Genomic DNA, 87,243 nt, shown 5'->3' with positions numbered 1-87,243 from the left:
ACGCTTCTCAAGCGAAAAGGCAGGTCGTCGCGCACTTTTGTACGTGATTTAGGTGTTTTTTGGTACATTCTCGGGAAAAATTGCAAAATGCGCAAAGTTAGATAGTATTGAATCATGAGTTATGTATCTGAAAATTCATTACACAATGCTGTGAACCTTGCCGCAACGGATCTATTCACTTTTAGCTACAAGCATATTATTAAGCCGCACTTAGTGTTTAGCATTCCTCCAGACGAGGCACACGACCGCATGATTGCATTTTGCAAAACAAGCGAGCGCATTCCTGGATTAATGTGGCTATTGCGCCAAATGCTCGACTACACCGACCCAGTTTTAGAGACTCAAGTTATGGGAGTGGATTTTGCAAATCCATTTGGCTTAAGCGCAGGACTCGATAAAAACTGCGATTTGTGCACGGTTCTAGACAATGCTGGTTTTGGGTTTGAGACAGTTGGCTCCACAACCGCTCGCCCTTGCGCAGGCAATGCCAAGCCTTGGTATCATAGACTTCCAGAATATGATTCCTTACTGGTTCATGCTGGCCTTGCAAATGACGGCAGCGCACTTGTTATTCCTAGAGTAGAAAAAGCCTGGACTAACGCTAAAAGCATGCAGATTTCTGTTAGCATTGCGCGCACAAACGATAATCTTGTTGGAGATTTAGACGAAGGTATTGAAGATTATCGCATATCTATGGAGCGTGCAAGCGGCAAAAGCTCGATGATTGAAGTAAACATTTCTTGCCCAAACACTATGGTTGGCGAACCTTTTAACCAGCCAGAAGCTCTAGACAAGCTGTTTAACGTTTTAGATAAAGTTAAGCGCCCTCAGCCAACTCTTGTAAAAATGCCTTTAAACCTAAAGGGCGGATGGCCTCAGTTTAAGTCTTTGCTAGACGTTTTGAGCGCACATAAGGTTGATGGAGTTAGCATTGCAAACTTGCGCAAGAATCGCGATGGACTAAACATTCCTGCAGATTGGCAAGGTGGAATCTCTGGATCTCCAACTTACAGCGCAAGCAATGAGCTTATTAGGCGAACTAGAAGCGAGTTTGGCAATCGCTTTGCTATTGCTGGAATCGGCGGAGTATTTACCGCAAATCAGGCTTATCAAAAGATTAGAAACGGAGCTGATTTAGTCATGTTCGTTTCTTCTCTTATGTACAGAGGCCCTCAGCAGATTACAACCTTAAAGCGCGGTCTTGCAAAACTACTTAAAGAAGACGGCTTTAATAGCGTTGCAGACGCCGTTGGAGTAGACGTAGATTAACGCAGATTAGGCTAAACTAACATAGATTAGTCTAGCCTAACGCAGGTTAGCGTAGCCTAGCGGTTTCCTCCGTAATACGAGTTGGATCCATACCTATTGCTGGTTCCACCGTAATACTGATTCTGCCTACCACCACCCGTTGCATAACGGCCATTTGTAGTAGCATCTTGCCTGTAGTAGTAGTTTTGCACACCTTGCTGGCTCTGCGACGAATCTTGCTGATTAGAATCCGAACCCTGCTGGCTTTGATCTTGGCTCTGTTCTTGAGCAGCCTGCCTACGTGCTTCTTCTTCTCTATCACGCTGCTGCTGAAGTTCGTACTGTTTGCGCATCTCTTCTGTAGTTAACGGCATTTTTCCGCCAGCCATAAACTTTGGATCTGGCTTTCCATAATCGTTATCCATAGGAGTGTTAGATGCCTTTAGGTACGCGTCCATAAACTTTTTCCAAGCAGGCATAGCGATGTAGGTACCATACCATGTGCTGTGGTAGACGCCATTAATCCTCATGTTGTTAAAGCTCTTTTGAACTTCGGCGTTTCCAATCGCAATAAAGGCAGAAACCTTATTTGGCACAAATCCAGCCGTTGACATGTAAAACTCTTCGTTAGTACCAGTTTTTGTAAACGTCTTGCGTCCGCCTTCTAGCTGAGCCATATGTGCAACACCAGTTGGCTGAACAACGCCCTGATTAATGGCGTATGCTGTTGTTTGAGCAACCTTCTTTGGTATTGCCTGATGGCAATTAGCACTTGGAACTCTCAAACGCTTGCCATTCTTATCTACTACGCGCTTAATGGCTATAGGGTCACATTGAACTCCATTAGCAGCAATCGTTGCATAAACATTTGCCATTGTAAGCGGCGAAGCCTGCACAGCACCAATCAACATAGGCGGATTGAACGAGTTTTTAGAAAACACGTCTTCTTGACCAAGTGGAGAATTGTGATACCCCAATGTTCTAGCTGCTTCTGCAACAGCGCAAAGCTTAAGCTGAGTACCCATTGCAGCCTGAATAGTGTTGTGAGAATGGACAAGACCCATTAAAGGAGTTTCTGGGCTAACACTACCGCCGCCAGAGTTTTGAACAGACCAACGCCCTATTCCGCGATATCTTGCGCAAGAGAAATCAGTGCTGTTGTAAAGCATGCTTGTTCTTAGAGACTGATTGATTGACTTTCCAGCAAGCAGCCAAGCAACAATGTTAATCGGCTTCCACGTAGAACCAATCTGCCAGCCTAAGCCGCCGCCGTCGCGCTCGTCTACAGCGTAGTTAATAGCAGTGTGCGTAGGGTCGGACTTTGCTGCATCAGTCGCATCGTAAATGCGATTGCTTCCAAAGCCAAGCACTTCCCCAGTTCCAGGCTTAATAGCGGCAATTGACACTTCAAAGCCGCTTGGATCGTGAATTGGAACAGTGGCTCTAGCAGTATCCATTGCGGTAGAGTTTGCAAGAATATCCATTGTTGTGTAAATGTCTAATCCGCCTTCGTTAAGAAGCTTTTGACGCGCAACAGTGGTCTTTCCAAACTCGCGGGAATTCAATATTTTTTTAGTAACATAATCGCAGAAGAATGCAGCATCTCCAGCAGCCTGGCAGCCAACGTTTGCAACTTCGTGCTGAATATTAAGAGTATCTTTAATAGGAATTGCAGCCGCGTCGTCATGCTCTTTTTGGGTTATAAAATTCTGCCTAAGCATTAAATCAAGAACAATATTCCTCTGCTTTTGCGATTCTGGCCAATTTTCTTCAATGGAAGGATCGTATCTAGAAGGATTCTTTGTAATTGCTGCGATTGTTGCCGACTGAACAAGATTAAGCTTAGCGGCCGTAGTGTTAAAGTATCGTTTTGCAGCAGTTTCTACACCATAAAGATTATTACTACCAAACTGTGCAACATTTAAGTATCCCTGTAAAATCTCTAGCTTTGAATACTTCTTTTCCATTTGAATAGCAATAAGCATCTCTCGCAGTTTTCTGGTGACTGTGCTTTCTGCTGCGTGATATTCCGAAATAGGATCATTGTCTTCTCGCGCCTTAATCATAAGAACGTTTTTAACGTACTGCTGAGTTAAGGAAGATCCACCTTGCATATCGGATTTTTTTATAAATGTTTGCACAAATGCTCGCATAACACCTTGAACATCTACACCTGAATGCTCAAAGAATCGTCGATCTTCTCGAGCCACCATTGCCTGCTGCATGTACTGCGATATACGCTTAAGTGGCACAACCGTACGATTTTGCGCGTAGAAAGTTGCGATTACTGTTTTTCCATCCGAAGCGTACAAACGCGACTTTTGCGGCAGCGCGGTAACGTCAAAATCAATGCCATCTACCCTAAGAGAAGGTACAACAGTTTTAACAACGTTGTTTATACTCATTACCCCTGGTACAAAAAGAATACTGGAAGCTACACCACCTGCAACACACAAAGTGATGTATGTAAGAAACAGTGCGAGTACTCTACGAGTTGTTAGGGATTTCTTTTTAGGCATGCGAACTATTCTAGAGGCTTGCCTCTACGTTGCGGCACGAAAAAGACGATTTATCTTTTTGATTATATTTTTGACTATATTTCTGATTATCTTTCTGCCCTACGAATCAACATTCCAGGCTCATAAATAATAATCGACCTTCCGTGTCTTTTAATCCAACCTCTTTGCGCAAAATCCATCAAGGCTTTGTTAACAGTTTCTCTAGAAGATCCAACCAATTGAGCAAGCTCTTCTTGCGTTAAATCGTGAGGAACAAGCACGCCTTCTCTAACAGGCTCGCCAAATCTAGAAGCAAGATTTAAAAGCGTTTTAGCCAATCTTGCTGGAACATCCATAAAAACAAGATCGGAAATATGCTCATTATTTGCTCTTAAGCGCGCAGCCAAAACCTGAAGCATGTCTACAGCAACACGAGGATGGTGACCCAACCAGTTAAAAAGCACCTCGTTTTCTAACCAGAGTACGCGAGTTTTATCTGTAATAGCAATCGCAGAAGCCGTGCGCGGACCGCCATACGGGTCAAAAACAGGAATTTCTCCAAGAATTTCCCCGTGCGTGTGAATGCTAAGCAATTGCACACGATTATCTCTTGAATGACGAACGAGTTTAACGCGCCCACGCTCCAAAAGATACATGCGGCGATCTGTATCTCCTTCGTTAAAAATCGCCTGCCCCCTAGAAAAAACCGACTCATGCAAGTGTTCTAGCAGCTCCCTCGCTTGATCTAGCGGCACTTGCTTAAATAACGCGGTATGCGTTAACGGAAGGTCTTCCTCGTAGGGCTTATTTGGCTTAATTCTTACCACAATCAGCCTCCAATGTGTTTTAAAAATATTCTACGAAATACCCATGGCATCTAAACACCATGCGTTTTCGTAGCAAACTTCTTCCCATTTTTTATACCTACCAGAGCCGCCGCCGTGGCCTCCGTCTGTTTCAATTCGCGCAATCGCATCCACTCCAGCTGCCTGCAAACGAGCAAGCCACTTAAGAGGCTCCGTAACAAGAACGCGAGTATCGTTAATCGAAGAAGTTATAAGAATCTTTGGAAACTCGCCCGCCTTAACGCTCTGAGGTACATTTTCGTACGGCGTGTACGACTTTAAATACGCGTAATCTTGCGCGTTGTGTAACGGGTCTCCCCATTCATCCCACTCGGTAACAGTAAGCGGCAACGATTCGTCTAACATAGACGTAAGCGCATCTACAAAAGGAACATCCGCCTCGATTCCTGCATAGCATTGCGGAGCCATATTTGCCACAGCGCCCATAAGAAGGCCGCCCGCGGAACCGCCATTAGCCACAGTCTGATTTGCCGAAGCATACCCAGCTTTTTGAAGAGCGCACGTAACATCTATAAAATCTTCAAACGTGTGTTTTTTGTTGCGACGCCTGCCATTCTCATACCACGCGCGACCCATTTCTCCGCCGCCGCGCACATGAACTTGAGCAAAAAGCACTCCTCTATCTAGCATGCTTAAACGCGCAACCGAAAAATACGGATCGCTGCTAATCTCGTACGCTCCATAAGCAGTTATAAACATTGCATTTGTTTTTGCAACAGCGTCTTTTTTCCACACTAGCGAAACTGGCACGCTCTCGCCATCTCGAACCTTAACCCACACTCGTTTTTCTGCGTAGTCATTTTCGTTAAAATCGCCCAAGATTTTTCCGCGCTTAAGCAAAACACTTTTACCTGTTGCTATGTCTAGCTCTTTTAACGCTCCAAGAGTTGCGTAACTTGAGCAAGAATAACGTATTTTTGGCGCTTCGTAACACGGATTTCCCGTTGCTCCAATAAGGCTGATTCGGCTATTTTTTGCCTGCTCAGGCGTTATTTTAGATAATTCTTTGCGAGCGCTGGTAAAACGGAAGCTTGCGACTTTTGCGCAAGAATCGTTAAGATCCAACGAGTCGCAAGAAACCACAGAATCGCAAGAAACCACAGAATCGCAAGAATCTTCTACAAACCCATCTTCTTTTACAAGACGGAATCTCCAAGGGCACCCAGACTTAAAGTCTTCAACGGCATTGCTTTTAGTCATAACTGCTAATTGAGGCAAACCATTTGCACGGAAAGAAAGAGCTACGTAATTTTTATAAACGCTTAAACCATCCACGCTTAAGCCGCGCAATCCTTGCAAAATCTTAGGATTTTTGCTGTTGTAATACGGCTCACTAATGGCCTTTTTACTTGCGCCTTTCTCTATTAAATCGCCATTTTTACATCCGTAAGGAGACCCTTGCGCAACACAGCAGCCTTCGCCAATGTTAAACGGCATTGAATCTATAGAGTGCTTGCGCAAATCTATAACGTCAATCTGAAAATTCGGATTCTTAAGATTGTGGCTTACAAACATAAGTGGAATGTCTTTGCCATCTTCTCCAGCGTTTTCAAAGCAAGCAAACGAAACGTCGTATTCCACGTTTTCTACAGGCTTTAACACCGTTTTAAAATCTGCTTCTGGAGTGCTTAACGGCAGCATTAATACGCGTGAAGTGGTTTTAGAGCTGCTGTTTATAATAACGCTTCGCTCATCAAAGCTTTCGTACACGCTAACAAAAAAGCGCTCGTCTAAATCTTCAAAAACTTTAACGTCATTTTCTACGCTTGTTCCAACCTTGTGTCTAAACACCTGATATGGACGCCAAGCACTATCTAAAGTTACGTAGAAAACCCATTTTCCATCTGGCGTTAAAAGCGCGGAAGATATGCCTTTTATGCAATCCGAAAGCGTTACAAAACTATTGTTATAGCGAGTGTTGTAATCGTCACCAGAAGGCGCGCAAAAATCGCGTATATAAAAGTCAAATCTTTCGTTGCCGCTAGTATCTACCCCAAACAACATTCGCTTTCCATCTAGGCTAATATCCATTCCGCCAAGCTGGAAGAATCCGCCATTAAAACGATTGGCTTCTATGTTAGCGTCAAAAATAACCTCTTCGTCTGGAGTCTGGCCAGCATGCGCGCGCTCATCTATAACAGGTGGATTCCAGTCATCTTTGCTCTTAATTTTCATACGGCATTGAACGGCGTATTGCTTGCCTTCTTCGGTTCTAACGTAATACCAATAACCATCCATGCGAGTTGGAACCGACATATCTGTTTCTTGAATACGGCTCTTTAACTCACTAAACAAATGTTTACGTAAAGGCTCTAAACTAGAAACGCGTTTGCTAGTGTACTCATTTTGAGCGTTAATATAATCGCGTAAATCCTTGGATTTAGTGTTTTTCATCCAAGCATATTCATCTACAAACACCTGGTTATGAAACTTACGAACGTAATCAACTCGTTTTGCAGGAAGTGGCTTTTCAACAGTCTTAAAATCACCAACTTTTAGCGAATTATCTTCCATTTATAACCTTTGCAACCTTTACAGACTTTACAACATTTACAACATTTACAGCGCTTAAAATCAGTCTTTGCTATTAACAGAATCAATAATAAACGGAATCATAAGATCTTCTAGCTCGTTGCCATTTTGCGCCGCAAAAAATGGAACACCTTCAAAAGTTCCAGCCGCACCCTTAGCTTCAATAAAGCTATTATTGCAAGTTTTAGCAACCCTAGAAGAAGCAAGAGTCACACCAAAAGTCTTAGACATGCTTCGCCTAAAATCAACCAAAGTTGCATCTTTCTTAAGCTGACGTATGCCAACTGCAAGAACACGATCTGGGAATTTTTCAATGATTTTCGCATAAGTCGAAGGGTCTTTTTGGCCATCATCTCCAATAAGAACAAAACGCATACCTGGAAAATCATTCATAAGCTGCTGAGCAAACTCAAGCTTGTGCTGCGGTCCAGTTGGAACAAAAGTCTTAGGGCGCGGGTCTAAATCCCTAAGAAGAAGAGGGCCGGCAGGAAAACCTTCGCGCAAAATAAAGTGGCGAATCGAAGCTTCTACATTCCAAGGAGAAGTGGAAAGATAAAAGAACGGAACACTAGGAATTGAATCACGAATACTATTGAAAAAGTGACTCATGCCATTAACGGCATGCCTATGCTCTGGATTCATAATAAGCAGATTGTAGGCAGCTCTAAGAGGAGAAGGCGCTTGAGTGACCATAATAGTATCGTCAACGTCGGAAATAATACCTAAAGGCGTCTGCTCCGATATAACAAACATGCTTGCTTCAACAGGATCGCGATTATCAACCTTGTACGAAACCTTGTGTTCGCCTGCTAAAAGCGACCTTTCGGTAATCAAATCTAAGTAACCAGAACAATCCGAAACGCAATATTCAGCGCTGCTATTATATGCAGAATCTGGCTTATCGTACACAGAAGAATCGCCAACCTGCGCCCATTCAACAGCAACGTTATCAATGCTTAGAGCAACCTTAACACGAATTGCAGGAACAACAAGCATTGCGTAAATACCGCGCTTTAAAGCGGAATGATGGCCAGCTTTAGGCGCTAAAACGGTTCGGCAAATCAAGCGCGCGTAGCGATCGGTACCGTAGCCAATATATGGTTCAACGCTAGGAAACCAGCCAAAATGGCGAGCGATTTTGCCGCTTATGCGCACCCAAAGCCCGAAACTAGATGTTACAAACTTTCTAGCAAACTGAACAATTGGAGGCTTTTTGTCTAAGCGCTCTTCGCTAGAAGGGGCATCAAACAGCGTTTCGGTAACACGAACCTGAATCGGAGTGCTACTAACTCTTCTAGCTGCAGCAGGCAAATCGCCCTTTAAATCCGCTGCCTTATTGGCGAACTGGTCCATCTGGTTGTTCTCCAACAACTTCCACAACTGTTCCGCGAGGGCAGTTGTCAAATACCCACTTTGCGTCTTGCTCATACATGTTTATGCAGCCGTGAGAACCGTACTTTGCAGGGTATCCCTGAGCTATACCAACATTGTTCCAAAGAGCGGTGTGGAACGAGATTCCGCCATTAAAGTAGCTAACCCAGGTAATTCCAGGCAAGAAATACCTAGAGCCGTTTCGGTTAAATCCACGCATATCTTGCACCCTGTAGCGCAAGTAAATAAAGTACGTTCCGTTTGGCGTTTCGTAATAACCGTTTGAGCCGCTGCAAACTGGGAATGTTTTAAGAAGCTGATCGTCTTTGTAAACGCTTATTGTTTGGTCTGTTTTATTAACAACAACACGCATTTCGACGGTCTTTTTTTCGATTCCAAACTTAACAATGCTTGTTGGAACACTAATCTTTGCATCCGCCGACTTTTCTACTGCCTGAACAACCTTATTCGCAAAGTCTTTAGAATATTTAACTTCTATACCGTTAACGCCCTTAAGCGTTGTTAATATAAACTTGCCTTGCTTGTTGTAAGTATCTTCTTGATCTACTTTTTGCTGATTAAGATTTTTAGCAAGCTCTTTAGAAAGCCATGCGTCTGCAGCAGATGAATCAACCTTGTACGAAATCTTCTTTTTTGTACAATCTGCATCAATCTTAATCCAAGACGCTAAAACAGACTTTGGAAGTGTAAAATCTTTTGAATCACCATTATCCAACGTGATTTTTTTAGATAGTAAATTATTAAGCTGATCAACGGTTTTCTGTGCAACATCGCGCTTAATCGGAGCTTCCACTCTGCGCGAGCTAACCGTAACTTTTACTGTTTTACCAGGATTTTCCAGAACTCGCTTAATCGCTTCGCGAACTGGCAAAGTTATAATCGTACGCCCTGGAACACCATCTTCTACAACGTAAGAATTGGAAGAAGAATCAAACTTAGCAGTATAAGGCATTGCTCGATCTTTTTGGCTCACAAACTTTTTAACAACATATGCATCCATACGGTCGTTGTTTAACTTAGCTTTAAGCCCAACGTTTTCTTGCATCCACGGCATAAGCATTGTAAACACATTATTGTGCTTTGCGCGCATAATGCTCTGCACGGTTGCGTCTTTATCTATGTTTACCGATAAATCTTTAAGGGTTTCAACGGAGCTTTTTCCAGAATCGTCTTTAATCTCAATCTTTGTGTTTTCAATCGCGTTATTCACAGCGTTGGTAACTTTTTCAATCTGCGCGCCCGAAATCTCGCTGCTGCCAGCAAAATGTACTCCTGGCGCAACGCGATCGCGGAAGTATGCTTGCGACCCCACAAAAGCAGCCGCCAAAAGTATTAAGAAAATAACGAACGAATAAAGCAATACAAGCGCAGACTTATTAGACTTCCTACGCTTTTTTGATACTGCAAATTGTTCAGTATCGTCGGACTCAAAAACGTCTACATTATTTTCTTGTAATTCAGACATGACCATAAACCCCTATAGTTCAATCATGCAAAACGCATGTTGCAAGCTTATCACTTGCGCGTCATATAAGTCGCCATGCAAGTCGCATACAAATCGCCGTACAAATCGCCGTACAAATCGCCATATGTTAGGCACACAGTAAAAATGCACAGTCAAGATGCGCTAAATACGTAATGAAAATGTGAAAATAATTAAATATTGGAAATTATTTGACAATTATTAGAAAAATAATGCCCACAACTCGAATATATGTGCAAAAATGAGAATATGCCAGATATGCCAATTCAAGCAACAATTGCGTTAATGGTGATTGTTTTTGCGCTAGTTTTTGCGCCATTCGTCATTATGATAGTCGCGCGCGCCTTGAAAAAGCAGTATTTAGCCGAAAAATTATCGGAAAGGCACGAAGATAGCGTTCACTACGCCTTTATACTTAATCCTTCTAAACCACAAGCCGAACAATACCGAAAAAGCATTAAAGATTACTGTGCTTCCAACGATTTTACGTACGAAATAATAGATACGCAGCTTAACAAGGATGGGCGCGAATGTGCGCTAGAAGCACTGAAAAATGGCGCAAACGTTGTTGTTGCTGTTGGCGGAGATGGCACTGTTAGAACGGTTGCGAGCGCAGTTAGCGGAACAAACCACGCTATGGGAATTATTCCAATCGGCACGGGAAATTTGTTTGCACGAAATATGGGTATTCCAGTAGACGATGTTCAGGCTGCGCTAAAAGTGGCCACTAGCCATGGTTCTAGGTTTGTTGACGTTGGTCGCGTTTTTATACTCGACAAGCCGTACGAAGATCATGGTCACGCATTTTTAATTATTGCGGGAATTGGATTCGACGCGCTTATGATAGACGACACTAATCCCGCGCTTAAAAAGAACATAAGCTGGCTGGCGTACTTTGTTGCAGGCGTTAAGCACTTGTTTGCGCCAAAATACCGCGGAGACGTTACTTTTACGCGCACAGATGGAACGGATTACACAGCTAAATCAATATCTTTCCGAACTCTTATGGCTGGAAACTGTGGACAAATTCCAATGTTTTCGCTTATGCCAGATGCCGCTTACGACGACGGCATACTCGACTTTGAGGTTATTGACACTTCTGGCGGATTAATTGGATGGGCTAATTTATTTGGAGATGTTGTGCATCAAACGGTTACAGGCAAAGCGCAACAAAGCCCACTTTCCACAAACTCCAAAATTGACCAATCGCAGGGGCTGGAGGCCATTGTAAAGCTTGAGCGATCTGCTCCAGTGCAGGTTGATGGAGATATTTTGGGATACACAAAACACCTGCGTTTTAGTGTAGATAAACGAGCATTATGCGTACGCGTGCCGCAAAGTCTGCAATCTTCTTTAACCCAAAATAACGCTGACTTACATTAAAATACCGCCGCCGTGGCAAAATAAAAAATTATGGTAGCAAAAAATGCGGGAATGCCCGCCACCCCAGAAGATCTAGTAGACGTTGACGCTTTAATTGGCGCTTACTACGATGAAGTTCCAAATTCCAACATTCCAGAACAGCGCGTGATTTTCGGCACGTCTGGTCACCGTGGTTCTGCTTTAAAAACTTCGTTTAACGAAGCTCATATTGTGGCAATTACGCAAGCAATCGCCGAATATCGCAAGAGCGCTGGAGTTAATGGCCCACTTTATATTGGTAGAGACACACACGCTCTTTCGGAGCCTGCTCAAAAAACAGCAATTGAGGTTTTGGTTGCTAACGGAGTTCACGTTCGCGTGGATTCCCGCGGCGACTTTGTGCCAACACCTGTTGTGTCGCAAGCAATTTTGACGCACAACCGCGCAGCAGATGGCACTCAGCGCTTTAGCGGAGACGGATTGGCCGACGGCATCGTCGTTACTCCTTCGCACAATCCTCCAACCGACGGCGGTTTTAAGTACGACCCTGTAACTGGCGGCCCTGCCCCAGCAGACGTAACTAATGCGATTGCAAACCGCGCAAACGAATTGCTCGACAACTACAAGTCCATTAAGCGCGTGCCTTTTGAAGAGGCAATTAAGTCTGACTTAGTAGAAGGCTTCGATTACCGCGAACACTACGTTAGCGACTTGGCAAACGTTATTGACTTTGATGTAATTCGCTCTAGCGGCGTGCGCTTGGGAATTGATCCTTTGGGCGGCGCAAGCGTAAACTATTGGCCACTTATGAACGAAAAGTACGGCCTGAATATTGGCGTTGTGCGCCCAGACGTAGATCCAACTTGGCGATTTATGACCATTGACCACGACGGCAAGATTCGTATGGATCCAAGCTCCCCTTACGCAATGAAGGGATTGGTTGATCAGCTTAATGCTGGCGCTTGGGATAAGTACGATTTGGTTGGCGGCACCGATCCAGATGCCGACCGCCACGGAATTGTGTGCCCTAACTGGGGTGTTATGAATCCAAACCACTACATTGCAGTGTGCGTGGAATACTTGTTCGGCGGCGCTCGCCCAGATTGGCCAAAGAACACAGCAATTGGCAAGACACTTGTGTCTTCTTCCTTGATTGACCGCGTGGCTGCTTCGATTAACGCAAAGCTTGTGGAAGTTCCTGTTGGCTTTAAGTGGTTTGTTGACCCACTCTTTAGTGGCGAAGTTGCTTTCGGCGGCGAGGAAAGCTCTGGCATGAGCTTCTTGCGCAAAGACGGCCGCGTTTGGACCACCGATAAAGATGGTTTGATTCCTGATTTGCTCGCTGCAGAAATCACTGCAAAGACTGGCAAGAACCCAGCTCAGCTCCATCAAGATCAGGTTGCTCGCTTTGGCGAAAGCTGGTACAAGCGCGTGGATACTCCAACAACGCTTGAGCAAAAGCAAAAGTTTGCAGCTCTAAGCGGCAGCGACGTTGAAGCCACTAAGCTTGCTGGCGAAGATATTACTGCAAAGCTTACGGAAGCTCCAGGAAACGGCGCAAAGATTGGCGGCTTAAAGGTTACAACCGAAAACAATTGGTTCGCTGCTCGCCCATCTGGCACCGAAAACATTTACAAGGTGTACGCTGAATCCTTCGTTTCTCCAGAAGCGCTAGATAAGGTGCTTGAAGAAGCTACTGCCGTAGTAGACAAGGCTTTGGCGTAAGGCTTTGGCGCGACTAGTTAAAGTTAAACACATTAGTCGAAGTTGATTTGCGATTAATTCGCTTTTATATCTGCGCTGGTTGCTAATGCGGCCAGCGCATTTTTGAAAGGTTTTGCAATGATTGTTGTTTCTACCGATGGGTCCGCACTTGGAAACCCAAACGGATCAATGGGCTGGGCTTGGGCAGATCACTTAGATAATCTAGGCAATGCTAGCGAACACAATCACAGTGGAAATGCAGACGCAGGAGGCGCAACTAATGGCACTAATCAAATTGGCGAATTATGTGCTGTTCTGGAAGCTTTGCGCGCACACCCTGGAAGTGAGCCTTTAACAATCGAAAGCGACTCGCAATATGCGATTAACTGTGCAACCACTTGGATTCATGGTTGGAAAAAGAACGGTTGGAAGAACTCCAAAAAAGAGCCTGTAAAAAACGCAGATTTAATCCGCGCGATTGATGCAGAAATTTGCAATCGAAAAGGCCCTGTTAAGTTCGTTTGGGTTAAGGGTCATGCTGGAAACGCTGGAAACGAAAAGGTTGACAATCTTGCTAGAACTTACGCCGAAGATTGCCGCAGCAAATTGAAGGATGGATATTTGCCATTAGAAGGATGGAAATCGTTGATTTCTTCTGAATATTCAGATGGTGTTGATGTTCCGCAAGACGCAAAAATGCTGTTGGATGGCACAATTTCTAGTAGCGAATATCACATTGGCAGATGCGTTGGAAAAAGTGTGAATCCAGATTTTGATTGCAAAAACGCCGAGGATTCTAAAGCCGAGAACACTAAAGTCGATAACACTAAAGCCGATGACACTAAAGCCGATGACACTAAAGCCGAGCAGATAACGCGTGAAACAAAGTGTGAAACAACACAGGAATCAGCTTGCGAAGCGCATAAAAAATCAGATGCAAAAGTGGAATATAAACCAGTACCAGGGCTAAGCGTTAGTGGCGTTCTGCAATTTAGCCCCGCTCCACAAACAAGCTCCAACTTTGACGGAAATCCCCGATTTATAACGGGCAACATACAGTTAAGCGGATACGTTATGCCAGATGGCACTTTTAAACTAGACCCAACCGAGTTCTACATTAAGACTACGCGCTAATACTCACTAAACGCGCAATAATCTTAACGCAGACTAATATGTAATATGTATGAAATAGATGCGATTAGATAATCGCTAAAAATGGCGCAGTATCGCACAAAATCGCGCGATATTAGCCTGCCAAAGGCAAGAAAGTAGGCACAAATGGATAAAGCACAACAAGACGCGCTAAAGAAGGCCGCTGGAATTGAAGCTGCAAAAATCGTACAAAATGGCATGATGGTTGGACTCGGAACAGGATCCACCGTTCGTTTTTTGGTAGATGAGCTTGGTCGCCGAGTTAAAGAAGAAGGCTTAAGCTTTACGGGAGTTACCACTTCTCGCCGTACGCAAGAGCAGGCAGAAGGCTACGGAATTAAGATTCTTGATATTAACGATGTTGACCATATTGACGTTACGATTGATGGATCGGACGAAGTAGACAAAAACTTTAACGGAATTAAGGGCGGCGGCGCAGCTCTTCTTTGGGAAAAGATTGTTGCAATCAACTCCGATCGCATTGTGTGGATTGTAGACGCAAGCAAGGTTGTAGACACAATCGGCAAGTTCCCACTCCCAGTTGAGGTAATTCCATTTGGCTCCGCACAGGTTATTCGCAAGTTTGAAAAGCGCGGATACAAGCCAGTTTTGCGCTTGGATGCCAATGGCAAAGAGGTTCGCACAGACGAGAATAACTTTGTTGTTGACTTGCACTTGGAGCGCATTGACCACCCACAGGAGCTTGCTAAAGACTTGATTGAAACTGTTGGCGTTGTTGAGCATGGATTGTTCCTTAACATGGTTGATACTGTGATTGTTGGCGATCCAAATGGCCCTCGCGCGCTTACAAACCCAAATAAGTAAACGCATAATCTAATATTTAACCAATCATTTCCCGAGAATGTACGTAAAATCCACTGTTTTACGTACATTTTCGGGAAATTTTTTACAGTCGTCAATCGTAATAAAAAAAAAGCGCCGGAAAAATCCAACGCTTTTAAAAGTGTTACGTGCCCAAACGGGCAGGCGCGCCAAACAGCTATTACTTACGCTGATGACGAGTCTTACGCAGCAGTTTGCGGTGCTTCTTCTTGCTCATCCGCTTGCGGCGCTTCTTGATGACAGAACCCATCTGAAGCCTCCATTCATATGTAAAGTGTGCAACTTGCCTAATGTTACACCGTTTTAACGACTTTGAAAAATCCTAAAGCAAAATTTTATAAAAACACATGCAAAACACATGCAAAACGGCTTATATTAGCGCAAATTTACATTGGGAATTGCTTGTAGAATCTTTCAACAGACTGCTTTGAGCCAGTTATCTCAAAAACAGCGGTATCGTTCTGCCAAACAGCACTAGCCTTCGATTTATTTCCCGACTCTGTTTTTAGCACATAGCTCCCAGTGGTTTTGCCAGAAACTTGAATCTTTCCAGACGCAATATCTACGCCACTTAATCCATCTACCAAAAGTTCGTACTGCTTGTTTGCTAAATCGCGGCTGCTCCACTGAGCAACAACTAGCGAAATATCACTCCCAGATTCACCCGTAGAATACTTAACTGTATATTCTTCTAGCGGAGAAGCAGAAGACCATTTTGCGCTGGCGGCAGCATCAACACGCGCAAAATCAAGAACGGTATCTGGCATAGATTTTAAAAGTGCGGTAGACGTGCTAGGCAAATCCTTAGCCTTAATAGAAGGCGTTTTAGCAGAAGACACATGCGTTTTAGCATCTTGTGCAGCTTGCTGGCGATTTAACGCCCACCCTGGCCAAACAAATGCAGAAACAATTGCCAAAACAACAACTATTGCGGCAACAACAATCACCTTACGCAAGTTATTATGAGATGCCGAAAAACCTTTAGATGAAGTAGAAGAATTATTCGCATAAAAATTCATTTTTTTACCCCAATAATGCCGTTAATCATAATTGGATTATCTCACAAAACTATGACGGTAAAATGTCTACAAATGCGGCTAGCGTCAAATCATGGCTGCAAAATCTTCTACTTACTACTTATGCTCCGAATGCGGTTGGAGCGGATCAAAATGGTACGGACGCTGCCCAGAATGTGGCGAATGGGGTACGTTAAGCGAGTTTAGCGAGCCAAAGGTGCAAAGTGGCGTCTCCAAAACTTTAAGATCTGCTAGAAATTCTAGAAGCGCAAAAGCTAACGCGATTGCCGCATTAAACCTTGATTCTAGCGTAGACGCACAGCCAATTAGCAGCATTCAAGCAGACAATGGAATTAGAATACACACGGGATTTAGCGAATTTGACCGCGTTTTAGGCGGAGGGCTTGTTCCAGGGTCTGTAACACTTATAGCAGGCGAACCAGGAATCGGAAAATCCACCTTGCTTTTGGAAACCGCTGGAAAAGTGGCCAATGCTTGCAGCAAAATCGCAGAAGTTAGCAGAAACGAATCCCAAAAAGGCATAGTCCTGTATATTTCTGGAGAAGAGTCAAAGTCTCAAGTAAAATTGCGCGCGTCACGCATAAACGCCATAAGTCAAAATCTTCTTCTTGCTAGCACAACAAACTTAAACACAGCTTTAGCGCTAATCGAAAAGTATAAGCCAACTCTTGCAATTGTTGACTCAGCACAAACCATTGTTTCTAGCGATGTTGAGGGCATTACAGGAGGCTCCACTCAAGTTCGAGAAGTAGCTAGTGCACTTATTGACGTTGCTAAAACATGTAATATTCCAGTGCTTTTAGTTGGTCACGTTACAAAAGACGGCTCGATTGCAGGCCCGCGCACACTTGAACACCTTGTAGACACTGTTTGCCAGTTTGAAGGAGACAGTCAAACCGCTTTGCGCATGCTTCGCGCGGTTAAAAATCGTTTTGGTCCTACAGACGAAGTTGGCTGCTTCGATATGAGTGGATGTGGCATTGAAGAAGTTCTAGATCCTTCTGGCCTGTTTTTGTCTTCTAACGAGGATTGCAAAAACGAAGGCACATGCGTAACACTTACTTTAGAAGGCAATCGAAGCCTTGCTATTGAGATTCAGGCTCTTGTCACAAACTCTGTTTTGCCTGCCCCTAGACGTGCAGTTTCTGGCGTGGACGCAAACAGAATTGCCATGCTTACAGCAGTTTTGTATAGGCATGGAGGATTGAATCTTCTTGCCAAAGATCTTTATGTTTCTACGATTGCTGGAGCAAAGGCAAAAGAGCCTGCTTGCGATTTAGCAATAGTGGCGTCCCTTGCAAGCGCAGCAAAGAATAAGCCAGTTTTGCCATTTACGTGCGCAATTGGTGAGATTAGCTTAACTGGCCAAGTTCGCTCGGCTTCTAGAATGGAAACTAGACTTAAAGAGGCGGCCAGAATTGGCTATAAGCGTGCGATTGTTTGCCGTTTGCAAAAAAAGATTCATGTTGCAGGAATTGATGTAATTGAGGTAAATAATCTTAAAGAAGCGTTGAGCGCGCTGGGATTGTAGGAGATAAATATGGTGGACTTTAGCCAATGGGCTGCGTTTACTTCGCAAAAAACTAATCGCTCGCTTGCAGGTTCGCGAGTGTTTATTGAAGATGTAAACAACGGAAACAATAGCGATAACAATAACAGTGATAACTGCGATAACATCAACAACAGCAATGTGCAAAAATTCCTGCAAAGCACGCAATCTTGGGGAATAATTCCTGTAGATTCTAAGGAAGACGCTGATTTTTGCGTAAAAATCTGCCAAAAAAACCTAGAGACCACTATAGACGCGCCTAAATTAAGCGGAAAAGACGCCATTGACTACGCGCAAAGCCACATGCCAGTAATGCGCACGCTACTTAATGATTTACAAGAAAATGGTCTTAATTTAAAAGGCGTTAGAATAGCCGTTTGCCTTGTGCTGGAGCCAAAAACAGCCGCATTGCTAAGAGAGTTGCACGCGCATGGCGCTATTGTGGGCGTTTTTTGCGGCCCAGACGAAACAGATCAGCGAGTGGCAGATCAGCTTAAAAAAGAGGGCATTTTGGTGCAGGCAAATCGCGAGTGGACACCTGAGCAAACACACCAAGGCGCACTAAATCTTCTAGACGATATACAGCCAGACATAATAATCGACGATGGTGCTAGCTTTGCCCGCCTAGCAAGCCTGGAGCGCCCGCAAATCGCAGCAAATCTAATAGGCGTTGCAGAAGAAACAACAAGCGGAGTGCGCGCATTTGAAGCAATGCAAAAAGCGGGTCACCTGCACTACCCTGTAATCGCAGTGAATAACAGCGCTTTAAAAACTGATTTTGACAATCGTCACGGCACTGGCGAAACATGCGTTACAACAATGCAGCAAATTCTTGGAAGCGAATGCTTTAAAAACGCTAAAGTAACCGTTGTTGGATACGGGCCAGTGGGCCGTGGATTTGCATTAAGAATACGCGCTCTGGGCGCAAAAGTTACAATCTGCGACACTAACCCAGTTCAAGCTTTGCGCGCAGTTTTCGACGGATTTGAAGCTAAAAATCTTGATTGTGCTGTTAAAGAAAGCAATATGATTGTTTCTGCAACTGGCGTTCGTCACACAATTACATTGCAACACATGCAGAGCATGCAAGAAAACGCGATTTTGGCTGTTATTGGTGGAATTGCAAACGAGATTGCACTAGACGAAATCCCTGATTTTAAGCCGATTGTTGGAACCGCGCAAAGAAAAATCCAAGTTCCGTTAGGCCCGCAAATTACGTTAATAAGCGAAGGAGACGGAACTAACTACACAACTGGCGGCGGAAACCCAATTGAGATTATGGACTTTAGCTTTGCTGTTCAAGTGAGCGCGGTTGCGTATTTGCTAGAGCACAATGGCAATGGCAATAACAATAATGACAACGAAAATCGACTTGATTCTGGAATCTACCAACTTCCAGAAAGCTCCGATAGGCAAATAGCAAGCATCGCACTGGCAAAACGCGGATATAGCGCAAGCGAAGTCAATAAAAACAACGGCTACAAGTGGGATTTAACGCGATTTGCGGAAGAAAAAGCGAATTAACTAAAATCAATTAACCAAAACATAATAAATCTAGGCAATAATAGAATAAAAGCAACAAAAGTAGTACAACATAATTCCTTAAGGAACACAATGCTTACAGACCCAATACGCGCACTCGCACACCCAACACCACTTAGCGAAGTTACACTATACAGCGCAGCAATGGTTATTCCAGTAACGGGGCCAATAATCCCCGAAGGTGCTGTTGCTGTATCTAACGGGCGCGTTGTGCACGTTGGAACACGTCAATGGGTTTTAAACACGCTAAAAAGTGAGATGCCTAGCGAATCGTATATGCAAATGTTTAGAAACGAGAAGCATTGGCATGGGCTTATGACGCCAGGCCTTATAAACGCTCACACGCATTTGCAATACACAAACATGGCGAGCGTAGGTCGCGCAGAATATAGAAATTTCCACGATTGGGAACAGGGATTCAACGTTGTTTACGACAAATTGCACGAAGATAAGCAGCAAAACCCTTCTTTAACTACGTGGAAAGATTCCGCATACAAAGGCGCAAGAATGATGGTGGAAGCTGGCACAACCGCAGCCGCCGATATTGTAACCGACATTGAAGCCGTTGGCGCACTTGCAAGCCAGGGAATGCACGGAATTGCCTATTGGGAGGTAATGGGCTGGAAAAACGTTGACTGGAAGGAAGAAGGCTACGCTAAGCTGCTAGAGATGCTTGGCAAAATGATGAACAACGGCAGCATACCGAGTATAGGTATTAGCCCACATGCACCTTATAGCCTAGAAACCGAGCCATTTGTGGACTTGCCAGATATTGCACGCCAGCTAAATATGCGCTTGCACATACATCTTGCCGAAACGCCAATGGAGGCGGGAAACCACGCAGATACACTAACTACATATTCTGCTCCGGATTGGAATAGCAATGTTTGGGAAAGCTATAGCGAACTTAAATCGCACGGAATGACGGCATCCGCAATACAATTTTTGGATCAGCTTGGATCTTTGGGGCCAGACGTTCATATTGCGCATGGCGTTTGGGCAGACGGCGAAGACCGCAGGATCTTGCGCCAGCGCGGAGTTGGCGTGGCACTTTGCCCAAGATCCAATCGCATTACGGTTACCGAGCGAGACGCGCCAATTCGCGACTATATGGAAGAAGGAAATCTGCTTTCGATTGGCACGGATTCGCTATCTTCTTCCCCATCTTTAGATGTTTTAGACGATGCTGCAAAAGTCTACGACTTAGCAACAGCGCAGGGCTATAGAAAAGATGATTTAACGCATCGCATTATTCGCATGCTCACTTTAGGAGGAGCCAGCGTTATGGGCTTGCATGTAGGCCCGCACAGAATTGGACAGATTAATGCTGGAGCCACGGCAGACCTTGCATTCTTTAACATTCCAACCGATACAAACTCTCCGCAAGGTGTGGAAGAGACTTTGCACAATTTTGTTCGCCACGGCGCAGGAAGTGCAAAAGCAACAGTAATATCGGGAAATCTTGTGTACAATAATGGCGCTTTTGCGCAATAACACTTGCGCAATAACACTTGACTAATATCAATGCAAATATAAGTCAACACATATAAGTCAACACAAAATAAAACAGTAAATATCAGGAGATATTATGAGCGTCAATGCAGAAGATATGAGCGATTACGCTAAAAATCTTGTTAAAGAATTGCACCTAGAAGCCCACCCCGAAGGCGGATGGTACACTCGCGATTGGCAAGCAGCGCAGCTATATAGCGCAAACAACGCAGATGCGAGCGCAAACAACGCGCAAATTGACGAAAACTCTAGTGCAAACGCGCCAAGACCACTTGCATCGCTTATTTACTTTCTTTTACCAGCTGGCGATTCAAGCGCGTGGCATAAAGTTGATGCAGACGAGATTTGGCTTTGGCATGGGCCAGCAAATCTTACGATTGAGCTTGGCGGTTGCGGCGTAAATCCTTGTGCAGAGGCAAATTCGCAGAGCTTTACACTCGGAAACATTAAAGATGGCAGCGGCTTATCTACGCGCGGTCACCTTGTGATTCCTGCTGGGACATGGCAACGAACTGTGCCTAGTAACGCAGATGTATTGGTTTCTTGCGTTGTAAGCCCTGGTTTTACTTTTAGCGGATTTAATTTAGCATCTAAAAACGAGTAGGTTACTTTAAAAGCGCGTTCAAAACGCTCAAAGTTAAGCTTCCAGCGCGATTTGCTGCAAGAACTAAATCGTCTTTATGCGCATCAACCGACTCGTATGATTCTCCACAGCGATTGCTCATTGCTCGAATCGCAAGGAACGGCACGCCATTTTTAGCTGCAATATGTGCTGCGGCAGCGCCTTCCATCTCTTCGCAATCGCCAAAAACCTCTTTGCGAACTGCGTCTAGAATCTTTGGATCTGTGTTAAATTGGTCGCTTGTTGCTATGTTTCCGCAAACATAAGCAACGCCATTTTCGCTCTTGTTAGCAGCGCTATTTTCATTAGACGCGCTTTGCAAAATACACGCACAAGAATCGCAAGCAACCGAAGATAATTCTTGCAAAGACTTTTCAAGCCTAAATCCCAATAGCCTCGCCTGATTTGCTGCTAAATTGCACAGCTTTGAATCCGATTCAAAAACGGCCTTATATGGAGAGCACTCGGCAATAATTTGAGTATTTGTTTCTAGATAGTGAAGATTCTTGCCTATAACAACATCTCCAACACCAAGACGAGGGTTTAAAGCGCCCGCAATTCCGCTAAAAATCAACACTTGCGGCTTAGCTTCAATTATAAGAGCCTGGGCAGCTGCAGCCGCTGCACACTTTCCCATTCCAGCAACGCATATTGTAAGAATCGCGCTATTTTCTTTGTTATTAGAGGCGATTTTACCTTGAATAAAAGTAACACCGTAATCTTGCCAAGACTTATATTCACCATTAAATGCTTGCAAAATAGGCTGAGCTTCTTTTTGAAGAGCCACTATAACAGCGAGGCTTAAAAGATTGCTAAAATCGCCAGAATTACCGATTGAAAATTCCTTTTGCATAGTCTCCCCTAAAAATAAGTTCAATAAATCTAATCTAATAAAATCTAACAAAATCAAATATAGTCAAACACAGTCAAATACTTATGATTCTAAAATCATAAAGGCACTTCAACACACCGCAACACACCGCAACACACCGATTGCAACCACCGCTTAACATTTACAAAATTAAACATAAATAAGCAACCATTACACCACTAAATCAACAAACTATAGCACGTTATAAGCAATCGCGATAACAATTCTGTAGCAATTAAGCCTTAAATGCTTCTATCGTCTTATAAACTATCAAATGTACAACCGCAAAACCTCGATTATAAATCCAATAAAAATTACAATAACAAGGCTTTGCGTAAAGATGCGAAGGAGAAAAAATGGCTATTTTCGTACATAACAACTTGCACACTAACCGCGTGGCAGCAACAGCTACAAAGATTGCAGCAGCAGCATTAGCAGTGGCAGCAATGGTTAGCACAGCAGCATGCGGAAGCCAAAACGCACAAGATTCAAACCAAAAGACGATTACGCCAGGCGTTTTGACAATCGGCACAGCTCAGCCAACTTACACACCATGGATGTACGACAACAAGCCAGAAAACGGTAAAGGATACGAGTCCGCAGTAGCATACGCCGTTGCAAAGAAGCTTGGCTACGGCAAAGACAAGGTTAAGTGGGTTCGCACAACCTTCGATTCCGCAGTAACTCCAGGACCAAAGGACTTTGATTTTAACCTTCAGCAGTTCTCTATTACAGCAGAACGCAAGAAGGCAGTAGACTTTTCGCCAAGCTACTACAACGCAACTCAGGGTGTTGTAGTTAAAAAAGACAGCAAGTTTGCTAACGCAAAGACTTTGGCAGACCTTAAAACAGCTACGATTGGCGCAGCGGTTGGAACAACAAGCTACAGCTTTGCTAAAGACAAGATTAAGAGCGATATTCAAACCTTTAACGATAACGACGCTTTGGTTCAGGCTCTTGACTCTAAGCAAATCGACGCACTTGTTATTGATACTCCATCTTCCGTAAACATTGTTCGCAGCAAGCAGGTTAAAGATGGCGTTGTTCTTGGTCAGATTGCAGGTTCGGAAGATAAAGAAGGAACTGGCCTTGTGCTTCCAAAAGGCTCTAAGCTTACTGCAGACGTTACTAAAGCTGTGAATGCGCTAGAAAAAGATGGTACTTTAAAGAAGCTTCAAGAAAAGTGGCTTGCAGACTACACAACTAATGTGCCAGTTTTAAAGTAAATTGATCTAAATAAATCAAACAAAATAGATTAAAAATAGATCAAAACAAATAAAATAAATAAAAATCGTACTATCCTCATTACCAATACGCATTATTGTAAGCAACTTGTAACCCAATCGTCACATAAAAGTGCTTACAATAGTGCGTATCATTCATTATGTCGAAAGGCTTGAGTGCCGCCAATGTCAGTACTTAACGGCAATACAAAAACCCGCGAATCAAACAAGGCTGGAGAATACGTTTTAAGCAATATCGAGCTTGAGCGTAGATCAATCCGCAAAAAACAGAATCTTAAATCTGTTCTAACAAGCATAATAAGCACTTTGGTTCTGTTGGGCGTGTGTATTGCAGCGCTTGCAACGAGCCCTGGCTGGCCAAGAGTACGAGAGACGTTCTTTTCTGGCAAGTACTTTATGCTATCTTTGCCTTCTGTTTTGCAAGGCTTAATGCTTAACTTGCAAGTGCTTGCATTTGCCGTGGTCGGCGTTGCAATACTTGGAACTTTAATTGCCATTATTAGAACAAGCGTAAGCCCAATGCTTTTCCCTCTGCGAGCTATAGCGCAATTCTACACAACCATTATGCGCGGCATACCAATGCTTGTTGTTCTTTACTTAATTGGCTTTGGCATACCAGGCTTGCAGCTGTTTGGGCGAATTCCGCCAGCAATACTTGGCACGATTGCCATTGTTATGAGCTATTCCGCATACGTTGGCGAGGTATTGCGCGCAGGCTTTGAAGACGTGCATCCATCTATGCGAGCATCCGCAAGGTCACTTGGTTTAACATCTGGTCAAACTGTGCGATTAGTGGTTATTCCACTCGGCTTAAGAAAAGTGGCTCCTGCCTTAATGAACGACTTTATATCCATGCAAAAAGACGCAGGTCTTATATCGGTTTTGGGCGCTGTAGACGCAGTTCGAGCCGCTCAAATATCTGTTGCAACTTCTTATAACTTCACTCCGTACGTTGTAGCAAGCGTTGTGTTTATAGCATTGAGTATTCCATTTATTGTTCTAAACGACTGGTATACAGCAAGACTACGCAAGCGCGAGCTTAACGGAGGAACCGTGTGATGAATAACGTAACAAATCAAAAGGTAAATCAGCAAATGAGCGATCAAACAAACACAAGCGATCAAACGGATTTAACCCCAGTTTTGCGTCTAAGCAATATTCGTAAATCATATAACTCAACGCCTGTTCTTAAGGGTATTTCTTTTGATATTGCGCCTCACGAAGTTGTGGCACTTTTAGGGCCTTCTGGAAGCGGCAAATCTACTCTTATGAAGTGCATTAATTTGCTTGAGCGAGTAGACGACGGCCAAGTTTGGCTTGGAAACACAGACATTACCGACCCGCGCATAAATCAAGATAAAATTAGGTCTCAGATTGGCGTTGTGTTCCAGCAATTCAATCTTTTTACGCATATGAGCGTTTTAGATAACGTAACTCTTGCTGCACGCAAAGTTCACCATTGGAGCAAAGATCGCGCAGAAAGCCGCGCAATGGAGCTTCTATCTAGGATTAAGCTAGAAAATAAAGCAAAGTCCTACCCAGATCAGCTTTCGGGCGGCCAACAGCAACGAGTGGCAATTGCGCGCGCACTTATGACCAGCCCGCAGCTTTTGCTTTTAGACGAGATTACGTCTGCGCTAGACCCAATGCTAGTTGGCGAAGTTCTAGACATGGTTGCGGAGCTAAAGCAGCAAGGAACAACCATTTTAATGGCCACTCACGAGATGCATTTTGCGCACGAAGCTGCCGACAGGGTGGTTTTGCTTAGAAATGGAGTTGTTGCAGAAAACGGCACACCATACGAGGTTATGGATGCCTGCAGCGACCCAGAAACGCAAAGCTTCTTTAAATCATTCCGACACTAGAGCGCGTGTTTGCTCAACGTCTTTGCTAATAGCGTCTTTAAGCTGCTCTTGCGATTCAAAAGCCTGCTGAGGGCGCAAGAAGCGCGCAAATTCAATGCAAACCCTGTGCCCGTATAAATCTTGAATCTTATCTGTTAGAGCATACGCTTCAACAGTGCGATTTTGGGCAGCGCGACTGGACTCTTGCTCTTCTAGAGTGTAATCGTAAGCATCCGCGCTATTTGCTGCGTCATCTTTAAAAGTAGGATTAGTGCCAACGGAAATCGCAGCTGGCCAGCGCCAAGGCGAATGCACTCCAAGATGAAGCTCATCTTTACGCAAAACACCCACGCTAGGAATGTTGCTGCAAGAAGAAGTGCCATTTTGCTCGTCTGCATCTAAATCAACAATCCAGCCAGCGTAAACGCCATCAACTGGAACATAGCCATCAATGCGCTCGCCAAGATTTACAGTTGGGAACCCAATTTGGTGGCCGCGCCCAGCTCCATGAACAACAATGCCTTCTACCCTATGCGGCTGGCCAAGAATATCTCCAGCGTCTCGAACTCTTCCATTTGCAAGCATCCAGCGCACATTTGTAGAGCTCCAAGCACGAACCTTTTTATTTGGAATGCCTTTGCTCCAAGCGCGATATTCCGCCTTATTCATGCCTTCTGCTGGATTCTTTGGCTCCCCACTTTCTTCGGGAACTTCTGGAACAATTGGGTCTGGAACACGAACGTCTCCTGGACCAAAATCTTCTACAACAACAAGATTAAAAACGCCTGTAGCTTGCGCAAGCTCTTTAATTGCGTGAACATTGCCAGCCCTTCTAGCGCCAAGAGCTGCATCCGAGCCTAAAACAAGCGCGCGCATGCCAAGTTTTCCAACCAGCTGACCAAGGAAGAACCTGTACGATTTTGCCGCAAAAGCCAGGCTGTATCTAACAATAATAACGTGATCAACATCCATCTGTTGCAAAACCCTAAGACGTTGACGAACACTTGTTAGCGCCTGAGAGTCTACTGGAATTTGCGCATTATCGCCAAAGTCGTCGAATAAATCTGGATTCTCGTGCACAACACTTGGACGCGGATCAAACATTATAACAACTGAAAATGCGTTGTTTTTTCGCGCAATCTCCACTGTTCGCGCAATAACCTTACGATGCCCAAGATGCATTCCGTCAAATACGCCTATTGTAACGACTGCCTTGCGCTGAGCGCTTAATGTTGGCCAATTAATCATGCCGTTGGCATCTGGTCGAATGTCGATGACCTTCATCATATCCTTACTGTTCGCAAGAGCTGCAAATACTGGTATCGCTTTATTTTTAGATGCCGCTTTGCTTGAGCCCCTATTTTCACACTATTTACTATTTTACCAGCAAACTAGCTTTGCACAAATACTACAATTGGTTTAGCTTCTATAAGATTTGAATTTTTTTCGATTTTTTCTATTTTTTCGATTTCTGTTGGAATTTTGGCTTGATATATAGAAACCGTTCTGCTTAAATCTTCGGTTGCTTGCGATTTTTGGGCGGTCTGCAAAACAGCAACAACGTCGTTTTGCTCATCTTTTGCAGCTTTTACATACGCAATCGCATTGCTTGCGCTAATAGCAGGAATTGCAATCTTTCTACCAAATCGCAAGTCTTTAGCTTGATTTTCGCTTACTTCTACCACTTGCATTGTTGATTTTGCTGCTTCAAACATGCTGAGCAAATTGGTTTGCAAATCGTAGTTTTTATCGCCATTAGACTCGCTATTAGACTCGCCAGCATGTTCGCCAGCATGCCCGCCAAGTGTAGCCAAATCAACAATAGCCTTTGTGCGCGTTTGCATAACGCCATTTTTGTCTGTAAACGTGCGAACTGTAGTCTTAAGCTTAAGCACGCGACTATCTTCTACCGAAAAATCGCCAATCTGCGTTCGCCTAAGGCTCACCAAATGGCCTCCAACTCCAAGAACACGCCCTAAATCGCGAGCCAACGCACGAATATAGGTTCCGCTAGAGCAAGAAACGCTTGCACGCACGTCAATAACCTTTGCGCCGCTTACACCCACGCCAAAATGCGCATCAAGCAGCGAAAAATCGTGAATAACAACCTCTCGAGGCTCTAAATGCACGTCCTTGCCTGCGCGCGCTAAATCGTAGGCGCGAACACCATTTATTTTTATAGCCGAAAAAGCCGTTGGCGCTTGCATAATCGAGCCAGTAAAATTCTTGGCAACCGTGCAGCGCAATTCTTTAAGAACTTCATCAATATTTGCGTGGTTTGAGCTTAGAATGCCACTCTCATTCTTTGCGCTTTCTACAACATCTCCGTCTGCATCATCCGTATTAGTTGATTCACCAAGACGAATCACAGCCTCGTATGTTTTATTATGACCAAGCAAATAGTTTAGCAAACGAGTGGCGTTACCAAATCCAATGATTAAAAGACCAGTGGCCATTGGATCGAGAGTTCCAGCGTGACCCACGCGCTTAGTGTGCAGCAGGCCACGCGCACAAGATACAACATCGTGGCTGGTAACGCCTTTTGGCTTATCTACTAGCAAAATGCCAGAAGATGGCAATTTAGAATTACTCATTGCCCTCGTTAAAGTCGCTGTTAAAGTCGCCGTCTTCAAAGTCGTTATCTTCATCAGAGTCGCCGTCTTCAAAGTCGTCGTCAAATTCCTCGTCTTCACGCGGCTTTTTGTATGGATCTGCTTCTCCAGCGTATTTAGCTGTTTCTCGCGCTTTAGCTAACTCCTCATCGCGCTTACGCGCCGCAACCAAAATGTCTTCAATCTCGTGAGCTTCGCTAGGAACCTCATCGTAAACAAATTGGATTTGAGGCGTTAATCGCAAGCCTGCTTTAGCTCCAACTAAAGTGCGCAAACGACCCTTAGCTTGCTGCAAAGCCTGATTTGCGCGCATGCGCTCACCCTGCTCTTTTCCAGCAGTGCCAAGCTGCGTCCAATACACTTTGGCGATTTGCAAATCGTTAGTAACCCTTACTTCTGTAATAGTAACGTTAGCAAGTCGCTTATCATGCAAATGCGATTCCATATTGGACGCAATAACTCTGTGAATCAAAGCCGCAATTCGTGCGGCTCTAGGGTTTGTTCCAGCCATACTACTTGCGCTCAATCTGCTTCATCTCAAAGGTTTCGATTATATCGCCAAGCTCAATGTCGTTAAAGCTACCAAGGTTGATGCCTGCCTCGTAGCCTTCGCTAACGGACTGAACGTCATCCTTAAACCTGCGCAAAGTGGAGATTTCAAGATCGTTAACGGTTGCAACGCCGTTTCGCAAAATACGGCACTTTGTACCGCGCTTAACTTCGCCATCTTGAACCATAACGCCAGCAATATTGCCAAACTTGGACGAGCGGAAGATTTCGCGAATCTCGGAATGAGATGTAACAACCTCTTCAAACTCTGGCTTAAGCATACCCTTCAAAGCAGCTTCAATATCTTCGATTGCCTTGTAAATAACCGAGTAGTACTTAACTTCAACGCCTTCGCGATCTGCCAAGTCTGCAACCTGGCGATTAGGACGCACGTTAAAGCCAATAATAACGGCCTTATCAACTGTTGCAAGGTTAACATCGTTTTGCGTAATCGCGCCAACACCACGGTGAATAACCTGAATTCCAACTTCGTCGGAAACCTCAATCTTCATTAAGGAGTCTTCCAAAGCCTCAACGGAGCCAGAAGAATCACCCTTAATAACAATGTTAAGCATATCCACTTCGGACTTAGCAAACTGTTCCTTAAGGCTTTCAAGAGAAACAACCTTGCGGCGCTTTGCAAGCTGAGCCGCACGCTCCGTAGCCTGACGCTTTTCTGCAATCTGGCGAGCAGAACGATCGTCGGAAGTAACCAAGAACAAATCTCCTGCAGTTGGAACAGAAGTCAAACCAAGCACCTGAACTGGAGTGGAAGGACCTGCATCTTGCAAGTGATTGCCATTTTCGTCGAGCATTGCTCGAACGCGGCCATAAGACGTGCCTGCAACAATGGAATCTCCAACTTTAAGAGTTCCCTGCTGAACAAGAACCGTAGCAACAGCACCGCGGCCTTTATCCAAACGAGCTTCAACGGTTGCACCGCGAGCATCCATGTTTGGATTTGCCTTAGGATCAAGCTCTGCATCGGTAGTCAAAAGAACAGCCTCAAGAAGCTTATCTACGTTGGTTCCTTGCTTTGCGGAAATATCCACAAACATTGTGTCGCCGCCGTATTCTTCTGGCACAAGACCGTACTCTGTAAGCTGGCCGCGCACCTTATCTGGGTTTGCTCCAGCAACATCAATCTTGTTTACTGCCACAACAATCGGCACGTGAGCAGCCTGCGCGTGGTTAATTGCCTCAACAGTTTGAGGCATAACGCCGTCGTCTGCTGCAACAACAAGAATTGCAACGTCTGTAAGCTCTGCGCCTCGAGCACGCATAGCTGTAAATGCTTCGTGGCCTGGAGTATCCAAGAACGTAATCTTGCGCTTGTCGCCGTCCAAAGTAACTGTAACCTGGTAAGCGCCGATGCGCTGCGTAATACCGCCAGCCTCACGCGCTATAACATTGGACTTGCGAATTGTATCGAGCAAACGAGTTTTACCGTGATCAACGTGGCCCATAACAGTAACAACTGGAGGACGCGTTACAAGATTATCGTCTTCTTGGAGCTCTTCTTCGTCTAAGTCAATGTCAAACTGCTGAAGAAGCTCTTTATCTTCCTCTTCTGCAGAAACAAGGTTAATATTCCAGCCGATTTCTTCGCCAAGAATCTGGAATGTTGTTTCATCCAAAGACTGCGTAGCTGTGGCCATTTCTCCAAGGTGGAACAAAACAGTAACCAAAGCTGCTGGATTTACATCAATCTTTTCTGCCAAATCAGAAAGCGTTGCTCCCTGGCGAAGGCGGATTGTAGCGCCATTACCAGAAGGAATACGCACGCCACCAATAACTGGTGCTTTAAGCTCTTCGTATTCCCTGCGCTTTGCAAGACGATTCTTACGAGCCTTAGAGGACTTTCCGCCCTGGCGACCAAACGCACCTGCAGCTCCTGCGCGACCGCGACCACCTCTAGATGGGCCAGCATTTGGAGCGCCTGCGGCTGCAGCCTGGAAGCTTGCCGCTTGATTTGCGTTAAAGCGCGACTCTGCAGATGGGCGAGAATTTGCTCCGCCACCATTGCCGCCGCCTGAACGATACGAACCTTGCCACTGCGAAGAACGATTTGCGCTGCCATTTGCGCCGCCCTGGCGATTTCCGCCACGACCGCGACCGCGACCGCCGCCATTTCCATTGCCGCCATTAGCGCCGCCAGCACCTGGCTTTGCTCCGCGAGCATTCTCTGCAGCCGCACCTGGGCGCGACATTGGGTGTGGACGAGGTATGTCTCCTGGTGTAGGCGCACGCATACCTTGCTTTCGGCTAAACGGATTGTTTCCTGGGCGAGGAGCAGACCCTGCGCCAGCGCCTTGGTGTGGACGAGGACGAGGAGGCATTTGTGCGGAACGATCTTGCTTAGCAGCACGAGATTCTGCGCCTCCGCGCTTTTCTGCACCGCGCTTTGAATCGCCAGCCTTTGAAGAATTATTAGGTTTTGCGCCACCAGCCGAAGGCTTAGGAGCTACAGAAGTCGAAGTGGAAGACCCATTAGAAGCCTTATTTACATCATGATTATCACGCGATTTTTGCGCAGAATTCTGATTTACAGAAGACTTTTGTTCAGACTTTTTTTGCTCAGACTTTTGATTGGTCTTATTTTCGGCATTTTGATCATGCGCTTGCGGCTTTACGCTAGATGCAGAACCTGCAACTTTATTGGACGCGTGCTCAGCACTCTTAGGCGCAGAAGCCTTCGACTCGTTCTTTGCTGCAGGAGCCGAAGACCCAAATTCCGTCTTTAAGCGGCGCACAACAGGGGCCTCAACGGTTGAAGATGCGGATTTTACAAATTCACCCATGCTCTTCAAACGCTCTAATACGGTTTTGCTATCTACGCCAAATTCCTTGGCCAATTCGTATACACGCTTTTTTACCACTCAGTGTTCTCCTCAGTCTGCGGCAGCGCATACGAACGCAGCCACTTTATATTGTTATAAGATTCTTACTCTTATGCTTTTTATTTAGATATCTCATAGCGCGATATCTCATCGTGTAACCATGATTTCAACCATGATTTTGTACCTCGTTCCCTAGGCAAAAAGCTGTTTATAAGCCCAGATTGCAGCTCTTAGCTTACTCGAAACGTTGGATTCTCGGGAGTGTCGCAAGTTTGTTAAATGCTAGCAAAAATCTATTTCGCCGAATTAGAATCGGCGTTCATTTCTTCTTGCTTTTTAGCATGTTCTTCTGCAGACTCAATTCCAATCTTCCAGCCAGTGAGCTTTGCTGCAAGTCGCGCATTCTGACCTTCCTTGCCAATAGCAAGCGAAAGCTGAGAATCGTGAATAAAAGCAACAGCAGTCTGACTTTTTTCGCTAACAACACGAACTTCGGTTACGGTTGCTGGCGACAAAGCTGCGGAAACAAACTGAGCTGGATCTTCCGACCAATCAACAATATCGATTTTTTCTTGACCAAGATTTTCCAATACAGCACGAACACGGGAACCACCAGGGCCAATCAAAGCACCCTTTGGATTAACGCCTTCTGCATTAGCGCGCACAGCAATCTTAGTGCGAGCGCCAGCTTCTCGAGCAATCGCCATAATAGACACAGCTCCCGAAACAAGTTCTGGAACCTCTCGCTCAAAAAGTCTACGCACAAGATCTGGATGAGACCTAGAAACAACTATTTCTGGGCCGCGCAAACCGCGTGCAACATTAACAACATAAACTCGAATGCGTTCGCCGTGGCGGTATCTTTCTCCAGGAACCTGCTCTCTGCGAGGCAAAATGGCCTCAACATCTCCAACAGCAACGTGAATGTTAGAAGGATCTTTAGAATCCTGCTGAACAATTCCGTTAATCAACTTTCCTTTTTGACCAGAAAAAGCTCCAAATACGCGATCGTCTTCCACCTTGCGGAAAAGCTGAGTAATAACCTGACGAGCCGTAGCAGCAGCAAGACGACCAAAATCTCTAGGAGTATCGTCGTACTCTTCGCCAAGAGTATAAGGCGGGTGAGGATTATCTTCTGTAGGAACACCTGGGATTTCATCTCGTGCCCATACAGTAAAGCAGCCAGCGCGCTCATCTAACTCAACGCGAGCATGCCTGGCTGGGTGGGAAGTCTTCATGTATGCAAGACGCAAAGCCTCGGCGAGTGCTTCGTCCAGCTCGTCGGCATTAATCCCCTGCTGAGCCGCAAGCTGATGCATTCCCGCCAAATCCAATTCCATCGTGCATGTCCTCCTGTTGATTCATTTATAAATTCACTTATAAAATTAATTTATTCTTCTTTTATGTTTTTTCACACATAACAAACACGCTAAAATCTAAGTTTAACAGGTCTGCAAAGCGCAAAATTTTATGACTATGATTAAAAATGTTAGACATAAAATGCTGAACAAAAAGCAATCCAACATTGGTCACAGTCACGGACTATTTTAGTAGATTATGCAGACACATTTTGTTTTGTTACAAAGCCTTGATTGGCGCACAAAACATTATCAAACACATGGCAAAAGGTGTTATAAATGCGCGGAAAAAAGTACTTTTTAACAGCTGCAATGCTTATTGCTACTACGCTGATTTTTAGCGCATGTTCTGGATCTAGGCAATTCAATAACACTGCTGTTCATTCTGCTAAAAATAACAATGCTTGCTACAAAGTTCTGCAAAGCGCAAAAACTAATCAAAAAATCGTAGATAAAAAGGGCAAAACTGCAACTAGCAAAGACTTGCAAAATGCTGCTCACTCTTGGAAAAACGTTGCAACGCAATGCAATAGTCGATTTGCACAAGGAGTTGTTTTTAGCGCGCAAAATACTTGGAAGTTGGTTAATTTACGTCAAAGTGCAGAATCAAGTGCCAACGCGATTAAAATCGCAAATCAAATGGAATCAAACGTTTACAAAAAATTGTACGACTTTTCAAATAACACAAAAGACTTGCATTTATATTGGAATCACGACCCACTTGCAAAAGCGGCATTAGAACAAGATAAACTCGCTTTTATGCTGCAGACTTTAGCAGCAAAAGATGTTGATAACGTTTCACTACGCCAAAGCGATATTACAGCTACGATTGCAAACACACTCATGCACTTTGCTTCAAACGGCAAAGACCTGCGACAAAAAGTGTACGAAATACCGCAAAAAAATCTGGACTCTGGTGTTGCAAAAGACGAAGCTAGCGAAAAAGATCTTCCAATAGTCGCAATAGCATACATGGATTGCGCACGAGGCGAACTAGACGCGCTAAATCAGGTGATTTTCCCAGCAGATAAAAACGGGAATGTGGATCATAATCAGATTTTTAGCAAAACGAATCAAGATTTTATTGATATTCTTGCAGACATTGCTATTTCGCACATTATAAGCGCGTACTCTTATGGATACCCTAGCGATTCTTCCACGATTTTTGAACAATAGCACACTACGATTTATATAGCGCGTTTACGCCACAATATTCCCGAAAATGTTGCTCAACACGCCAAAATCAACAACAAAATCGGGAAGATTTTCCCGAGAATGTAGCTCAAAACCACAAAATCAACAACATAAAGCGGAAATATCACTCGCGTAAGTAAAAAGGGTTTCTAGCGATTTGCTAGAAACCCTGCTTGCGGATGAAGCGAGATTTGAACTCGCGGAGGGTGTAGCCCTCACACGCTTTCGAGGCGTGCTCCTTAGACCGCTCGGACATTCATCCTTTGCGCAACACGCAAATGCTCAAAACGCAAATGCAAAAAGAAACGCAACTTTTCAATTGTAAAACAACCCTAGAATATACAAGCGCATGGCGCGTTGAGCTCATCCAAGCTCCTCAATCGTGCGCTTAGCGCGAATCGCGTTTGCGCGCGCCGCAAGCTCCTCGTCTTTAGGGTATTCAACATATTCCAAAGTCAAACCGTTTGCTGCAATCGGCCCTGTAGAGCCCTCTCTAATCGGATTTTCAATCTTATTTTTAAACCAATCAACTGAGCGCTTTGCACACCCAACTTGCACGCACGCTCCAACAAGCGAACGAACCATGTTATGCGCAAACGCGTCTGCAACAATAGTAAACTCAAGCAAACCGTTTTCAATGCTAGGAATTTTTCCAGTTGATTTAGATAAACAGCTCCCCTGGAAAACACGATTCCAAACAGCCTTTTTAACGCAGCGAATCGTAGTTCCACCAGGATTTGGCCGCGCAAAAGAGCCAAAATCATGCAAACCAACAATCAAAGACGCCGCCTGATTCATGGCATCAACGTTTAAATCGTAGTCAAGCTGCAACACAAAGCCACGCATGCGCGGATCCAAATTAGCGCGATTCGCCGCATCGCTAATCCTATACACGTACGTGCGATCCAACGCAGAAAAACGAGCATCAAAACCGCTTGGCGCAATGCTTACGCTGTGAATTGAAATGTCTTTAGGCAAAACGCCACAGAGCCTATATTCCAAGGCTTTTACTGGCGTAAGATTTGTGTGACCAACGCAATTTTGCAAAACGAATTCCGAAACGTCTAAATGGCAAACCTGGTAAGATGCGTGAACGCCCGTATCTGTGCGGCCAGCAACGCTAAGGCGCAAAGGTTCGCTAGCATCATCTTTATTTACGCGCAAAACCTTATGCAATGCGTCTTCCAAAACACCTTGAACAGTGCGCAAAGTAGGCTGCTTTGCCCAACCATAAAAATCGCCGCCATCATACGCTAAATCTAAACGAAGACGCATTCAAAACCTTTCCAAACAGACTTCCAAACAGACTTCCACTAGTTTTTCTTATCTGAACCGCCAGCGAGCGCAAAAGCACTCATAACGCTACGAATCAACTCATGTGTTTTTGAATCCATATGCATTGCAATCTTCAATAATTTAGGAACAACCTCCGACCAATGCGAAGACATCTCGTCGAAAGTCGAGTACCCCAAACTGCTAAACATGCTGTAAACGCTGTCAATTCTGCGCTTTCGCTCTTCAAACGGCAAATTCATCATCCACTCGTTTGCAGCCTTAGAAACGGCCAGCGCGCGCGGAGTTACACAATCGCAGTAGTCAAAATCGCCATCTTTAACTTGCCAATACATACCAAAATGTTGCATTAATCCAATTGAATCGGCAACTGTAACCTTATACGGCACTCCCGTATCCATAATCAATCCAATAAAAGCTGATTGCGGCACAACTTTTTCGATTCTGGAAACAACGCGAGAAAAAACCTTTGGATCAACAACGTCCGAGCCAAAACTAGGGCCGTCCATTGAGTAGATTTTACTAATGTGGTTTCCAAGGCTTCGATCTTGCGCATCCAATCTCATTGCCGCATATGCAGCCATATTCCCGCCTTTTGAATGGCCCACAACAAATATTTGAGGATTATCACTTAAATCGCAATCACTGCTATTTTCTAGATTGATCTTATCTAAATCACTATTCTTAAAATCACTCTTATCTAAATAACTGTCTTCACTATTGTTCTTCTTATTAAACAAATTCGCAAAATAATCCGCAACACTGTTAAAAATCCTACGAATACCGCCACTTTTGCAAGAATCCTTGCACACTCGCCTAGATATAGAGTGCAAATACTCCGCCGCCGACTCCTGCGCGGGCACTGGGCAGCGAAACGCCATGTTAAAGTCTTCCTTCCAGCCAACAAGCGTGTTGTCTGTTCCCCTAAAAGCAACAACAAAGCAGCTAGAGCCAACGCAATCTGTCAAATCAAAAGTAACAGCCGCAAATTGCTGTTCGCAAGAGTCATCAATATTCGACTCGTCAAAACGTTCAAGAACCTCACCAACGCGCATACCGCGATACCTTGGGCTTGCTGCAACCGCCAAAAGTAGATTCTTGCGAAACTCATCTACCTTAGTAGAACCAGAGCTAAACATTGCCGAAAAATCCTCGCCGCGTAGCAAATCGCTTATAGGAACGGTTGCTACTGCGTTAGAATCGTCATTATATTTTGGAATCGATTCAGGCATGCAAACATACGCCAACTCGCATAAAATAAGCGAATCTACGGCATTGAATTTTCGATCTTTAAAGTTAGTAAAATCGGTATTCATTAAATCGAGAATATTTGACATAGTTCAATAGTAGTTGATACCAGATATAGAAAAGATATGTCAGATATAGAAAAACGGGCTGGAGAAATCTCCAACCCGTTTAATAAACCTTTATGCTGGCGATTAATCGCCAAAGATTTACTTACCGATGCATCAAGATGCTAATCTCAACTACTCAGCTGCTTCTTCTTTAGCTGCAACCTTAGTAGCGGACTCAGCTTCCTTAACAACAGCCTTCTTTGGGCTTACTGGCTCAACAACAAGCTCGATAATAGCCTGTGGAGCAGTGTCACCACGACGAGGGGCCATCTTAACGATGCGAGTATAGCCACCTTCACGCTGCTTCATCTGCTCAGCAATCTGAGTGAAAAGCATGTGAACAACGGACTTATTGCGAATTACGCGCAACACGCGGCGGCGCGAATGCAAATCGCCACGCTTAGCGAATGTTACCAAACGCTCAGCGAGTGGACGAAGACGCTTTGCCTTTGGCAAAGTAGTCACAATACGACCGTGCTGGAAGAGGCTTGTAGCCATATTGGCCAGCATCAGGCGCTCATGCGCTGGGCTAGAAGCCAGACGAGGCCCTTGTTTCGGTGTAGGCATTATTACTCCTTATTGCCGCGGAATTCAGGTGGGCAAAAACCCGAACATCCAAAAACCGCGACGATTTGCGGTGGTTGTTTACTCGTCTTCTGGCGAGAAGAACGTGCCACCTTCGAGATTATTGGCGTCAAAGCCAAGCGGTGAAGGCTTAAGAGACAATCCCATGGATTGCAACTTTTCTTTAACCTCATCGATGGATTTCATGCCGAAATTACGAATATCGAGCAAATCCTGCTCAGTGTGGACTACCAGCTCGCCGACTGTGTGGATTCCCTCACGCTTCAAGCAGTTGTAGCTGCGCTGCGTAAGGTTCAAATCCTCAATCGGAGTAGCCATCTGGGAATCAGCTTCCTCCATGACTGGTGCTGGACCAACTTCAACACCCTCAGCATCGACGTTAAGCTCACGGCAAAGACCGAAAAGCTCAACCAAAGTCGAACCTGCGGACGCAACTGCGTCGCGTGGTGTAATAGCTGGCTTGGTTTCCACATCCAGGATTAGCTTATCGAAGTCCGTGCGCTGTTCCACGCGGGTAGCTTCGACCTTATAGCTCACCTTCAAAACTGGCGAGTAGATCGAATCCACTGGAATGCGACCGATTTCGCTGTTTTCCTGCTTATTCATCTGAGCAGGCACGTAGCCACGACCACGCTCCACAGTGAACTCAATTTCGAGCTCGCCATCTTCAGCAAGTGTAGCGATATGCATCTGTGGATTGGCAATAGTGACGCCAGCAGGAGGAGTAATATCTCCAGCTGTTGCTTCACCTTTACCGCTCTTGCGTAGATACATCACTACAGGCTCGTCATACTCACTTGTAAGTACGATACCCTTGATGTTCAGCAGGATTTCAGTGACATCCTCTTCAACACCTGGCAGAGTCGTGAACTCATGAAGAGCGCCAGAGATGCGTACCGAAGTAACGGCCGCACCTGGAATGGAGCTCAACAGGGTACGACGCAGCGAATTGCCGAGCGTGTATCCGAAACCTGGTTCCAACGGCTCAATAGTAAAGCGAGAACGCTGGGGATTCAGTGATTCCTCGGTAAGTGTTGGACGCTGTGCGATAAGCACTTTTGTATCCTTTCAGCTTCTGGTCGGTGGTGCACTCGCCGCCCATAAGCGGGTTGGATGGATGGATTCGTAAGAGTGCTCAGACGCGGCGACGCTTTGGTGGGCGAACGCCGTTATGCGCTTGTGGGGTGACGTCGGTAATAGAACCGACTTCAAGACCCGCGGACTGAAGGGAACGGATAGCGGTTTCACGACCGGAACCTGGACCCTTAACAAACACGTCGACCTTTTTAAGGCCATGTTCCATTGCCTTACGAGCGGCAGACTCAGCAGCCATACCTGCAGCGTAAGGAGTCGACTTACGGGAACCCTTAAAGCCGACATCGCCACCAGAAGCCCAAGAGAGGACTGCACCCGATGGATCGGTGATGGAAATAATCGTGTTATTGAATGTTGATTTAATATGCGCCTGCCCAACCGGTACCGACTTGCGGTCCCGGCGACGCGGCTTGCGCGAGGCTTGCTTTGCAGCTGCCATTGACCCTCGTTTCCTATGACGAATTAGTTGGTATGTCTAGGCGATGAGAATTAACTCGTGGCCTAGAGCCGACCACCGACTATCGGGTGGCCTTCTTCTTCCCGGCGACAGTACGCTTTGGACCCTTGCGGGTACGAGCATTAGTCTTAGTACGCTGACCACGCACAGGAAGACCCTTGCGATGACGCTGGCCTTGATAGCAGTTGATCTGAATCTTACGACGGATGTCGGCGTCGATTTCACGACGCAAATCGCCTTCAATCTTGTAGTTGGCCTCAAGATAATCACGCAAAGTGATTAACTGTTCATCCGTAAGATCCTTGACGCGGGTATCCGGATTAACACCGGTCGCGGCAAGCGTTTCCTTAGCGCGAGTGCGACCTACACCAAAAATATAGGTGAGGGCAATCTCAATGCGCTTCTCATTGGGAATATCTACTCCGGCAAGACGTGCCATTGTAATTCCTTTACTATTACGCAGGTCGTGCACCAAGTCTCCCGCAATAATAGCAATTGATTGCGGCCTGGGCCTGCGCACCCAGGGTTCAGCTTAAGCTGCGACTTAGCGCCTTATTCCTTTATCTTCGCGGTGGAGATCCACTCAGCCCTGACGCTGCTTATGACGTGGGTTGATGCAAATCACCATGACGCGACCGTGACGGCGGATCACGCGGCAGTTTTCGCAGATCCTCTTCACGCTAGGGCTGACCTTCATGGTTTTCCTTTGCTTGTACCTTTACTTATAACGGTACGTAATACGTCCGCGGTTCAAATCGTAAGGACTCATCTCCAGCACAACACGATCTTGCGGAAGAATACGAATGTAATTCTTGCGCATTTTCCCCGAAATCGTAGCTAGTACAATGTGCTCGTTCTCAAGCTGAACGCGAAACATCGCGTTAGGCAGTGCTTCCACTACCGTGCCTTCGACTTCAATCACACCGTCTTTTGCCATGAGCCTCGTTCCGTTCCTTGGACATACTACTTCGCGCATCCGAAGACACGCCAATCTTCTATGATACAGTAAATGCGCCCAATACAACACTCGGCGTGTCGCAAGGACGCATTTATAGTACAAAGATTTTTCTTATACCAAAGATTCAACTATGCGATTGTTGATTTCGGCAATGTCTCCAACGCCATCAACCTCAACAAGCTGACCACGGCTTTCGTAAATATCCAGCAATGGAGCTGTTTCCTTCTCGTAGGTTTCCAAACGCTTAGCAATCACTTCTGGAGTGTCGTCGGAACGACCCTGCTCAATAGCACGCTTTTGCATGCGCTCAAGCAAAACCTCACGCTCCGCCTCAAGAGCAACAACATGATCCAAAGGAGTTCCAAGCTCTTCAAGCATAAGATCAAGAGCCTTAACCTGAGAAGCATTACGTGGATAGCCATCCAGAATCCAACCATTCTTTGCATCATCTTGAGCAAGACGATCCTTAACAATGCTATTGGTTAATTCATCTGGAACAAGCTCACCTTTATCGAGATAACCTTGAACCTTTTTTCCAAGCTCCGTTTGATTCTTTAAGTTGTAACGGAAAATGTCGCCAGTGGAAATAGCAGGAATATTGTAATGCTCGGCAAGCAAAGCAGCCTGAGTACCCTTACCTACTCCTTGCGGTCCCATAATTAGCAATCGCATATTAATCTCCTTGTTTTATGCTCCATTGCAATCTTGCAAAACCTTAACAATCTTATTTGTAACAATCCTATTTGCTGGCAGCAACAGCAGACTGCTTATTTTTGCCGTGATCAAACAGGAATCCAGCATACTGGAATTGCTCCGTTTGAGCCTTAGCTTGGCGCAAAGTATCCAAGCCAACGCCTGCAATAATAAGAATTGTTGTACCACCAAATGGAAGCTTCATATTAAGGTGCAAAGACATAATCAGAACTGTTGGAATCAAAGCAACAAACAGTAAGTAGATAGCACCAACTGTGTTAAGTCTGTTCATAACGTAGCTAAGATAATGGCTTGTAGCGCTACCAGCACGAATGCCAGGAATAAAGCCGCCGTATTCCTTCATGTTGTCTGCAGTTTCATCTGGATTAAAAGTAATCTCGGTGTAGAAGAAGCAGAAGAACACAATCATAACAGTGTACAGAACAATGTACCAAGCAGAAGTGGAATTAGCTAAATTAGCATTAATCCAGCGCACCCAGCCCTTGCTGCTGTCTCCAAATTGAGCAAGAAGAGTTGGAATAGCAAGAATAGAAGATGCAAAGATTGGTGGAATAACACCACTCATATTTACCTTTAATGGCAAGTAGGTGGAAGAGCCACCATACATCTTTCTACCAATCATTCGACGTGTGTACTGAACAGGGATTCTACGCTGTGCAAGTTCCACAAAGTCAACGAAGATAAGAATAACAAGAAAAACGCCAGCAACAATGGAGAACTTAGTCCAATCTCCATTAAGACCATTAGTACCCCAACCAATTTCCCACAACTTTGGAAGGAATCCAGAGCAGATGGACATAAAGATTAATACAGACATGCCTTGGCCAATACCCTTATCGGTAATAAGCTCTGCCATCCACATTATGAGGCCAGTGCCACCAGTCATGATTAAGACCATTACAATAAGGCTCCACATAGAACCGTCTGGAATAACCTGACCGCACTGATAGTTGAATAACGCACCAGAACGAGCTGTAACCAAAATGGTGGTGGACTGTAAAATAGCCAAGCCAATGGTCAAATAACGCGTATACTGAGTGAGCTTTGTTTCTCCAGACTGACCCTCTTTATGAAGAGCCTCAAATCGAGGAATTACAACTCTAAGCAGCTGAATAACAATGGACGCAGTAATGTATGGCATAACGCCCAATGCAAAAATCGAAAGCTGCAAAAGAGAACCGCCAGAGAACAGGTTCACCAAACCAATAAAGTTCTCGCTAGAAGAAGCCAACTTAGCGGTGCAAGCTCGAATAACTTTGTAGTCAACTCCAGGAATTGGAATAAAAGAACCAATCCTGTAGATGATAATCATTGCGAAGACGAAGAGGATCTTGTTCCTCAGCTCCTTCGTTTTGAAGGCCTGGATTAACGTTTTCACCTGGGTCTTCCTCCCTTTTTTGCGCTACAATCTAGGCGCATCAGTAAAAAAACAAACTCTGAGGCAATAGTTTATATCACGGTACATACCGAAACAATGGTTCCGTGAGTTGTGTAATAAATAATCCCCCTAGCCTAAAGCTAGAGGGATTATTGAACAGTTAAATCACTGCGTATTAGCTAATCGACTAATTAGCTGAGTATTACTACTCTTCGCTAACAGAGCCGCCAGCAGCTTCAATCTTGGCCTTAGCAGATGCAGAAGCCTTAACTCCCTTAAGAGTTAGAGCAACCTTAAGATCGCCATCGCCCAAAACCTTAACTGGGTAACCATCACGCACAGCGCCCTTAACTACCAAATCAGCAACAGTGACTTCGCCACCCTTTGGGAAGAGTTCTGCAAGGGCTGCAACATTAACAACCTGGAACTCCTTCTTGAATGGGCTCTTAAAGCCACGAAGCTTAGGCAAGCGCATGTAAAGTGGAAGCTGGCCGCCTTCAAATCCTGGACGAACTTGGTAACGCTTCTTCGTACCTTTATCTCCACGACCCGAAGTCTTACCCTTAGAGCCTTCACCACGACCCACGCGGATGCGATCCTTCTTAGCTCCTGGAGCTGGACGCAACGTGTGCATGTGCAACATTGGTTCTTCATTAGCCATAATCAGTCAACCTCCTCAACGCTTAGCAAGTGGCGAACGGCCATAACCAAGCCACGATTGACTGGATTGTCCTCGCGAACAACGCTCTGGCCAATCTTGTGAAGGCCAAGAGTCTTAACGTTCGCGCGCTGACGCTCGGTGGAATGAACCAAACCGTGCACCAGAGTGATCTTTAAGTTAGCCATCACTCACCATCCTTTGCCTGGGCAGCCTTAGCAGCCTGAGCTTCTTCACGAGCCTTGCGAGCTTCGGCAATGCCAGCAGCGCGCTCACGAAGCAATGCGTCTGGTGCAACTTCCTCGAGGGAAAGTCCACGACGAGCGCAAATTTCTTCTGGCTCTTCAAGCTTCTTCAAAGCATCCACAGTAGCGCGAACCACGTTAACAGCGGTTGCGGAGCCCATGGACTTGGTGAGGATATCGGTAATGCCAGCGCACTCCATAACAGCACGCACAGCGCCACCTGCGATTACACCAGTACCTGGAGCAGCTGGACGAAGCAAAACTGTACCAGCAGCATCGTGACCCAACACAGGGTGGGTAACGGTGCCACGAATGCGTGGAACAGTAAACATGTGCTTCTTAGCGTCAAGCTGACCCTTAGCGATAGCTGCTGGAACTTCGCGAGACTTACCGTAACCAACACCAACAGTGCCCTTACCGTCGCCAACAACAACAAGTGCTGCAAAGCTAAAGGTACGACCACCCTTGTGGGTCTTGGAAACACGGTTAATAGTAACTACGCGATCCAAAAGCTCTTCGCCGCGGTTTTCTTCACGACGGTTACGACGCTCGCTACGCTTACCTTCGCCCTTAGAACGACGGGAACGACGATCGTCGGTACGCTCCTCAGCGGATGCCTGAGTGTTCTGAGTTTCTTCAGCCACTTGGGTTTCCTTTTCGTTATCGCTCACAGTGCTAGACCTCCCTGACGGGCGCCTTCAGCTACGGCTGCGACGCGACCATGATACTTATTACCGCCACGATCGAAGATAACAGCGGTGATTCCCGCTTCCTTCGCCTTGGCTGCGATTAACTCGCCAACCTTGGTAGCAGCTTCAGTCTTCGTACCAGTAAAACCAGCGAAGTCAGAAGTCAAGGTGGAAGCACTTACAAGGGTAAGACCCTTGGTGTCATCCACAATCTGAGCAACCATGTGACGGTTAGAACGAGAAACTACCAAACGTGGGCGCTCTGGAGTACCAGAAATGCGCTTACGAAGACGGGCGTGACGACGCAAACGTGCGACTTTGGTACCCTTACCGAAAATCTTAACGCTCATATCACTTACCAGCCTTTCCAGCCTTGCGCAAAATACGCTCATCGCTGTACTTAATGCCCTTGCCCTTATAAGGTTCTGGAGCACGAAGCTTGCGAATGTTAGCGGCAGCCTGACCAACGGCCTGCTTGTCAGTACCCTTGACGATTACCTGATTTGCGTTTGGCAATTCAAACTCAATGCCCTCAGGTGGCTGAACGGTAATGGTGTGCGAATAACCGAGCGAGAACTCAATGCCCTTGCCCTTCATTACAGCACGATAACCAGTTCCAACAATGTCTAGAGTCTTGGTGTAGCCTTCGTGCACACCCTTAACCATAGACGCCACGATTGCGCGAGCCAAACCGTGCTTTGCACGAGTTGGACGCAAATCGTCAACTGGGGTCAAAACAATCTTGCCATCAGCAACTTCAGCGGTAATACCTTCTGGAATTACATAGGAATCAGAGCCCTTAGCACCCTTAGCGCTAAAGGACTGACCTTCAATCTTAACTTCCACGCCTGCAGGAATGTCGACGGGGAGCTTACCAATATGCGATGCCATTTTCAGCTCTCCTTTCTCACCATACGTAGGCGACAATCTCGCCGCCAATGCCTCGATCGAGGCATTCCTTCTGAGTCAACAATCCCGAGCTGGTCGAGATAATAGCGATACCGAGACCGCCAAGAGGCATAGGCAAAGAATCAGACTTTGCGTAACGACGCAAGCCTGGCTTAGAAATGCGCTTAATGCCCTGGATGGAACGCTGACCATTGGAGCCATACTTTAAAGTGACTTCCAAAGTCTGTCCAACCTTAGCTTCTTTAGCAGCGAAGTCTTTAATATAGCCTTCGCGCTTAAGAATCTCGGCGATATTCGCCTTGAACTTGGAGTACGGCATTTCCACGATATCGTGCTTTGCCGCGCTCGCATTACGCAGACGTGTCAACATGTCTGCGATAGGATCTGTCATTGTCATGTTGGGCTAACGCCCTTTCTCGCCGTGGTTTCCACCGCCTGTTTGTTTTAATTAATAAAGCAGTGGACCTTCAGCGTCGATATTTACCAACTGGACTTCGTAACACCCGGCAGTTCACCGCGATGTGCCTTTTCACGAAGGCATACACGGCACAGACCGAACTTGCGATACACGGAGTGAGGACGACCACAAACCTGGCAACGCGTATAAGCGCGCACCTTGAACTTCGGCTTAGCGGCCGCCTTGTTTTTCAGAGCGGTTTTTGCCATATCAGTTCTCCTTGAATGGGAAACCGAGGTGCTTAAGTAGCGACTTCGCTTCCACATCGTCCTTGGTGGTGGTCACCACGGTGATGTCCATACCACGCTGATGATCAATCGAATCAGGATCAATCTCGTGGAACATTGACTGCTCCGTAAGACCGAAGTTGTAGTTACCCTGACCGTCGAACTGGTTGCCATTAATACCACGGAAATCGCGGATACGTGGCAGAGCCAGAGTGAGCAAACGATCCAAGAACTCCCACATACGATCACCGCGAAGAGTTACGTAAGCGCCAATAGCCTGACCTTCGCGCAAATGGAACTGCGCAACAGACTTCTTAGCCTTGGTAACCTTTGGCTTCTGACCAGTAATCAAAGTGAGATCCTTAATCGCACCTTCGATGAGCTTGGAATCACGAGCTGCAGCGCCAACGCCCATAGAGACGACGACCTTCTGCAAACGAGCCACCTGCATAGGATTAGTGTGGCCAAATTCCTTTTCCAAAGCTGGAACGATTTGATCATTGTATTGCTGCTTTAAGCGCGGAGTTGCCGGCGCCTCAACTGTAGTATCGGTCATGCCAGCTCCTTTCCGGACTTCTTAGCTACACGCACGCGCACGGTCTTTACCTTGCCGTCGCGAGCTTCTTGCTTAACAATCACGCCCACGCGGGTTGGCTGCTTGGTCTCTGGGTCAATCACCATAACGTTAGAACGGTGAATTGGAGCCTCAACAGAGACGATGCCTGCCTGCTGACCCTGCTGGGTAGCACGCACATGCTTCTTAACAACCTGAACACCCTCGACGATCAAACGGTCTTCGGCGAGTACACGAAGTACTTTGCCTTCCTTACCGCGATCCTTGCCGCGGATAACCTTTACCTGGTCGCCGGACTTAATCTTGGCTACCATCTCAGATCACCTCCGGGGCGAGGGACACAATCTTCATGAAGCGCTTATCGCGCAATTCACGACCGACTGGTCCAAAGATACGAGTGCCCTTTGGTTCACGGCCAGAGCCGAGAATAACAGCGGCGTTCTCGTCGAACTTAATATAGGAACCATCAACACGACGATGTTCCTTGACAGTACGGACGACGACAGCCTTAACTACGTCGCCTTTCTTGACCGACCCGCCAGGAATAGCATCCTTAACGGAGGCGACGATAATGTCGCCGATGCCGGCATAGCGTCGCTTCGATCCACCGAGCACGCGGATGGCAAGCAATTCCTTAGCACCCGTGTTGTCGGCGACATGAAGCCGCGTTTCCTGCTGAATCATTGATTCTCCTTAGTCGAGCTGGTTCTCCCCGCTCACCCGTACCGCTCAAATAAGCAGCACAGGTGAAGCGCGGAGCCTTGCTGAACTTGTTTACTTGGCGCGCTCGATAATCGAGTCGAGACGCCAACGCTTGGTCTTGCTCAAAGGACGAGTTTCCATAATACTCACGAGGTCGCCAATATGCGCCTCATTGTGTTCATCATGGGCCTTGACCTTGCGGGTGGAGCGGACGACTTTACCGTAAAGTGGGTGTGTCGAACGCTGCTCCAACTCCACGGCAATCGTCTTGTCCATGGCCTCGGACACGACGTAGCCGCGACGAACCTTGCGGAAGTTGCGCTCTTGGTTCTCAGCCATGCTTACTTCTCCTTGACCTCAGTGGCGCCAGGCTCTTGGCTGATGCCGAGTTCACGCTCACGCAGGACAGTATACATCCTGGCTATGTCGTGCTTGACCGCCTTGAGGCGAGCGCTGTTTTCAAGTTGACCAGTTGCTGCCTGGAAGCGCAAGTTAAAAAGCTCTTCCTTAGACTTCTTTAAGAAGCCTTCAATTTCAGCATTAGTCTTCTCGTTTAAATTCTTGATGGTGTAGTCTGCAGTTCCGACTGGCATCAGATGTCACCGCCTTCACGCGCAATAACACGGCATTTCATTGGGAGCTTGTCGATAGCGCGGCGCAAAGCCTCGCGAGCGACGTCCTCAGAAACACCACCGATCTCGAACATTACACGACCTGGGTGAATGTTGGCAATCCAGAATTCTGGAGCGCCCTTACCAGAACCCATTCGTGCACCAAGCGGGTGCTTGGTTAATGGACGATCAGGGAAAACCGTAATCCACACGCGACCACCACGCTTAATATAGCGGGTCATTGCGATACGGGCTGCCTCGATCTGACGGTTAGTGATGTACGCCGGAGCCAGCGCCTGAATACCGAAATCGCCGAAAGCGATAGCGGTTCCACCCTTAGACATGCCGCTACGGGTAGGACGGTGCTGCTTGCGATATTTAGTCCTTTTTGGGATAAGCATCTGCTCACTCCTTCGTTTCCGTTGCGGCAGGAGCTTCAGCAGCTACAGCCTCGGCTGGCTTTTCGGCCTGTGCCTCGGTAGCCTTCTGCTGATTGGCAGAGCGTGCGCCACGACGTGGACGACGATCGCCACGGCGACCTTCACGCTTACCCTGCTGAGCCTGCTGCTCTTCGAACTCACGCTCAGTCATATCGCCCTTGTAAATCCAAACCTTTACGCCAATACGGCCGTAAGTGGTCTTAGCTTCAAAGAAGCCGTAATCAATAAGGGCGCGCAAGGTCTGCAGTGGAACGCGACCTTCGCGGTAGAACTCAGAACGGCTCATTTCGGCGCCACCAAGGCGACCAGAGAGCTTAATACGGATACCCTTGGCACCTGCGCGCATTGCGTCTTGCTGTGCCTTACGCATAGCGCGACGGAATGTAACGCGGTTAGTCAACTGTTCCGCAATTCCCTGAGCAACTAATTGAGCGTCAAGTGCAGCGTTCTTTACTTCAAAGATGTTGAGCTGTACTTGCTTACCAGTGAGCTTCTCAAGCTTTGCACGAACACGCTCGGCTTCTGCGCCACGACGACCGATGATAATACCTGGACGAGCGGTGTGAATATCCACACGAACGCGGTCACGGGTACGCTCGATAACAATGCGGGACACGCCTGCACGCTCGAGGTCATGGCTCATTTCCTTGCGAATCTTGTCATCCTCAAGGACGAAGTCACGGTAACGCTCGCCGGCTTTAGTAGAATCGGAGAACCACCTAGAGCGATGATTCTCGGTAATGCCCAGGCGATAGCCGAAAGGATTGATCTTCTGACCCATCTTTAGCGATCCCCTTCCTTAAGCGAGACGATAACAGTGATATGGCTTGTGCGCTTGTTAATGCGCGCAGCGCGACCCTGTGCACGAGCACGGAAACGCTTAAGCGTTACGCCCTCATCCACATAAGTTTCCTTGATGACCAAGTCTTGCTCGCGGAATGGTTCTCCAGCCTTTTCGGCCTTAACGCGAGCATTAGCGATCGCGCTTTCAAGAACCTTGCGCACCGGCAACGATGCGTCTTGAGGAGCAAACTTCAAAATGGTAATAGCTTCGCTTGCACGCTTGCCTCGGATGAGGTCGACCATGCGGCGAGCCTTGCGCGGCGTCACACGTACGTGACGAGCGATTGCTTTAGCTTCCATGTGTCCTAACTCTCCTTTAGCGGCGTGCTTTCTTGTCGTCCTTCACATGACCCTTGAAGGTCTTGGTTGGGGCGAATTCACCGAGCTTATGACCAACCATTGCTTCGGTAACGAATACCGGCACATGCTTGCGGCCATCGTGTACGGCAAAGGTGTGTCCAATGAAATCAGGAGTGATCATCGAACGACGCGACCACGTCTTGATGACGTTATGCGTGCCCTTGTCGTTTTGCTCATCGACTTTCTTCTGTAAGTGGGCGTCGACGAAAGGGCCCTTCTTGATGCTACGAGTCATCTGTTCGACACTCCCTTACTTGCGGTTCTTACCATTCGGACGACGACGAACAATCATCTTGTTCGAAGCCTTCTTCGGACGGCGGGTACGAACCTCGCCCTTGCCCCATGGAGAAACAGGTGGTTTACCACCACGGGTACGACCACCATGAGGGTGATCAACAGGGTTCATAGATTCGCCTCGGGTGATTGGCCTGCGACCAAGCCAACGAGCACGACCTGCCTTACCAAGCTCGATATTAGCGTGGTCGGAGTTGCCAACCTCGCCGATTGTAGCGCGGCAACGAGCGTCCACGTTACGAATTTCGCCAGATGGCATACGCAACTGAACGTAAGCGCCATCCTTAGCTACGAGCTGAACGGCAGCACCTGCGGAGCGTGCAATCTTTGCGCCACCAAGTGGACGAAGCTCGATTGCGTGAACCACGGTACCAGTTGGGATGTTCTTAAGAGGCAAGTTGTTGCCTGGCTTAATATCAGCCTTGGCGCCAGTCTCAATAACATCTCCCTGGGAAATGCCTTCAGGAGCGATAATGTAGCGCTTCTCACCATCTGCATAATGCAACAATGCGATGCGAGCGGAACGATTAGGGTCATACTCAATGTGAGCAACCTTTGCTGGCACGCCATCCTTGTCCCAACGCTTAAAGTCAATGAGACGATACTGACGCTTGTGTCCGCCGCCGCGATGGCGGGAAGTCATGCGACCGTAAGAGTTACGACCGCCAGTTTTGCTGAGTTTGCGTACCAACGACTTTTCAGGAGTGGAACGCGTAATCTCGGAGAAGTCCGAAACCGAAGCGTTACGACGTCCTGCAGTCGTAGGCTTATAAACGCGGATAGCCATAATGTAGTATTCCTTTACTTTTCTCGGCTAGCCTTCAGTTACCAAAGATATCGATTGTCTGGCCTTGTGCCACGGTGACAATAGCGCGCTTTTGATTCACACGACGACCGAAGCCGGTGCGGGAGCGCTTAAGCTTGCCAGCGCGGTTCAAGGTATTAACATTCGTTACCTTGACCTTGAAGATCTCTTCGATAGCCTGCTTAATCTGAACCTTATTAGCATCTGGAGCTACAACGAAGGTGTACTGGCCACAATCGGAAGCTGCATAGCTTTTTTCGGAAACAACAGGCTTTAAAATGATGTCATGTGCTGGGTTATGGACTGCGACCATTTAAATCAGGCCTCCTTAACTTCAGGCTCGGTCTTAGCTGCAACGAAGGCTTCGAAACCTTCCTTGGAGAAGACGACGTACTGAGCGGTGATGACATCGTAGGTGTTGAGCTGATCAGCGAAGATCACATGCACCGTAGGAATGTTACGAACAGACATCCACTCGTTGATGTTCTCGCGAGAGAGAACAACGGTGGTGAACTGATCCTTAGTTACTGGTGTAAGTGCTGCAACAGCTGCCTTGGTGGATGGAACATCCTTAATGCCAAAGTCCACAATTGCAATGCGACCAGCATTTGCACGATCCGAAAGAGCATAACGAAGAGCAGCTGCCTTCATCTTCTTTGGAGTACGCTGATCGTACTTGCGAGGAACTGGACCGTGTACAACGCCACCATGCACCCACTGTGGAGCGCGAATGGAGCCTTGACGAGCACGACCAGTGCCCTTTTGCTTCCATGGCTTCTTACCGCCACCAGATACGTTAGCGCGATTCTTAACCGCGTGAGTACCCTGGCGAGCAGCAGCAAGCTGAGCAATAACGACCTGATGAACCAATGGGCCGTGAGCCAAAACGTCTTCGTTGGAGATGCCGAAAATCTCGGCAGGAGCTTCAACAGTGCCGTTTGCCTTGCCCTTGGTGTCAGTTACGTTCAGAGTTACGTTTGCCATTTAAATCAGGCTCCCTTCACTGCCGAACGGACTAGAACGATAGCACCCTTAGGTCCTGGAATAGCACCCTTGATAGCTAAAATACCGTTCTCAACATCCGAAGAAACGATTGTGAGGTTGAGCGCAGTAGAAGTCACATGACCCATGCGACCAGCCATACGCTTGCCCTTCAAAATGCGGCTTGGAGTTGCACATGCGCCCACAGAACCTGGACGACGTTCATTCTTGTGCGAGCCGTGAGTACGACGGTAAGACTTGAAGCCCCAACGCTTGATTGTGCCAGCAAAGCCTTTACCCTTTGTAGTACCCGTTACGTCGACTTCTGCACCTTCAGCAAATACCTCAGCGGTCAATTCCTGACCTGGCTTGTAATCTGCTGCATTTTCAGTGCGCACCTCAGCGAGGTGACGACGAGGAGTCACGCCAGCCTTTGCAAAGTGACCAGCCAATGGCTTGGTAACCTTGGTAGGATCAATCTGGCCATAACCGAGCTGTACGGCGCAATAACCGTCAGTTTCTTCGGTCTTAACAGCGGTAACTACGTTGGTAGCAACCTCAACCAGAGTTACGGGGACAAAAAGGCCGTTTTCATCCCAAACCTGGCTCATGCCCAGCTTACGGCCGAGCAAAGCAGTGCGATTCTTATTTTGCGACATTATTTACCCCCCTTCCTACAGCTTAATCTCGATATTTACATCCGCAGGCAGGTCAATGTGCATCAAAGAATCCACAGCCTTTGGCGTTGGATCAACGATGTCAATGAGGCGCTTATGAGTGCGCATCTCGAAATGCTCGCGAGAATCCTTATATTTGTGAGGAGAACGGATAACAACAAACACGTTCTTCTCGGTCGGCAGAGGAACCGGACCCACTACTGTGGCGCCCGCGTTCGTCACCGTCTCGACGATTTTCTTCGCCGATTGGTCGATGACCTCATGGTCATAGGACTTAAGCCTGATGCGGATTTTCTGTCCCGCCATTGCCGTCCGCCCTTTCTAGCGATTCGTTTACTGTTTACCAACCTGTATTAAAGGGCACCGGGAGAATAGACACTAAAGGCCATTCCACATCAGTGCGCAGCCTACAAAAATCAACAAAAAACTGCGATTTCTGCTTCTGCGCTCGCTTTTTTGAATTACAATATGCGAGCCTTAAAAACAGGCAACTAAGTAATTAAACCATCAACCTTGGATTAACAAAAATCGGGCGTGTCGGCTATTTTCCAACGAAAAATGGCAGAAACTACAGCTAGTGCAGCCTCTGCCATTTATAACTAAATATGCAATAAATTACTCAATAATCACTTAGATTCACGCTCTAAACGCATACGATGACCTTCTTCTTGAGAAACGCCATAATATGCTGCAATCGCAATATCCTTCATATCTTCGATTTGAGGAATACGCGGATTTGCAGGAGCGCACTGATCTTCGTAAGCACGCATACCGATCTGATCCAACAAAGACCAATAGTATTCTTCATCCACACCGCACGCCTTAAACGAGGCATCCATGCTAAGAAGATTGTCCCTGTAGTTTTCAACAGCACGCGCCAAATTCTCTACGCCCTCCTGAGGAGTTTTACCAGGATCTACGCCAAGATTCTTAGCAAGCTGCTGGTAGCGCTCTGGAGCAATGTAGCGATTGTACTTTGGCCAGCTTGTAGGCTCTTGTGGAATTTGACCATTGTAGCGAATTACATAAGGCAGCAAAATTGCATTCGTGTGACCGTGCACAACGTGGCACAAAGCTCCGATTGTATGCGCCATTGCGTGGCACATTCCAAGGAACGCAGAGCCAAACGCCATTCCAGCCATAGTAGCTGCGTTATGCATCTTCTCTTGCGCTTGAATCTTGCGCTCAGAATCTTCGGCATTCACAGAATCGTTAAGATTATCCCAAATCAACTTTGCTGCATGCAAAGCCATTGCGTCCGTAAAGTCGTTAGCATAAACAGATGCAAAGGCTTCCATAGAGTGCGTCAAAGCGTCAAAACCAGAATCGCAAGCAAGTTTTCTAGGCTGAGTACGCGCCAAAACAGGATCCACAATTGCAACCGAAGGCGTAATCGCGTAATCCGTAATCGGGTACTTGTAGCCAGTCTTATGGTCTGTAATAACAGCAAACGGAGTAACTTCCGATCCTGTTCCAGAAGACGTTGGCATGCAAATCAAGCAAGCCTTTTTACCAAGAGGCGGAATCTTAAACGCGCGCTTTCTAATATCAAAGAACTTCTCGCGCAAATCTGCGAAGGAAATTTCTGGGTGCTCGTAAAGAAGCCACATAATCTTTGCAGCGTCCATTGGAGAACCGCCGCCAACAGCAATAATCGTGTCTGGCTGGAACTCTTCACGCATCATTTCCGCGCCGCGCTCAACAGTTTCAACGCTTGGCTCTGGCTCAACGTAGTCAATAATTCTAAACGTTACGCGATTATCTCTAGCGCGAAGCTGATCAATCACCTTGTCTATAATCCCAAGCTGTTCCATCACTTTATCGCACACAATAACGGCACGCTCAATGCCATACATGTCACGCAAATAACGAACAGCATTCGGCTCAAAATACGTTTTGGCCGGAATCTTGAACCATTGCATATTGTTATTCCTTCGCGCTATGCGCTTTATATTAATAAGATTGACTGCTTGAACGTTTCCAGAAACAGAGTTTCCACCATAAGAACCGCATCCCAAAGTTAAAGAAGGCGCAATTGCGTTGTAAATATCTCCAACGCCGCCCAAAGATCCTGGGGAGTTCCAAATGATTCGGCATGCGTGCATGCGGCTGCCATATTCGCGAGCAAGCTGCTGATTATTGGTGTGAATTACAGCAGTGTGGCCTGCTCCGTGAACAAGCATCTTCTCGCACATTTCAAAGCCTTGTTCTTTGCTATCTGCCTTAAGCAAAGCATGAACAGGAGCCAACTTTTCCATTGTTAGCGGCTCCATCTCGCCAACTTCTTTGCATTCGGCAATAAGAATCACGGCATCTTCTGGAATCTCAAATCCTGCTTGCTGCGCAATAAATTGAGGCGACCTTCCAGGAACAACAGAATTAAGCTTTGGAGTCTGGCCGCTGTAAGACGTGCAACCAAACATGTATTGCTCAAGCTTTGCCTTTTCTTCTTCGTTTACAAAGTAAGCTTTACGGCGCTTTAATTCTAACTTCAAAGCATTGTACACATCTTTATGTGCAATAATCGCCTGCTCGGTTGCGCAAATCATGCCGTAGTCAAAATGCTTTGAAAGTACCAAATCGTTTGCAGCGCGCTCAATATCTACATCTGCATCAACGTATGCTGGAGCGTTTCCTGCGCCAACGCCCAATGCTGGCTTTCCCGAAGAATAAGCAGCCTTAACCATTCCAGGGCCTCCCGTTGCAAGAATTGTTGCAACGTCTGGGTGCTTCATCAAAGCTCCCGTAGCTTCGATTGATGGGTGTTCAATCCACTGAATGCAGTTTTCTGGCGCGCCCGCTTCTATTGCTGCATCGCGCACAATCCTAGCCGCTTCTGCAGAGCACTTTTGAGCAAATGGATGGAAGCCAAAAATAATTGGGCAACGAGTTTTAAGTGCGATTAACGACTTAAAAATGGCTGTGGAAGTTGGGTTTGTAACTGGTGTAACACCCGCCACAATGCCAACTGGCTCAGCGATTTCGTCGATTCCAAGAACGTCATCTTCTCTAATAATGCCAACCGTACGCTGGCCTGCAAGATAATGCGTAATATGTTCGCATGCAAAGATGTTTTTTGTAGCCTTATCTTCCACTAATCCTCGGCCTGTTTCTTCAACAGCCATTTTTGCCAAGACTAAGTGCTTGTTTAAAGCTGCGATTGAGGCCTTTGCTACGATTCTATCTACCTGAGTTTGATTTAACTTTTCAAATTCATCTAAAGCGACTTTTGCTTTTTTAGCTAACTCATCAACTTCTTGTTTTGCAGCTAATGCCGCTTGCTCTTTTTCATCGAGCACATTTTCTTGCGCCGTTGTTTGCGCCTGCGCCATCTGGTCCTCCTCGATCTTTAGATTCCTTACGTACTTCTACGCTTTGGCACATCAACATTTACATGCATAATCTTCTATGAAAGACGCATCATAATGCTGGTATGTGATACAGTTCACAATCTACTTGATTTACTGTACTATTTTGGCTTTGCAGCGAGTTGCGCTATTTATGAGCGAGGTTTATCCTCTAATGTTAGTTATTTGTTCTTATTTGTAATGATTTATGTGCGATTTACTGAAAAATTTTCTAGAATGTTAGATTTAGAGACAACTTGCAAACGATTAATAACATTTAACTTGATTTAGATTACGCATAAACAAAAATGGCTCCCAGCATAAGCCAGAAGCCATTGAAGTTGTAATTCTTCGCAGCTTAACGCTTCGAGAACTGAGGTGCACGACGTGCCTTGTGCAAACCAGCCTTCTTGCGTTCCACAACACGAGAGTCGCGGGTCAAGAAGCCAGCCTTCTTTAGGGAAGCACGGTTTGCATCGCGGTCAATAGCATTCAAAGCGCGGGCAACGCCCAAGCGAATTGCGCCTGCTTGACCAGTGGTGCCGCCGCCGTCTACCAAAACGACAACGTCGAACTTACCTTCAAGCTTTAGAAGCACGATTGGGGAATTAACTTCGCGCTGCAATAAGCGAGATGGGAAGTATTCCTCAAGAGTGCGGCCATTAATAGTCCACTTACCAGAACCTGGAACCAAGCGAACACGAGCAACGGCTTCCTTACGACGACCAGTGCCATAGCCTGGAGCAATAGCGGAAGTACCAGTGCCTGCGCCAGCGTTGGTTTCGGTGGTGTAGCTAGTCAGTTCTTCTTCGTTCTCAAGAACCGCGGAGTTGTTGTTATCTACCATAATCATATTCTCCTTACGATTCACTTAGCCTGCTGGCTAACCTGAGAGATCTCGAAGACCTGTGGCTTTTGCGAAATATGAGGATGCTCAGCGCCAGTGAACACACGAAGGCGATCAAGCTGAACCTTAGCAAGACGATTCTTTGGAAGCATTCCCTTAACAGCGGAAACGATGATGCGCTTTGGATTCTTCTCCAAAAGCTCAGCATAGCTATCGCGGCGAAGTCCACCTGGACGGCCAGAGTGGGAATACAATTCCTTGCTCAACTTATTGCCAGTCAAAGCAATCTTATCTGCGTTAATAATAATAACGTGATTGCCAGAATCAGCGTGAGGAGCATACGTTGGCTTATTCTTACCACGAAGCAAAATAGCTACCTGGGAAGCCAAACGACCAAGCACCACATCAGTGGCGTCGATAATGTACCAGTCATGAGTTAAATCTGCTGGTTTCGGTGTGAAAGTCTTCACAATCGTACCTTTTCTCTATTGTGTTTCGAGCTTTATATCTTCTTGGTTTATAGAAGATACTCTACTCATAATCCGTGGGCTCCCTGAAAGTCCTCGATGGCGAGTGGGAAAAGCGCTTTGAAGGACCCCTTAGGGAAACACAACAATCTGCAAGTATATCGCCATATGACGACTATTTGCAAATTTCTATTTTACATACAATGCGGACTACATCACGGACCACAATGTTATGCAAATGCGGACTACAACGCTCGCAAGTCAAAAACAAACGCTGCAGCCCGCAATTATTTACGCATCTATCTCTACTTATTCATGATTTGCGCTAAAGACTTAACTCTAGGCAAGTCAAACAAATCGTCCAAAAGAACAGGATTGCAATCGGCATCTGCCAAAGGAATGCGCCAATTTGGATATTCGTTGTTTGTTCCAGGCTGATTTTGCGCTCTATGCTCGCCAGTTGCATCAACAATCGATGCAGCAAGCAGCTTAGAAGGAGCAGCTTTAAGCGCTTTATACAACGCTTCAACAATCTCCTGCTCATGCTGCGATTCGTCCTCTAGCACACTTTCGCTTAAGAATCCGCCAGAAACAAGCATCTTAAGCATTGCATTATGCTCTTTAACAGCATCAGCGCGGAACTCTTCTACGGAGCCCGAAAGAAGATTCAAACGCTCGCGAATGTTAACGTGCTCGTAGTTTAAGTACCCTGCGGCAGGTGGCAAATCGTGAGTATTTACAGAAGCAAGCGTCATTTCGCGCCACTTCTTAGGCTCGCGGAACGCGCCGTCTCTTTGCTCAAACCACTCAACCGTGCAGCCAAGAACCTTGTTTTTAGCCAAAACTTCCAAGGCTTCGGCTGGCACAACGCCAAGGTCTTCGCCAACTACAACGCCATTAGCGCGCGTGGCTTCAATCGCAAGAATGCCAAGCATAACGTTTGCATCGTAGTAAACATAGGCGCCGTCGCCTGGAGTAGATCCTTCTGGAATCCACCAAAGGCGGAAAAGTCCAAGAATATGGTCAATTCGCACAGCTCCAGCAGAAGCAAACATGCCGTGAACCATATCTCTATAGGTCTTAAAACCAGTGCGCTCAAGCTCAAACGGATTAAGCGGAGGCTGGGACCAATTTTGACCCTGCTGGTTAAAGTAATCAGGCGGAGCACCAACGCAAGCACCATTGGCAAATCGCTCTGGATTCCACCAAACTTCGGAACCTGCTGGATGCACACCAACGGCCATATCCGACATAATTCCAATGCGCATGCCTGCTTTTTTAGCCGCCATTTGCGCGTCGTGCAACTGACCAAACGCAATCCATTCAAGCCAGCGATAAAACTCTAGCGTATCTGGGAACTGCTTTGCTAAAGCGCTAATCTCATCGGAATCCTTAGTAAGATGCTTCTCCCAGCAATCGCTGCCGTTAGGAGCGCCCCACTTATCGTAGCAAAGGCACCAAGTTGCATAAGATTCAAGCGTATCTCCCATATCTTTTTTAAACGCTTCAAACTCTTGTGCGCGAGCGGATTGCATGCCCGACTTAAAAATAATCCACAAAGCATGCATTTTTACACGCCACATTGCGTCGCGGTCAATAATTTGAGCATCGTTATTAAGAGGCTCTACTTGACTATGCAAATCGTCAACACTTTTGCGGTCTTGCTCGCTAAGAAGATTATATTCTGGAATGCTTTCTGGGCGAATATACGTAACGTTTACCATAGACCTAGCAACAGGCAAATATGGAGACGGAGTTAATGGGGCAACTGGCTCGCCTGCATGAAGCGGATTTATAAGAACAAAATCTGCTCCCGACTTTTCCTTAGCTTTAACAAGCAAATCAGCCAAATCGGCGTAATCTCCTACGCCCCAAGACTTAGACGAACGAATTGAATAGAGCTGAGCCATCCAACCCCAAATCTGCTTGCCGTCTTTTTCTAGCTTTTCAATCGTATCAATGCTTTCTGGCGCACTAATAAGAGTGGACTCTTCCACACGATCCGCAACACTAACGCGCAAAGTGTGGTATCCCATTGGAACGTCTGCAGGAATCTTAAGCAAAGATGTTGCTACAAACTTGCCGTCTACTGGGATTGCAACGTCGTTTTTAGAGGGCAAAATCTGCAAATCACCCTTGTATTCGCTGCCATCTTCCAAAACAAGCTTTGCAGTAGGATACTCCAAAATCCCTGTATTTACACTTACTTCGCTTTCTTTTCCAACGGTATGCAAAACTGTTGGCGCAACTAAACGAGTGTGACGCTCGTTAAGGATTTTTTGCGTGGATTCTTCGATTTGTTCATCGGTTTGCGCTTCTACACATAGCGAGCGCAATACTTTTACAAGCACGCTGTCGGCAATTTGATGCTCAACTCCGTCTGATCCAACGAATTTAGAGCGAACGCCCATCAGCTCAGCCAATCGCTTCAATGGGCTTGCTGGCTTAGTGGTTTCTTCATTTTTAGTGTTCATATTTTCCATCGTAATATATGTGTGTACGTGTGTACGTATTTACGTGTATACGCGTGTTGTTTATGCAAACGTATGCAAACGTATGCAATTATTGTTTATTTTACGTTTATACTCAAGACTTAAGTCTGATTTAATGGTATTTATTTATTTCTATTTATTTGCCACTATTCAAAACGCCTAGAGCTGCAAGCGAAACGTCCGAGTCTTTGTCTTTAGATAAAGCCACTAAAGTCGGCTGCGACACGCCGGGATTAAGTGCCACTGCTCGCCTAACCATTGCGGAAAGCACTGGAGAATCATCATCTTGTTCACTTGCGCCAAGCGACGCTAAATAATCCAATGTTTTTGCATCAATTCCATCTGTTTGAGCGCCTTCTAATCGCATTTTCCAAGATGTTCGCGGATTACATAACGCTGCATCTCTAACTTCTGCGCAAGAATCTTTAGTAAGCCTTCCAACAAGCCAATTCTTAGCATTTTTGTTCTTTGCAACAGCTAAACGGACTTTACTAGACTCGTCTTGAGAAAGCTTAACCAAGATATTCGGGAATGGCATTACCGTTGCTAAATGCACGCGATCTTCTTCTGGAGTATTTGCATTACCTGCTACAGCTTCCAAAAGTGCAGTCGCCCTAGAAAATCCTGCCTGATCAGACCTATCTGGTAGTTCTTTGACCGCAAATTCATGCAGCTCTTTAGAGTTGGTGGAGTGCCTTAAACGCTCATAAACCGCTGTTAATGGATTGTAGGAATCGTTTGAATTCTGGCCCAAATCACCGTCTTGCTTAACATTGTTTTGATTTTGCGCATCATTCATAAGCCACTCACCAACCTTTGCCTAGTCACCTTATAATCTATCAGCTTTGCAACACAAATCTTATATTTGAGAAATCACAGAAAACGCAAATCAGCAAATTCTACTACAAACACCACAAAAATCAGGAATTATTGCACCAGCAAACGTATTTTTTACTGCTTCAAGGAATCTGTCTGACTCTTCACACGGCACGCATGCTTTTAATTCAATAGAAACGCCGTATTCTTCGTTCATAACTTCCGCATTGTGATTTAGCAATAAATGCTTAAACATTCTTAGCTGCGTGTATTCAATTTTGCAAGAAAAACATTTGCACGAAACAATGTTTGCCATTTTGCTATTCTGCACAGATCCAGCAGCAGCACGCGAATACGCACGTATCAATCCGCCAGAGCCAAGCAAAATCCCACCAAAATAGCGCGTAACAGTTACAACAGTGTCTGTAAGGCTAGATGCGCGCATAACATCTAAAATCGGCTTACCAGCTGTACCCGCTGGCTCACCGTCATCGCTCATACGCTCGCACAATCTACCATTGTTATCTCCGCAAATCGCAGCATACGCAACGTGCCTTGCTTTTGGATTGCTTAGTCTAATGGATTCTACAAAATCCATTGCTTCTTCGAGACTAGAAACATGACAAGCATCCGAAATAAATTCGGACTTCTTTTCTACAAACGAATAGTGCGAAGGGTTGTTAGGTAAATCGGTTATAGTTCGCATACTCTAAATATTGCTTAAAACGCCTACTTTTTAAAACGCAACGATTAAACTCACGGCTTTATAAATCACGACTTATCGTAGCGCATTAAGTGGTCTACAACGTCTACAAGCTCAGCAACCTTTTTATCGGTAACCCTTTTATCTGCCGCATTTTGAGCTTCATCTAAAGCTTTTGATATTTCTTGATGAGCAACTATAAGCGCAACTGCCCTAAGAGCTGCTGTAGAAGCAGAAAGCTGCATAAGAATATTGTTGTAGTCTTCCCCTTTTTCAACCATATTTTCAACAGCGTGAACTTGTCCGCATACTCTATGCAAGCGAACCAACATCTTCTCTTTGTCTATGTTGTAGTCACCCATAAAAACCTCGTACAAAACATTGCGTTTACATTAATTATGCGTTGTATAGTATGCAAAAACTACAAACGCCAAAAATAGCTATGTTTATAGAATAAATTATGCATAATATACAACGCAACTATTTTTATCTCTATTTAATATCTTATCAATATATAGCGCAATATATACGTTTTGCTAAAACTACAGATCCCGAAATCAAAAGTGCAGCCAAAGAGAACATTAACATTGTCTCAACTTTTACACCCGTTGTTACTAAATACCCAGACCGCTCGCCTAAACGAGAATGCCTGCGTCTTTGGCTTCTTGCTCCCTTTCTATGCGGATCACTTTCCTGAGGATTCTGCGGTTCTTGCGGGGTTTGCGGATCTTGCGGATCTTGCGGACCTTGAGGGTTCTTGGAGCCTTGCGGATTCAGCAGGTCTTGGGAACCGTGGGAGCCTCGTGGATTCTGCGAACCCTGAGGATTCTTGGATTCCTGCGGATTCTTCTTACCGTGCAAACCTTGCGGATCTTGCTTACCGCGCAAACCTTGCGGATCTTGCGGATCTTGGGAACCGCGCAAATCCTGCTGAACACCCTTATAAGTGCCCTCTTTAGAACCTTCTTTAGACTCCTTCTTGCCGCCTTCTATCTTAGTTTCATCTTGATTAGAGCCACCCTGTGAGCCACTTTGTGAGCCACTTTGCGAACCACTTTGCGAACCGCTCTGCGGGCCAGCACCACCTTGCGAAGCAGAATTACCTTGAGAACCCGACTCACCAGGCTTACCACCAGACTGCGTACCTGCACCAGACTGACCGCCCTGAACGCCGCCAGATTTGCCGCCAGATTCACCTTGCGTTCCAGCAACTCCAGAACCAGCAGCTCCAAGCTGCGTATTACCGCCCGCCTGCGCTCCGCCCTGTTTTCCAGTACCACCTTGTGTACCAGCACCACCTTGTGTACCAGCACCGCCCTGCGTATCAGGACTACCCTGTGTACCTGGCTTACCACCAGATTCACCAGGCATACCAGACTTACCACCAGATTCGCCAGGCTTAACACCTGGCTGCGTACCTGCACCAGACTGTGTACCACCCTGCGTACCATGCGTTACAGATTCAGAACCTTGCGGAGACTTTGGATTCTGCGCATCTTGATTAGAAACAATGTTATCTACAACAGCGCCACCAGCAGACGTTTTTGGATCCACTTCCGCACTTGTAACATTCCCATTATTTTCGCCATTTTGACCACTCTGTGCACCACCTTGAGTACCAGCACCGCCCTGCGTTCCAGCACCACCTTGCGTACCAGGATTACCTTGCGTACCCGACTCACCAGGCTTACCAGCAGATTCACCAGGTTTACCAGCAGATTCACCAGGTTTACCACCTTGCGTTCCAGAAGTTCCAGCACCAGGCTTACCGCCCTGCGTGCCAGAATTACCGCCAGATTCACCTTGTGTACCAAAACCACCTTGCGTTCCAGAATTGCCGCCAGGCTTACCACCATGTGTAACATCGGTTCCAGAGCCGCCTTGCGAACCAGACTCACCAGGCTTATTGCCAGGCTGCGTACCAGATTGCACACCGCTTTGCGAACCGCTCTGCGCGCCAGCGCCGCTCTGTGTGCCAGCGCCGCTCTGTGTGCCAGTTTCACCAGGCTTACCAACAGACTCACCAGGCTTACCAGCAGTACCAGCACCAGGCTCACCCTTACCACCAGACTCACCAGGCTTACCACCTTGCGTTCCAGCAGTTCCAGCAGTTCCAGCACCACCAGTCGCACCAGACTGACCACCCTGCGCACCACCAGTCGCACCAGCACCAGCACCCTGCGAATTATTCACAGCATTTTTGCTAAACAAAATTCTGCTTTCCGCATCGTTGTACGCTGTCTTAAGCGCTTCCACTCTAGAAGAGCCAGGAACTTCATATATAAAAACGTACATTCCGTTTTGGTCAACATTCCAAGAGTTTATGTTGATGGTATTTGGATCTGCACTGGCAGAATTACCCGCACTTGCAGAATCATTTCCACCAGCGGCTTTATCTTCATTAGCAGCTTTATCTTCCTTCTTTCCAGGCTCTGCACCTTCCTTCTTTCCACCAGCCTCATTATCTGGTTTAATAATCACCTTTCTATCTGCAATCGTATAAGTACCATTTTTAAGCGGCACACTCCATTCGCTGATTTCTTTGTGATTATCATCTTCATTAGGCTCCCTAGCCGATCTTGGAGCAAGCTTAGCCATAGATTCTTTATCGGTAGCACCATTTTCATACCCAATCCACCACAAGCGAATTTTCATATCCGCATCGGCAGTAAAGTCATATTCCTTATTCCTCTTAAATTCCCCATAATCTTTTGGCAATCCGCTAACCACAATCGTATCGGACACCACATTATCTACCTTATTTTTTACGTGATTAATCTTTGGCTTTGCCTTATTTGATACAGTAGATTCGTCGATGCCAAATCCTTCAACATAGTCGCTAGCAATAAACTTTTTAGTACCTTCTTCTTGATTTTCAGGCGTAATAGTCCAAACCCAAGTTCCAAATAATCCTTGCTCCGCATCCGTAACCTTATATTCTGCAGCGTTTTCAAGGTCTGCATGGTCTAAATCGCCATTTGTAACGTGAGCAACTGCCTTAACTTCTTTATCTTCCCCAGAAAACTCAACATCACTTGCAGCAACCTGACGAATACTCTTATCGGCTCGCAACTCCTTTATGTAATCTTTTACACTCTTGTTACTTGCTATTTCTCTTTTTTTCAAAATATCTTTATGCGAACCAACAAAGTAATATCCTCTAGCTCTAACATTCTTTTTATCTATCCAAGTATCGTTTTTGCTATCTTTAAGACTACTTTTTACAACAACATCAACCGAATCGCCAACTTTTAGACTTTTATTAACAACTTTTGAAGATACGATTGGCTGGAACTGCTTATGAACATTAAACTTAAAATTCTTCATATCATATTTAACTTCTTTATCTTTTAAGTACAATAAGGTTGTTCCAGAGCTTTTCTTTTTGTACATCAATTTAGGCAAATAATATTCTCCGCTAATTTCTGCCTCTCCGTCTCCTGTTGCAACCCAGCTAACACTGGTATAGCCATGAAATCTACCTAACTCACTTTCAATTTCTGCAGTTTTATTGCCTTTGTTGTCTAAAAACTTTAAATTTTCGTTTTTTGATTTTAGCTTAAACTTAGTTGCTTCTCCCAAGCCACCAATGACTGCAGCTGGGCCAGTACCAGAAATATTTAACTGGCCAGATTTGGTTCCTGTAGAAGAGCTACCACTAATCCATATGCTTCTTATAGTAGTGTTTCTAGCATCAGTCCATATAGATTTGGATCTGTTATCTATGAATCTAATAGAGCCAAATCCACCTTTTTTAGCAGCATCCCACTCAGCTCTATCTTTCTCAACATTATCGTGAATAGCGTATGCTGCAGCAGCTACTTCATCGGAATTGCTACTTTTCATAGCATTGCTAATCAGCTTTGCAGCAACTGCATAATCAACATCATAATCACTTGCCTCTTCCCATTCCTCCTTTTCAACTTTTTTATTACCAAAAGCATCATATCTACTATGAGCAGTTTCTGGCGTATTAATACAAAATATGTAGCCGCCTCCATAGGCGTCTATATATAACTTTCCGTCAGTTTCTTTCCTAGCGCAACTGTCTTGTTCACCTTTATACGCTGGGTTCTCAAAAGCAAATGCACTACTAATTGCGCCATTACCAACAACGATTGCAATAGTCGCCAGCAACGCTGTTAGTAAAGAGAACATTCGCATACGATTATTGCGCAAAAAGATTGGAATCTTTTTACATCCATGTTTTCCCATATCAACTCCTTAAAACGTTGTTTTCTCTCGCGTGACAAACGTTTTGCTAGCCACGATGAACGAAAAAAAATCGCTCATGCTCTAACTATGATTTAGGGATTTCAATCTGTAAATAAAAAACTTCCAATGTGGTTAAAGGCTATTTTAGGGGGTAGTTATCCACAGAGTTATACACAATTGTGCACAATTACACACAATTTGGACGGCGGGGTTATAGGGTTATAGCCCAAAAAGCTTAACGTTTAGGATTACTTGACATTGAAAACAAAAAAGCTCCAAACCATTGATTTTCAACAGTTTAGAGCTAAATCGCGGAGTCAGAGAGATTCGAACTCTCGAGCCGCTTACGCGACTAACACCTTAGCAGGGTGCCCCTATCGGCCACTCAGGCATGACTCCACTTTGTTACCATCTAAGATAGCAACAGGTTCAAACTATATCACCGCTTGAGGACGTGCACAACACCTAAGCGACACACCAAACACACAAAAGTGACTAGCGCAGCATAACGCATGAATCATGCAGGATTATGGTCTCCCGAAAATGTAATCACAACAGCCAACATTACTAAAGCCATTCCGCAAACATCAATCAGCGTTGGCATCTCGCCAAAACCCATGCCAACAATGGCCGCAATGGCAGGATAAAGCGCTTGCATAACCGAATATCTTGCTGAAGACACTCGCTTTAGTAAAACCTGGTCTAAAAGTGTTGGAATAAAAGACGCACAAATCGCAATAACAACCATTAACCCAAGAAGTTTTAAAGAACCATAAGGCTCAGCAGCCCAAGTTGCACTAGATTTAGGATGCACCACATTCAAAATTGCAGGAACACCAAGAACGCTTGATTGCAAAAGCCAACCAATCAAAATAGCAATGCTAACTCTATCGATTGCATTGGAACCTCTTGCAAGCATACGCCCAGATACAATGTACATTCCCCACATTGATCCGCCAATAAGAATCGCCACTAATCCAACCAAAAAATGCGGACTTTCGTTAGACCCTATAGACGCGCTTGCAAGAAGCACTATTCCGCAAGCCGCAATAACAATTCCAACGCGCTCTCGCCAAGTTTTACCCGTTATAACAGCAACCATTAGCGGCCCTACAAACTCAATAGTTACAGCCACTCCAACGGCCATGCAGCTAATAGCCAAATAAAACATTGTGTTCATAAGAACAACGGAAATGCCTACTGCAACAACAATTAACCATTCTTTTAACGTTTTAGGAAGAGAGTTGCGAGCGCGCTTTTTACGCGAAAATGGCCTTCTCCAAGCAAGCAAAAACAAAGACATAAACCCAACGCGATACCACACAGAATATAGCGGATCGAGCTGGCTAAACGCGACTTTTGCTATAGAAGTTGCTAGATAAACAATTGCGGCTTCTGCAACAACAATCAGCAAAACAGGCATGCGATTTAGCGCGTTTACTATGATTTGTTTCATATAGCATACCCTACACGGCAGTAGTTATATTTGCAGATTTTAAACTTGATTTTCGCAAAATTTACTGCGACACACTATTGCATAAAATCGAACGTTTGTTCTATTATAAATTCATGAGCACAGCACCGCGAGTTACGGCAGCTAAGCGCGATTGGGGGCGCAATGCGTCTGGCTGCACAATACTTCACATCGATATGGACGCATTTTATGCATCACTCGAAGCGGCGCGTAATCCTAGGTTACTTGGCAAACCTGTGATTATTGGTACAGGCTCGCGCTCCGTAGTTTCGGCAGCCAGCTACGAAGCACGTAAGTATGGCGTGAATTCAGCCATGCCTACAGCGCGAGCACGCAGCTTGTGCCCTAATGGCATTTTCTTACCGGTAGATATGCCATATTACGTTTCCATTTCATCTAGGATTTTTAAGGAGGTCTTTTCAAAGATCACAAATAAGGTTGAACAGGTTTCTGTAGACGAGTGTTACATGGACGTTAGTTCAGCATTATTGCAATGGAAAACGCCCATCGCCATAGGCGAGTGGATAAGAAGCGAAGTCGCGCGCAAGTTTCATATCACTTGCTCTGTGGGGATTGCATCAAATAAATTAATCGCAAAAATGGCGTCAACGAACGCAAAGCCAGACGGAATGCTGATTATCCCCCAAAATCGCAATGCCGACTTTGTTTCAATAATGCCATTACGAGCAATACCAGGAATTGGACCCGCGCTTGCTAAAAAACTAGCTACGTGGGGCATAAACAGCATTGAGATGCTTAGAAGTGTAGATGAGAACACTCTGGAACGAGTTGCTGGTTCTAAAGTTCTTGCACGAATGCTTTACAACACTTCGCGCGGAATTGACGCACGGCAAGTAACGCCCCACGTTCCAGAAAAATCCATTGGCACGGAAAGCACTCTTAATAAAGACACCACAGATATTGCAGCAGTGAAAAACCTGATCAGGCACTGCTGCAACGAAGTGGCACAAGAGTTGCGCAAGAAAAACACAATGGCAAGAACGGTAACGCTAAAATTGCGATTCAGTGATTTACATTACGTAACAAGATGCAGAACCTTAAAAAACGTAACTGATTGCGCGCCAGAGCTATACAGGCACGCTTGCGATTTACTAGAAGACGCAAATCCAACGGTTCACAACCACAAATTAGGCGGAAATCACGTTTGTTTACTAAGTCCAATTAGGCTTGCTGGCGTTAGCGTAAGCAATCTTATAGATAAAAGCAAAGCGCTTGTTCAGCCTACAATCAGCGACATTTTAGAAGAAAGCGAAAGAGAAAACTCTATAAGCGCTATGCGTAAAAATTCAACAGAAATTACGCAAAACGCCATAAAAAATACGTCTGCAAGAATAAGTCACGCAGAGCACGTATTAGACGCAGTAAGAAAAAAGTATGGAAGTAATGCCGCTCAGATGGGTATTTAAGCATCTTTTTTAGGAAGAGCTGCTACGCGGTCTTCATCCCAACCAGATGGACCAGCTTCTTGCGCTCCGCCTAAATCTCCAAGCTTATTAAAGTACTCTACAGCAGCGTCTTTATACCATTCCCACTCTTCTGGAACGTCGTCTTCGTAGAAAATGGCCTCTACAGGGCATGCAGGCTCGCACGCACCGCAATCAACGCATTCGTTAGGGTTTATGTAAAGCGTGCGATCGCCTTCGTAAATACAATCAACAGGGCACTCGTCAACACACGCTTTATCTTTAACGTCAACGCATGGTTCTGCAATAACGTAAGGCATAACAAACGCCCCCTTTCACACTCAAAAATCAACTAACTTTTCCATTATAGTTCACACCACGAGCGCAAAACGCATTGAGTCGGCATACGTAACCGCATACCGACTCAACACATTAAATTAACAGCACGTAGGGCAAAAGCCCAATGAGCAGCTACCGAACAGCCTACTGAGCAGACTCAGCAGCCGTCTCTTGAGCTACTTCTTGAGCTGCTTCAGCGCGTGCTTGGTCTTCGGACTCACCTTCCGCAACCTTTTCGGCGGCAGCAGCATCTTGTGCAAACAAGGTTTCTACTGGAACACCAAGCTTCTTAGCTTTACGCAACTGCCTTCCAAGCAAGGAATTGCGGTAGGAATAGCCAAAGTACACGGTAAAGCCAATTGCAAGCCAAATTGCAAAGCGAATCCATGTAAGCACAGAAAGGTTTAGCATAAGCCAGAACGTAGAAAGCGCGGCGAAAATAGGCAAAATTGGATTCCATGGAACCATAAAGGATCTATGCAAATCAGGCCTACGCATACGCATAATCGGAACGCCTGCAGAAACAAGCAAGAATGCCGAAAGCGTACCAATATTCACCATATCGGAAAGGATTCCAATATCTAACGTAGAAGCGATTACTGCTACAACAATGCCAGAAACAATCTGAATACGTGCAGGAATTCCGCGCTTGCTAACCTTAGAGAAGCTGCGTGGAAGCAAGCCATCGCGGCTAACGGCAAACACAATACGTGTAAGACCCAAAAGAAGAACCATAACAACAGTTGTTAAGCCGATTACAATACCAAGGGAAATAATCTTTGCAGCCCAAGTTGCTCCTACAAGCTCAAAGCTAGTAGAAAGCGAAGGAGCCTCTTGCTTAGCCAAATCCTTGTAAGAAACCATACCAGTTGTAACAACAGCCACAAGAATGTAAAGAACGGTCACAATCAAAAGACCAAGACCAATACCCCTAGGAATGTTCTTGTGTGGGTCCTTAGTTTCTTCTGCTGTAGTTGCAACAACGTCGAATCCAATAAACGCAAAGAACACAAGAGCCGCGCCAGAAAGAATACCCGTAACGCCGTAAACAGCTGGCTGCATACCAGTTACCCACTGCCAGAGCGGCTGGCTCATCGTACCAGAAACGTGGATTCCCTTAACGCTAGCAACATCTGTTGCAGGTGGAACGAATGGAGTGAAGTTAGAAGCCTTAATATAGAAGAATCCAACAACAACAACGAACAGAACAATGCCAATCTTCAAGATTGTTAAAGCACCGTCAAAACGTGCAGAAAGCTTTGTTCCAACAACAAGCATAATCGTAAAGAACGCAACAATAGCTACTGGAGCAAGATCAAAAGTAAAACCGCCAAGATTTACCGAAGTAGATACGTTAAGACCAAACAAGTGCATTAAATCGTTAAGATAAACGCCCCAATATTTGGCTATAACGGATCCTGCCATAAGCATTTCCAGGATCATATCCCAGCCAATAATCCAAGCAATAAGCTCGCCGACTGTGGTGTACGTAAAGGTGTATGCAGATCCTGCAACAGGAATCATAGAAGCAAACTCCGCATAGCACATTGCAGCCGTTCCACAAACGATTCCAGCAATAATAAAGCTAATAATAACCGCTGGCCCTGCATGGAATGCAGCAGCCTGAGCGCCAACGGAGAAGATTCCAGCGCCAACAGCAACTGCTACACCCATAACCGCAAGATCCCAAGAATTTAGCGTGCGCTTAAGATGGCGATCACCATCCATTGTTTCTGCAATAGTCTGTTCAACAGACTTTTTTCTCCATATTTGCATAATCCAACCTTCTCTAAAAGTACGTCTAAACAATCCATATAAGGGTATATATGTTATAAATCGCAAAAAATACGGTTCAACACACATTAAGCGCTATCAAACAATAATTTTTACGATATTAAAAGAGCATAGTACTGTGTGCAGCGGAAAATCACAACACAAATCGCAATTTATTATGTTAAATTATGCTAAATTTTTGTTAACAGTTGTCTTAACGGTTTATACTAACGCCAATCAAAACAGGTTCTGGAATAAGTTTTACGCCAAAGGAATCGTAAACACCATCTATGATTTTGCGCGCCAAATCAACAATATCCGCGCACTTTGCATAACTACGATTAGTCAACGCTAAAGTGTGCAAAGAAGACAACCCTGCTTTACTTTTTTCGCCATCACCTTGCGTAATCCTAAATCCCTTGTTAAATCCTGCATGGTCAATAAGCCAAGCCGCAGAAGTCTTAACTCCTTTAGAGCCATCTGGCAAAGTGGCGTCAAATCGCGGAGCATCTTCTGGCAGCAAATCTGCCTGAGATTTAGTCAAAATCGGATTCATAAAGAAACTTCCGCAACTATGGCGATCAGCATACTTAGAATCGCCTTCTTGCAAATCTCCAGCAACATAATCTTCGTTTTGAAGCCTAATCGAAGACTCAACACCGTTTTCGCTTTTTACGTAGCACATCCACTTATTTGCGTAGCGCATGGCATCTTCAAGCATGCCTTTAGACGCTCTAACACGCAAAACTTCGCGACGAATCTTAGACGTTTCCATACTATCTCCAACTTGCACGCCAAGCGCGTGAGCAAGCTGCGAATGAGCCACAACACCTGTTTTTGAATGCTTTAAGCAAAAAGTGACAGATAAAACAACATAGCGAGGCGTTGGAAAGAAGCAATCTGCAGCAACACCAGGCGCTTTATACATGCTTTGTTTAAGAACAGACGTGCGGTAGCCAAATTTAAGATCCGCAAGATTCATATAAAAAGTTGTTTTATCTTTACGATCCCAAACCTCTACAGATTCAACGCTTTGCGCCACTTCCGCACCGTATGCGCCAATGTTTTGCACCACGGATGCACCAACCGTTCCAGGAATGCCAGATAGCGCTTCTACGCCTTGCAAACCAAGATTAATGGTGTGGCACACAAAATCATCCCAATTGCAGCCAGCTTCCGCACTAACGTGCACTAAAAAATCTCCACTGTTTTTATCAACACCGTCTTCGCCAGGAGCCGCCTCGTCTAAAACACAAATTTCACGCCGAGCATCGCGCACAACAACGCCGTTAAACGGCTCATCGCCAACAAGCATGTTAGACCCGCCGCCAACAACGCAAAGCGGCAATCCAGCGCAATCAGCGTCTTCTACAGCCTCAATAACAGCAACTCTGCTGCTTGGCTCTACAAAACGCGCAATAGAACCACCAACGCCAATTGTTGTAATATCTGCAAAAGTTGGATTATCAGATTCCAATAAGGATGATTGCATACTCATACTGTTAATCCTAACAGCACTAAATAACAAAAAACCCCGCAAAACGCGGGGTAATAAAGCTCAAAACTTCGCCAAAGTTCACGCTTTTAGCGAGTCTCGCGATGGAGAGTGTGCTTGCCGCAGCGTGGGCAGAACTTGCTCAACTCAAGGCGATCAGGCGTATTACGACGATTCTTCGTCGTGATGTAATTACGCTCCTTGCACTCCGTGCATGCAAGCGTAATGCCTGGACGGATGTCTGCGCTCTTACTTGCCATTTTGTTCACCTCTAGAATATTGTATGTTGACCAACTCCTGCTGGCCATTGTAGCGAGGAAGAGACTCGAACTCTTGACCTTACGATTATGAGTCGTACGCTCTAGCCAGCTGAGCTACCCCGCCAGAGAGCCTCGAGTGAGAATTGGACTCACGACCTCTTCCTTACCAAGGAAGTGCTCTACCACTGAGCTATCGAGGCGTGGCGGGTAGTGGATTTGAACCACTGAAGCACGAAGCAACTGATTTACAGTCAGTCCCATTTGGCCGCTCTGGTAACCCGCCAACGTTTCCGCGCGGAGAAGAATATCTCCAAACGGCAACTTTGTTATTTTGCCACGAACGCGCGACTAATGCAAGCTTAAGACACGCCGAAGGTAAAAATCGCATCTAAATGCGGCCAAAAACGCAACTATTTATCTTCTATTTATCTTCTATTTAAACGAAAATCCGTCTTTCTTTAACGCCTCGCACACTTTAAGCACGCAATCATTTGCCTCAGTCTCCGCAATCGTAATGCGAATTCCTTCGCCAGCAAACGCGCGAACAGAAAGACCAGCCTCAACAAAACGCTGATTTGCGCTCTCGGTATCTTCGCCAAATGGCATCCAGAAGAAGTTTGCGTATGGATCAGCAATATTCCACCCCTGCGCGCGCAAACCGCTTACAACGCGATTACGCTCCTCAACAAGAGCGTCTACACGGTTGTGCATTTCTACAAGCGCTTGAGGCTCCAAAGAAGCAAGAGCCGCCACTTGCGCGATTTGACTTACGCCAAATGGAACAGCCACTTTTCGCATACCCTCTACGACTTGCGCATTTGCAATAGCGTAGCCAATGCGCAAACCAGCCAATCCGTAGGCCTTAGAGAAGGTTTGTGCAACAACAACGTTTGGATATTCTCGGTAAAGCTCAATACCATCCGCCGTACCCTTTGCGTTGTTAAACTGCACATAGGCTTCGTCAATAAGCACCAAAACGTCACTAGGAACAGCATCCAACACTCTTCTAGCTTCTTCGTTTGAAAGCGCTGCAGACGTTGGATTGTTTGGATTGTTTAAAATAACAAGACGCGTGCGCTCATTAATCGCAGCAATCATTGCGTCCACATCGTGCGACCCGTCTGCTCGATTAGGGATTTTAACGCTTGTAGCGCCAGCACCCGTAACAATAATTGGGTACGCTTCAAAGCTTCTCCACGGGTATATAACCTCGTCTCCAGGCCCTGCAACAAGGTTTACAAGCTGCGTAATAACCTCGGTAGAGCCACATCCAAGAACAACTTCGTCTGGAGTAACGCTAAACTTCTTAGCCAGCTCTTGCACAACCTCAGTTCCACGCATATTTGGGTAACGATTAATAACCCCAAGTGCGCGGCTAGAAATGGCATTTTTTACGCTTTCTAGCGGCTCGAATGGATTTTCGTTGCTGGAGATTTTGTATGCACGAACGCCGTCTAGCGCGGGCGCTGGTTTGCCCTGCTTGTAATTTGGCAAAGTATCTAGAATACTGCGGTGTTTATAACTCATGATTTTATAATAGTCGCATCTTAAACAAAAACGCTGAAAACAGCGGCAAGCCGTCATTTTCAGCGTTAAATAAATCTAAATAATCTAAATAGATTTGATTAATCAGGCGATTAACCTTGCGATTAACCTAGCGATTAATCAGAATCAGCCAAGGATTGCAAGAACGTCACGAGACGAAACAATCAAGTAATCTTCGCCTTCGTAATGAACTTCTGTGCCACCATACTTGGAGTAAAGAATCTTGTCTCCAGGTTTAACATCCATAGGAATACGCTCGCCCTTATCGTCTCGGCGGCCTGGGCCTACAGCCAAAACCTCGCCCTGCTGTGGCTTTTCTTTAGCATTATCTGGAATGTACAAGCCAGAAGCGGTTTGGGTTTCTGCCTGAGCTTGCTTAACAATAATCTTATCTTCCAAAGGTGTGAGCTTAATCGACACTTCGGTACCTCTTTCTAGAGAAATGTAACCTTTGCGCGAATAATGTTGACGAGGCTGACGATCACGTCAAAACTATCGAGCACTGAACCTTATAATAGCGCGTTTTTAGCACTCTACCAACTAGAGTGCTAAAATTTTAGAAAATTTTTACAAACTTTAAGCTGCGCGACGAGCCAAAACGTCCCTTAAATCGGCCTTACCAAGCGAATCTTTGGTGCTAACTGGAGGCTCTACAACTACTTCAGAAACTTCAGAAACTTCAGAAACTTCAGAGACTTTAGAGACTTCAGCAACTTTGCTCGAATCGTTTGCAGGAATCGCCTTAGCAACTTGCTTAGTGGACTTTATTTCTAAGCTTTGTGGGTCTGCATTCTTGCTATTTGCGTTGGAATCGCGGTAATCAGAGCCAAACGAGAACGAGATAAGATCTTGATTAGAATTGCCACTGGCAGCAATATTGGCTACATCTTTTCTATTTGCTTCAGACAAAGCCATGCTTATATCGCGCTGCTGCATAACAGACGTCTCAGTATTGTCTGGATTACTGCCTGGATTTGCGCAAACATCTTCGGCGTTTTCGGCATTTTCAACAACGGAGTTTACTGTTGCGTCAAAAATTGGCTCTACAACAGAATCTTTAAACGCAGAAGAATGCTTTCTGTACACTGCAACCTTGGCTTCCCAAAGGCGAGCATGCTTAGCAGCCATGGATCCAAAGTAAAGAACCGTGCAAAGCGCAGCAAAAGGAATAACGGCAAACCATGCACTATAAATCCCCACAAGACCTGCCGCAAACACAACAAGAGTTAAAACCGCCAGCGAAAGAACTAAAATACGGCGACGGCGGATTGCTGCACGGCGAAGCGCACGAATACGAGCAACATGCTCAGGAGTAAAAATGCCATTAAAAGTGCCATTAGACTGCGCGGCACCCTTACGGTTATTTGCTTTTGCGCCATTACTTCTGGCCTTGCCATTATTAGGCTTTGCATTCGCTTGCATCTTCGACGGCTGCATGCCAACCCCTTTCACCATCGTGCCGCTGCACGCGTGGAACAGTGATTCACTGCGATAATCCACAATGTGCAACGAAGGTGAATACCTATCTTCGCTATGTTCCAACATTGACTTCATGCTGTTAACGGTGCGCTTAGGTAACCAACCAAACATTAAGGCTACGATGATGATTAATACTATTAGCGCGCTCACCGATTCATAACCCATACGTACAAATATAAAATGCCTTAAGGATGTAAAGGCCAAAAAATAAGTCGGCGTGTCGGATTTTTTGCAATTGTTTCGCAGAATTTTACAAACAAAAGCGCATACGGGCTTTACACTTAGCTGCTTTAATGCGGCGATATTATGAGCTAGGATATGTGATGGAATTATAGATTGGAGGAACCGTTGCCTACTTATCATTACCGTTGCAAGCAATGCGGATATGATTTTTCACAGCATCAATCGTTTGAAGATGAGCCAATTACCGTGTGCCCAAAGTGCGGAAAACAAGAAGTTCGTAAGGTTTTTAGCGCACCACCAATCAACTTTAAGGGTAGTGGATTCTATCGCACCGATAAATAGAGTGCAAATAACCAATTAAAATCTGTGCATATGTGCATAAGTAAAAAAGTATGACGTTACTTATGTGTGTATGTGAATAAGTCGAAGTTTTAAGACGCCATTTATGTGCTTATGTGCATAAATGGCAATTAAGACTCATCAAGAATGTTTATATGTGCGCAAAATCCGCATTTTCGCTAGCCTTTAACCACATTGCATAAAAAAGCTTGCGCAAAAGTTCTGCTTAATGAATGATGCTTATATGCAAACATCATTTTTACTAAAAACAGTTGGCTCCGAAGGCAGCAACAAGGAGCCAGTAGAGCTTTTAAAACGCAGACAAAAGGCGCAAACCTTAAACCTGCTTTCAATATTTTTTATAAGCGTTGCAACGCTGTTTTCAATACACATGGTTTCAGCGTTTACGGCTACTCAAAGTGTGCCTGTGGCCATTAGAAACATAGCAAAAGGCAGCGTTATTAAGAAAAGTGACCTGCATTATGTTAGCGTGCCTAAAAGCAGCGTTTTTAACAATGTTCTTAACTACGATTCTGTAAACAATTCCGCTAAAAACGCGTATGTTGCCGCATGCAACATTAAATACGGAACGCCAATTTTTAGCAATCAAGTCACAAAGCAAACAAAGATTCCTCCTGGTTTTACAACCATTTCGGTTAATCTTGCAAGCAGTAGCACAAGCCTTGCTTCGGGAGATGTTATTTCTATAGCGTTTAGCAAAGTTCCAAACGATTCAAACGCGGCCAGTCACTCCGCAAACCCCGCAGCCCAGCTAGAAACGTCTAGCGATGCAGGGCAGCCAAATAACCTGGATTTTAACAACAAAAACGTTGAGGTTATTCACAACGTGATTGTTGTTAAGGTAAATAGTTCGGCGCAAAACACACTACTTGCAATGCCAGCGCAAAACGCGTTGCAAATCATAAACACGCAGGCGATTATTCCAAACCTTGCGGTTATAGCTGTGCAAAATTAGTGAGCAATACCTGCTTATCTTCCGCGTTCGCTAAAAACCGCCCAATGTGGAGGAAGCTCGCCAAGAATGCGATTATCGTCGTCTTTTGCACGCTGTTCAATCGTCTGAGCATCGCCTGGCTCTTGTTTTACGCCATCTGCGTCAAAAAGCTCCGAGCCTTTACGAACCACGCGAAAATGACCCCTAGAACATCTGCGATTAGCGTTGTAACCGCTCACTGCTGCTCGCCACTCCCGTAAAGTTCGCCGATTCTAGAAACAATGCGCTCAACTTCTTTTTCGGGATTAACAAACGCTCCAACACTCCAAACGTTCATAACCGACCAACCAAGATACTCCAAATCTTGAGCAAACATGCGATTTCGTTCGCGAGTGGACTCAATGTTCATAAAACGCACGTCGTCGGTTAGAACAGCCAAAGCAAACGGCTTATCTGGTAAACCAACAACAAGAGGAATACTATGATCTGGGTTAAAACCGTAATTTACCGCCACTTTAAGGCCGCGAGCGCGAATTCGCTCTGCCAAGTCGGCAAACAAAACGTTGTTAAAGCCGTTTGCGGAAAAATCGCCAGCCGCTTGCGATTGTTTAGCTTCGCCCGCGTCAGCAGAATCGGCGGAATCGGCGGAATCGCCAGCAACTGCTGCATTTTCAGCATTTGCCGCATTTTCAGCATTCTCAGCATCTGCCGGATCCACTGGATTATCCTCCAAATTCTCCGCCCAAGTGAGCAAATCCTTAAGCAGCTTAGGCCCGTCTTGATGCAAACGATCATCTTCCATATCGCTAGACTTAAACGCGCAAACAATGTCCAAATTCCTTCGAGCCAAGGCCAAGGAATCAAGAAGCATAAACTTTCCGCCTTCTTCTTCCAAAACGCCAAACTGCTGCAAAAGCCTGCCGTGCGAAGTCTTTGCGTAGCACAGCGAAAGAATAACATCCGTTGCAGCAGCTCCAACGGCCTCGTTTACGCTTACAAGTCGAACATGTCTAAGGAACCTACCCATGTTTTCGTCTTTAACAGCCAAAGCCTTAAGCTCCGCGCCAAGCCTGTTTCTAAACACGCTTGTAAGGGTCACAACTGCAAGAACATAGCTAGAAGGAACAACGCTAAAGGTTTTAGCGCGCTGCTTAATCAAAGACACAACCTCGTCAATCTCGCGCTGGCTGCTTTCAATAAGACCCGTTGCCATAACAGGAACTCCAGCGGCTTCCACCTGGTGGAGCTTAACTCTGCCTTGCATTCTTTCTACAGGAACATCGTGTCTAAGCAAGCCGTAGCCATGATTTTCAAGGAAGTCGGCAAGATACGTGGACCGCCTGGTTGCTCGCGACTTAACGCAAACAGTAGGCAAAACGCCAATAAGGTCGCCAACGCTTTGCGAGCTAACCGTTTGCTTGTGCGCAATAACAACAACTTGGCGTGCGCGCGCAAGAACGCTAAGCAGCTCAATGTTGTTAATATGCTCCGCCGAATCCACGATTACAACGTCTACAATCGGCTTAAACTCAGTCATCATAGTTAAGGTAGACGGCATTGCAACCAGAATCGGCTTAGCAGCAAGCAGCAAATCTGGGTAGGAATTCATCAACTTAGCAAAAGTAACACCCGACCCATTGCTTGCAAGAGCAGTGTGAAGCTGATTTGCCTCTTGCGAACGCGCAAAAAGCAAATCGCAAAGCTTTTTAAGCGCTTCTTGTTGAACCATTGGCCCTACGGAACGCACGTGCTCCGTGTCTACCTGAACAAAACGATCGGAAGCATCTTGCAACGCGGAACCGTCTTGGTTAGATATAATCTCGGAAGAATTAACAATATCTTCAAAAACGGTAGTCCACCAAGCAAGATGAAGCTCGCCATCTAAGGCCTGACCCGTAACTTTACGCCTGCGCAAATCGCAAACAAGGTCTTCTAAGCCAACCGCGCGCAAGTCACGCTCAATAATGCACCTGCCTGGAAGTGTGTCTAAGGATTCGCGACTATCGTGCAAGGCTTGCAAGCGCTCGTCTAGCTTAGCAAACTCAATGTTTTCAAGGTCTGCGCCAAGCCTCGTTGTGGAAAGAACTGCGTTAAGAGCTACAAGATTACGGTCTAAAAGCTCCTGCGTGCTAACGATTTCGTCTAGTTTAGGAGGCAATACTGGCCACCCGCCATGCGGCACAAAAGTACGCCATTGAGCAGCTTGCGCAGCAACAATCTTTAACGCTTCGTGAAGGTCGTCTACCTTTGCGCCAACACGCAAAAGACTACGCGCTTCTTTAATGTGATGCCTGCGCTCCCAAAAGCCCATTGGCGAGCCTTCGCGCTTTCTAATGGCCTTCGGTTTGCTTGCCTCAATCATTGCGCTAAGATCGCGCTCAAAAATGTCTGGCTGGAAAACGTCTAAAACGCGGCGAAGATTCTTTAAAACCGTAACCTGCCTGCCCCATTCGCGCGCCGTAGAAGGAATAGGGAAACCGCATTTTTGCACGGTTGACTTAACCTGTTCGCGAGCAGCTGGCAAAAGCTTTGTAAGAACGTCTACAATACGCTGATACACAGCTACGGCCTCATTTTCGCTAAACAACGAGGCGCCAAACCACGGCGTATCTTCAGCATTGGTGGTAAATTCGCCAAGAGAATCTGCCTCGTGCAGCTTTTGCGCCCACTCGTCTAAATGGCCAGAAAGCGAGCGCGCAGCGTCTACACTAAGACGCACGTGCGTGCATGGATGCGTAGGGAGCATGGCGATTCCTGCAAGATTTTGCATTGTCTGGTATGCAGAAACGCCCCAGCGCTCGTTTACTCCATGTAAATCACCCAAGTAGCGGTTTAATCGCGTTTTAACGCCAACAAGCTCGTCGCAAACCTGCTCAAAACGGCTAGAAGCAACGCTTTGGCGAGAGCCAACGGCCGCTATAAGCTGCGAATCAACATGCTTTGCAAGATGCGAATCCGAAACGTCTAGCGAAAGCGAAGAAATCTCGTTTGCACTGAGCGCGTGACGGAATCGGCGCTGCTGCTCCATAACGTTTGGAACGTACAAAACGGATTTTCCTGCAAGAACGCAGCGCGAAGAAATTGCAGCCGCAATTAGCGCGGAGTCACACCCAGCGTCTGCATCTATAGCCAAAGAAGCGCCATTTGCCGCCATTCCTGCAGCATATCGCACAGCGTTATTAACATCGCCAACTTCGTACTCATGGTGTGGGTCAACGTCTAGCGGCGAGTAGTCGGGAGTGGTTTTTGCAGCAAGCACCTCAACGGCAGTGCTATTTCCCGCAATCGCGTCAATCATTGTATTTCCAACATTCCCCAGCTTAAGCGCGTGCAGAATCTGGCCGCTTTCTGCCAAGAATCTAGATCCCGAATCTGTAAAGCAACCGAGCACAATATCTCGCTCAATGTCAAAATCTGGGAAGACTCTTTGAGCAGCAGCACAAATCACATCGAAAACTGCGGATGTTTCTGGTGTGCCGCTCTGGTAGTTTGCACCATCAAAAAGCGCGTCTTCGCTAAGGTTTATGCCTCTTTCTTGCAATCTAATAACAAGAGCGTGGTTTAGGCGAACGTTTCCCGAAAAGTAAATCGTTGCAGCCGTCTCGTCTTTTCCAGCTTCTCGCAAAACGCGTACTGGGTATGTTAAAACTGGCACATGATTTCCGCTCCAAGACGCAACTCCAACAACAAGCGAAAGCTCCGAAACGCCATTTTCGTGCGCTTTGTTGTCTCTGTCTTCAAAAACTCTGTCTAACCTGCGACCCGCCGCGCGTAGCATTCCCGAATCGCGGAAAAGCGCCTGAAGAGTGGCCTTTCCACTGGCAAAAAGCTGGGCGATTCCCGAAGGGTGTGCGTGAGTCAACTCCAGTTGCGCACAAAGCTTTGTAATGTCTTCCAACGGCGAAGGAGCAAGCTGCGACTTGTAATTTTCATACCATTTGTTCATGCGCTCGAGTTTTTCGGCGCGCAAAGTTTCGGCAGATTGGCGCGATGCAGCCTGGGTATCCTGGGCATCCTGGGCCAGCAGGTCAACCTGGTCAACCTGGTCTGGCTGGTCTGGCTGAGCACTTGGCTGGTCTGAAAGATTTTGCATGTCTTGCGCGCCTTGCATAAAGTCGTTCTTATTATCGCTCATACTACTCAACTCCCTTGTTTACAAGCCGATTGCATTGCGATACGCGCTGTATCCGCTATTTTGCGCCAACGCTTGATCCACATCTGCGTTCCCCTGCGCTGAAAGCCACGCGTACAAATCGTCGTACAAATTTGTGTTCATTGCTAAGAATGGCAGCAACTCCTGGTACTTTGCCATCTCAAATTGCTCGGCAAAATCGGCGGTTTTCTGCGCTTCTTCCGATGTAAATCCTCCAGCAGAAACCACTTCTTTGCGTGCACTAAATTCGCCGTTCGAGACTTTTTCAAACACGGATCCTGGCTCAAAAGCTGGTGTAAATTGCGCAGAATCATCGGCGATTATGGAGCTGGCATCACTTGCGTTATTAACAGACTGAACTGCCTCCAGCGCCTGATTAACCTGATTTTGCGCCTCTTGAGCCACTTCCAGAGCTTTATCAACCTCAATCTGGGCAGCATCTTGAGCCGCTTCTTGAGAGTCTAACTGGGCATCTAGCTGCGTGTCTAACTGCGATGCTTCAGCGTTGCTGTTTGCAGCATCATTATTTGCAGCATCGCTAGCCGCAGAATCATTATCCGCCACATCGTTAGCAGCCGCATCATTCACAGCGTCACTATTCGCAGCATCGTCAAACAAATTACGCGGTTCCACAGGCGATTCAAACTCATCTCTAACAACAGGCAAAACAACCTGACCCGCAATAACAGGCTTAATTTGCTCCGCAACACTTTCTGCAACACTTGCAGCATCCGCAACGCTTGAAGCAGCATCATCAGCATCACCAGCACCAGCAACAGCACCAGAATCCGCCGCCGAAGTACTGCCAAGATCATCCGCAGCCGCCGCATCATTAAGCCGCCTCTGTCTATCCCAAACCAAATCAGGCCGCGAAACCGACTGCGCATGGAACACGCCCGTTGGCTCACCCGCGCGAATGTCAAGAATGTCGTCTACCGACAAATCCGCCGCATCTGGCTCCTTAATCGCATTGTCTGGCGCGTAAGAGAACAAATCGCGCACTGGCTGCGCACCCGCATCGCCCCCCTGCGGCGCCTTTTCTTCAATGCGCACAAAATCAACTGGAACGTCGCCAAATTGCATGCGAACAATGCTGTCTGGCATGTGGAAATCAACGCCTGGGTCTAGTCGCAGCAAATCGCCGCTTTCGTTAACCAAGTAAGTTCCGTTTGTAGAGTTTAAATCGCGAATTGTAGCCGCGCCGTTTGCGTCCACAATCAAAAGCGCATGCCTCTTAGACATGGAGCGCTTATTGTCTACAACGTCTACGCGCATAAAACCGTCTTCGCGCAAAGGGCGTATAGGCTTCCTGCCAATTTCCACAGACTCACCCGCGCCAACGCGTGCCTGCTCCACTCCACCTACCGTAATCATCCAGCGCTGCAAGGTTTGTTGAACACTCACGGAACCTGCTCCCTTCAAAAAACACACTACACACTATTGTGTCATGCTTTGTGTATATTGCGCTAATGGCGATTGCACAATCTTTCCCGACTTTGTACGTGATTTAGGCCAAATATGGTACAAAATGCGTCGACTATTTCCGCTTTTTGTACGTGATTTGGGTCAAATATGGTACAAAATGCGGAAGATTTTCCCGAGAATGTAGCTCAAATCAGCAAAATCAACAACAAAATCGGGAAAATAAAGCAGATTTAAGCAAGAATCGACAAATGCTTAGCGCGCAAATCAAGCTTTCCGCGCTTTCTTTTAACATCCGCCACAACCATAGTCGCAAGAATCACCGCGCACCCAACAAGCGCAATCACAAACAGCGTCATCCAAAGCGGCCACTGCAGCTTGTCGTCTGGCGCCTTAACAAGATCCGGCAGCACGCGATACCCCGTTACCAGCAGCCTTTGCGAGTTCACACCGTACGGCGTACAAGTGAGCAAAGTCACCAAATCACGCCCCTTCTCGCGCTGCAACAAGCTTATGTTGTTTGGCTCTACAACGCTAATACGAAACACCTTGTATCGTAAGGTCTCGCCTTGAATATCCAAATAGAAAAAATCGCCTTTTTTAAGGTAGATTAAGTCGTCAAACATAGTGGCATGCGGCAAACCCGTGTGCGCCGTAATAACTGAATGCCTGTTTTTGCCGCCAACTGGCAAATCCGTGCCATATAGGTGACCCGCACCATACGCTAAAACATCTTGCGAACTGCCGTGATAAATCGGCAGCTTAACGCCAATCTTCGGGATTTTTACGATTCCCATAATGCCCATTGGCTCATCCAGCACGCTATCGTACTTTTTATACTCAGGCGTTTTTTTAAAATCTTCCGTGCCGTTATATGGATCCGCCGTAAAAATCGCGCTACGATGCGCGTTGTACTCGCGAGCCTTGTCTAAGTTAATTGCGCGCGCATCTTTAGGCTGCTCGCGGCTAAGCTTGTCGTAAATGGCAGAGAGCTGCTTAGAAGCGTGATTATTCCACAGCGTTGACGCCACTGGGTACGTGAAGCATAGGATTGCGGCGACTGCCAAGACCACTGGCTCTAGCGCGCGGCGCAAAGGGCTTTTCTTTTTCTTAGCCTTCATTCCTCCTCCAATGTTTTAGTGCAGATTTTCCCGATTTTGTAGCTGATTTTGCCATTTTGAACAACATTTTCGGGAAATTTTTCCCGAGAATGTAGTGCGAAAAGATTAGAGCACTTTGTACCAGGACACGCCAGCGTAGAAACAAAATGCTCAATGCATTTTGTTTCAAACGCTGCGGCGTGTCTTCTGGTACAAAGTGCCTAAATCTTTTTAACGCTAAACCGAACGTTTAATCAACGCTGGTTATCTAAGCACATCAGGCTTTTGCCTGCTCCTCTTCCTTGCGATTGCGCATGTAAAGGAACACGCTAGCCGCAATCAAGCCCATGCCAGCAAGCGCAAACAGAATCACGCCAGCAGCACCAGTTGCAGGAAGATTGAACCATGTATCAATTTTAAGATCAGCAATCTTGGTATTAGGGAAGTTAACTGTTGTTGTTTTTCCTTCTTCAACAGTTACACCCCTAACCTCATTAGCTAAAAGATAGCCAGTAGGAGCAGTAACCTCAACGAGGTAAACCATTTGACCAGCTATAACCTTTTGATCAGTTGCAAATTTACCTTGATCATTTGTGGTTCCAGCAAAGTTCGTTGAAGCACCATCAGAGCACTCAGTAGGAACATCAGTACTACCAGCAGAGCGCTTAAGCAAAGCAGTCTTGCAAGCTTCTGCCTTTGCTTCGGAGTTGAAGATCTTGAATACAGCGTTAGGAAGCTTGGTATTCTTGTCATTCTTATCATGCTTGTATACCTGAAGGAAGCCAAGCTTAACGGTAGAAGTACCTTTATCATCATCGCCATCGCCAGAAACGATTGGGTCTGGATCCTTAGTGGTGTTAGACGGATGAGACTTAAAGAAGCCAGACTTGTTCTTAATCTCTTTCTTGCTAATATCATTCTTATAGGAATCACTTAACTTGAGTGAAACTGTAACGTGAACCTTAGGCTCAGTTCCAGCCTGTGCCTTGTTTAAAGCACCTGCAATCTTAGTCAAGCCATCCTCCTTGAACTTAACCAAGATACGCGTGTGTTGGGCTGCGAGATTCTTGCTGTCGTCATTATCTGTAATAGCCTGTGTAGTAGAGTTCTGCTTTATTTCAACGGTGTAATCCGTGTCCTTCGTAAGAGCATCATCAACACCATCCATCTTCACAGACTTAACAGTGTCTTCCGTAATATTGTCAAACGCATCACCTGGAGCGTCATCGAATACCATATAGTCTTGAATGCTCTTTGCATCCAAAGTTCCAGCAGGATGATTCACTTCCGCACTAATCACGTAGTCAAAAGCATCCTTAACCGAAACAGCGTTGCTACCCTTTTCGGTGCTGAAAACCTTTGTGATTGAGCTAGAAAGATCCTTGTTCTTAATCTTTACAATAGGATTGTAGTTGTAGTTTGTAACGATTTCAGTGGAGTCTTTTGTCTTTGGCTTGCGCTCAATCTGCGGCAAAGTCATGTAGAACACAGTCACGTCGTTTGCGCCGTAGTTGCCAGTAGGCATCTTGGTTTCTTCAACCTTGTAGAAGCCGAGTGGAACTTGCTCAAACTTCGCTGTGCCGCCGTTAACCGTTGCAGTCTTTGCTTGAGTATCATCAACCTCAATCTTTGCTTCGTCTTCTTTGCCGCGATTCAAAGCATCAATTGTGGTAGCAATCTTGGACCAAGTATCTATCTTCTTAAAATCATCAGCCTTAAGCTCAGTATCGCCAATCTTCTTGATTGGTGTAAGCTTAAATACCGCACCGTCAAGTGGCTTGTGATTAGCGTCACATTGGGAAGTGGTGCCAGTTGCGCTCGTATCCACCTTTGCATCGCAATTTACGATAGTGATGCTGTATGGCCCTTGTGGAACATGACTACCCCAAGGCTCCTTAGAAATAGTGGGTTGAGGTGGCTGTGGCTTAGTCGCCCACGCAACGCCAGCCATTGTTACGGCGCCAGCAACGCACAGCGTGCCAGCCATCGCGAGCGACGCAATCGCCGCAACGCACTTTTTTGTTAATTTATTCATCTTTTCTCCTTTACTCGATGCTCCTAAGAGCTGTTTGAGATAAGTTACTTTGTGTTTTTAGTTTGTGTTTTGTGTGTTTGCGTACCGATTTAGCACTTGTTTACGTACTTACTCGATACTTGTTTGTGTTTGTTTTGTTTTTTGACTACCTGGAATATCTTGTTGAAATATCTTGGTTTAGTTAATCTAATTATGTTTTTATTTTTGCTACGCGCACTGCACTAATACGCGCGCACAACTTGATTACGTAGGCAGCTTTCACATTAGCATCGCCGCCTTTCGTAAAGCAGCTTTCTGCATGCTTCACTTTGACTTATCACAAATCCAGCAGCGAGCACGCTCACCATAACGGCAGCTACAGCACCCAGCTGCAAGTTCCAATTCTGCCCACCCGTGTCTGGCAATTCAAATTTTTTTGGCACGTGAATGTTAATAGCCAACTGCGCATAGTCTTTGTTGGCTTTTAGATTCGCACTCTTAAAAGCGGCGGATATTTTCTGTGGTGTTACGCCTGTTTTAGCTACTTCGGTGTTGAACTTATCAAGCACATCTTGCTTAAGCGCGTACACAACGCACTGGTAATCGCCAACATCAGTCGGCTTTATACTCACGCTCATAGCAGCTTGAGACGCAACGTTATCCGCAGTACATTTACCATCCCCTGCTTCATTGCATCTAGTTTGAGCTGTATCCGCACTCAACCCAAGCTCGGCAAGATTGCTACTCCAAGTAGCTTCCGCAGTTTGCGACGACCCAGAAGACTGCGCAGGTTGCGAGCCAGTACTGCTATTACCGTCAGTCGAGCCAGTACCGCTAGTATCACCACTTGAACCACTCGAGCCAATACCTCCAGCCGAAGCACCACCACCAGCAGCATTCTTCTGCTCACCTTTGCACAGCACACGCAACGTAATCTTATTAGCACTATCCTCCGCAGAAGTGGCTTCAATATAAGGCTTAAGCTCCATACCGAGCATTGCAGAAATCTTGTTATTGCTGCTAGACAACGGCGCCGGCAACGAACCATCGCCGTTTTTAAACGGATACACATTCAGCTTAAGATCATTTTCCCCAACTATAGGCTGATCCTGTTTATTCGACTCAACAACAATCTTAATGGTCTTAACGTCCCAGACTTTCTTTCTGTCATAGGTATCCATAAAAATGCCATACGGGTTAGGAGTCGGATCTTCCGGGCTCTGTTTTTCCGGGACATACGCACTGAATATATCTTCCACTTTTACATTCGTATCAAAAAGATTCTGTTTAAGTTTTTTCGTTTTATCATTAATTGCTTCATCAAATACTTCAACAAATGTGTGACTATGATGTTTATCTTTAGCTGATACTCCAATATCCTTAAGCGCAAGAACTTTGCACTCAAAAGTTCCAGCCTCTTTAGGCGTGCCAGTAATCCAGCTTTGCGAGCGCTCGATAATATCATCACTTTCATATAAGTTGCCACTAGACTCGCTAAGTTTATTGTCATCTGGGCGAACTCCTGGAACATGCTTCCACTGCTTTTGTGTAGTTTGACCAGTTGAACTAGCACTAGCACTAAGAGTTAAGCCATTAATTGAATTAAGGTAATAATCACTACTATCCTCTTTATGGCAAATCATGCGATGATAAATAAGATTTGGCCTCTTAGAAGATGTAGTGTCAATAAAAATCGGAGTTATTGGGCTAAAGTTTCCTTTATCATCCGATTCAACAGTAGCGGCAATACCGTTATCTTTAACTTCAGCACGATCTTTAGAGTCCTGGTGATTATAAACCTTTAACGATAAAACATCATTCGTAGGATTTTTGTATCTAATCTGTATACTAAAGCGTGAATATTTATTATATGAAGAATCACAGCTATTAGTGCACCATTGCGAACGAGTAAGAGTAGAATTGTCTTTATATTTTACCTTTACAAACACATAATAACTGCCATTATTCAACCATTTATTAGCATGTATTTTAATTTCGCCAGAAGTAGGATTTACTTTAACAAAATCATTATTTTCTACATTTGACTCAAGTGCAGTACTTACAGTTGAAAGTCTCTCTAAAGAAAAACTTTCAATAAGGCCTTTAACACTACTAGATGCGTCTGTTTTTTCGTCTATTGTCGGAATACCCTTATTATTAATTTTCTTAACACGACGAAACACTGGCGTTATAGTATGAGATTCACCTATGTCGTTTATTGTAATAGATTTTTTAATTGCAACCTTTTTTTTCCTTTTAATAGTATAAAAATACTCTGCTACATAGCATTTTGCGAGTTCTGTTATGCCAGCATCTTTGCACTCTTTCGGAAGCGGAGTACTGTCCGCGGCGGCGCGAGTGTTGCCCAGCTCACGCTTTTGCTGACGCAATTTCTTTGCAGATTCTTCTTTTTTGGCGCGTTCATCAGCGTCTTTAGCGGCGTCTTGTTTTGCGCCTTCTACAGCATTGTTTTGCTTCTGCGTTGAATCAACGTTTCGGGCGCTGCTTGCATTAGAGGCATCTTGTTTGGCAGGAGGTTGCGAATCTTTATGCTCTACAGTCTTAGATTCTTCAGCTTTAGAATCGCCAGTCTCTCCCTTTGCAGCAGTTTTACCGTTTGAATCAGAATCGTTTTCTGCAGCCACCTTATTATCCACCGCAGTCTTATTCTCAGAATTCCCGTTCTGAGTTTGCATCTGACTAGACTCGCCCTGCTGGCTAGCACCCATAGAGGCGGATGGCATAATCATAAAAGTGGCAAGAATAGTAGCAACAACAACAAAAAGCGCAACAATAGCGCGACGAGCACACGCAGTTTTAGAGCAAATTGAACGCAATAATCGAAGGAAACGGCTACCGCGATGTAAATCACTCATTGGCACATCTCCTTCCCTGAGTATTTACTAAGATTGCAAACAAGTGCAAAATTTATAAATAAATAGCATCTGCAGAGCTGCTACAGATGATGCTTATTATGAGCCGTTAATAATATACCCCCCCCCCTGTGAAATTTCAACACCAATTCGCGTTCAACACGCCGTCTAGAACAACAAACTCGGTAAGTTTTTCCCGAAAATGTTGTTCAAAATGGCAAAATTAACAACAAACTCGGGAAATCGCTCGCGCTACAACAGGTAATCGTTAGCGCGGTCTAAGCGCGCTAACGTCTTCGCCGCATGTAAAGTCCACTGGACTTTACATTTAAGCGGCTCAGCGAATCGAAGTGCATTCGCGCGCTAC

The 87,243-nt window shown here is 45.8% G+C and carries 82 protein-coding genes and 5 tRNA genes; 16 read left to right on the top strand and 71 right to left on the bottom strand.

Going from position 1 to position 87,243, the window contains the following annotated elements:
- Window positions 1-114 precede the first annotated feature (114 nt).
- Entirely contained in the window at window positions 115-1,269 is a 1,155-nt protein-coding gene (locus HMPREF3216_RS02965) for a quinone-dependent dihydroorotate dehydrogenase (protein ID WP_060786864.1), read from the top strand.
- A gap of 56 nt (window positions 1,270-1,325) precedes the next feature.
- Here the strand turns inward: HMPREF3216_RS02965 and HMPREF3216_RS02960 are convergent, their stop codons facing one another.
- From HMPREF3216_RS02960 to HMPREF3216_RS02940, 5 genes are all read right to left on the bottom strand, one after another.
- On the bottom strand, window positions 1,326-3,767 hold the full coding sequence (locus HMPREF3216_RS02960) for a transglycosylase domain-containing protein (RefSeq protein ID WP_060786863.1): 2,442 nt from the start codon (window positions 3,765-3,767) through the stop codon (window positions 1,326-1,328).
- A gap of 86 nt (window positions 3,768-3,853) precedes the next feature.
- Window positions 3,854-4,573, bottom strand: coding sequence for a Crp/Fnr family transcriptional regulator (locus tag HMPREF3216_RS02955; protein ID WP_060786862.1), 720 nt, complete (start codon window positions 4,571-4,573; stop codon window positions 3,854-3,856).
- A gap of 30 nt (window positions 4,574-4,603) precedes the next feature.
- Window positions 4,604-7,126 carry a S9 family peptidase gene (locus HMPREF3216_RS02950; protein ID WP_060786861.1) on the bottom strand — a complete coding sequence of 841 codons (2,523 nt, stop codon included), beginning with the start codon at window positions 7,124-7,126 and terminating at the stop codon, window positions 4,604-4,606.
- Between the two features lie 60 nt (window positions 7,127-7,186).
- On the bottom strand, window positions 7,187-8,497 hold the full coding sequence (locus HMPREF3216_RS02945) for an App1 family protein (protein WP_060786860.1): 1,311 nt from the start codon (window positions 8,495-8,497) through the stop codon (window positions 7,187-7,189).
- Window positions 8,478-10,001 (bottom strand): L,D-transpeptidase, encoded by a 1,524-nt coding sequence (locus HMPREF3216_RS02940; RefSeq protein WP_060786859.1) that lies wholly within the window; start codon window positions 9,999-10,001, stop codon window positions 8,478-8,480. Before HMPREF3216_RS02940 ends, HMPREF3216_RS02945 begins: the two co-directional genes overlap by 20 nt.
- Window positions 10,002-10,268: 267 nt before the next feature.
- On the opposite strand from HMPREF3216_RS02940, the gene HMPREF3216_RS02935 reads away from it, so the two are divergent.
- The 4 genes from HMPREF3216_RS02935 (at window position 10,269) to rpiA (ending at window position 15,062) form a co-directional block, all read left to right on the top strand.
- A complete protein-coding gene (locus HMPREF3216_RS02935) occupies window positions 10,269-11,402 on the top strand; it encodes a diacylglycerol/lipid kinase family protein (RefSeq protein ID WP_060786870.1) in 1,134 nt (377 codons plus the stop codon).
- Between the two features lie 30 nt (window positions 11,403-11,432).
- Window positions 11,433-13,106: a phosphoglucomutase (alpha-D-glucose-1,6-bisphosphate-dependent) gene (gene pgm, locus HMPREF3216_RS02930; RefSeq protein WP_060786858.1), complete on the top strand. Its 1,674-nt coding sequence runs from the start codon at window positions 11,433-11,435 to the stop codon at window positions 13,104-13,106.
- Window positions 13,107-13,223: 117 nt separating this feature from the next.
- Window positions 13,224-14,219 carry a ribonuclease H family protein gene (locus HMPREF3216_RS02925; protein ID WP_060786857.1) on the top strand — a complete coding sequence of 332 codons (996 nt, stop codon included), beginning with the start codon at window positions 13,224-13,226 and terminating at the stop codon, window positions 14,217-14,219.
- Window positions 14,220-14,363: 144 nt separating this feature from the next.
- A complete protein-coding gene (gene rpiA, locus HMPREF3216_RS02920) occupies window positions 14,364-15,062 on the top strand; it encodes a ribose-5-phosphate isomerase RpiA (protein ID WP_060786856.1) in 699 nt (232 codons plus the stop codon).
- Window positions 15,063-15,240: 178 nt separating this feature from the next.
- Here the strand turns inward: rpiA and HMPREF3216_RS06150 are convergent, their stop codons facing one another.
- The gene (locus HMPREF3216_RS06150) at window positions 15,241-15,330 is read right to left on the bottom strand and encodes a 30S ribosomal protein bS22 (RefSeq protein WP_004268639.1); all 90 of its coding nucleotides are present in this window, start codon (window positions 15,328-15,330) and stop codon (window positions 15,241-15,243) included.
- A gap of 136 nt (window positions 15,331-15,466) precedes the next feature.
- Window positions 15,467-16,099, bottom strand: a complete 633-nt coding sequence (locus HMPREF3216_RS02915; RefSeq protein WP_060786855.1) for a hypothetical protein — start codon at window positions 16,097-16,099, stop codon at window positions 15,467-15,469.
- Window positions 16,100-16,190: 91 nt separating this feature from the next.
- Between HMPREF3216_RS02915 and radA the strand changes: the two genes are divergently transcribed.
- The 4 genes from radA to HMPREF3216_RS02895 all read left to right on the top strand — a co-directional run bounded on the left by radA (window position 16,191) and on the right by HMPREF3216_RS02895 (window position 21,324).
- On the top strand, window positions 16,191-17,648 hold the full coding sequence (gene radA / locus HMPREF3216_RS06405; RefSeq protein WP_060786854.1) for a DNA repair protein RadA: 1,458 nt from the start codon (window positions 16,191-16,193) through the stop codon (window positions 17,646-17,648).
- Window positions 17,649-17,657: 9 nt separating this feature from the next.
- Complete coding sequence (locus tag HMPREF3216_RS06400; RefSeq protein WP_060786853.1) at window positions 17,658-19,190, top strand: adenosylhomocysteinase; 1,533 nt, start codon at window positions 17,658-17,660, stop codon at window positions 19,188-19,190.
- Between the two features lie 90 nt (window positions 19,191-19,280).
- Window positions 19,281-20,702 carry an amidohydrolase family protein gene (locus HMPREF3216_RS02900; protein ID WP_060786852.1) on the top strand — a complete coding sequence of 474 codons (1,422 nt, stop codon included), beginning with the start codon at window positions 19,281-19,283 and terminating at the stop codon, window positions 20,700-20,702.
- A 94-nt stretch (window positions 20,703-20,796) separates the two neighbouring features.
- Window positions 20,797-21,324 carry a cupin domain-containing protein gene (locus HMPREF3216_RS02895; RefSeq protein WP_060786851.1) on the top strand — a complete coding sequence of 176 codons (528 nt, stop codon included), beginning with the start codon at window positions 20,797-20,799 and terminating at the stop codon, window positions 21,322-21,324.
- Between the two features lies 1 nt (window position 21,325).
- Here the strand turns inward: HMPREF3216_RS02895 and HMPREF3216_RS02890 are convergent, their stop codons facing one another.
- Window positions 21,326-22,195 carry a 5'-methylthioadenosine/S-adenosylhomocysteine nucleosidase family protein gene (locus tag HMPREF3216_RS02890; RefSeq protein WP_060786850.1) on the bottom strand — a complete coding sequence of 290 codons (870 nt, stop codon included), beginning with the start codon at window positions 22,193-22,195 and terminating at the stop codon, window positions 21,326-21,328.
- Between the two features lie 374 nt (window positions 22,196-22,569).
- On the opposite strand from HMPREF3216_RS02890, the gene HMPREF3216_RS02885 reads away from it, so the two are divergent.
- From HMPREF3216_RS02885 to HMPREF3216_RS02875, 3 genes are all read left to right on the top strand, one after another.
- Complete coding sequence (locus HMPREF3216_RS02885; RefSeq protein ID WP_060786849.1) at window positions 22,570-23,439, top strand: ABC transporter substrate-binding protein; 870 nt, start codon at window positions 22,570-22,572, stop codon at window positions 23,437-23,439.
- A 183-nt stretch (window positions 23,440-23,622) separates the two neighbouring features.
- Window positions 23,623-24,516, top strand: coding sequence for an amino acid ABC transporter permease (locus HMPREF3216_RS02880; protein WP_060786848.1), 894 nt, complete (start codon window positions 23,623-23,625; stop codon window positions 24,514-24,516).
- Window positions 24,516-25,322, top strand: a complete 807-nt coding sequence (locus HMPREF3216_RS02875) for an amino acid ABC transporter ATP-binding protein (protein ID WP_081090937.1) — start codon at window positions 24,516-24,518, stop codon at window positions 25,320-25,322. The genes HMPREF3216_RS02880 and HMPREF3216_RS02875 overlap by 1 nt, the downstream gene beginning before the upstream one ends.
- Here the strand turns inward: HMPREF3216_RS02875 and ribF are convergent.
- The 5 genes from ribF to nusA form a co-directional block, all read right to left on the bottom strand.
- The gene (gene ribF, locus HMPREF3216_RS02870) at window positions 25,308-26,585 is read right to left on the bottom strand and encodes a bifunctional riboflavin kinase/FMN adenylyltransferase (protein WP_060786847.1); all 1,278 of its coding nucleotides are present in this window, start codon (window positions 26,583-26,585) and stop codon (window positions 25,308-25,310) included. The genes HMPREF3216_RS02875 and ribF overlap by 15 nt on opposite strands.
- Window positions 26,586-26,692: 107 nt before the next feature.
- Entirely contained in the window at window positions 26,693-27,895 is a 1,203-nt protein-coding gene (truB, locus tag HMPREF3216_RS02865) for a tRNA pseudouridine(55) synthase TruB (RefSeq protein ID WP_060786846.1), read from the bottom strand.
- Window positions 27,888-28,424: a 30S ribosome-binding factor RbfA gene (rbfA, locus tag HMPREF3216_RS02860; RefSeq protein WP_060786845.1), complete on the bottom strand. Its 537-nt coding sequence runs from the start codon at window positions 28,422-28,424 to the stop codon at window positions 27,888-27,890. Before rbfA ends, truB begins: the two co-directional genes overlap by 8 nt.
- Window position 28,425: 1 nt before the next feature.
- Entirely contained in the window at window positions 28,426-31,341 is a 2,916-nt protein-coding gene (gene infB / locus HMPREF3216_RS02855; protein WP_060786844.1) for a translation initiation factor IF-2, read from the bottom strand.
- Between the two features lie 254 nt (window positions 31,342-31,595).
- Window positions 31,596-32,642: a transcription termination factor NusA gene (gene nusA / locus HMPREF3216_RS02850; protein WP_060786843.1), complete on the bottom strand. Its 1,047-nt coding sequence runs from the start codon at window positions 32,640-32,642 to the stop codon at window positions 31,596-31,598.
- A 297-nt stretch (window positions 32,643-32,939) separates the two neighbouring features.
- On the opposite strand from nusA, the gene HMPREF3216_RS02845 reads away from it, so the two are divergent.
- A complete protein-coding gene (locus tag HMPREF3216_RS02845) occupies window positions 32,940-33,836 on the top strand; it encodes a hypothetical protein (RefSeq protein ID WP_081090935.1) in 897 nt (298 codons plus the stop codon).
- 194 nt (window positions 33,837-34,030) lie between these two features.
- On the opposite strand, the gene HMPREF3216_RS02840 is transcribed toward HMPREF3216_RS02845, so the two are convergent.
- From HMPREF3216_RS02840 to HMPREF3216_RS02640, 42 genes are all read right to left on the bottom strand, one after another.
- Window positions 34,031-34,116 (bottom strand) — tRNA-Ser (locus HMPREF3216_RS02840).
- A gap of 101 nt (window positions 34,117-34,217) precedes the next feature.
- Window positions 34,218-35,129 (bottom strand): tRNA pseudouridine(38-40) synthase TruA, encoded by a 912-nt coding sequence (gene truA, locus HMPREF3216_RS02835; protein WP_060786842.1) that lies wholly within the window; start codon window positions 35,127-35,129, stop codon window positions 34,218-34,220.
- A 38-nt stretch (window positions 35,130-35,167) separates the two neighbouring features.
- Window positions 35,168-36,484 carry an Mbeg1-like protein gene (locus tag HMPREF3216_RS02830; protein WP_060786841.1) on the bottom strand — a complete coding sequence of 439 codons (1,317 nt, stop codon included), beginning with the start codon at window positions 36,482-36,484 and terminating at the stop codon, window positions 35,168-35,170.
- A gap of 150 nt (window positions 36,485-36,634) precedes the next feature.
- Window positions 36,635-37,069, bottom strand: a complete 435-nt coding sequence (gene rplQ / locus HMPREF3216_RS02825; RefSeq protein ID WP_004131707.1) for a 50S ribosomal protein L17 — start codon at window positions 37,067-37,069, stop codon at window positions 36,635-36,637.
- A gap of 78 nt (window positions 37,070-37,147) precedes the next feature.
- Complete coding sequence (locus tag HMPREF3216_RS02820; protein WP_060786840.1) at window positions 37,148-38,143, bottom strand: DNA-directed RNA polymerase subunit alpha; 996 nt, start codon at window positions 38,141-38,143, stop codon at window positions 37,148-37,150.
- Window positions 38,144-38,222: 79 nt separating this feature from the next.
- Window positions 38,223-38,621 carry a 30S ribosomal protein S11 gene (gene rpsK, locus HMPREF3216_RS02815; RefSeq protein WP_004105468.1) on the bottom strand — a complete coding sequence of 133 codons (399 nt, stop codon included), beginning with the start codon at window positions 38,619-38,621 and terminating at the stop codon, window positions 38,223-38,225.
- Window positions 38,622-38,700: 79 nt separating this feature from the next.
- The gene (gene rpsM, locus HMPREF3216_RS02810; protein WP_004105472.1) at window positions 38,701-39,078 is read right to left on the bottom strand and encodes a 30S ribosomal protein S13; all 378 of its coding nucleotides are present in this window, start codon (window positions 39,076-39,078) and stop codon (window positions 38,701-38,703) included.
- Between the two features lie 144 nt (window positions 39,079-39,222).
- The gene (gene rpmJ / locus HMPREF3216_RS06140; protein WP_003842636.1) at window positions 39,223-39,336 is read right to left on the bottom strand and encodes a 50S ribosomal protein L36; all 114 of its coding nucleotides are present in this window, start codon (window positions 39,334-39,336) and stop codon (window positions 39,223-39,225) included.
- A gap of 21 nt (window positions 39,337-39,357) precedes the next feature.
- Window positions 39,358-39,576, bottom strand: a complete 219-nt coding sequence (infA, locus tag HMPREF3216_RS02805; protein ID WP_004105485.1) for a translation initiation factor IF-1 — start codon at window positions 39,574-39,576, stop codon at window positions 39,358-39,360.
- 132 nt (window positions 39,577-39,708) lie between these two features.
- Window positions 39,709-40,269, bottom strand: a complete 561-nt coding sequence (locus HMPREF3216_RS02800) for an adenylate kinase (protein ID WP_060786839.1) — start codon at window positions 40,267-40,269, stop codon at window positions 39,709-39,711.
- A 67-nt stretch (window positions 40,270-40,336) separates the two neighbouring features.
- Entirely contained in the window at window positions 40,337-41,689 is a 1,353-nt protein-coding gene (secY, locus tag HMPREF3216_RS02795; protein ID WP_060786838.1) for a preprotein translocase subunit SecY, read from the bottom strand.
- Between the two features lie 205 nt (window positions 41,690-41,894).
- Complete coding sequence (gene rplO, locus HMPREF3216_RS02790; RefSeq protein ID WP_004131703.1) at window positions 41,895-42,350, bottom strand: 50S ribosomal protein L15; 456 nt, start codon at window positions 42,348-42,350, stop codon at window positions 41,895-41,897.
- 2 nt (window positions 42,351-42,352) lie between these two features.
- Window positions 42,353-42,535: a 50S ribosomal protein L30 gene (rpmD, locus tag HMPREF3216_RS02785; protein ID WP_060786837.1), complete on the bottom strand. Its 183-nt coding sequence runs from the start codon at window positions 42,533-42,535 to the stop codon at window positions 42,353-42,355.
- Window positions 42,535-43,263 (bottom strand): 30S ribosomal protein S5, encoded by a 729-nt coding sequence (rpsE, locus tag HMPREF3216_RS02780; protein ID WP_060786836.1) that lies wholly within the window; start codon window positions 43,261-43,263, stop codon window positions 42,535-42,537. The genes rpmD and rpsE overlap by 1 nt, the downstream gene beginning before the upstream one ends.
- Window positions 43,260-43,631 carry a 50S ribosomal protein L18 gene (gene rplR / locus HMPREF3216_RS02775; protein WP_004114376.1) on the bottom strand — a complete coding sequence of 124 codons (372 nt, stop codon included), beginning with the start codon at window positions 43,629-43,631 and terminating at the stop codon, window positions 43,260-43,262. Before rplR ends, rpsE begins: the two co-directional genes overlap by 4 nt.
- 1 nt (window position 43,632) lies before the next feature.
- A complete protein-coding gene (gene rplF / locus HMPREF3216_RS02770) occupies window positions 43,633-44,172 on the bottom strand; it encodes a 50S ribosomal protein L6 (RefSeq protein ID WP_060786835.1) in 540 nt (179 codons plus the stop codon).
- A gap of 16 nt (window positions 44,173-44,188) precedes the next feature.
- Entirely contained in the window at window positions 44,189-44,587 is a 399-nt protein-coding gene (gene rpsH / locus HMPREF3216_RS02765; RefSeq protein WP_004131699.1) for a 30S ribosomal protein S8, read from the bottom strand.
- An 83-nt stretch (window positions 44,588-44,670) separates the two neighbouring features.
- Window positions 44,671-44,856 (bottom strand): type Z 30S ribosomal protein S14, encoded by a 186-nt coding sequence (locus HMPREF3216_RS02760; protein WP_004114370.1) that lies wholly within the window; start codon window positions 44,854-44,856, stop codon window positions 44,671-44,673.
- Between the two features lies 1 nt (window position 44,857).
- The gene (rplE, locus tag HMPREF3216_RS02755) at window positions 44,858-45,430 is read right to left on the bottom strand and encodes a 50S ribosomal protein L5 (RefSeq protein WP_004114368.1); all 573 of its coding nucleotides are present in this window, start codon (window positions 45,428-45,430) and stop codon (window positions 44,858-44,860) included.
- On the bottom strand, window positions 45,427-45,762 hold the full coding sequence (gene rplX, locus HMPREF3216_RS02750) for a 50S ribosomal protein L24 (protein ID WP_004114367.1): 336 nt from the start codon (window positions 45,760-45,762) through the stop codon (window positions 45,427-45,429). The genes rplE and rplX overlap by 4 nt, the downstream gene beginning before the upstream one ends.
- Window position 45,763: 1 nt before the next feature.
- On the bottom strand, window positions 45,764-46,132 hold the full coding sequence (rplN, locus tag HMPREF3216_RS02745) for a 50S ribosomal protein L14 (protein WP_004114366.1): 369 nt from the start codon (window positions 46,130-46,132) through the stop codon (window positions 45,764-45,766).
- Between the two features lie 90 nt (window positions 46,133-46,222).
- Window positions 46,223-46,489 carry a 30S ribosomal protein S17 gene (gene rpsQ, locus HMPREF3216_RS02740; RefSeq protein WP_004114365.1) on the bottom strand — a complete coding sequence of 89 codons (267 nt, stop codon included), beginning with the start codon at window positions 46,487-46,489 and terminating at the stop codon, window positions 46,223-46,225.
- A 2-nt stretch (window positions 46,490-46,491) separates the two neighbouring features.
- Window positions 46,492-46,743 (bottom strand): 50S ribosomal protein L29, encoded by a 252-nt coding sequence (gene rpmC, locus HMPREF3216_RS02735; protein WP_004129054.1) that lies wholly within the window; start codon window positions 46,741-46,743, stop codon window positions 46,492-46,494.
- Entirely contained in the window at window positions 46,743-47,162 is a 420-nt protein-coding gene (gene rplP / locus HMPREF3216_RS02730) for a 50S ribosomal protein L16 (protein ID WP_004114362.1), read from the bottom strand. The genes rpmC and rplP overlap by 1 nt, the downstream gene beginning before the upstream one ends.
- A gap of 4 nt (window positions 47,163-47,166) precedes the next feature.
- Window positions 47,167-47,982 (bottom strand): 30S ribosomal protein S3, encoded by an 816-nt coding sequence (gene rpsC, locus HMPREF3216_RS02725; RefSeq protein ID WP_004131698.1) that lies wholly within the window; start codon window positions 47,980-47,982, stop codon window positions 47,167-47,169.
- Window positions 47,983-47,984: 2 nt separating this feature from the next.
- Window positions 47,985-48,344, bottom strand: a complete 360-nt coding sequence (rplV, locus tag HMPREF3216_RS02720; RefSeq protein WP_004114358.1) for a 50S ribosomal protein L22 — start codon at window positions 48,342-48,344, stop codon at window positions 47,985-47,987.
- A gap of 16 nt (window positions 48,345-48,360) precedes the next feature.
- Window positions 48,361-48,639, bottom strand: a complete 279-nt coding sequence (gene rpsS / locus HMPREF3216_RS02715; RefSeq protein ID WP_004114357.1) for a 30S ribosomal protein S19 — start codon at window positions 48,637-48,639, stop codon at window positions 48,361-48,363.
- A 15-nt stretch (window positions 48,640-48,654) separates the two neighbouring features.
- The gene (rplB, locus tag HMPREF3216_RS02710; protein WP_060786834.1) at window positions 48,655-49,485 is read right to left on the bottom strand and encodes a 50S ribosomal protein L2; all 831 of its coding nucleotides are present in this window, start codon (window positions 49,483-49,485) and stop codon (window positions 48,655-48,657) included.
- A gap of 34 nt (window positions 49,486-49,519) precedes the next feature.
- The gene (gene rplW / locus HMPREF3216_RS02705) at window positions 49,520-49,816 is read right to left on the bottom strand and encodes a 50S ribosomal protein L23 (RefSeq protein ID WP_060786833.1); all 297 of its coding nucleotides are present in this window, start codon (window positions 49,814-49,816) and stop codon (window positions 49,520-49,522) included.
- Window positions 49,817-49,821: 5 nt separating this feature from the next.
- Window positions 49,822-50,487 (bottom strand): 50S ribosomal protein L4, encoded by a 666-nt coding sequence (gene rplD / locus HMPREF3216_RS02700; RefSeq protein WP_060786832.1) that lies wholly within the window; start codon window positions 50,485-50,487, stop codon window positions 49,822-49,824.
- A 5-nt stretch (window positions 50,488-50,492) separates the two neighbouring features.
- On the bottom strand, window positions 50,493-51,143 hold the full coding sequence (gene rplC, locus HMPREF3216_RS02695) for a 50S ribosomal protein L3 (RefSeq protein ID WP_004116043.1): 651 nt from the start codon (window positions 51,141-51,143) through the stop codon (window positions 50,493-50,495).
- 15 nt (window positions 51,144-51,158) lie between these two features.
- A complete protein-coding gene (rpsJ, locus tag HMPREF3216_RS02690) occupies window positions 51,159-51,467 on the bottom strand; it encodes a 30S ribosomal protein S10 (protein WP_003808013.1) in 309 nt (102 codons plus the stop codon).
- 320 nt (window positions 51,468-51,787) lie between these two features.
- Entirely contained in the window at window positions 51,788-54,493 is a 2,706-nt protein-coding gene (adhE, locus tag HMPREF3216_RS02685; RefSeq protein WP_060786831.1) for a bifunctional acetaldehyde-CoA/alcohol dehydrogenase, read from the bottom strand.
- 373 nt (window positions 54,494-54,866) lie between these two features.
- Complete coding sequence (gene rpsI, locus HMPREF3216_RS02680; RefSeq protein ID WP_060786867.1) at window positions 54,867-55,355, bottom strand: 30S ribosomal protein S9; 489 nt, start codon at window positions 55,353-55,355, stop codon at window positions 54,867-54,869.
- Window positions 55,356-55,375: 20 nt separating this feature from the next.
- Window positions 55,376-55,825: a 50S ribosomal protein L13 gene (gene rplM / locus HMPREF3216_RS02675; RefSeq protein WP_060786830.1), complete on the bottom strand. Its 450-nt coding sequence runs from the start codon at window positions 55,823-55,825 to the stop codon at window positions 55,376-55,378.
- Window positions 55,826-56,127: 302 nt separating this feature from the next.
- On the bottom strand, window positions 56,128-58,296 hold the full coding sequence (malQ, locus tag HMPREF3216_RS02670; protein ID WP_060786829.1) for a 4-alpha-glucanotransferase: 2,169 nt from the start codon (window positions 58,294-58,296) through the stop codon (window positions 56,128-56,130).
- Between the two features lie 154 nt (window positions 58,297-58,450).
- Entirely contained in the window at window positions 58,451-59,113 is a 663-nt protein-coding gene (locus tag HMPREF3216_RS02665) for a hypothetical protein (RefSeq protein ID WP_060786828.1), read from the bottom strand.
- A gap of 90 nt (window positions 59,114-59,203) precedes the next feature.
- Complete coding sequence (locus HMPREF3216_RS02660; RefSeq protein WP_060786827.1) at window positions 59,204-59,836, bottom strand: IMPACT family protein; 633 nt, start codon at window positions 59,834-59,836, stop codon at window positions 59,204-59,206.
- 65 nt (window positions 59,837-59,901) lie between these two features.
- Window positions 59,902-60,195, bottom strand: coding sequence for a metal-sensitive transcriptional regulator (locus HMPREF3216_RS02655; protein ID WP_060786826.1), 294 nt, complete (start codon window positions 60,193-60,195; stop codon window positions 59,902-59,904).
- A gap of 145 nt (window positions 60,196-60,340) precedes the next feature.
- On the bottom strand, window positions 60,341-64,048 hold the full coding sequence (locus tag HMPREF3216_RS02650) for a hypothetical protein (RefSeq protein ID WP_060786825.1): 3,708 nt from the start codon (window positions 64,046-64,048) through the stop codon (window positions 60,341-60,343).
- Window positions 64,049-64,360: 312 nt separating this feature from the next.
- Window positions 64,361-64,447 (bottom strand) — tRNA-Ser (locus tag HMPREF3216_RS02645).
- 118 nt (window positions 64,448-64,565) lie between these two features.
- Window positions 64,566-65,504 carry an EamA family transporter gene (locus HMPREF3216_RS02640; RefSeq protein WP_060786824.1) on the bottom strand — a complete coding sequence of 313 codons (939 nt, stop codon included), beginning with the start codon at window positions 65,502-65,504 and terminating at the stop codon, window positions 64,566-64,568.
- Window positions 65,505-65,617: 113 nt separating this feature from the next.
- Here HMPREF3216_RS02640 and dinB point away from each other — a divergent pair, with 113 nt between their 5' ends.
- Window positions 65,618-66,949, top strand: a complete 1,332-nt coding sequence (gene dinB, locus HMPREF3216_RS02635) for a DNA polymerase IV (protein ID WP_060786823.1) — start codon at window positions 65,618-65,620, stop codon at window positions 66,947-66,949.
- Here dinB and fdxA read toward each other — a convergent pair.
- The 10 genes from fdxA to HMPREF3216_RS02585 form a co-directional block, all read right to left on the bottom strand.
- On the bottom strand, window positions 66,946-67,266 hold the full coding sequence (gene fdxA, locus HMPREF3216_RS02630; protein WP_004131685.1) for a ferredoxin: 321 nt from the start codon (window positions 67,264-67,266) through the stop codon (window positions 66,946-66,948). The genes dinB and fdxA overlap by 4 nt on opposite strands.
- Before the next feature lie 163 nt (window positions 67,267-67,429).
- Window positions 67,430-69,061 (bottom strand): APC family permease, encoded by a 1,632-nt coding sequence (locus HMPREF3216_RS02625; RefSeq protein WP_060786822.1) that lies wholly within the window; start codon window positions 69,059-69,061, stop codon window positions 67,430-67,432.
- A 211-nt stretch (window positions 69,062-69,272) separates the two neighbouring features.
- Window positions 69,273-70,556, bottom strand: a complete 1,284-nt coding sequence (locus tag HMPREF3216_RS02620) for an FAD-binding protein (protein ID WP_060786821.1) — start codon at window positions 70,554-70,556, stop codon at window positions 69,273-69,275.
- Between the two features lie 86 nt (window positions 70,557-70,642).
- Window positions 70,643-70,813 carry a 50S ribosomal protein L33 gene (gene rpmG, locus HMPREF3216_RS02615; RefSeq protein WP_004114322.1) on the bottom strand — a complete coding sequence of 57 codons (171 nt, stop codon included), beginning with the start codon at window positions 70,811-70,813 and terminating at the stop codon, window positions 70,643-70,645.
- A gap of 50 nt (window positions 70,814-70,863) precedes the next feature.
- A tRNA-Met gene (locus HMPREF3216_RS02610) sits at window positions 70,864-70,937 on the bottom strand.
- 4 nt (window positions 70,938-70,941) lie between these two features.
- A tRNA-Thr gene (locus HMPREF3216_RS02605) sits at window positions 70,942-71,013 on the bottom strand.
- 1 nt (window position 71,014) lies between these two features.
- Window positions 71,015-71,096 (bottom strand) — tRNA-Tyr (locus tag HMPREF3216_RS02600).
- A 149-nt stretch (window positions 71,097-71,245) separates the two neighbouring features.
- Window positions 71,246-72,340, bottom strand: coding sequence for a histidinol-phosphate transaminase (hisC, locus tag HMPREF3216_RS02595; RefSeq protein ID WP_060786820.1), 1,095 nt, complete (start codon window positions 72,338-72,340; stop codon window positions 71,246-71,248).
- A gap of 144 nt (window positions 72,341-72,484) precedes the next feature.
- The gene (gene groES / locus HMPREF3216_RS02590) at window positions 72,485-72,778 is read right to left on the bottom strand and encodes a co-chaperone GroES (RefSeq protein ID WP_004131681.1); all 294 of its coding nucleotides are present in this window, start codon (window positions 72,776-72,778) and stop codon (window positions 72,485-72,487) included.
- A 156-nt stretch (window positions 72,779-72,934) separates the two neighbouring features.
- Complete coding sequence (locus HMPREF3216_RS02585; protein WP_060786819.1) at window positions 72,935-73,948, bottom strand: hypothetical protein; 1,014 nt, start codon at window positions 73,946-73,948, stop codon at window positions 72,935-72,937.
- 237 nt (window positions 73,949-74,185) lie between these two features.
- On the opposite strand from HMPREF3216_RS02585, the gene HMPREF3216_RS06125 reads away from it, so the two are divergent.
- Window positions 74,186-74,362 (top strand): FmdB family zinc ribbon protein, encoded by a 177-nt coding sequence (locus tag HMPREF3216_RS06125; protein ID WP_016636054.1) that lies wholly within the window; start codon window positions 74,186-74,188, stop codon window positions 74,360-74,362.
- Window positions 74,363-74,603: 241 nt separating this feature from the next.
- Window positions 74,604-75,335, top strand: coding sequence for a hypothetical protein (locus HMPREF3216_RS02580; protein WP_060786866.1), 732 nt, complete (start codon window positions 74,604-74,606; stop codon window positions 75,333-75,335).
- A gap of 14 nt (window positions 75,336-75,349) precedes the next feature.
- Here the strand turns inward: HMPREF3216_RS02580 and HMPREF3216_RS02575 are convergent, their stop codons facing one another.
- The 6 genes from HMPREF3216_RS02575 to HMPREF3216_RS02550 all read right to left on the bottom strand — a co-directional run bounded on the left by HMPREF3216_RS02575 (window position 75,350) and on the right by HMPREF3216_RS02550 (window position 86,879).
- The gene (locus HMPREF3216_RS02575) at window positions 75,350-75,553 is read right to left on the bottom strand and encodes a hypothetical protein (protein WP_060786818.1); all 204 of its coding nucleotides are present in this window, start codon (window positions 75,551-75,553) and stop codon (window positions 75,350-75,352) included.
- Window positions 75,550-79,260 carry a helicase gene (locus HMPREF3216_RS02570; protein WP_419471001.1) on the bottom strand — a complete coding sequence of 1,237 codons (3,711 nt, stop codon included), beginning with the start codon at window positions 79,258-79,260 and terminating at the stop codon, window positions 75,550-75,552. Before HMPREF3216_RS02570 ends, HMPREF3216_RS02575 begins: the two co-directional genes overlap by 4 nt.
- A 207-nt stretch (window positions 79,261-79,467) precedes the next feature.
- On the bottom strand, window positions 79,468-80,871 hold the full coding sequence (locus tag HMPREF3216_RS02565) for an FHA domain-containing protein (RefSeq protein WP_196485421.1): 1,404 nt from the start codon (window positions 80,869-80,871) through the stop codon (window positions 79,468-79,470).
- 251 nt (window positions 80,872-81,122) lie between these two features.
- Entirely contained in the window at window positions 81,123-82,010 is an 888-nt protein-coding gene (locus tag HMPREF3216_RS02560) for a class C sortase (RefSeq protein WP_060786816.1), read from the bottom strand.
- 256 nt (window positions 82,011-82,266) lie between these two features.
- Complete coding sequence (locus HMPREF3216_RS02555) at window positions 82,267-84,024, bottom strand: SpaH/EbpB family LPXTG-anchored major pilin (RefSeq protein ID WP_060786815.1); 1,758 nt, start codon at window positions 84,022-84,024, stop codon at window positions 82,267-82,269.
- A gap of 263 nt (window positions 84,025-84,287) precedes the next feature.
- Window positions 84,288-86,879, bottom strand: coding sequence for a hypothetical protein (locus HMPREF3216_RS02550; protein ID WP_060786814.1), 2,592 nt, complete (start codon window positions 86,877-86,879; stop codon window positions 84,288-84,290).
- Window positions 86,880-87,243: the final 364 nt, after the last annotated feature.

The sequence above is a fragment of the Gardnerella vaginalis genome (assembly GCF_001546455.1).
In the GTDB taxonomy this organism is placed as follows: Bacteria; Actinomycetota; Actinomycetes; order Actinomycetales; family Bifidobacteriaceae; genus Bifidobacterium; species Bifidobacterium vaginale_B.
This window is presented reverse-complemented; position numbering and strand designations above follow the sequence as displayed.

Bases quoted from the DNA above. Each gene is read 5' to 3' on its own strand.
- HMPREF3216_RS02880 (WP_060786848.1), top strand. From the start codon at position 23,623: ATGTCAGTACTTAACGGCAATACAAAAACCCGCGAATCAAACAAGGCT.
- HMPREF3216_RS02640 (WP_060786824.1), bottom strand. From the start codon at position 65,504: ATGAAACAAATCATAGTAAACGCGCTAAATCGCATGCCTGTTTTGCTG.
- rpmG (WP_004114322.1), bottom strand. From the start codon at position 70,813: ATGGCAAGTAAGAGCGCAGACATCCGTCCAGGCATTACGCTTGCATGC.
- HMPREF3216_RS02620 (WP_060786821.1), bottom strand. From the start codon at position 70,556: ATGAGTATGCAATCATCCTTATTGGAATCTGATAATCCAACTTTTGCA.
- pgm (WP_060786858.1), top strand. From the start codon at position 11,433: ATGGTAGCAAAAAATGCGGGAATGCCCGCCACCCCAGAAGATCTAGTA.
- rplP (WP_004114362.1), bottom strand. From the start codon at position 47,162: ATGCTTATCCCAAAAAGGACTAAATATCGCAAGCAGCACCGTCCTACC.
- rplF (WP_060786835.1), bottom strand. From the start codon at position 44,172: ATGGCATCGCATATTGGTAAGCTCCCCGTCGACATTCCTGCAGGCGTG.
- HMPREF3216_RS02885 (WP_060786849.1), top strand. From the start codon at position 22,570: ATGGCTATTTTCGTACATAACAACTTGCACACTAACCGCGTGGCAGCA.
- dinB (WP_060786823.1), top strand. From the start codon at position 65,618: ATGAGCACAGCACCGCGAGTTACGGCAGCTAAGCGCGATTGGGGGCGC.
- HMPREF3216_RS02915 (WP_060786855.1), bottom strand. From the start codon at position 16,099: ATGAATTTTTATGCGAATAATTCTTCTACTTCATCTAAAGGTTTTTCG.
- truB (WP_060786846.1), bottom strand. From the start codon at position 27,895: ATGAGTAATTCTAAATTGCCATCTTCTGGCATTTTGCTAGTAGATAAG.
- HMPREF3216_RS06150 (WP_004268639.1), bottom strand. From the start codon at position 15,330: ATGGGTTCTGTCATCAAGAAGCGCCGCAAGCGGATGAGCAAGAAGAAG.
- HMPREF3216_RS02555 (WP_060786815.1), bottom strand. From the start codon at position 84,024: ATGAATAAATTAACAAAAAAGTGCGTTGCGGCGATTGCGTCGCTCGCG.
- HMPREF3216_RS02660 (WP_060786827.1), bottom strand. From the start codon at position 59,836: ATGCGAACTATAACCGATTTACCTAACAACCCTTCGCACTATTCGTTT.
- HMPREF3216_RS02900 (WP_060786852.1), top strand. From the start codon at position 19,281: ATGCTTACAGACCCAATACGCGCACTCGCACACCCAACACCACTTAGC.
- rpiA (WP_060786856.1), top strand. From the start codon at position 14,364: ATGGATAAAGCACAACAAGACGCGCTAAAGAAGGCCGCTGGAATTGAA.
- HMPREF3216_RS02560 (WP_060786816.1), bottom strand. From the start codon at position 82,010: ATGAAGGCTAAGAAAAAGAAAAGCCCTTTGCGCCGCGCGCTAGAGCCA.
- HMPREF3216_RS02935 (WP_060786870.1), top strand. From the start codon at position 10,269: ATGCCAGATATGCCAATTCAAGCAACAATTGCGTTAATGGTGATTGTT.
- adhE (WP_060786831.1), bottom strand. From the start codon at position 54,493: ATGGCGCAGGCGCAAACAACGGCGCAAGAAAATGTGCTCGATGAAAAA.
- radA (WP_060786854.1), top strand. From the start codon at position 16,191: ATGGCTGCAAAATCTTCTACTTACTACTTATGCTCCGAATGCGGTTGG.
- HMPREF3216_RS02895 (WP_060786851.1), top strand. From the start codon at position 20,797: ATGAGCGTCAATGCAGAAGATATGAGCGATTACGCTAAAAATCTTGTT.
- HMPREF3216_RS02940 (WP_060786859.1), bottom strand. From the start codon at position 10,001: ATGTCTGAATTACAAGAAAATAATGTAGACGTTTTTGAGTCCGACGAT.
- HMPREF3216_RS02830 (WP_060786841.1), bottom strand. From the start codon at position 36,484: ATGTCAAATATTCTCGATTTAATGAATACCGATTTTACTAACTTTAAA.
- rpmC (WP_004129054.1), bottom strand. From the start codon at position 46,743: ATGCCAGTCGGAACTGCAGACTACACCATCAAGAATTTAAACGAGAAG.
- rplV (WP_004114358.1), bottom strand. From the start codon at position 48,344: ATGGAAGCTAAAGCAATCGCTCGTCACGTACGTGTGACGCCGCGCAAG.
- rplN (WP_004114366.1), bottom strand. From the start codon at position 46,132: ATGATTCAGCAGGAAACGCGGCTTCATGTCGCCGACAACACGGGTGCT.
- infA (WP_004105485.1), bottom strand. From the start codon at position 39,576: ATGGCAAAAGACGGTGTGATTGAAGTCGAAGGCACGGTAGTGGAAGCA.
- rplD (WP_060786832.1), bottom strand. From the start codon at position 50,487: ATGGCAAACGTAACTCTGAACGTAACTGACACCAAGGGCAAGGCAAAC.
- HMPREF3216_RS02875 (WP_081090937.1), top strand. From the start codon at position 24,516: ATGAATAACGTAACAAATCAAAAGGTAAATCAGCAAATGAGCGATCAA.
- rpsC (WP_004131698.1), bottom strand. From the start codon at position 47,982: ATGGGTCAGAAGATCAATCCTTTCGGCTATCGCCTGGGCATTACCGAG.
- rpsS (WP_004114357.1), bottom strand. From the start codon at position 48,639: ATGACTCGTAGCATCAAGAAGGGCCCTTTCGTCGACGCCCACTTACAG.
- HMPREF3216_RS02570 (WP_419471001.1), bottom strand. From the start codon at position 79,260: ATGAACAAATGGTATGAAAATTACAAGTCGCAGCTTGCTCCTTCGCCG.
- malQ (WP_060786829.1), bottom strand. From the start codon at position 58,296: ATGAACACTAAAAATGAAGAAACCACTAAGCCAGCAAGCCCATTGAAG.
- HMPREF3216_RS02580 (WP_060786866.1), top strand. From the start codon at position 74,604: ATGCAAACATCATTTTTACTAAAAACAGTTGGCTCCGAAGGCAGCAAC.
- ribF (WP_060786847.1), bottom strand. From the start codon at position 26,585: ATGAAGGTCATCGACATTCGACCAGATGCCAACGGCATGATTAATTGG.
- rplR (WP_004114376.1), bottom strand. From the start codon at position 43,631: ATGAGCGTTAAGATTTTCGGTAAGGGTACCAAAGTCGCACGTTTGCGT.
- rplX (WP_004114367.1), bottom strand. From the start codon at position 45,762: ATGGTAGCCAAGATTAAGTCCGGCGACCAGGTAAAGGTTATCCGCGGC.
- rpsQ (WP_004114365.1), bottom strand. From the start codon at position 46,489: ATGGCTGAGAACCAAGAGCGCAACTTCCGCAAGGTTCGTCGCGGCTAC.
- HMPREF3216_RS02950 (WP_060786861.1), bottom strand. From the start codon at position 7,126: ATGGAAGATAATTCGCTAAAAGTTGGTGATTTTAAGACTGTTGAAAAG.
- rplE (WP_004114368.1), bottom strand. From the start codon at position 45,430: ATGACCGATACTACAGTTGAGGCGCCGGCAACTCCGCGCTTAAAGCAG.
- HMPREF3216_RS02550 (WP_060786814.1), bottom strand. From the start codon at position 86,879: ATGAGTGATTTACATCGCGGTAGCCGTTTCCTTCGATTATTGCGTTCA.
- HMPREF3216_RS02925 (WP_060786857.1), top strand. From the start codon at position 13,224: ATGATTGTTGTTTCTACCGATGGGTCCGCACTTGGAAACCCAAACGGA.
- HMPREF3216_RS02945 (WP_060786860.1), bottom strand. From the start codon at position 8,497: ATGGACCAGTTCGCCAATAAGGCAGCGGATTTAAAGGGCGATTTGCCT.
- fdxA (WP_004131685.1), bottom strand. From the start codon at position 67,266: ATGCCTTACGTTATTGCAGAACCATGCGTTGACGTTAAAGATAAAGCG.
- rplB (WP_060786834.1), bottom strand. From the start codon at position 49,485: ATGGCTATCCGCGTTTATAAGCCTACGACTGCAGGACGTCGTAACGCT.
- rpmD (WP_060786837.1), bottom strand. From the start codon at position 42,535: ATGGCTAACTTAAAGATCACTCTGGTGCACGGTTTGGTTCATTCCACC.
- HMPREF3216_RS02845 (WP_081090935.1), top strand. From the start codon at position 32,940: ATGCGCGGAAAAAAGTACTTTTTAACAGCTGCAATGCTTATTGCTACT.
- rpsM (WP_004105472.1), bottom strand. From the start codon at position 39,078: ATGGCACGTCTTGCCGGAGTAGATATTCCCAATGAGAAGCGCATTGAG.
- rbfA (WP_060786845.1), bottom strand. From the start codon at position 28,424: ATGGCTGGAACAAACCCTAGAGCCGCACGAATTGCGGCTTTGATTCAC.
- rplW (WP_060786833.1), bottom strand. From the start codon at position 49,816: ATGGTCGCAGTCCATAACCCAGCACATGACATCATTTTAAAGCCTGTT.
- HMPREF3216_RS02760 (WP_004114370.1), bottom strand. From the start codon at position 44,856: ATGGCAAAAACCGCTCTGAAAAACAAGGCGGCCGCTAAGCCGAAGTTC.
- rplC (WP_004116043.1), bottom strand. From the start codon at position 51,143: ATGTCGCAAAATAAGAATCGCACTGCTTTGCTCGGCCGTAAGCTGGGC.
- HMPREF3216_RS02965 (WP_060786864.1), top strand. From the start codon at position 115: ATGAGTTATGTATCTGAAAATTCATTACACAATGCTGTGAACCTTGCC.
- rpmJ (WP_003842636.1), bottom strand. From the start codon at position 39,336: ATGAAGGTCAGCCCTAGCGTGAAGAGGATCTGCGAAAACTGCCGCGTG.
- rpsH (WP_004131699.1), bottom strand. From the start codon at position 44,587: ATGACAATGACAGATCCTATCGCAGACATGTTGACACGTCTGCGTAAT.
- HMPREF3216_RS02625 (WP_060786822.1), bottom strand. From the start codon at position 69,061: ATGCAAATATGGAGAAAAAAGTCTGTTGAACAGACTATTGCAGAAACA.
- truA (WP_060786842.1), bottom strand. From the start codon at position 35,129: ATGCGTCTTCGTTTAGATTTAGCGTATGATGGCGGCGATTTTTATGGT.
- rpsK (WP_004105468.1), bottom strand. From the start codon at position 38,621: ATGGCAGCTGCAAAGCAAGCCTCGCGCAAGCCGCGTCGCCGGGACCGC.
- HMPREF3216_RS06400 (WP_060786853.1), top strand. From the start codon at position 17,658: ATGGTGGACTTTAGCCAATGGGCTGCGTTTACTTCGCAAAAAACTAAT.
- HMPREF3216_RS02655 (WP_060786826.1), bottom strand. From the start codon at position 60,195: ATGGGTGACTACAACATAGACAAAGAGAAGATGTTGGTTCGCTTGCAT.
- HMPREF3216_RS02650 (WP_060786825.1), bottom strand. From the start codon at position 64,048: ATGGGAAAACATGGATGTAAAAAGATTCCAATCTTTTTGCGCAATAAT.
- HMPREF3216_RS02960 (WP_060786863.1), bottom strand. From the start codon at position 3,767: ATGCCTAAAAAGAAATCCCTAACAACTCGTAGAGTACTCGCACTGTTT.
- nusA (WP_060786843.1), bottom strand. From the start codon at position 32,642: ATGGAATTGGATTTGGCGGGAATGCATCAGCTTGCGGCTCAGCAGGGG.
- HMPREF3216_RS02890 (WP_060786850.1), bottom strand. From the start codon at position 22,195: ATGCAAAAGGAATTTTCAATCGGTAATTCTGGCGATTTTAGCAATCTT.
- HMPREF3216_RS02800 (WP_060786839.1), bottom strand. From the start codon at position 40,269: ATGCGATTGCTAATTATGGGACCGCAAGGAGTAGGTAAGGGTACTCAG.
- rplQ (WP_004131707.1), bottom strand. From the start codon at position 37,069: ATGCCTACACCGAAACAAGGGCCTCGTCTGGCTTCTAGCCCAGCGCAT.
- HMPREF3216_RS02585 (WP_060786819.1), bottom strand. From the start codon at position 73,948: ATGTTTGGTTGGTTACCTAAGCGCACCGTTAACAGCATGAAGTCAATG.
- HMPREF3216_RS02665 (WP_060786828.1), bottom strand. From the start codon at position 59,113: ATGAATGATGCGCAAAATCAAAACAATGTTAAGCAAGACGGTGATTTG.
- hisC (WP_060786820.1), bottom strand. From the start codon at position 72,340: ATGAGTTATAAACACCGCAGTATTCTAGATACTTTGCCAAATTACAAG.
- rpsI (WP_060786867.1), bottom strand. From the start codon at position 55,355: ATGGTAGATAACAACAACTCCGCGGTTCTTGAGAACGAAGAAGAACTG.
- rplO (WP_004131703.1), bottom strand. From the start codon at position 42,350: ATGGCTAATGAAGAACCAATGTTGCACATGCACACGTTGCGTCCAGCT.
- rpsJ (WP_003808013.1), bottom strand. From the start codon at position 51,467: ATGGCGGGACAGAAAATCCGCATCAGGCTTAAGTCCTATGACCATGAG.